Source organism: Streptomyces polygonati (assembly GCF_042650325.1).
Classification (GTDB): Bacteria; Actinomycetota; Actinomycetes; order Streptomycetales; family Streptomycetaceae; genus Actinacidiphila; species Actinacidiphila polygonati.
The window spans coordinates 1-115,343 of the sequence record NZ_JBHSBB010000018.1; the positions used below are offsets into that span (position 1 = coordinate 1).

Annotated in this window: 80 protein-coding genes, 1 pseudogene and 1 riboswitch (1 of these 82 running past the window's edge); of the genes and pseudogenes, 33 read left to right on the top strand and 48 right to left on the bottom strand. The window is 73.0% G+C overall.

Annotation, left to right across the window (positions count from 1 at the left end; all coding sequences use genetic code 11):
• The 3 genes from ACFO3J_RS25275 to kdpF all read right to left on the bottom strand — a co-directional run.
• Window positions 1-617 (bottom strand): P-type ATPase (locus tag ACFO3J_RS25275; protein WP_449343654.1); only part of this gene is annotated, 617 nt, incomplete at its 3' end.
• Window positions 617-2,281: a potassium-transporting ATPase subunit KdpA gene (kdpA, locus tag ACFO3J_RS25280; protein WP_386433530.1), complete on the bottom strand. Its 1,665-nt coding sequence runs from the start codon at window positions 2,279-2,281 to the stop codon at window positions 617-619. The genes ACFO3J_RS25275 and kdpA, both read right to left, overlap by 1 nt.
• Window positions 2,281-2,370: a K(+)-transporting ATPase subunit F gene (gene kdpF, locus ACFO3J_RS25285; RefSeq protein ID WP_386433533.1), complete on the bottom strand. Its 90-nt coding sequence runs from the start codon at window positions 2,368-2,370 to the stop codon at window positions 2,281-2,283. Before kdpF ends, kdpA begins: the two co-directional genes overlap by 1 nt.
• A 482-nt stretch (window positions 2,371-2,852) precedes the next feature.
• Here kdpF and ACFO3J_RS25290 point away from each other — a divergent pair, with 482 nt between their 5' ends.
• Window positions 2,853-4,865: an aconitate hydratase gene (locus ACFO3J_RS25290; RefSeq protein WP_386433536.1), complete on the top strand. Its 2,013-nt coding sequence runs from the start codon at window positions 2,853-2,855 to the stop codon at window positions 4,863-4,865.
• Window positions 4,866-4,897: 32 nt separating this feature from the next.
• Here the strand turns inward: ACFO3J_RS25290 and ACFO3J_RS25295 are convergent, their stop codons facing one another.
• Window positions 4,898-5,902 carry a zinc-binding alcohol dehydrogenase family protein gene (locus ACFO3J_RS25295; RefSeq protein WP_386433539.1) on the bottom strand — a complete coding sequence of 335 codons (1,005 nt, stop codon included), beginning with the start codon at window positions 5,900-5,902 and terminating at the stop codon, window positions 4,898-4,900.
• Between the two features lie 259 nt (window positions 5,903-6,161).
• On the opposite strand from ACFO3J_RS25295, the gene ACFO3J_RS25300 reads away from it, so the two are divergent.
• From ACFO3J_RS25300 to ACFO3J_RS25310, 3 genes are all read left to right on the top strand, one after another.
• Window positions 6,162-6,521 carry a DUF6204 family protein gene (locus ACFO3J_RS25300; RefSeq protein WP_386433541.1) on the top strand — a complete coding sequence of 120 codons (360 nt, stop codon included), beginning with the start codon at window positions 6,162-6,164 and terminating at the stop codon, window positions 6,519-6,521.
• Window positions 6,522-6,667: 146 nt separating this feature from the next.
• Window positions 6,668-6,910, top strand: a complete 243-nt coding sequence (locus tag ACFO3J_RS25305) for a hypothetical protein (RefSeq protein WP_386433544.1) — start codon at window positions 6,668-6,670, stop codon at window positions 6,908-6,910.
• A 115-nt stretch (window positions 6,911-7,025) separates the two neighbouring features.
• The gene (locus ACFO3J_RS25310; RefSeq protein WP_386433547.1) at window positions 7,026-7,832 is read left to right on the top strand and encodes a DUF427 domain-containing protein; all 807 of its coding nucleotides are present in this window, start codon (window positions 7,026-7,028) and stop codon (window positions 7,830-7,832) included.
• A 90-nt stretch (window positions 7,833-7,922) separates the two neighbouring features.
• Here the strand turns inward: ACFO3J_RS25310 and ACFO3J_RS25315 are convergent, their stop codons facing one another.
• The 4 genes from ACFO3J_RS25315 to ACFO3J_RS25330 form a co-directional block, all read right to left on the bottom strand.
• Window positions 7,923-8,966 (bottom strand): transporter substrate-binding domain-containing protein, encoded by a 1,044-nt coding sequence (locus ACFO3J_RS25315; RefSeq protein WP_386433550.1) that lies wholly within the window; start codon window positions 8,964-8,966, stop codon window positions 7,923-7,925.
• Window positions 8,967-9,113: 147 nt separating this feature from the next.
• Window positions 9,114-9,890, bottom strand: a complete 777-nt coding sequence (locus ACFO3J_RS25320) for an amino acid ABC transporter ATP-binding protein (protein ID WP_386433553.1) — start codon at window positions 9,888-9,890, stop codon at window positions 9,114-9,116.
• Window positions 9,887-10,906 carry an amino acid ABC transporter permease gene (locus ACFO3J_RS25325; protein WP_386433556.1) on the bottom strand — a complete coding sequence of 340 codons (1,020 nt, stop codon included), beginning with the start codon at window positions 10,904-10,906 and terminating at the stop codon, window positions 9,887-9,889. The genes ACFO3J_RS25320 and ACFO3J_RS25325 overlap by 4 nt, the downstream gene beginning before the upstream one ends.
• Window positions 10,907-11,039: 133 nt before the next feature.
• The gene (locus tag ACFO3J_RS25330; protein ID WP_386433559.1) at window positions 11,040-11,174 is read right to left on the bottom strand and encodes a putative leader peptide; all 135 of its coding nucleotides are present in this window, start codon (window positions 11,172-11,174) and stop codon (window positions 11,040-11,042) included.
• Between the two features lie 33 nt (window positions 11,175-11,207).
• A riboswitch (SAM riboswitch) is annotated at window positions 11,208-11,318 on the bottom strand.
• A gap of 245 nt (window positions 11,319-11,563) precedes the next feature.
• Between ACFO3J_RS25330 and ACFO3J_RS25335 the strand changes: the two genes are divergently transcribed.
• Window positions 11,564-12,361 carry an SAM-dependent methyltransferase gene (locus ACFO3J_RS25335; protein WP_386433562.1) on the top strand — a complete coding sequence of 266 codons (798 nt, stop codon included), beginning with the start codon at window positions 11,564-11,566 and terminating at the stop codon, window positions 12,359-12,361.
• A 33-nt stretch (window positions 12,362-12,394) separates the two neighbouring features.
• Window positions 12,395-12,943, top strand: coding sequence for a hypothetical protein (locus ACFO3J_RS25340; RefSeq protein WP_386433565.1), 549 nt, complete (start codon window positions 12,395-12,397; stop codon window positions 12,941-12,943).
• A 2-nt stretch (window positions 12,944-12,945) separates the two neighbouring features.
• Here the strand turns inward: ACFO3J_RS25340 and ACFO3J_RS25345 are convergent, their stop codons facing one another.
• From ACFO3J_RS25345 to ACFO3J_RS25375, 7 genes are all read right to left on the bottom strand, one after another.
• Window positions 12,946-13,836: an SAM-dependent methyltransferase gene (locus ACFO3J_RS25345; protein WP_386433768.1), complete on the bottom strand. Its 891-nt coding sequence runs from the start codon at window positions 13,834-13,836 to the stop codon at window positions 12,946-12,948.
• 115 nt (window positions 13,837-13,951) lie between these two features.
• Window positions 13,952-14,485, bottom strand: coding sequence for an EF-hand domain-containing protein (locus tag ACFO3J_RS25350; protein WP_386433568.1), 534 nt, complete (start codon window positions 14,483-14,485; stop codon window positions 13,952-13,954).
• A 216-nt stretch (window positions 14,486-14,701) separates the two neighbouring features.
• A complete protein-coding gene (locus ACFO3J_RS25355) occupies window positions 14,702-16,897 on the bottom strand; it encodes a xanthine dehydrogenase family protein molybdopterin-binding subunit (RefSeq protein ID WP_386433571.1) in 2,196 nt (731 codons plus the stop codon).
• Window positions 16,894-17,898, bottom strand: coding sequence for an FAD binding domain-containing protein (locus ACFO3J_RS25360; protein ID WP_386433573.1), 1,005 nt, complete (start codon window positions 17,896-17,898; stop codon window positions 16,894-16,896). Before ACFO3J_RS25360 ends, ACFO3J_RS25355 begins: the two co-directional genes overlap by 4 nt.
• A gap of 4 nt (window positions 17,899-17,902) precedes the next feature.
• Window positions 17,903-18,427 (bottom strand): (2Fe-2S)-binding protein, encoded by a 525-nt coding sequence (locus tag ACFO3J_RS25365; RefSeq protein ID WP_386433576.1) that lies wholly within the window; start codon window positions 18,425-18,427, stop codon window positions 17,903-17,905.
• Between the two features lie 92 nt (window positions 18,428-18,519).
• Complete coding sequence (locus ACFO3J_RS25370) at window positions 18,520-19,797, bottom strand: MalY/PatB family protein (protein WP_386433579.1); 1,278 nt, start codon at window positions 19,795-19,797, stop codon at window positions 18,520-18,522.
• 45 nt (window positions 19,798-19,842) lie between these two features.
• On the bottom strand, window positions 19,843-21,009 hold the full coding sequence (locus tag ACFO3J_RS25375; RefSeq protein WP_386433582.1) for a phosphoribosylaminoimidazolecarboxamide formyltransferase: 1,167 nt from the start codon (window positions 21,007-21,009) through the stop codon (window positions 19,843-19,845).
• Between the two features lie 553 nt (window positions 21,010-21,562).
• On the opposite strand from ACFO3J_RS25375, the gene ACFO3J_RS25380 reads away from it, so the two are divergent.
• The 18 genes and pseudogenes from ACFO3J_RS25380 to ACFO3J_RS25465 all read left to right on the top strand — a co-directional run bounded on the left by ACFO3J_RS25380 (window position 21,563) and on the right by ACFO3J_RS25465 (window position 41,692).
• On the top strand, window positions 21,563-22,798 hold the full coding sequence (locus ACFO3J_RS25380; RefSeq protein WP_386433584.1) for an MFS transporter: 1,236 nt from the start codon (window positions 21,563-21,565) through the stop codon (window positions 22,796-22,798).
• Between the two features lie 434 nt (window positions 22,799-23,232).
• Window positions 23,233-24,522, top strand: a complete 1,290-nt coding sequence (locus tag ACFO3J_RS25385; protein ID WP_386433587.1) for an acyl-CoA dehydrogenase family protein — start codon at window positions 23,233-23,235, stop codon at window positions 24,520-24,522.
• A gap of 45 nt (window positions 24,523-24,567) precedes the next feature.
• On the top strand, window positions 24,568-25,929 hold the full coding sequence (locus tag ACFO3J_RS25390) for a phenylacetate--CoA ligase family protein (protein WP_386433589.1): 1,362 nt from the start codon (window positions 24,568-24,570) through the stop codon (window positions 25,927-25,929).
• Window positions 25,926-26,132, top strand: coding sequence for a hypothetical protein (locus ACFO3J_RS25395; RefSeq protein ID WP_386433592.1), 207 nt, complete (start codon window positions 25,926-25,928; stop codon window positions 26,130-26,132). Before ACFO3J_RS25390 ends, ACFO3J_RS25395 begins: the two co-directional genes overlap by 4 nt.
• Complete coding sequence (locus tag ACFO3J_RS25400; protein ID WP_386433595.1) at window positions 26,119-27,036, top strand: LLM class flavin-dependent oxidoreductase; 918 nt, start codon at window positions 26,119-26,121, stop codon at window positions 27,034-27,036. Before ACFO3J_RS25395 ends, ACFO3J_RS25400 begins: the two co-directional genes overlap by 14 nt.
• A complete protein-coding gene (locus ACFO3J_RS25405) occupies window positions 27,037-29,166 on the top strand; it encodes an oxidoreductase (protein WP_386433598.1) in 2,130 nt (709 codons plus the stop codon). It begins immediately after the preceding gene.
• The gene (locus tag ACFO3J_RS25410) at window positions 29,163-30,791 is read left to right on the top strand and encodes an acetolactate synthase (protein ID WP_386433601.1); all 1,629 of its coding nucleotides are present in this window, start codon (window positions 29,163-29,165) and stop codon (window positions 30,789-30,791) included. Before ACFO3J_RS25405 ends, ACFO3J_RS25410 begins: the two co-directional genes overlap by 4 nt.
• Window positions 30,788-31,855, top strand: a complete 1,068-nt coding sequence (locus ACFO3J_RS25415) for an LLM class flavin-dependent oxidoreductase (RefSeq protein WP_386433604.1) — start codon at window positions 30,788-30,790, stop codon at window positions 31,853-31,855. The genes ACFO3J_RS25410 and ACFO3J_RS25415 overlap by 4 nt, the downstream gene beginning before the upstream one ends.
• Before the next feature lie 44 nt (window positions 31,856-31,899).
• Entirely contained in the window at window positions 31,900-32,586 is a 687-nt protein-coding gene (locus tag ACFO3J_RS25420; protein WP_386433607.1) for an HAD family hydrolase, read from the top strand.
• Window positions 32,586-33,578, top strand: coding sequence for a PfkB family carbohydrate kinase (locus ACFO3J_RS25425; RefSeq protein WP_386433610.1), 993 nt, complete (start codon window positions 32,586-32,588; stop codon window positions 33,576-33,578). Before ACFO3J_RS25420 ends, ACFO3J_RS25425 begins: the two co-directional genes overlap by 1 nt.
• Before the next feature lie 225 nt (window positions 33,579-33,803).
• Window positions 33,804-34,739 carry an ABC transporter substrate-binding protein gene (locus ACFO3J_RS25430; protein ID WP_386433613.1) on the top strand — a complete coding sequence of 312 codons (936 nt, stop codon included), beginning with the start codon at window positions 33,804-33,806 and terminating at the stop codon, window positions 34,737-34,739.
• Window positions 34,740-34,767: 28 nt separating this feature from the next.
• Window positions 34,768-35,826, top strand: coding sequence for a beta-ribofuranosylaminobenzene 5'-phosphate synthase family protein (locus ACFO3J_RS25435; RefSeq protein WP_386433616.1), 1,059 nt, complete (start codon window positions 34,768-34,770; stop codon window positions 35,824-35,826).
• A 53-nt stretch (window positions 35,827-35,879) separates the two neighbouring features.
• Window positions 35,880-36,896: a phosphoribosylaminoimidazolesuccinocarboxamide synthase gene (locus ACFO3J_RS25440; protein WP_386433618.1), complete on the top strand. Its 1,017-nt coding sequence runs from the start codon at window positions 35,880-35,882 to the stop codon at window positions 36,894-36,896.
• A gap of 75 nt (window positions 36,897-36,971) precedes the next feature.
• Window positions 36,972-37,205: pseudogene (locus ACFO3J_RS25445) on the top strand (glutamine amidotransferase-related protein); the annotation flags it as partial.
• Window positions 37,186-38,526, top strand: coding sequence for an amidohydrolase family protein (locus ACFO3J_RS25450; protein WP_386433621.1), 1,341 nt, complete (start codon window positions 37,186-37,188; stop codon window positions 38,524-38,526). The pseudogene ACFO3J_RS25445 and the gene ACFO3J_RS25450, both read left to right, overlap by 20 nt.
• 49 nt (window positions 38,527-38,575) lie before the next feature.
• Complete coding sequence (locus ACFO3J_RS25455) at window positions 38,576-39,670, top strand: LLM class flavin-dependent oxidoreductase (protein WP_386433624.1); 1,095 nt, start codon at window positions 38,576-38,578, stop codon at window positions 39,668-39,670.
• Entirely contained in the window at window positions 39,670-40,410 is a 741-nt protein-coding gene (locus ACFO3J_RS25460) for an acetoacetate decarboxylase family protein (RefSeq protein ID WP_386433627.1), read from the top strand. Before ACFO3J_RS25455 ends, ACFO3J_RS25460 begins: the two co-directional genes overlap by 1 nt.
• Window positions 40,400-41,692, top strand: a complete 1,293-nt coding sequence (locus ACFO3J_RS25465) for a CaiB/BaiF CoA transferase family protein (protein WP_386433629.1) — start codon at window positions 40,400-40,402, stop codon at window positions 41,690-41,692. Before ACFO3J_RS25460 ends, ACFO3J_RS25465 begins: the two co-directional genes overlap by 11 nt.
• A gap of 69 nt (window positions 41,693-41,761) precedes the next feature.
• Here the strand turns inward: ACFO3J_RS25465 and ACFO3J_RS25470 are convergent, their stop codons facing one another.
• The 7 genes from ACFO3J_RS25470 to ACFO3J_RS25500 form a co-directional block, all read right to left on the bottom strand.
• Window positions 41,762-42,319 (bottom strand): TIGR03086 family metal-binding protein, encoded by a 558-nt coding sequence (locus ACFO3J_RS25470; RefSeq protein WP_386433632.1) that lies wholly within the window; start codon window positions 42,317-42,319, stop codon window positions 41,762-41,764.
• A 53-nt stretch (window positions 42,320-42,372) separates the two neighbouring features.
• Entirely contained in the window at window positions 42,373-42,957 is a 585-nt protein-coding gene (locus ACFO3J_RS25475; protein WP_386433635.1) for a hypothetical protein, read from the bottom strand.
• A gap of 129 nt (window positions 42,958-43,086) precedes the next feature.
• Window positions 43,087-43,641, bottom strand: a complete 555-nt coding sequence (locus ACFO3J_RS25480; protein WP_386433638.1) for an NUDIX hydrolase — start codon at window positions 43,639-43,641, stop codon at window positions 43,087-43,089.
• 148 nt (window positions 43,642-43,789) lie between these two features.
• Complete coding sequence (locus ACFO3J_RS25485; RefSeq protein ID WP_386433641.1) at window positions 43,790-44,992, bottom strand: acyl-CoA dehydrogenase family protein; 1,203 nt, start codon at window positions 44,990-44,992, stop codon at window positions 43,790-43,792.
• Between the two features lie 88 nt (window positions 44,993-45,080).
• Window positions 45,081-46,247 (bottom strand): acyl-CoA dehydrogenase family protein, encoded by a 1,167-nt coding sequence (locus ACFO3J_RS25490; RefSeq protein ID WP_386433644.1) that lies wholly within the window; start codon window positions 46,245-46,247, stop codon window positions 45,081-45,083.
• A 281-nt stretch (window positions 46,248-46,528) separates the two neighbouring features.
• Window positions 46,529-47,656 (bottom strand): thaumatin family protein, encoded by a 1,128-nt coding sequence (locus ACFO3J_RS25495; protein WP_386433647.1) that lies wholly within the window; start codon window positions 47,654-47,656, stop codon window positions 46,529-46,531.
• Between the two features lie 216 nt (window positions 47,657-47,872).
• A complete protein-coding gene (locus ACFO3J_RS25500) occupies window positions 47,873-50,134 on the bottom strand; it encodes a sensor histidine kinase (protein ID WP_386433649.1) in 2,262 nt (753 codons plus the stop codon).
• 256 nt (window positions 50,135-50,390) lie between these two features.
• On the opposite strand from ACFO3J_RS25500, the gene ACFO3J_RS25505 reads away from it, so the two are divergent.
• Window positions 50,391-51,083, top strand: coding sequence for an HAD family hydrolase (locus ACFO3J_RS25505; protein ID WP_386433652.1), 693 nt, complete (start codon window positions 50,391-50,393; stop codon window positions 51,081-51,083).
• A 42-nt stretch (window positions 51,084-51,125) separates the two neighbouring features.
• On the opposite strand, the gene ACFO3J_RS25510 is transcribed toward ACFO3J_RS25505, so the two are convergent.
• From ACFO3J_RS25510 to ACFO3J_RS25545, 8 genes are read right to left on the bottom strand one after another with little or no spacing between them, the layout of a single operon-like run.
• Entirely contained in the window at window positions 51,126-52,550 is a 1,425-nt protein-coding gene (locus tag ACFO3J_RS25510) for an NADH-quinone oxidoreductase subunit N (RefSeq protein ID WP_386433654.1), read from the bottom strand.
• The gene (locus ACFO3J_RS25515; RefSeq protein ID WP_386433657.1) at window positions 52,547-54,049 is read right to left on the bottom strand and encodes a complex I subunit 4 family protein; all 1,503 of its coding nucleotides are present in this window, start codon (window positions 54,047-54,049) and stop codon (window positions 52,547-52,549) included. The genes ACFO3J_RS25510 and ACFO3J_RS25515 overlap by 4 nt, the downstream gene beginning before the upstream one ends.
• 6 nt (window positions 54,050-54,055) lie before the next feature.
• Window positions 54,056-55,921: an NADH-quinone oxidoreductase subunit 5 family protein gene (locus tag ACFO3J_RS25520; protein ID WP_386433659.1), complete on the bottom strand. Its 1,866-nt coding sequence runs from the start codon at window positions 55,919-55,921 to the stop codon at window positions 54,056-54,058.
• Window positions 55,918-56,223 (bottom strand): NADH-quinone oxidoreductase subunit NuoK, encoded by a 306-nt coding sequence (locus ACFO3J_RS25525; RefSeq protein ID WP_386433662.1) that lies wholly within the window; start codon window positions 56,221-56,223, stop codon window positions 55,918-55,920. The genes ACFO3J_RS25520 and ACFO3J_RS25525 overlap by 4 nt, the downstream gene beginning before the upstream one ends.
• On the bottom strand, window positions 56,220-56,780 hold the full coding sequence (locus tag ACFO3J_RS25530; protein WP_386433665.1) for an NADH-quinone oxidoreductase subunit J: 561 nt from the start codon (window positions 56,778-56,780) through the stop codon (window positions 56,220-56,222). The genes ACFO3J_RS25525 and ACFO3J_RS25530 overlap by 4 nt, the downstream gene beginning before the upstream one ends.
• Before the next feature lie 11 nt (window positions 56,781-56,791).
• Window positions 56,792-57,721: an NADH-quinone oxidoreductase subunit H gene (locus ACFO3J_RS25535; protein ID WP_386433668.1), complete on the bottom strand. Its 930-nt coding sequence runs from the start codon at window positions 57,719-57,721 to the stop codon at window positions 56,792-56,794.
• Window positions 57,714-59,045 (bottom strand): hypothetical protein, encoded by a 1,332-nt coding sequence (locus ACFO3J_RS25540; protein ID WP_386433671.1) that lies wholly within the window; start codon window positions 59,043-59,045, stop codon window positions 57,714-57,716. Before ACFO3J_RS25540 ends, ACFO3J_RS25535 begins: the two co-directional genes overlap by 8 nt.
• Window positions 59,036-59,386, bottom strand: a complete 351-nt coding sequence (locus tag ACFO3J_RS25545) for an NADH-quinone oxidoreductase subunit A (protein ID WP_386433674.1) — start codon at window positions 59,384-59,386, stop codon at window positions 59,036-59,038. Before ACFO3J_RS25545 ends, ACFO3J_RS25540 begins: the two co-directional genes overlap by 10 nt.
• Before the next feature lie 809 nt (window positions 59,387-60,195).
• Here ACFO3J_RS25545 and ACFO3J_RS25550 point away from each other — a divergent pair.
• Window positions 60,196-60,537, top strand: coding sequence for a MerR family transcriptional regulator (locus ACFO3J_RS25550; RefSeq protein ID WP_386433677.1), 342 nt, complete (start codon window positions 60,196-60,198; stop codon window positions 60,535-60,537).
• A 51-nt stretch (window positions 60,538-60,588) separates the two neighbouring features.
• Here the strand turns inward: ACFO3J_RS25550 and ACFO3J_RS25555 are convergent, their stop codons facing one another.
• From ACFO3J_RS25555 to ACFO3J_RS25585, 7 genes are all read right to left on the bottom strand, one after another.
• A complete protein-coding gene (locus ACFO3J_RS25555) occupies window positions 60,589-61,608 on the bottom strand; it encodes a hypothetical protein (RefSeq protein WP_386433680.1) in 1,020 nt (339 codons plus the stop codon).
• 138 nt (window positions 61,609-61,746) lie between these two features.
• On the bottom strand, window positions 61,747-62,478 hold the full coding sequence (locus tag ACFO3J_RS25560; protein WP_386433683.1) for a class I SAM-dependent methyltransferase: 732 nt from the start codon (window positions 62,476-62,478) through the stop codon (window positions 61,747-61,749).
• 77 nt (window positions 62,479-62,555) lie between these two features.
• Complete coding sequence (locus tag ACFO3J_RS25565) at window positions 62,556-62,954, bottom strand: YbaB/EbfC family nucleoid-associated protein (RefSeq protein WP_386433686.1); 399 nt, start codon at window positions 62,952-62,954, stop codon at window positions 62,556-62,558.
• A 91-nt stretch (window positions 62,955-63,045) separates the two neighbouring features.
• Window positions 63,046-64,149, bottom strand: a complete 1,104-nt coding sequence (locus ACFO3J_RS25570) for a hypothetical protein (RefSeq protein ID WP_386433689.1) — start codon at window positions 64,147-64,149, stop codon at window positions 63,046-63,048.
• Between the two features lie 302 nt (window positions 64,150-64,451).
• Window positions 64,452-89,960: a lonely Cys domain-containing protein gene (locus ACFO3J_RS25575; protein WP_386433691.1), complete on the bottom strand. Its 25,509-nt coding sequence runs from the start codon at window positions 89,958-89,960 to the stop codon at window positions 64,452-64,454.
• A gap of 63 nt (window positions 89,961-90,023) precedes the next feature.
• Window positions 90,024-90,479, bottom strand: a complete 456-nt coding sequence (locus tag ACFO3J_RS25580; protein WP_386433694.1) for a WXG100 family type VII secretion target — start codon at window positions 90,477-90,479, stop codon at window positions 90,024-90,026.
• 17 nt (window positions 90,480-90,496) lie between these two features.
• Entirely contained in the window at window positions 90,497-92,089 is a 1,593-nt protein-coding gene (locus ACFO3J_RS25585; RefSeq protein WP_386433697.1) for a WXG100 family type VII secretion target, read from the bottom strand.
• 535 nt (window positions 92,090-92,624) lie between these two features.
• Between ACFO3J_RS25585 and ACFO3J_RS25590 the strand changes: the two genes are divergently transcribed.
• Window positions 92,625-93,371 (top strand): hypothetical protein, encoded by a 747-nt coding sequence (locus ACFO3J_RS25590; protein WP_386433699.1) that lies wholly within the window; start codon window positions 92,625-92,627, stop codon window positions 93,369-93,371.
• 76 nt (window positions 93,372-93,447) lie between these two features.
• Here the strand turns inward: ACFO3J_RS25590 and ACFO3J_RS25595 are convergent, their stop codons facing one another.
• On the bottom strand, window positions 93,448-95,952 hold the full coding sequence (locus ACFO3J_RS25595) for an ATP-dependent Clp protease ATP-binding subunit (protein WP_386433701.1): 2,505 nt from the start codon (window positions 95,950-95,952) through the stop codon (window positions 93,448-93,450).
• Between the two features lie 473 nt (window positions 95,953-96,425).
• Between ACFO3J_RS25595 and ACFO3J_RS25600 the strand changes: the two genes are divergently transcribed.
• The 6 genes from ACFO3J_RS25600 (at window position 96,426) to ACFO3J_RS25625 (ending at window position 102,677) form a co-directional block, all read left to right on the top strand.
• The gene (locus ACFO3J_RS25600; protein WP_386433704.1) at window positions 96,426-98,456 is read left to right on the top strand and encodes a ricin-type beta-trefoil lectin domain protein; all 2,031 of its coding nucleotides are present in this window, start codon (window positions 96,426-96,428) and stop codon (window positions 98,454-98,456) included.
• A gap of 266 nt (window positions 98,457-98,722) precedes the next feature.
• Complete coding sequence (secY, locus tag ACFO3J_RS25605) at window positions 98,723-100,033, top strand: preprotein translocase subunit SecY (RefSeq protein WP_386433706.1); 1,311 nt, start codon at window positions 98,723-98,725, stop codon at window positions 100,031-100,033.
• Between the two features lie 260 nt (window positions 100,034-100,293).
• Entirely contained in the window at window positions 100,294-100,512 is a 219-nt protein-coding gene (locus ACFO3J_RS25610) for a hypothetical protein (RefSeq protein WP_386433709.1), read from the top strand.
• Complete coding sequence (locus tag ACFO3J_RS25615; protein WP_386433712.1) at window positions 100,500-100,916, top strand: hypothetical protein; 417 nt, start codon at window positions 100,500-100,502, stop codon at window positions 100,914-100,916. The genes ACFO3J_RS25610 and ACFO3J_RS25615 overlap by 13 nt, the downstream gene beginning before the upstream one ends.
• Before the next feature lie 60 nt (window positions 100,917-100,976).
• The gene (locus ACFO3J_RS25620; RefSeq protein WP_386433771.1) at window positions 100,977-101,747 is read left to right on the top strand and encodes an SPFH domain-containing protein; all 771 of its coding nucleotides are present in this window, start codon (window positions 100,977-100,979) and stop codon (window positions 101,745-101,747) included.
• Between the two features lie 69 nt (window positions 101,748-101,816).
• Window positions 101,817-102,677, top strand: coding sequence for a LysR family transcriptional regulator (locus ACFO3J_RS25625; protein ID WP_386433715.1), 861 nt, complete (start codon window positions 101,817-101,819; stop codon window positions 102,675-102,677).
• Between the two features lie 27 nt (window positions 102,678-102,704).
• Here the strand turns inward: ACFO3J_RS25625 and ACFO3J_RS25630 are convergent, their stop codons facing one another.
• The 10 genes from ACFO3J_RS25630 to ACFO3J_RS25680 all read right to left on the bottom strand — a co-directional run.
• Window positions 102,705-104,057 (bottom strand): FAD-binding oxidoreductase, encoded by a 1,353-nt coding sequence (locus tag ACFO3J_RS25630; RefSeq protein WP_386433718.1) that lies wholly within the window; start codon window positions 104,055-104,057, stop codon window positions 102,705-102,707.
• Window positions 104,054-105,223 carry an acyl-CoA dehydrogenase family protein gene (locus ACFO3J_RS25635; RefSeq protein ID WP_386433721.1) on the bottom strand — a complete coding sequence of 390 codons (1,170 nt, stop codon included), beginning with the start codon at window positions 105,221-105,223 and terminating at the stop codon, window positions 104,054-104,056. The genes ACFO3J_RS25630 and ACFO3J_RS25635 overlap by 4 nt, the downstream gene beginning before the upstream one ends.
• Complete coding sequence (locus tag ACFO3J_RS25640; RefSeq protein WP_386433724.1) at window positions 105,220-106,287, bottom strand: ABC transporter substrate-binding protein; 1,068 nt, start codon at window positions 106,285-106,287, stop codon at window positions 105,220-105,222. Before ACFO3J_RS25640 ends, ACFO3J_RS25635 begins: the two co-directional genes overlap by 4 nt.
• A 67-nt stretch (window positions 106,288-106,354) precedes the next feature.
• Window positions 106,355-107,476 carry an LLM class flavin-dependent oxidoreductase gene (locus ACFO3J_RS25645; protein WP_386433727.1) on the bottom strand — a complete coding sequence of 374 codons (1,122 nt, stop codon included), beginning with the start codon at window positions 107,474-107,476 and terminating at the stop codon, window positions 106,355-106,357.
• A 13-nt stretch (window positions 107,477-107,489) separates the two neighbouring features.
• Window positions 107,490-108,509, bottom strand: coding sequence for an ABC transporter substrate-binding protein (locus ACFO3J_RS25650; RefSeq protein ID WP_386433730.1), 1,020 nt, complete (start codon window positions 108,507-108,509; stop codon window positions 107,490-107,492).
• A 107-nt stretch (window positions 108,510-108,616) separates the two neighbouring features.
• Window positions 108,617-109,447, bottom strand: coding sequence for an ABC transporter ATP-binding protein (locus tag ACFO3J_RS25655; protein WP_386433732.1), 831 nt, complete (start codon window positions 109,445-109,447; stop codon window positions 108,617-108,619).
• A gap of 2 nt (window positions 109,448-109,449) precedes the next feature.
• Window positions 109,450-110,349 carry an ABC transporter permease gene (locus ACFO3J_RS25660; protein ID WP_386433734.1) on the bottom strand — a complete coding sequence of 300 codons (900 nt, stop codon included), beginning with the start codon at window positions 110,347-110,349 and terminating at the stop codon, window positions 109,450-109,452.
• Window positions 110,346-112,310: a rhodanese-like domain-containing protein gene (locus ACFO3J_RS35975; RefSeq protein ID WP_449343655.1), complete on the bottom strand. Its 1,965-nt coding sequence runs from the start codon at window positions 112,308-112,310 to the stop codon at window positions 110,346-110,348. The genes ACFO3J_RS25660 and ACFO3J_RS35975 overlap by 4 nt, the downstream gene beginning before the upstream one ends.
• Window positions 112,307-113,062, bottom strand: coding sequence for an alpha/beta hydrolase (locus ACFO3J_RS25675; RefSeq protein ID WP_386433736.1), 756 nt, complete (start codon window positions 113,060-113,062; stop codon window positions 112,307-112,309). Before ACFO3J_RS25675 ends, ACFO3J_RS35975 begins: the two co-directional genes overlap by 4 nt.
• A 921-nt stretch (window positions 113,063-113,983) precedes the next feature.
• A protein-coding gene (locus ACFO3J_RS25680; protein ID WP_386433738.1) for a helix-turn-helix transcriptional regulator crosses the window boundary here: on the bottom strand, window positions 113,984-115,343 show its 3' portion. Its footprint extends 1,409 nt past the window's final position; only the last 1,360 of its 2,769 coding nucleotides appear in the window; its start codon lies beyond the right edge, outside the window — the gene reads right to left on this strand; the stop codon is at window positions 113,984-113,986.

The following is a 115,343-nucleotide window of genomic DNA, read 5'->3' on the forward strand; positions in this document are numbered from 1 at the left end:
GCGCTGCGGTCGCCGCCCGACTCGCGGATGACCGGCGCGGACTCACCGGTGATGGCCGACTCGTCGACGGACGCGACTCCTTCGACGACATCGCCGTCCCCGGGAATGACCTGCGCGGCCTCGACCACCACATGGTCGCCGAGCCGCAGTTCGGCCGCGGGCACTTCCTCCTCGCGGAGCGCCGCCCCGGACCCGGCCGCGCCCCGGCGGTAGTCGGTCAGCCGGCGGGCGACGGTCTCGGTCCTGCTGCGGCGCAGCGTCTCGGCCTGCGCCTTGCCCCGGCCCTCGGCCACCGCCTCGGCCAGATTGGCGAAGACCGCGGTCAGCCAGAGCCAGACGGTGATCACCCAGGCGAAGACACTCGGGTTCTTGATGGCCAGCGCGGTGGTGAGGACGGCGCCGACCTCGACCACGAACATGACCGGATTCCTGGCCATGACGCGCGGATCGAGCTTCTTCGCGGCGTCCGGCAGGGAGACGAGCACCTGCTTCGGGTCGAGGAGGCCGCCGGAGACACGGTGCGGCTGCTGCGACTCCCGCCCCTGCTCCCCCGGGCCCGGCCCGTCCCCGTCTCCGTCTCCGGGTGGCGGCGGTGGTTCGACGCTGCTCGGAGGCATCAGTGCAGACCTTCCGCGATCGGACCCAGCGCGAGGGCCGGGAAGTAGGTGAGCCCGACGACGATCAGGATCACGGCGGTGAGCAGTCCGACGAACTGCGGGCGGTGGGTGGGCAGTGTGCCCGCGGTCACCGGGACCGGCTGCTGCTCGGCGAGCGAACCGGCGAGTGCCAGCACGAAGAACATCGGCAGGAAACGGCCGAAGAGCATGGCCAGAGCCGTCGCGGTGTTCCACCAGTTGGAGGTCACGGTCAGGCCGGCGAACGCGGAGCCGTTGTTGTTGGCCGCGGAGGTGAAGGCGTAGAGCACCTCGGAGAAGCCGTGCGGGCCGGAGTTGAGCATGTTCGCGCGTTCGCCGCGCAGCGACATCGCCACGCCGGCGCCGACCAGGACGATCGCGGGAGTGGTGAGGATGTAGAGCGAGGCGAACTTAATCTCCCGGGCGCCGAGCTTCTTGCCGAGGTATTCCGGGGTCCGGCCGACCATCAGACCGGCCACGAAGACCGCGATGATCGCCAGGACGAGGATGCCGTAGAGACCCGAACCCGTACCGCCGGGCGCGACCTCGCCGAGCATCATGTTGAAGATCGTCATACCGCCGCCGCCGGGGGTGAAGGAGTCGTGGAACGAGTTCACCGCGCCGGTCGAGGTGAGGGTGGTGGACGCGGCGAACAGGGCCGACGCCCAGACGCCGAGGCGCTGCTCCTTGCCCTCCGTCATCCCGTCCGCGAGGTGGCCGGCGGTGCTGCTGACGCTGTTCAGCTCGTTGATGGTGATGACGGTCACCGACGCGGCCCAGATCAGCGCCATCACGGCGAGGATCGCGTAGCCCTGGCGGCGGTCGCCGACCATCGTGCCGAAGGCGCGCGGCAGTGACACGGAGATCACCAGCAGCAGATAGGTCTCCAGCCAGTTGGTGAAGGCGTTGGGGTTCTCGAACGGGTGGGCGGAGTTGGCGTTGTAGAAGCCCCCGCCGTTGGTGCCCAGCTCCTTGATCGCCTCCTGCGAGGCGACCGGACCGCCGGTGATCGCCTGCTTGTCGCCCACCAGGGTGCTGATCTGGTGCGCGCCGTGGAGGTTCTGCACCGTACCGGAGGCGACGAGTGCGATGGCGAAGACGAGAGCGATCGGGAGCAGCAGCCGTACGGTGATACGGGTCAGGTCGACCCAGAAGTTGCCGACCCGGTCCGCGCGGCTGCGGGTGAACCCGCGGATCAAGGTGGCCACCACCGCGATGCCGACGGCCGCCGACAGGAAGTTCTGCACCGCCAGGCCCATCATCTGGACCAGGTGGCCCATCGTGGACTCGCCCGAGTACGACTGCCAGTTGGTGTTGGTGACGAAGGAGGCCGCGGTGTTGAACGCGGTGGCCGACGGGACCGCCCGCATCCCGATGGACAGCAGGAAGTGGTCCTGCAGCCGCTGGAATCCGTACAGGAACAGCACCGACATCACGGAGAAGGCGAGCACACTGCGCAGATAGGCCGGCCAGCGCTGATCCGCGTCGCCGTTCACCCCGCCGAGCCAGTAGACGAACCGCTCGCCGCGCAGATGCCGCGCCGAGGTGAGCAGATGGGCGATGTAGTCGCCCAACGGCCGGTACGACAGGGCCAGCGCGGCCACCAGCGCGAGGATCTGGAGCAGGCCCGCGAGAGTGTCGCTCACTAGAACTTCTCCGGGAAGATCAACGCCAGTACGAGAAAGACGAGCAGGAAACCGGCCACGATGAGGCCGACGATGTTGTCCGGGCTCACAGCCGTTCCGCCCTCCGGAGAAGGGGGGCGGTGACGAAGGCCGTATCTGGCATGCGTGGGACACTCCCGGAGGTCATACGGTAGGAAACGTGATGAAACGGCGCGGGTACAGAGCAGCACAGGCACGGTGAAACTTCCGGCAGCCTCACCGGGGCCGGGCGTTTACCGACCCTTACGCCGCAATAAGGGGTGCGCGACCGCGTCCGCATCCGTCGAGCGCCAACGGCCCGCCCCGACAGGAGCGTTCACCGGCCGGGACGACGGCGCCGGGCATCGGGCGCACCCCGGCGGCGCCGCAACACGGCGGGTGTCAGCGGCTGCTGGGCCAGCGGTCCGGCAGGCCCGTGGTCCAGGCATATGGTCGGACTTGGGACGATATGCCACGAAATCACCCGTTCGATCCCCTTAAGGGCGGGGGCAACTGGGGATGATCTTCGTGCGGAACCCCGGACGTCGCGTCCAATCGAGCGGGAGGCACATCCATGGCCGGAAGCAGGCCGAGAACGAACGGAAGCGTGGCGCACCGGATCATCGCCGACCACCTCGTCGAGGGGAGCATGGAGCCCGGCGAGGAGATCGGGCTGCGGATCGACCAGACACTCACCCAGGACGCCACCGGCACCCTGGTGATGCAGGAGCTGGAGGCGATCGGGCTCGATCGGGTGCGCACCGAGGTCAGCGTGCAGTACGTGGACCACAACATCCTGCAGACCGACGAGCGCAACGCCGAGGACCACGCCTTCCTGCGCTCGGCCGCCCGCCGCTTCGGCGTCTGGTACTCCAAGCCCGGCAACGGCGTGTCGCACCCGCTCCACATGCAGCACTTCGGCGTCCCCGGCAAGACACTCGCCGGGTCCGACTCGCACACCTGCGCCGCCGGATCGCTCGGCATGTTCGCGGTGGGCACGGGCGGCGTGGAGGTGGCGATGGCCATGGCCGGTCACCCGCTGCGGATCACCATGCCGGAGATCTGGGGCGTCCGGCTCACCGGCGAGCTGCCCGACTGGGTCAGCGCCAAGGACGTCGTCCTGGAGATGCTCCGCCGCCACGGCGTCAAGGGCGCGGTGAACCGGGTGATCGAATATCATGGCCCCGGCCTGGCCTCGCTGACCGCCATGGACCGGCATGTGATCGCCAACATGGGCGCGGAACTCGGCGCCACCACCAGCGTCTTCCCCGCCGACGAGGCGGTGCGCGACTTCCTGCGCAGCGAGGGCCGGCAGGACGCGTTCCGGGCGGTCACCGCGGACCGGGACGTGCGCTACGACCTGGTGGAGGAGATCGACCTGTCCGGTCTCGAACCGCTGATCGCCCGCCCGACATCGCCGGGCAATGTCGTACCGGTCCGCGAGGTGGCCGGTGCCCGCTGCGACCAGGCGGTCATCGGTTCGTCGGCCAATCCGGGTCTGCGCGACTTCGCCATGGCGGCGGCCATGGTCACCGGGCGGCAGACCGCGCCCGGTGTGAGCTTCGACGTCAATCCGACCTCGCGGGACACCCTCCAGGACCTCACCCGCTCCGGAGCCATGTTCGAGCTGATCGCGGCCGGCGCCCGCATCCACCAGGCGGGCTGCCTGGGCTGCATCGGGATGGGTCAGGCGCCGGCCACCGGCCGCAACTCCCTGCGGACCTTCCCGCGCAACTTCCCCGGCCGCTCCGGCACCGAGGACGACGCGGTCTGGCTCTGCTCGCCGGAGACCGCCACCGCCTCCGCGCTGACCGGCGCCATCACCGACCCGCGCGACTGGGCCGCGAGCAACGGCTTCGCCCGGCCGTCGGTGAGCGCGCTGGACAGGGAGCCGGCGGACAACGCGATGCTGGAGCCGCCGCTGCCGCCCGAGGAGGCCTCCCGGGTCGAACTCGACCGCGGCCCCGGCATCTCCGCCCTCCCCGACTTCGATCCGCTGCCCGACGCGATGGATGTGCCGGTGCTGCTGAAGGCCGGTGACGACGTCTCCACCGACGAGATCTCACCCGCCGGCGCCAGGGCGCTGCCCTACCGCTCGAACATCCCCAAGCTCGCCGACTTCACCTTCACCCGGATCGACCCCGGCTATCCCCGGCTGGCGGCGAAGCAGCGGGACATCGGCGGGAGCAGCGGACACGTCGTCGTCGGCGGCGACAACTACGGGCAGGGCTCCTCCCGCGAACACGCCGCCCTCACCCCGCGCTATCTGGGGCTCCGGGTGGTGATCGCCAAGTCCTACGCCCGTATCCACTGGCAGAACCTCGCCAACTTCGGCGTCCTGGCCCTGGAATTCGACGACCCGTCCGACTACGACCACATCCAGCAGGGCGACGAACTGCACTTCGAGGGGCTCCACGCGGCTCTCGCCCCCGACGCGGAACCCGGACTCGTCGTCCGCAACACCACCCGCCATCAGTCCTACGAGGTGCGTCACCGCCTGCCCGAGCACCGCCGCGCCACGGTACGCGCCGGAGGCGCCATCGCCGCGCTGGCCGCCGAGGTGTCCGGCGGCACGGCGGGCGGCTGAGGGGCTGAGGGGCTGCGCCGGGGCGGACGGTCTCAGCGGGTGACGACGACCTTGCCGGTGGTGCGGCCGGTCTCGACCAGCCGGTGCGCCTCGCGCAGGCCGGCGGCGGAGAAGTCGTCGACGGTCCTGGTGAGCGTGGTGCGGATCCGCTTCCGGTCCACCAGGGCGGCGACCTTCTCCAGCAGCCTCTTCTGCTCGATCATGTCGTCGGTCTGATAGATGGACCGGGTGAACATCAGCTCCCAGTGCCAGGAGATGCTCTTGGGCTTGAGCGGCAGCAGATCCAGTCCTTCGGGTTCGTCGATGGCGGTGATGTGCCCGAACGGCCGCACGATCTCGGCGAACGCCTCGATATTGCCCCGTGAGTGCGGGCTGAACAGATAGTCCACGCCTTCGGGGGCCGCCGCGGTGGTGGACGCGACGAGATCGTGGTGGTCGACGGTGTCGTCGGCGCCGAGCCGCTGCACCCACTCCTGGGACTCCGGCCGGCCGGCGGAGGCCAGCACGCGGACCCCGGTGAGTTCCTTGGCGAGCTGGATCATGATCGATCCGACGCCGCCGGCCCCGCCCAGCGCGAGCAGGGTGCCGGTGGAGTCGGCGGTCAGCCCGAAGCGGTCGAAGAGCGTCTCCCACGCGGTGATCGTCGTCAGCGGCATCGCGGCCGCTTCGGCGAAGCTCAGGGAGACGGGCTTGGCCGCCACCATCCGTTCGTCCACGGCCTGCAGGTCGGCGTTGGCTCCCTGCCGGGTGACGTCCCCCGCGTACCAGACCTCGTCCCCCACCGAGAGGGTGGTCACCTCCGGCCCGACCTCCTCCACCACGCCCGCCCCGTCGAAACCCAGGATCTTCGGGTCCTTGCCGTCCGCGAGGTCGGCCCGCGACTTCACGTCCGCCGGGTTCACCGATACGGCCCGGACCCGCACCAGGACATCGCGCGGCCGCAGCGAGGGAAGCGGCACATCGACGTCCAGCAGGCTCTCCGGGTCGTCGATCGGCAGCCCTTTGTAGGAGGCGATCGCGCGCATGGTGGTGGTCATCACGTGCTCCTTCGGACGGTTCGCCCCGTGGCCGGCGGTCGCCGGCGTCCTACCTCGTTCCGACTCCGTCCGGTCCACCGTGCGGCTCCGGACGAAACGGTGCCGACGACACCGGTCCGAGCAGAGGGGTCCGAGGAGACGGGTCCGACGAAGGAAAGTTAGCCTCCGCGCGGGCCGGGCGCCCGCGAGCGCGGCCGGACACGCCGAGGCCGCGGAAAACCCGGTGGAGCCGGGCCCTTCCGCTCCATAGGGTCGGCGGATGACCACTCGCATCTTCCGCGTCGCCGTCCGCGGTGTCTTCGACGGGCTCCGGCCGGAGCAGCGCGCCGAACTCCTCGCCCGCGCCGCGGAACACGACACGCTGCACGCGGCCTTCACCCCCGGCGGGCACCTCAGCTACGACCTCGCCGCCCGGTCGGCCTTCACCTTCCGCTTCCAGGAGTCGGGCGAGGCGGAGGAGGACATCCTGGCCGCGGCCGAACGCGCCGAGCAGGCGGCGAAGGCATGGCTGACCGAGCGCGGCTACGGCTACAAGAACCTGCGGTCCCAGGCCGAGGACCTCTCCCAGGCCCCCCTGGGCAAACGCCAGCGCCGCGCCGCGGCCCGCAAGGACGCCTGACCCCCAACGCCCGCTTCCGGCCACCCGCCCGGCAGGGGGAATCAGGACAACCCTCCCGCTTCCTCCACGGAGATCCAAACGACAGACCCTGGCATCGGCCTGAGCCGGGCGGCTCGGTCCGGCCCCGGACCCCGTGGAGGCACCTCTTGCGCGCCGGACACGTCATCTCCGCTCTCGCCGCCCTCGCCCTCGGCGCCGGCGGCCTGATCGCGGCGACCCCCGCCTCGGCCGGTCCCCAGCCGGGCGGCGCCGTGGACTGCGACTTCGCCGTCACCCACATGGGCGATCACTCGGGCTGGACCATCACCTGCTACCAGGGCTCGGGGACGTCGGCGGCGTCATGGCGTAGCCCGGCCCGAACACGGCGCCGGAGGCGAGGCTCACCCTGAAGATCCGGTGGCCCGCCTGGGCGGGCTGGGCCGCGCCTCCGGGGATCGGCGGGCTCGCTGGCTACGATCGGTGCGTGGCCTGACTCCGGCGCGCGGCAACGAGAGGAATCGATCCATGAACGACGGGACCGCGAACTATCCGGCCCACCTCGTCCCGGTCGGACATGTCGAGCCGGTGCCGCGGCGCGTTCGCGGCCAGGTCGGCGGCCGTACCGTCTTCGACACCCAGCGCGCCCTCTACCTCTGGGAATGGCCCGCCTATCCGCAGTACTGCGTCCCCGTCGAGGATCTGACCGACGCCGTCCTGATCGATGAGGAGCGGGCCGGGCGGCTGAGCCCCGGGCCCGCCCGGCGGCACAGCCTGCGCGCGGGTGGCGAGACGCGCCGCGGGGCGGCCTGGGTCTGGGCGGAGGGCGCGCCCAGCGCGATCGTCGGGACCGCCCGCTTCCAGTGGGAGGCCATCGACGCCTGGTACGAGGAAGAGGAGCAGGTCTTCGTCCACCCGAGGAACCCGTACGTCCGGGTCGACGCGGTCCGTTCGGGCCGCAGCGTGCGGGTCGAGGTCGACGGCACCGTCCTGGCCGACGCCCCGGGCGCCGTCATGGTCTTCGAGACGGGCCTGCCGACCCGCTACTACCTGGAGCGCACCTACGTGGACTGGACGCTGCTCCGGCCCGCGCCGCAGACCGTGACCGAGTGCCCGTACAAGGGCCGGACCAGCGGTTACTGGTCCTATGTCAGCGAATCGGGCAGCCACGACGACCTGGTCTGGGCGTACGACTTCCCGACCGTCGCGGTGGCGCCCATCGCCGGAAGGGTCGCGTTCTACAACGAGCGGGTCGATCTGTACGTGGACGGTGTCCTCCAGCCCCGGCCCGAGCCGCTCACCCGGGCCGACTGGGACAAGAAGCAGCGCGCCTGACCCCCGGATCGAGTGGAGTCACGGCTCGCACCGGCAGTTGAGCGCGGGTACCCCGAGCCCGGTACCCGCGCCGTCGCGGTGGCCGCCGGTTCAGAAGGTGGTGGGCGGGTTGACCACCGAGGTGGTGACGCCGGTGCCGGTCACACCCCACTTGGCGAAGATCTTGGCGTAGTCGCCGCTGGCGATCAGCTTGTTCACCGCGTCGCTGAGGGCTTTGGCGATCGGTGACTTCTTCGCGGTGACGAACCCGACCGGCGTGGTGCTGATCTGGCCGAGGTACTTGGTGTTCGGCACGTGCAGCGCCTCGTACTTCAGGCTCAGCGTCGGGCCGAAGTAGATGTCCACCTTGCCGTTGCTCAGGCCGAGGATGATCGGCGCGATGTCGTTGAAGTACTGCACCTTGTACGGGCTCTTGCCGGCCGCGGCGCACTTGGCCGCCCCGTCGGTGAGGATCTGCTGGAAGGTCGAGCCCGGACTGGTGGCGACGGTGTAGCCGCACAGATCGGTGAGGCCGGTCACCGCGTCGGTCTTGATGTCCTTGGCGCCGAGGAAGGACTGGCCGTCGTTGAGATAGGTGGCGAAGTCGATGACCTGCTCGCGGGCCTTGGTGGCGCCGAAGTTGTCCTGCCCGACGTCGTACTTCCCGTTCTGCACACCGGGGATCACGGTGGGGAAGGTGCCGTACCGCACGTCCCAGGTGACACCGAGCACCTTGCCGATCGCGTCACGCAGGTCGATGTCGAGGCCGACCGTCTTGCCGCTGGTGTCCTGGCCGCCGTGCGGCAGGCCGGAGGTGCCCACGACCCGGCTGGTGCCCAGGATGACGCTGCCGCGGCTCTGGATCTCCTTCGGCAGTTCCGCTCTCAGCGCCGGGTCGGCCTGGATCGCCGAGACGACGTCCTCGGTCGGGATCGCCGTCGACCCGGCCCCGGACGCAGCGGACGACGACGAGGACGAAGAGGACGACGAGGACGCGGCCGGCGCGCTGCCCGACGGTTGCGCGTCGGCCGTGCCGGAACCGGAGCCGCAGGCGGAGAGCAGGGCGAGGACGGCGGCGGCGCCGGTCGCGGTAAGGGCCGTACGGGACAGGGCCGTACGGGAGACGTGGCGGGCGGGGCGTCCGTCGGTCGTCACGGTCGTTCCTTTCCAGAGGTGACAAGGGCAGGGATGGCACAGGGTCGGCGGGTGCCGGCGGGTGCCGACAGGCAAGGGGGTAGCGCGAAGGGGCGGAAACCGCTGGCGAGGGTGGGAGGGACGGGAGGGAAAGGGGCGGCGAAGGTGTCAGAGCACCGCGGCGAGGAAGGCGCGGGCCCGCTCGTGGCGCGGATTGGCGAGGACCTCCGCGGGCGGGCCGGACTCGATGATCCGGCCGCCGTCCAGGAAGACCATGGTGTCGGCGACCTCGCGGGCGAAGCCGATCTCATGAGTGACCACGATCATGGTCATCCCGCTGTCGGCGAGATCCTTCATCACCGCGAGGACCTCACCGACCAGCTCCGGGTCGAGTGCGCTGGTGGGCTCGTCGAACAGCAGCAGTTCCGGTTCCATCGCCAGCGCGCGGGCGATGGCGACGCGCTGCTGCTGGCCGCCGGACAGCTGCCGGGGGTAGGAGCCCTCCCGGCCGGCCAGGCCGACCCGCTCCAGCAGTTCGCGGGCCCTGGCGGCGGCCTGTTTGCGCGGCACGCCGTGCACCGCGATCGGCGCCTCGACGATGTTGTCCAGGACGGTGAGGTGCGGGAAGAGGTTGAACTGCTGGAAGACCATGCCGACCCGGGCGCGCTGCCGGGTGATGGCGCGGTTCCCCAGTTCGTGCAGCCGGCCGTTCCGGTAGCGGTAACCGATGATCCCGCCGCCCACCTGGACGAAGCCGGCGTCCGGCCGCTCCAGGTGGTTGATGGTGCGCAGCAGGGTGGACTTGCCCGATCCGGAGGGGCCGAGCAGGACGGTGACCTCGCCGAGGCGGATGTCGAGATCGACACCGTCCAGCACCAGGTGCGTGCCGAAGCTCTTGCGCAGTCCCCTGATCCGTACCAGGGGCTCGGTGGTCTCCTCGGTCATGACAGCCCCGCCAGTTCCTTGCCGGTCCGGCCGAGCAGCGGCACATTGCCCCGGAAGAGCTGCCAGAAGCCCTTGCCGCCGCCGCGGTTGGTCCCCCGGGCGTAGTAGCGCTCGACGAAGAACTGCCCGATGGACAGCAGTGTGGTGAGGATGATGTACCAGAGTGTCGCCACCAGCAGCAGCGGGATGATCAGGTAGTTCTGGTTGTAGATCAGCTGCGAGGAGTAGAGCAGGTCCTGCACCGCGATGACGCTGACGATCGAGGTCGCCTTGAGCATCCCGATCAGCAGATTGCCCGAGGCCGGCACGATGGCCGGCATCGCCTGCGGCAGCACGATCTTGCGGAAGATCCGCACGCTGCCGAGGCCGAGCGCCTGGGCGGCCTCGGTCTGGCCGTGGTCGACGGACAGGATGCCGCCCCGGACGATCTCCGAGGAGAAGGCCGCGACATCCAGGCTGAGTCCGACGTACGCGGCGAGGATGCCGCTGAACAGATGCGCGGTCCGCACCGTGACGAAGGCGTGCCCGAACGGGATGCCGAGCGACAACTGGGGGTACAGCGAGGCGAGTTCGTACCAGAAGAGCAGCTGCACCAGCGGCGGGACGGAGCGGAGCAGCCAGACGAAGGCGAAGCTCAGCGAACTGAGGACCGGGTTGCGCGACAGCCGCATCGCGGCGACGCCGATCCCGAGCAGATAGCCGGTGGCCATCACCGCGGCGGTGAGCCAGAGCGTCAGCTCCAGCCCGTGCACGATCGACCCGTTCAGGAAGTAGTCGCCGACGGTGCCCCACTGGAACCGCTTGTTGGTCAGCACCGTGTTGACCAGCATCGCGAGGAGCACCAGCACGGCGAGGGCGGAGACCCACTGGCCGGGGTGGCGCAGCCGGACCAGCTTCGCGGCCAGCAGTTGCTCGTCGCTGGGGCGGCCGGGGGCAGCCGGTGGGGGCCCCTCGGGCGTCGGGGGCGGTGGTTCCGGCGCGGTGGAGGTGCGCGCGGAGATGTCAGGGCTGCTCATGGCGGTGTGCTTTCCGTCCCATGGGAGCGCGGCACCGCGCCGTGGACGGCGGCGTGGTGACGTGCGGGGTGGGGGCGTGGCCGGACGACGGGAGACGTGCGGTAACTCGGCGCCGGTTACGGCGCGGGCACGGTCAACAGACCGGGGATATCCCCGGACACAGTGCGCTGCTCACCCGGAGCAGGTCGACGTGGCGCCGGGCCACCATGAGCTGGGCGAACCCGCGCGGACCTGACGTGCCGCCGTTGCCGGAGCGTCGTACCTGCATGCGGATCACCTCGCCATCCCCGGGCCCCAGCGGGCCTCGCGCTTGCGGGACGTGTCCGTCCCGCCGGGTTGTCACCTGGAGCACCCCACCGCGTCGGGGGGTCGCTGGTCAGCCGGCCAGGGCTTGAGGCTGACGCTCATAACCAGGATTCACGCTAACCGCTCAGTGAGCTTTGGGCAATGCCCTGCATTCCGACGGGCGTTCGGTGACGGCGGCTTCACCAGCGGTGAACGGCCCCCGACGGGTGGGCGGGCGGACCGGTGGCACGCGGGGAGGGCGGCCGGAAGGAGGAGGGAACTACGTGGCCGGGCAGCGAAGTTGATGTGGGAAACTGTTGCCAGCCAGTCGCAGGTGGGGGGCGCCGCGGCGGCAGTCGAGAGGAGCGCAGCGTGACGCAGAACGGCTTCCGCGCCGAGGAGATCGATACCAGCAGGCCGCATCCCGCGCGGATCTACGACTACCTGCTGGGCGGCAAGGACAATTACGAGGTCGACCGCGAGGCCGGCAACCAGCTCGCCTTCGCCGCGCCCGAGGTGCGGATCGGTGTGCGGGCCAACCGCGCCTTCCTGCAGCGCGCGGTCCGGTATGTGATCGGCAGCGGCGTCCGGCAGATCCTCGACGTCGGCACCGGGCTGCCCACCTCGCCGAACGTGCACGAGATAGCCCAGGAAGTGGCGCCGGACGTACGCATCGCCTACGTCGACAACGACCCGATCGTGAACACCTACGCCAACGCGCTCCTCAGCCCGTCCGGCGCCACCAGCATCGTGCTCGCCGATCTGCGCGACCCGCGGGCCATCGTGGACCACCCCGAGGTCCGCCGGGTCATCGACTTCGGCGAGCCGGTCGCCCTGCTCCTCGTCGCCATCCTGCACTTCCTGACCGAGGCGGAGCGGCCCGAGCAGGTCGTCGCCACGCTGCGCGACGCGCTGCCGGCCGGCAGCTTCCTGGTGCTCTCGCACGCCACCGGCGACTTCGCCGACCGCACCGAGGCCCAGGCGGTCTACAAAAACGCCACCGCCACCTTGAACCTGCGCTCCCACGCCCAGATCGAGCGGTTCTTCGACGGCTTCGAACTGCTGGAACCCGGCCTGGCCCAGGTCCCCTTCTGGCGCCCCGACACCCAACCGCCCGCCCGTTCCCGCGAGATCGGCTTCTACGGCGGCGTGGCCCGCAAGACCGGCTGACCCCGCAGCGCGCCGTTCCGGGACGGGAGGCAGATGAACGAGGGAATCATCAGGATCGGTCCGGCCGGCGATCCGCCCGGCGCACAGCCTCCCGAGGACGAGATCGGCGCCTTCGTGGCAGGGCCGCCGTTCATCTGCCGCGGTCCGTCCACCGCCGTGATCGTGCCGTGGATCCAGGTCTTCTCCACCGGGCTGCTGGTCATGATCGACGTGCGCTTCCGCGCCAGTGCCACCCCGGAATCCGCAAGGCTCGAACTGCGCCGGATCATGCACGGCGACGACGAGCCGATGCCGGGACGCCTGCATGTGGAGATCGGATATCCCGACGGCACGATCACGCGGAACCTGCGCGGTCCGGAGCGGCCCTCGCCGGGCTCGCGCCAGCGATCCGCGCTGCGTCTGGGCGCCATGCAGTCAGGGCCCCGTTGGGAGCTGGTCTACTGGGTGCGTGGACTGCCTACGGGTGGGGCGGCCGAGCTGAGGCTCGGATGGCCGGACCGGCAGGTCGACTTCGCCGGATTCGGGATTCCGGCCGCGGCGGTCGGAGCTGCCGTGCGGCGCGTCCGGAATCCCTGGGGATGACGTCAGCGGCGGCCTGAGGGGGGTTTGGCGGCGAAGACCCATCGGTTGCCCGCCAATGAGTCGTTCGGTTCGGGGAGCGGGCCGCGGCCGTGGTGGCGGCTGAACTCGAAGGGCGTACGGACCGAGGTGGACCAGCCCCTGTCCGTCAGATCGCCGGCCGAGTCGGGGCGCGGGTCGGGGTCGAACAGCGCGAGCAGGTCGACCCCGATCTGGGCTTTGGTCGAGGGGTAGAGCGGATTGTCGTCCCTGCTGAGTTTCACTTCGCAGCTGTATGTGCCGCCCCCGGCCGTCAACCGGTCGACGGTGGCGATGAGTCGGCGCTCGGCGGCCGGGGGAAGGTAGAGCAGCAGTCCTTCGGCCAGCCAGGTGCTCGCGGTGGCCGGGTCGAACCCGGCGCCGATGAGCGCGGCGGCCCAGTCGGTGCGCAGATCGGCGGCGACCGGTATGCGTGTCGCCCGGGGAGCGGCCCCCATCCCGCCGAGCACACCGCGCTTGAAGGTGAGCACCTCCTCGCTGTCGATCTCGTAGACGGAGCAGCCGGCCGGCCAGTCGAGCCGGTAGGCCCGCGAGTCCAACCCCGCCCCGAGGAGGACCACTTGGCGGGCGCCCGCGCGGGCCGCGCTGAGCAGCACATCGTCGAAGACCCTGGTGCGCAGCGCGAAGTAGCGCGCCAGCCGCCCCCAGAGCGGGTTCGCCTCCCCCTGCGGGACCTCCTGCGGGCGGACCGGCCAGCTCGCGGACGCCGGCGCGGCGCGTACGAAGTGCTCCGCGTAGACATCCCGCGCCAGGGCGTCCGCGCGGTGGGTCTCGATCGCCCGGGCGGCGGCGACCATGAGGGCGGTCAGGCCGACACCCCCCTTGATCCCGGTGTTCCGCTGCTCCGTGCCGGCCATGCCGTCTCCCCCTTCGTCGTCGCGGCTCGTCGTCAAGGTCCTGGTCTTCCGGCCTTCGTCCTGGAGCTGCCCTGCCGGCGCCTTCGTGCCGGAGCCACCCGGCCCGGCGGCGTACTCAGCCCACCGGGTCCCCGACCAGATGGTCGCCGGGGATGCCCGCCTTGTCGGGGGCGTAGTAGTCCTTGATGCCCTCGACCCAGGTCCTCACCTGGATCCGGTCGGCGTCGGACGGTCCGAAGGCGTCGAACAGCGCGTCGATGTTCGGGCGCTCGAAGCCGATCGCCGTCATCAGCGAGACGAAGAGCGGGCGTTCGATCAGCCCGTCGCCGTCCGGGTCCCCCAGTGCGCCGAGCGACTCGGCGAAGTCGGCGATCGTCGCGTCGAAACGCTCGGGCGACAGTACGCAGGCGGTGTACTCGTCGAAGCTCACCCGGCCGTCGTGGTCGGCGTCCAGTTCGGCGAGCAGGGTCGTCCAGTACCGCCGGAAAGCGGCCTGCATCGCGGCCTTGGCCGGCTCGTCGGAGTCGCGGGCCGCCAGATTGACGCGGCCCGCCATGAGGGTGAAGTCGTCGGCGTCGAGATATCCGTTGCCGTTGGCGTCGAACAGGGAGAAGACGAGTGCGACACGGCTGATCGCCTCTTCGCGCATGGGTCGGTCACCTTTCTTTCACTCACCGGGGAAGCGGAGTCGGTCTGGCCGTTCCACTGTCCGGCCGCCGTCCGGCGGAACGCCCCGCCAGCGGGCCCAAGGCACCTGAAGGTGTGAACTGCGCTCATATGATGTTTACTTCACCGGCAGACGCTCGGCCCAGCGATCCCGCACATGGCCGGGCGGCGAGGGGCGAGGGGCGGCTACGACGGCCGCTCACATGACGTCCTCCAGCCGGATGGGCAGCCTGCGGTGGCGGCGGCCGGTCGCGTGGTGGAGGGCGTTGGCGATGGCGGGGGCCACCCCGACGAAGGCCACCTCGCCGGCTCCCTTGACGCCGAGCGCGTTGAGCCGGGGATCGGGTTCGTCGATGAAGTCGACCTCGATCCGGCCGACATCGGCGTGGACCGGGATGACGTACTCGGCCAGGTCGGTGTTCAGGAAGCCGCCGTAGCGCGGGTCGGGCTCGCTGCCCTCGCGCAGCGTCGCGCCGATGCCCCACACCACACCGCCGCGCACCTGGCTGAGCGCGGTCACCGGGCTGGCGACCCGGCCGCAGTCCACGACGCTGACGACGCGGGAGACGCGGACGCGGCCGGTTCCGGGGGTGACCCGGACCTCGGCGAAGTGGGCGATGAAGCTGAAGGCCGAGAAGCCGGGGTACTCCGGCCCGGCCGGGGCGGACAGACCGGCGTGCAGCCGGTCCAGGGCCTTGGCGGACTGCGCGGCGGCCCGGGTGACGGCCTCGACCACGATCCGCGGCCGGCCGGTCGCGGCGACCGCCGCGGCCAGGTCGACCGGGCCGGCGTCGGGTACGCCGAGCCGGTCGCGCAGCAGCCGCAGCGCCGCGTGGACGGCGGGCAGCGCGGTGGCGGTGCCCCAGGATCCGGCGGTCAGGTGCTGCGGCACCTGCCGGGTGTCGCCCAGACCGACCCGCACCGCGCCGGCCGGTATCCCGAGGTCGAGGGCGATCGTACGGGCCACCGCGGTGCCCAGCCCCTGGCCCATCTCGTGCCCGGTGACGTCGACGCCGACCCGGCCCTCGGCGTCCGCGCTCAGCCGGGCCACCCCGGGCGCGGCGGAGGCGCGGTAGGCGCCGGCCGCCACTCCCCAGCCGACCGCGGTCCCGTCCTCGTCGCGCATCGACCCCGGGGCCGGTGTGCGGGCGGCCCAGCCGAACAGCTCGGCGCCGCGCCGCAGGCACGCGGCGAGATGGCGGGAGGAGAAAGGGTTCCCGGTGACCGGGTCGACGGCGGTGTCGTTGGCCAGCCGCAGTTCGACCGGGTCGCGGCCGGTGGCGCAGGCGATCTCGTCGACGACCGACTCGAAGGCGAAGGTGCTGACGTGCTCGAAGGGGGCACGCATGAAGCCGGGGGTGGGGACGTCGGTCCGGGTCAGGTGCTGGGTGCCGCGGAAATGGCCGATGCCGTAGAGACGGGAGGTGACGGCGGGGTAGTCGGAGGCGAACAGGTCGTGCCGGGAGGTCTGCTGCCGGGTCTCCTGGATGGCGGCGGTCAGCCGCCCCGAGGCGTCGGCGCCCATCCGGATCCGGTGCCGGCTGGCCGGGCGGAAGCTGGCGGCGAGGAAGGTCTGGCCGCGGGGCATGACGAACTTGACCGGCCGGCCGAGCCGGGCGGCGGCCACCGCGAGCGGGGCGACATGCGGCTGGAGCCAGGTCTTCTGGCCGAAGCTGCCGCCCACCTGTGGGCTGATGACCTCGATCCGGGCCGGGTCGAGGCCCAGCACTCGGGCCAGGCCGTGCCGTACGGCGCCGGTGTTCTGGGTGCACTCGTGGACGACGAGCCGCTCGCCGTGCCATTCGACCACGGTGGCCAGCAGTTCCATCGGGGCGTGGTGCTGCGGGGCGAAATCGAACATGGCGTCGATCCGGACCGCGCTGGCGGCGAAGGCCGCGTCGGCGTCCCCCACCTCCAGGTCGGCGAACCGCGCGACGCGGCCCAGCTCCGCCCCCTGCGACACGGTCTCGGCCCCCTCGGCGTCGAGGGTGACCGCCACCGGTTCGGCCAGGTAGCGGGCCTCCACCAGCCGGGCCGCCTCGACGGCCGCCAGCAGGGTGTCGGCCACCACCAGTGCGATGGGCTGGCCGCGGTAGGCGATCCGGTCGTCCAGCAGCGGTTGCAGGCTCTGGAACCCGTAGCCGGCGCCGGTCATCGGGAAGCCGGGCGGGCGGACCCGGTCCTGGTCCAGCCGGGTGAGCACCAGGCGTACGCCGGGGACGGCCAGGGCGTCCTCGGTCAGTACCTCGACGACCCGCCCCCTGCCGATCGTGGCGGTGGCCAGCATGGCGTGCAGCAGGCCGGGCGGGGCGTGGTCGCCGCTGTACCGGGTCCGGCCGGTGACCTTGTCGTAGGCGTCCACCCGCCGGGGAGCGCCGGGCGCCGGGCCGTTCACGCGGCGGCCCGGCGTCCGGCGGCGTGCAGCGCGTCCGCGACGGTGCGGACGCCGAGCGCCACCTTGTAGCCGTTGTGCGTGCCGGGGCGGGCGCCGGCCAGCGCGGCCTGCCCGGCCTCCTCGGCGGTGTCCACGGTCAACGGACGGTCCAGCAGGGTCTGTTCGGCGGCGTGGGCGCGCCAGGGGCGGGTGGCCAGGCCGCCCAGCGCGATACGGCAGTCCCGGACCGTCCCGTGGTGGTCGAGGCGGACGGCGGCCGCCACGGACACCAGGGCGAAGGCGTACGACTCGCGGTCCCTGACCTTGTGGTAGACGGAGCCGCGCCCCGTCGCGGTGGCGGGGACCCTGATGCGTACGACGAGTTCGTCCCCGGCGAGGTTGTGGTCGCGCTGCGGTGTGTCTCCCGGTTCCCGGTGCAGCGCGGCCAGCGGGATCGTCCGGGCGCCGCGCGGCCCGAGCAGGTCCAGTTCGGCGTCGAAGGCGAGCAGCGCCACCGCCCAGTCCCCGGGATACGCGGCCCGGCAGGCGTCGCTGGTGCCCAGGACCGCGTGGCCCCGGTCCAGGCCGTCGCGCGCCGCGCAGCCGCTGCCCGGCCGGCGCTTGTTGCACGGGAACGGCGGGCCGCCGCGGAAGTACCCGCACCGGGTGCGCTGGAGCAGATTGCCGCCGACCGTGGCGCGGTTGCGCACCTGCGGGGAGGCGGCCTTGGACAGGGACTCGGCCAGTGCCGGGTAGTCGCGGCGCAGGACCACGTCCTCGGCGACATCGGCCATCAGCGCGCCGGCCCCGAAGAGGAGTTCGTCCGGCCCGGCGGTGTCGAAGCCGGCCAGCTCCGCGAGGCGGTGGACGTCGACCACGGCCGCCGGCCGCTCCACACCCAGCTTCATCAGGTCGTAGAGCGTGGTCCCGCCGGCCAGCACACGGGTGCCGGGTCCGCCGGCCGCCAGTGCCTCGACGGCCTCGGTGAGGGTGGCCGGCTCCGCGTAGCCGAAGGGTCGCACCGGCTCAGTCCTCGCTGCCCGCGCGGGCGGCCTGCCGGACCGCGGCCAGGATCCCGGCGTAAGCGCCGCAGCGGCACAGATTGCCGCTGAGATACTCCCTGATCTCGTCGTCGTCACGGGTGTGGCCCTCGGCGAGGCACGCCACCGCCGACATGATCTGGCCCGGGGTGCAGTATCCGCACTGGAGGGCGTCATGCTCGATGAAGGCGCGCTGGACCGGGTGCGGGGTGCCGTCGGGTCCGGCGAGCCCCTCGATGGTGGTGACGGCCCGGTCCCGTACCTGGACCGCCGGGGTCAGGCAGGACAGGACGCGGCGCCCGTCGAGGTGGACCGTGCAGGCCCCGCACTGTCCGTGGTCGCAGCCCTTCTTGGCACCGGTCAGTCCGAGCCGCTCGCGCAGCACGTCCAGCAGCGACTCGCGCGGGTCGAGCGGCAGCAGCACCGCCTCGCCGTTGACCGCGCAGGCCACCTCGACGACCTCGGCGAACCGCGGTCCGAGTTCCGTCGCCGCTGACGTCTCCCCTGCCATGGACTACCACCCTGACTCTCGTACGGAAGGTCGGAGGCGCCGCAAGTGCCGTACGTTCCGGCGCTGTCGGCGCTGTCGGCGCTGTCGCCGGTTCACGGATCGCGCCGCGGCACAGCGCCGAGCGTGTCGACCAGCGCTGTGACGACGCGTTCGAGGATGGGCCGGGAGGTGGCGAAATTGAGCCGGACGAAGCCGCGGCCGGCCGCTCCGAACACCCGCCCGTCGCTGAGCGCGATCCGTCCGTGCCGCAGCAGGTGCTCCGCCGGGTCGTCGAGCGGCAGGCCCCGGCAGTCGAGCCAGGCCAGGTAGGTGGCCTCGGGCGACCGGTGCCCGACGGCGGGCAGTTCGCGGTCCAGCACGCCGGCCAGGAAGCGGCGGTTCGCGTCGAGATAGCCGACGAGTTCCCGCCGCCAGGGGTCGCCCTCGGTGTAGGCGGCGATGCTCGCGGCGATACCGAGGGTGCTCGCCCCGTGCCGGCGGTGGAAGGGCACGGTACGCCAGCGCGCCACGTCGCCCTCGTTGCTCAGCACCGCCTGGGCGCACTTGAGGCCGGCCAGGTTCCAGCCCTTGGAGGCGGAGGTGAGCGTGACGGTGTGGGCCGCCGCCTCGGGCGAGACGGAGGCGTAGGGCACGTGCTCGTGCCCGGCGTAGGTGAGCGGCGCGTGGATCTCGTCGGCTATCACACGGGCGCCGGCCTCCGCGACGGTGCGGCTGAGGGCCAGCAGTTCGCCGGAGGTGAGGACCCGCCCCGAGGGGTTGTGCGGATTGCACAGCAGTACGGTCCCGGCGCCGGCCGCCAGCGCCGCCCCGATCGCCGGGAGGTCCAGCGCGGGCCGTCCGCTGTCGGAAGTCAGCGGCACTTCGACCACCTGCCGGCCCTGCGCGGCGGCGACCTCGAAGAACGGCGGATAGGCCGGGGTCGGCACCACGACGGCGCTGCCGGGGCGGCTGTAGAAGTCGATGCCGAGTCCGATGCCGGCCAGTACGTCGGGCAGCAGGAAGATCCACTCGGCCGGGACCGGCCAGCCGAAGGTCCGGCCGAGCCAGTCGGAGCACGCGACCGGCAGCCCGGTGCGGATGTCGCGCAGCGGGTAGCCGGTCTCGCCGCGCTCGACGGCGTCGTGCAGCGCCCGGCGGACGGCGGGCGCGAGGGGGAAGTCCATCTCCGCGATCCAGGCGCCGAGCACGCCGGCGCCGTGCCGCCCCCATTTCAGGGTGCGCCGGCTCAGGAGCTCCTCGATCCGCACGTCGTCGAATCCGGGCGGGACGGGCGGCGCGGGCGGGCGCACGACCTGGGCGGGCGGCGCGGGCGCGGGCGCTCCGCTTGACTCGGCCGGTGCGTCGCGGCCGCCCGGCGGGCTCTTCGGCATTCCCCTCCCCTCCCGGATGTCGCTGGTGATGTCGGCGGTGGTGCCTCAGTGGTGGAACAACCGCAGCCCGGTGCGGACCAGTTCGATGCCGTGCTCCGCGCAGGCCGCCTCGACGTCCGCGCTGCGCCGGGCGCCGCCGCCCTCGACGATGTGGCGGACGCCGTGCCGGGCCGCCACATCGACGTTGTCCCGGAACGGCAGGTAGGCGTCCGAGGCGAGGGTGCACGGTGTGCGCCCCGGCAGCCAGTCCCGTTTCTCCTCGGCGTCGAGCGCCCGGGCCGGCTGCGGGAAGGCGGCGAACGCGGCGGTCTCTTCGGGAGTGAGGTCGCCCTCGACCAGCCGCATCACGCCGTTGACCCGGTCCTGGAGCGAGCCGCCGTCCGGAAAGCGGGTGGCCGCCACCAGCGGATGGCGCCGCAGCCGCCACCGGTCGGCCTTCTCACCGGCCAGCCGGACGCAGTCCACCCGGGACTGCTGGCCGGTTCCGACGCCGATGGTGGCGCCGCCCGCCACGTACACCACCGAGTTGGACTGCGCGTGGCGTGCCGCGATCAGCCCCAGGACGGCGTCGCGGCGCACATCCGGGGAGAAGGGGACATCCTCGCCGAGTGCCCGCTCGTCCAGGACGAGCGGGTCGGCGTCCTGCGTGATGCGTACGCCGAAGACGTCCCTGACCTCCTGTTCGGGCGGCTTGTGCGCGGGGTCCATCCGCAGGACGAGGAAGGCGCCGCGTTTCTTGCGGGCCAGCACCGCCAGCACCCCGGGCTCGTAGTCCGGCGCGATGACGCCGTCGGAGACCACCCGGGCCAGCAGTCGCGCGGTGGCCATGTCGACCGGCTCGGACAGGGCGACCATGTCGCCGTAGGAGGAGCGCGGATCGCAGTCCCGGGCCCGGGCGTAGGCGCTCGCCAGGGCCGAGGTCGTGTCCTCCAGCCGGAAGGTCGCCCGGGTCACCGCGTCGAGTTCGCCGGCGACGGCGGCCCCGGCCGGGGAGACGTGCTTGATCGACGCGGCCGCCGGCCGCCCGAGGGCGTCGCCGGCCGCCCGGACGAGCTGCCAGCCCTGCAGGGCGTCCAGCAGGTTCAGCACGGACGGGGCGCCGGCCAGCACCGAGAAGGGCAGCGGCCCGCCGTCGGGTGTCGTCGCCCCGGCCGCCGCTTGTTGCGGGTTGAGGCCGTATCGCAGTCGAAGGCTGGTGTGGCCGCTGGACATGCGTGCTTCTCCCCTGCCGACATCGGATGGTCCGCCGGACCGGTGCCGCGGCCGTTCCGCCGGCCGCCGGCCGCCGACTGCCCGGCGCGGACGTGGCGGCGGAACGGCCGCGGGGGCGGATCTCCGGCCGGCGCGCTACCGAACGCGCGCCCGGCTTCCGAAGACAGCGCCGGCGCGACACCGCACGCCGGGCGGGAATCTCCGGGCCACCTTCGGCCGCCGTAATGGACCCTCGTTGGGAATTCGGTTGGTACGGGATGCCCAGGGTGCCACCGGTTGTCGCCCGGCGGCTACCCCCGATAGTCCTACTGTCGTTTCTATCGGGGCGACACCTTTCCGCTATCGTCCGTTTTCGCCAGCTTGGTCGGATTCTGGGGATGGCCGGTATTCATCCGCCGGAATTACTCTCGGCGCACTCCGGCCGGGCGGCCCGGAAATGATCGACGTCTCCTTGCCTCGGCGTCCCGCCCCTGGCTACGATCATCAGTCCGTGCGCCGGTGCCCGGAATGGGCGGACGGCCGATAATTCTCCACACGAGGGCCGCCGAAGAAAATGACGTCCGATCTCCCCGGCGCCTCCGCCGGGCCGCACAGCCCGTCCTGGTCATGGACCTGGTGGTCGCGGTTCTCGCTCGTCTACCTCTGCGGGGTGCTGGCGGCCACCGGCCTCGGCAAGATGGCGCCGGTCTCGGTGCAGATGCGGGCCTCGCTCGGCCTGTCCCTCGACCGGATGGCGCTGGTGACCAGTTCGATCACGGCGGTCGCGGCGCTGTTCGGCATCCCGGTGAGCTATCTCGTCGGCCGGCTCGCGCTGCGCTGGGCGCTGCTGGGCGGCTGCGTCGTCATGGCCGGTGCCGGGTTCACGGAGTCGCGCGTGCACCATTTCGGGCCGATGATCGCGACCCGGCTGGCGGAGGGCGTCGGGTACGTCGCCGTGGTGGTGGCCGCCCCCGCGGTGATCATCGCGATGGGCGACGGCGTACGGCGGATCACCGCGCTGGCGGTCTGGGGCACCTTCTTCCCGGTCGGCCTCGCGCTGGGGCTGTTCGCCGGCGGCCTGGTCTCCTCGGCGATCGGCTGGCGGGGCTGGCTGGCCGTGCAGGCGGGCACGCTGATCGTCGTGGGGGCCGCCGCCGTCGCCGCCCTGGGCTCCCCCGGCCTGGAGGACGCCGCCGCCCCGGTGGCCGCGCCCGAAGCGGCCGGCCCGGCGGGGGCCAGGTGGCCCACGCTGCGCCGGCCGGTGCTGCTGGCCCTGGGCTTCGCCACCGCCAGCGGCACGATCGTCGCGGTCGTCACCTTGCTGCCGACCTATCTGCACGAGTCGCTGGGCGCGTCCACGGCGACGGCGGGGACGCTGACCGGGGTGGTGTCCCTGACCGGCACGGCCGGCGGCTTCCTCAGCGGCTGGCTGCTGCGCCGCGGGGTGCCGGCCCGTCAGGTCTTCGCGGCCTCCCTGCTGATGCCGCTGGGCACGGCGCTGGCGTTCCTGCACTCCGGCGGGATCGTACTGAGCGCGGTGGGCGGACTGCTGGTCGCGCTGGCCAACGAACTCGTGGTGGCGGCGGCCTTCGCCACCATCCCGACGGTGGTGTCCACCCCGGCCGACATCGGCCTCGCCAACGGCCTGCTCGCCCAGATCGGCAGCCTCGGCTCACTGGCCGGACCGCCGTTGGTGAGCCTGGCCCTGCTGGTGGCCGACGGCTGGTGGGCCGTCGCGCCGACCGTCCTGGTGGTGTGCGCGGCCGGCACCGTGCTGCTGCGCGCGTCGGTACGGCGCCCGGCCGTCTGAGCGCCGGCGCGCGGCCGGCCCCCGTCGAACCCGCCGTCGAACCTGCCGTCGAACCTGCCGTCGAAGCCGCCGTCGAAGCTCCGGTCGAATCGGTGATCGAACCCGCGCTCGAACTCGTGGTCGGAGAGCTCCGCTTCCGGCTGACCGAATACGATCCGTGGACGGCGCTTTACCGGTCGGGCCAGCGAACGATATGAGCCAGAAGATAACCCGCTCAGTGACAGTATTGCCCTCGACCGGCACGCGAGTATGCTGAGCCGCGTCAGCACCCAGGCACATCGGACATCATCCTTGTGCCGGTTCATTGCACATCTTCGGCGATCATCAGCGATCATTCATTGACGACCATCCCGTATACGGCCGTGACGCCGTTGCGTTGAGCAGCCGCAGTGGCTGCGGAATTGTCATCGAGCGCTCGGAGGCGGTGACAGCTTGTGCCTCATTTGGATTCCGGGTCCACCGAAAAACTGCGCGCGGAAACCAGGGAATGGCTCCGTACCCATTGGCGCGACGACCTGACGATCGGCGCGTGGTGGGGAATGCTCGCCGAAGCCGGTTACGCGTTTCCCACCTGGCCGGTCGGATGGGGCGGCCTCGGTCTGCGCCGCTCGGAGGCCCGGCCGGTCGCCGAGGAGATCGCCCGGGCCGGCGCAGTCGGCCCGCCGGGCGGGGTCGGTCAGATGGTGGGCGGGCCCATCCTCATCGAGTACGGCACGCCGGAGCAGCGGCGCCGCTGGCTGCCCGCGCTGGCCGCCGGCGCGGAGTCCTGGTGCCAGTTGTTCAGCGAGCCGGGCGCCGGGTCCGATCTGGCCAGCCTCCAGCTGCGCGCCGAACGGCACGGGGAGCGCTGGCTGCTGAACGGGCAGAAGCTCTGGGCCCGCGAGGCCGAGGGCGCCGAGCGGGGGCTGGCCCTCGCGCGGACCGACTCCTCCGTGCCCAAGCGCGAGGGCATCACCCTCTTCGTCGTCGATCTGGACCAGCCGGGCGTCGAGGTGCGGCCGATCCGGCAGATGAACGGGCGGGCCTCGTTCAACGAGGTGTTCCTCACCGATGTGGCCGTCACCCCCGACCGGGTCGTCGGCGAGATCGGCGGGGGCTGGCCGCTGGCCCTGGCGAGCGTGTCGTACGAGCGCGCGGAGGTCGGCGGCGCCGGGGTGCTGCGCCCCACGCGGATCGCCGCGCCGGGCCACCGGGCCGGCGGGCTCGACCGGAAGATCCGCGAACTGACCGAGCGGGCCCGGGCCGACGAGCGGCGCGAACCCGCGGTGCGCAAGCCCCGTACGCCCGCGGCGCTGATCGCGCTGGCACTGGAGGTGGGCCGCTCCACCGACCCGCTGGTGCGCCAGCGGCTCGCCGCCGTGCACGCGATGGCCGAGGCCGACCGGCTGCGCAACCTGCGGCTGCGCTCCGCCCGCCGGCAGGGCCGCAAACCCGGGCCCGAGGTGTCCCTCGGCAAGCTCGTCGGCTCCGAGGTCGGCCGCCGGGCCCGGGACATCGGCCTGTCCGTGCTCGGCGCCGAGGGGATGCTGACCGGTGCGGGGACGACCGGCGGCGGGGCGTTCCAGCAGATGGCCCTGTCCGTCCAGTCGCTGTCCATCGCCGGCGGGACGGACGAGATCCAGCGCAATCTGGTCGGCGAACGCGTCCTGGGGCTGCCGCGCGAGCCCGAGGCCGACCGGGATGTGCCGTTCCACCACCTACGGGTGGGAACCCAGCAGGAATGACCCGTCCGGCGGGACGCGCCGGCGGCAGCCAACCGATGGAGGGGCATGGACGGGAACAGCTACTGGAATCCTCGCCATGAGACCATGCCGAGGCGGCAACTCGAGGCGCTCCAGCTCGCCAAGCTCAGCCGGGCGATCGGCTGGGCGCTCGATCGACCGGGCCTGCAGGGCCGGCTGCTGAGGGAGGCGGGTGTCTCCCCGGATCGCCTCACCAGCCTGGCGGACCTGGAGCGGATCCCCTTCCTGACCCGCGAGGCGTGGATGGACACGCAGCTCGCGGCGCCCCCGTACGGCGAACTGCTCGCCGCTCCCCCGGACACCGCGATCCGGCAGCACGTCACCTCCGGCACCACCGGACGCCAGCCCATCCGCGTGCTCGACGGCATGAAGGACTGGGAGTGGATCGCCGAGATGTGGTGCTACGCGTTCTGGGGCTTCGGCGTCCGTCCCCGCGACCGCGTCTTCGTCGCCTTCGGCTACGGCGGCTTCATCGGGTTCTGGGGCGCCCACTACGCCTGCGAGAAGATGGGCTGCCTGGTGCTCCCCGGCGGCAACATGACCACGGAGGCACGGCTGCGCTCCATGGTCGACAACGGGGCGACGGTGCTGTGCTCGACGCCCACCTACGCGCTGCGGCTCGCCCAGGAGGCCCGGCGGCTGGGCATCGACCTGGTCAACGGCCCGGTCGAACGCGTCATCCTGTCCGGGGAGCCGGCCGGTTCCATCCCCGCCACCAAGCGCCTGATCGAGGCCGAGTGGGGCGCCCGCACCGCGGACACCGCGGGCATGACCGAACTCGGCACCGTGGTGATGTTCGAGTGCGAGGCGCGGCCCGGCGGCTGCCACATCATCGAGGACCACTTCATCGAGGAGGTGGTCGACCCCGACTCCGGACGGCCGCTGCCCTACGGGGAGTTGGGCGAGCGGGTGGTGACCTCCTTCGGCCGCGGCTTCATCCCGCTGATCAGATACCGCACCCGGGACCTGGTGGTGCGGACGCCGGGCGGACGATGTCCGTGCGGCCGGACCTGGGACCTCTACGACGGGGGGATACGCGGCCGGGTCGACGACATGCTGCTGGTGCGCGGCACCAATGTGTACCCGCGGGCGATCGAGGCGATCGTGCGCGAGTACCCGGAGATCGACGAGTTCAGGATCCGCCTCCACACGGTGGACGGCATCCGCGAGGAAGTCGAGGTCCAGATCGAGGTGGCCGGCCGCGGCGCCGCCGACGGGCGACTGGTCCCGGCGCTGGCCAAGTCCCTGGCCGAGGGCACCGGAGGGCTGCGGATCGGCGTCCGCGAGGTGGCCGCGGGCACGCTGCCGCGCTTCGAACTCAAGGCCCAGCGGGTGCAGGACGACCGGATCGTCATCGGGAGCGGTCGGGCCAAGGAGGCCGTGACGTGAGGAACGCGCTGGGAACCGAGCTGACCGCGGCCCAGGAGGAGCTCGCCGACGTCTACCGGGCGGTGCGCCACCTGGTGGTCGACCGGGCGGACGAGCTGGCGCCGTACGAGGCGCGCAACGCCATGAAGGCGCTGGCCTGCCTGTGGCAGATCGTGAACGGCCTCGACCTGGAACCGGAGCAGCTCTACCGTGCCGGCGTCTGACCTGGCGCCGGCCGGGGTGGACGGCTGCCGGATCGGGGTGGGGCTGCCCTCGGCGGTGCCCGGCGCGGACGGCGGGCTGCTCGTGGAGTGGGCGCGCCGCGCCGAGGAATGGGGCTTCGGCTGCCTGGGCGTGCTGGACCGCGCGGTGTATCCCAGCTTCGACCCCCTGGTGGCGCTGGCGGCCGCGGCGGCGGTCACCGAGACCGTGGAGCTGGCGACCACCATCCTCATCACGCCGCTGCGGCAGCCGGCGATGCTGCTCAAGCAGATCGCCTCGCTCACCGCGCTCGCGCCCGGCCGGGTCGTCCTCGGTGTGGGCACCGGGGCGCGCGGCGACGACTACGAACGTGCCGGCACGTCCTGGGCGGGCCGGGGCAGGCGGCTGGACGCGTTCCTGGGCGAGGCGGTGCGTTACTTCGACGGCCCGGCCGCCGGCGAGCGGACGGTGCCGGCCGCCCGCCCGGCGATCGTGGTCGGGGGCGGGCGGCCGGCCGTCTTCTCCCGGATGGCGCGCTGGGGTGACGGCTGGATGTTCGGTGGCGGTTCGCCGCGCGCGTTCGACGCGGGCCGGGCCGCCGCGACACGGGCCTGGGCGGCGGCCGACCGGCCCGGCCGGCCCCGGCTGTGGGCGATGGACTACTACGCGCTGGGCGACACCGGGCGGGGCGCCGCCTATCTGCGGGACTACTACGCCTTCCTGGGACCGCACGCCGCCCGGGTGCTGTCCGGCAGCCTCGGCACCGGCGCCCAGCAGATCCGGCACCTCGCGCATGTGTACGCCGACCTGGGCTGCGAGCGGCTCGTGCTGTTCCCGGCCGTCGCCGATCTCGGCGAACTGGAGCGTCTGGCCGAGGCCGTACCCCGGCTGGACCGCCAGGCCGCGTCGTCCGGCACGGGGGTCTGAATGCGGGTGCGGGTGATCGGCGGCGGACCGGCCGGACTGGTGTTCGCGCAGACGTACAAGAGCGCCGCGGAGCGGGCCGAGGTGGTGGTCTCCGACCGCCTCGGCGGGCGGTGCCCGCGCGGCCTGGGCGTGCTGTTGTCGGAGAGCACCCGGCGGCGGCTGCACGAGGTCGCGCCCGAGGTGTACCGGGAGCTGGAACCCTCCTTCGTCCGCTGGGACATGCTGGAGGTGCGCCGCGGCCGCGAGCGGATCTCGATGCACGGGCACGACTACGCGGCGGTGTCCCGGCGCCGTCTGCTGGCCGCGCTCGGCGACCGGTGCGAGGCGGTCGGCGTGGTGCTGAAGACCGAGGACGTGCGGCGGCCGCCGGACGAGGCGGACCTGGTGGTGGTCGCGGAGGGCATCGGCAGCGCCGGCCGGGAGCGGCTGGCCGGGCAGCTGGGCGTCAGGCGGCGGACGCACACACCGCGGTTCTTCTGGTTCGGCACCGCGAAGCTCTTCCACTGCCTGACCTTCGTGGTGCGGGACGGGCCGGTCGGGCTGTTCCAGGCCCATGCCTATCCGGTCGACCACGAGACGAGCGCGTTCATCGTCCAGTGCAGCGAGCGGAGTTGGCTGGAGGCCGGCTTCGACCGGGCCACGCCGCAGGAGGCCGCGGTCCGCTGCGCGGAGATCTTCGAGGACTGCCTGGACGGCGAACCGCTGCTGGCCGGCGACCAGGACTGGCGGCGGTTCACCACCGTGGGCTGCTCCCGCTTCTCGGCGGGGAACACGGTCGTGGTCGGCGACGCGGCGCACACCGTGCACTGGTCGATCGGCTCCGGCACCAAAGTGGCGGTCGAGGACGGCGCCGGCCTGGCGCGGGCCCTGGTCCAGGCGCCGACCCTGACCGAGGGGCTGGCGCAGTACGAACTGGCCCGGCACGGGCCGGTCGAGCGCCTCCAGCAGGCCGCGGCCCGCAGCGCCGACTACTTCGACCACCTCGACCGCCACCGCGCGCAGCCTCCCGCGCTGCTGGCGTTCAACCTCTTCACCCGCAGCGGGCGGCTGACGTACACCGGCATCCGGGACCGCGACCGGCACTACGCGGACCGGTACGAGCGCTGGTTCGCCGGCCGCGGCGGCGGCGTGGGGACAGATCCCGTGGCCGGCCCGAGCGGGGGCCCGGACGCCACCGCGCTGCTCACCCCGCCGCCCGGCCGCACCCCGATCGCGGTGCGCGGCAGGGTGCTCGCCAACCGGGCGGTGGTCCGGGTCGCGCTGCATCCGTCCGGCGGCGACCCGCTGGCCCGGGTGGCACGGGCCGCCGCCGGACGGCCCGGTCTGCTGGTGCTCGACCGGCTCGCCGTCACCGCGGCCGGCGCCTGGCAGGGAGCGCCGGTGCTGGACGAGGCCGGCGCGCCGGCGCTGGCCCGATGGATCGGCGCGGCGCACGAGCACGGCGCCGGCGCGGTCGCGGCCGTCCTCGACCACGCGGGGCCCTCCGCCGGGCGGGGCCGTGCGGACGGCGGGCGGCTCGACCACCGGCTCGGCGCCGGCGCGGTGGCCGCCTCCGCCCTGCCCGCTGGCGGCGCCGGCCGTACGCCCCGCGCACTGCCCACCGGTGAAGTGGACGGCTTGCTCGAGCAGTTCACCGCGGCGGCCGGGCGGGCACTGGCGGCGGGCGCCGACGCGGTGCTCGTCAATATGGCGCACGGCAATCTGCTGGCGACCTTCGCCTCGCCGCTGCTGAACCAGCGCACCGACGCGTACGGCGGTTCCCCCGCCCACCGCGTCAGGCTGCCGGCGGCCGTGACGGCCGCGGTCCGCCGGGCGCACCCGGGCGCGCTGCTCGGCGCGGTGGTCTCCGCCCACGACGGGCTGCCCGGCGGCGGTTCGGTCACCGACGCGGCGGCGCTGGTGGCGGCGCTGGTCCGGTCCGGCGCCGACATGGTGGTGGTCGAGGCCGGCCAGGCCACCGACGAGGCGCTGGTGTGGTCCGACCAGGTCGCGCTGCTCGGCTTCGCGGACGCGCTGCGCGCGGCGGGCGCGCCCGTGGTCGTGCTCGGCGGCCTGACCCTGGACGCCGACGAGTTGAGCACCTGTGTCGGGGCCGGCCGGGCCGACCTGTGCGTGATGGAGCGGCTGTGAGCGGGGAAGCGGGCCTGACGGGCGAGGGCGGGCTGCTGGCGGTGGCCGCGCTGCGGGCGGCCGGCGTGGACACCGTTTTCACGCTGTCCGGCGGCCATATCTTCTCGCTGCTGCACGCGGCGGCGCGGGACGGGATGCGTATCGTCGACGTCCGCCACGAGCAGACCGCCGTGTTCGCCGCGGAGGGCGCCGCCAAGCTCAGCCGGCGCCCGGGTGTGGCCCTGCTGACCGCCGGGCCCGGCGTGACCAACGGCGTCAGCGGTCTGGCGACGGCCCAGGCCAACGGCTCGCCGCTGCTGGTGCTGGCCGGCCGCGCCTCCCAGCGGCGCTGGGGCTCCGGTTCGCTCCAGGAACTCGACCATGTCCCGCTGGTGGCCCCGCTGACCAAGCGCGCGGCGACCGTGACCCGGACCGACGAGATCGCCGCCGAGGTGGGAGCGGCGCTGCGTACCGCCGCCGCCCCGCACCGGGGGCCGGTCTTCCTCGACATCCCGATCGACGTCCTGCACCAGCGGGCGAGCGTGCCGCCGCCGTCCGCCGGACCGGCCGCGCCCCCGGACCCCGGCGATCCGGACGAGGTGGCGCGGGCCGCCGCGATCGTGGCCGCCGCGCGGCAGCCGGTGCTCGTCGCGGGCGGCGACGTGTGGTGGGGCGGCGCCTGGGCGGCGCTGCGCCGCTGCGTCGAGGCGCTGCGGGTGCCGGCCTTCATGAACGGGCAGGGGCGCGGCGCGCTGCCTCCCGGGCACGAACTCGCCTTCAGCCGGACCAGGGACGCGCTGAAGGAGGCGGACGCGGTGGTGGTCGTCGGTACGCCGATGGACTTCCGGCTGTCGTTCGGGCGCTTCCCGCAGGCGCGGATCGTGCACATCGTGGACGACCCGGGCCGCCGGGCGGCGCATGTGCCGGTGGCGGCGGCGCCGGCCGGCGACCTGGCGGCGATCCTCGACGCGATGGCGGTCTGGCCGGGCGCCCGGGACGACCACGCGGAGTGGATCGGGCGCCTGCGCGACCGGGAACGCGCGCGACGGGCGGCGGAGCGGGCGGAGCTGGAGTCGGCGTCCTCGCCGATCCATCCGGCGCGGGTGATCGGTGAGTTGGGCGCGCTGCTCGACCGGGACGCGATCGTGGTGTGCGACGGCGGCGACTTCGTGTCGTACGCCGGGCGGCTGCTCGACTCCCATCAGCCGGGCTGCTGGCTCGATCCGGGCCCGTTCGGCTGCCTGGGCGTCGGGCCGGGCTACGCGGCGGCGGCCCGGCTGCTCCACCCGGACCGCCAGGTGGTGCTGCTGCTGGGCGACGGCGCGTTCGGGTTCTCGGCCGGCGACGTCGACACGCTGGTCCGCCACAAGCTGCCGGTGGTGATGGTGGTCGGGAACAACGGCATCTGGGGACTGGAGAAGCACCCTATGCGCAAGCTCTACGGTTCGGACGTGGCCGCCGACCTGCGGCCCGACACACGGTACGACCTGCTGGTCCGCTCGCTGGGCGGCGACGGCGAGACGGTGCTCCGCCCCCAGGACATCGCCCCGGCGCTGAAGCGCGCGTTCGCCTCGGAGGTGCCCTATCTCGTCAATGTCCTCACCGACCCGGATGTGGCCTACCGTCGTTCGGCGAACCTCGGATGAGCGGCGGCGGAGCGGGTGGCCGGGGGCTCCAGTTCGGGGTGCTGCAGTTCTTCTCCTGGCCCGGCCGCAGGGTGCCGCTGACGACCGTCTACCGCCGGGCGCTGGAGCGGATCGACCTGATGGAGCGCTCCGGGGTCTACGAGGCGGTGTGGCTGGCCGAGCACCACTTCACCCCGTACTCGGTGTCGCCGTCGGTCAGCGTGATGGGCGCGCTGGTGGCCGCCAGGACCGAGCGGCTGCGGATCGGCACCGCCGTTTCGCTGGCCGCGATGTACCACCCGCTGCGGCTGGCCGAGGAGATCGCCCTGCTGGACGTCGTCTCCGGCGGGCGGGTCAACTGGGGCGCCGGGCGCGGCAACGACCCGGGCGAGTTCCAGGTCTTCGGGCTCGACCTCGACCGCAGCTACGCGCTGTTCCGGGAGAACGTGGACATCGTCGTACGGGCCTGGCAGGACGAACGCCTCACCTATCACGGCGACTTCCACACCTTCGAGGACATCGAGGTGCTGCCCAAGCCGCTGCAGCGGCCGGGGCCGCCCGTCTGGCTGGCGTCCTCCTCGCCGGACGCCATCGCCTGGGCGGCGGCGGCCGGTTACTCGATCCTCATGGACCCGCACTCCCCGCACACCGGCATCGGCGCCAAATACGCGGCCTATCGGGACGGTCTGGCGGCCGCCGGCCACGCCACCGAGGGCCGGGTCACTCCGATGGCGCGGCTGATCGCCGTCGCGCCCACCGACGAGGAGGCGCGCGCCGTCGCCCTGCGCGGCGCGCAGTGGACGGTGGCGTCGATGAGCGACCCGGCCCGGCGCAGGCTCTCCAAGGGCATCCGCGCGGCGGCGCCGCCGAAGGCCGAACACGGCGAGCACGCGGGGCAGGAGCGGCGGTCGCGGGCCGAGCGCTATGTCGACGAGGTGGTCGTCCACGGCAGCCCCGAAAGAGTGGTGGACCGGATCCGCGCGCTCCAGGAGGAGATCGGCCTGCACTACCTGCTGTGCGCCCCGCTGAGCCACAGTTCGTTCGTCCTGCTGACGGAGGAGGTGATCCCCAAGTTGCTCCGGTGAGGCAGGCTGGAACGACCGAACTGCGAAGAGGGAAAGGGCAGCTGATGGACAGCCAGTGTCTACTCGTCGACGGCGACGACACGTTGTGGGAGAACAACATCTACTTCGAGCGGGCGATCGAGGACTTCCTCGATCTGATGGCCCACGAGTCGCTGACCCGCGCCGAGTTGCGCGGCGTCCTGGACGAGGTCGAGACGCGGAACTGCGCGGTGTACGGCTACGGCGCCAGGAGCTTCGTCCGCAGCCTGCACGACTGCTACCAGCAGGTGCACGACCAGCGGGCCTCCGACGACCACGGGCGGGTGATCACCGAACTGGGCGACCGCATCCTCCAGCAGGCGCCGGTCGTCATCGCCGACGTACGCGAGACGCTGGCGTACCTGCGGGGCAGGCACCGGCTGATCCTGCTGACCAAGGGCGACTACGACGAGCAGGCGGCGAAGGTGGAGGCGTCGGGCCTGCGGCCGCTGTTCGAGGACGTCGTCATCGTCGAGGAGAAGACCACCGGCACCTACACCACCGTGGTGGAGGAGGCGAAGGCCGATCCCGACCGGACCTGGATGATCGGCAACTCGCCGAAGTCCGACATCATCCCGGCGCTGGAGGCCGGGCTGCGCGCGGTCTACGTCCCGCACCCCGACACCTGGGTGCTGGAGCGGCGACCGGTGCCGGTGGCGCCGGACCGGCTGCTGTCGCTGGTCCGCTTCGCCGAGTTGGCGGAGCACTTCTGATGCCGCGCCCCCATCTGGCGGCGGTCGGCGACGCGCTCGCCGACATCGTGGTGCCGGTCGGCCCGGAGGTGTGCGAGCGGCTGGGCGTCGCGCCGGGGGCGGCCGCCTTCGTCTCCCGGCCGGCCCTGGAGGAGGCCGCGGCCGGCCTGACCGGACCGGCCGGACCGCCGGCCGTCACGGCGGGCGGCAGCGCCGCGAACACCTGCGTCACGTTCGCGGCCGCCGGGGGGCTGGGCACACTCGTCACCGCCTCGATGGGGGACGGCCTGAGCCGGGCGGTCCGCGACGACCTGCTGGCCCGCGGCGTCCGGGTACCGCTGGCGCCGGTCCGGGAGGGCGCGACCGGGCGGTGCCTGGTGCTGCTGCTGCCGGACGGCGACCGGGCGTTCATGATCTGGCAGGGCGAGCCCTGGCGGCTGCGGACGCTGCGCGAGGGGCTCGACGCTGCCTTCAGCGGCGGTCCGCGCTGCGACGGAGTGCTGGTCGAGGGCTATCTGCTGGCCGGGGACGACGGGATGGAGGTGGGCCGCACGGCGGTGCGGCTCGCCGCCGCCCAGGGCGCGGTCCCGGTACTGACCCTCTCGGACAGCGCGCTGGTCGCCGCGCACCGGCCGCGTTTCGAGCGGCTGCTGGCGGACGGGGTGCGCACGCTGATCGGCAACGAGGCGGAGATACGGGCGTTCACCGGCGCCGACGACGCCGAGGAGGCCGCCGCCGCGCTGGCCGGCGAAGGCGTGCTCGCCGTCGTCACGCTGGGCGGTCGCGGCGCGCTCGTCCACGGTCCGGACGGCCGGCACACGGTGGCCGGCAGCGGCGCCGCGGTGACCAGCGCGCTGGGCGCCGGGGACGCGTTCGCGGGCGGATTCCTGTCGGGCCTGCTGTCGGGCCTGCCGCATCCCGGCTGCCTGGCCCTGGGCAGCGCCAGGGCCCGCGCGGTGCTGGACGTGCGGCAGGCGCGCGCTCCGGTGCGGCAGCCGGCCGGAAGGGCGTGATGGATCCGGACTCCTGACGCACGGGGACAGCCGGCCGGCCGCCGGGAATTTCTCGCATTTCTCACCGACTGGCAGGGCGGATATTCCATGCCCTTTTCCGAGGAGGTCGCGGATTATTTTCCACCCGCCACCCGGTCTTGCTCCGCGCGTGCGGCTCTGATATTCCTGGCCAGGCGACCGTCGTTTGTCGAGAGAACGAGAGAACGAGAGAAGAGGATCGCCCTCATGACGATTACCGTGCGCACCGAAGGAATCGGCCCCTCGGCGGTTTTCGCCCTGCCCTGGCTGGTCGCCGACGAACTCGGCTACTTCGCCGAGGAGGGAATCGAGGTCGAATTCGTCCGGAACCGCGCCGAGCAGGTGCTGACCGAGCCGGTGGCGGACCACGAGCTGGTCGACTCGATCCGCAACCACGTGCCCTTCGAGGAGGGCCAGGTCGATGTGTACCGGGCCTGCGAGTGGGGACAGATCCGGCGGGCTGCCGACAGCAGGCGCGGGGCGAAGATCTTCGGCAAGCGCTCGTCGGTGGCGGTGATGGCGCTGATGTCGGCCCCCGGATCGCCCTACACCTACCCGCAGACGCTGGCCGGCGAGCCGATCGCCGTGAGCTTCCACAACGGCAATCACTACGCGGCCATCCAGATGCTGGAGGGCTTCCTGGAGGCCGGCGAGATCAAGGCAGTCGGCTATCACACGATCGACGGCTACCGCGCCGTGCAGGCCGGTGAGGCCGCGGTGGTGGCGCTGTCCGAGCCGTGGATCACCTTGGCCGAGAAGCAGGGTTTCCAGAAGGTCATCGAGACCCACTACGCCGGGCTCGAACTGGCCGCGCCCAATTTCGACCACGACGTGTATCTCGGCTGCAACCGGGCGATCACCCGCGCGGTGGCCGACATCAACGCGGACAAGCGGGCGTATCTGCATTATCTGATCGACTCGCTGCCGGCGGTCTTCGCCGGCGAGATCACCCCGGCGGACTTCCACCTGCCCCGGCTGCGCTATGTGAAGCCGGAGCCGTACACCCACCTGGAATTCGAGAAGGCCTATTCCTGGATGCGGCGCTGGGGACTGATCGAATCCGGGTCGCGCTACGAGGACCTGGTGTTCCCGGGGCCCGGCACGGAGGCCGACGCGGAAGCCGACGCCGACGCCGCCCGCTGACCGACCGACACAGGACGAGGGAGGACAGATGACCGAGCCCATCTCGCCGGAATGGGGCGTGCGCGTCCGGACGGGCTGCCGTGTCAGTTTCACCTTGATCGATCTCAACGGGGAGAGCGGCCGGCGCAACGGCATGGCGTCCATGGCGCTGCGCTCCCCCGGCCTGGAGGCGGTGGTCCTGCCGTCCGACGTCAGCACGGTGGAGGCGGACGAGAACGGCTCGGCCCACCTGGAGGCGGTATCGGCGCTCCTGGAGCGGCTGCGCGAGGAATGGCAGGGGCCGCCCGCCCGTGTCGTCATCCGCAAGGGGCTGCCGCCGCACACCGGGTTCGGCTCGGGCACCACCACCGCTGTGGCGGTCGGCCGCGCGTACGCCCAGTTCGCCGGCCAGTCGGTCGCGGTGGCCGACATCGCCAGGGCGGCCGGGCGGGCCGGCACCTCCGGCGCGAGCCCGAACCTGATCGAGCGCGGCGGCTTCCTGGTCGACGGCGGCCATCTGAACCCGGAGGACTTCGCCGAGGACCCCAAGCGCTATCTGGTCCCCACCCGGTACGCGGGCGGCGGGCGACGGCCCCCGGTGCTGATCTCGTCGCCGTTCCCGCAGTGGCCGATCCTGGTCATCATCCCGAACGGGAACCAGATGCACGGCGAGGTGGAGCGGGAGTTCTTCGCCCGCACCCTGCCGATACCGGCCCAGGAGGCCCGGCGGACGGCGCACGCAGTGCTGATGAACCTGGCGACCTCGGTACTGGAGGCCGACTACCCGTCCTTCTGCCGGGCGGTGAACTTCCTGACCTACGAGAGCTACTTCAAGCAGAAGCAGATCGAGATGCAGTCCTCGGAGGTGAAGATCCTGCTGGAGGAGGCACGCCGGGGGCCGGAGATCGACGCCATCGCGATGAGCTCCGAGGGCCCGATGTGCTATGCCTTCACCCGCCGCCCGCGGGCGGCCGTGCAGCGGCTCGCAGAGATGCGCGCGTCGGGCGTGGTCCGCGACTTCTGGTTCAGCGGGCCGCGCAACGTTCCAGCGTCCGTCGACTGGGTGCCGGCCCTCGACGACGGGTCCCTCCAGTCCCTCGTGGACTGAGCCCGGCCCGGCCGGCCCCGCCTCCACCGAGCAGCACCCCCAGGGAGGGAACAGTGCCGAAGAGGTTCTCGACGAAGGATCTGGTCGCCCGGGAGGAACCCACCGACACCCGCGGCGGTCTGGGCTCCTTCACCTTCACCGACGACTACTCCGTCTTCCACTTCGGGAAGATGCCCGACCGCGTGCCGGACAAGGGCGAAGCGTGCTGCCGGATCGCCGCCTTCAACTTCGGCCTGCTGGAGCGGGCCGGCGTCCACCACCACTTCCGGGGCTTCCAGCCGCCCACCCGGATGGAGTTCGTCCTGCTGCGCGTCCTGGACCCGCGGCTGCGGACGCTGACTCCCGGCGACGTCAACCACCTGATCCCGCTCCAGGTCATCTTCCGCAACACCGTCCCGGAGGGCTCGTCCGTGCTGCGCCGGCTGCGGCTGGGCCGGCTGACGCCACAGGACATCGGGCTGGCCGAGCCGCCGGAGCCCGGGACCGTACTGTCCCGCCCGCTGGTGGAGTACACCACCAAACTGGAGGAGATCGACCGCTTCGTGGACCGGGCCGAGGCCGCCGCGATCGGCGGGCTCGACGACGGGCAGCAGGCCGAACTGGAGGCCCGCACCCGGGAGATCGACGAGATCGTCACCGCGCACGCCCGCGGCCTCGGGCTGCTGCACGCCGACGGGAAGGTGGAGTTCGGCCGGGACGACCGGGGCCGGCTGATGCTGGTGGACCACGCGGGCACGCCGGACGAGGCCCGGCTGCTGCTGGACGGGGCGCATGTGGGCAAGCAGGTGCTGCGCGACCACTACACCGCGACCGGGCTGCAGGGCAGGGTCGAGGAGTGGGTACGGGAGGGCCGGCCGCGTTCCACCTGGCCGGCGCCGGAGCCGCTGCCGCCCGAACTGGTCGAGCTGACCGCCGAGATGTACCGGTCGCTGTGCGAGGCGTGGACCGGCGTCAAGGTGTGGGGGGCGCAGGACCTGGACCGCGTGCTCGCCCGGCTGGCGGAGGTGGCGCCCGGTCCCCGGGAGCGGGGCGCGGCGGGGCCCGGCACCTCGCGGAAAGGAATGTCATGAACCTGATCACCAGCTGGCGGGCCCGCACGCCCGCCGAACCGCCGCCGTCCCCCCTGCCGGACCTGCCGGGTCCGCCGCGGGCCGCCGAAGCGCTTCGCCGCCGGGCGCTACCACTCGATCGTCGCGGCGAGTGCGCCCGACCGCCTGGAGGTCACCGCCGTCACGGACGAGGGAGTGGTGATGGCGGTGGAGCGCCGGAACCTGCCGGTCGCCGCCGTCCGGTTCCAGCCGGAGCCGATCCTGGGCCTGCGCGGCGGCATCGGCCATCGTGTCGTGGAGGCGGTGCTGCGTGATCTCCTCGCGGGCTGACACCGAGTCGGACGGCTCTCCCGCGCCCCGGCCGGCGGAGGAACCGTCCGCCGGCCCCGGGGCGGACGGCGGCCGTTACCTGGTCACCGCCGACCGCGTGTGGGACGGCGTGTCGCCGGAGCCGGTGGGCGACGGATTCGTCCTGGTGGAGGGCGAGCGGATCGGGGCGGTGGGACGGCGGGCCGACCTCGGCGAGTTGGCCGATCTGCCGCGGGTCGAGCTGCCCGGGGCGACCGTGCTGCCGGGCCTGATCGACTCCCATGTGCATCTGACCCTGTCCGGCTCGGCCACGCCGATCCGCGACTTCAAGAAGGACGCCCGGGCCGGCTCGGCCGCCCTGGCGGTGCGCGGCGTGCGGAATCTGCGGCGCGCGGCGCTGGCCGGGGTCACCACCGTGCGCGACCTCGGGACGCCCAACGACGTCGCGTTCGCGTTGCGTTCGGCGGTGGCCGAGGGACAGCTGCTCGGGCCGCGGGTGCTGACCAGCGGCCGGCCGATCACGGTCACCGGCGGCCACTGCCACTGGTTCAGCCACGAGTGCGACTCGCCCACCGAGATCCGGGTGGCCGTGCGGCGCCAGGCCAGGGACGGCGCCGACTGGATCAAGCTGATGCTCAGCGGCGGCAATCTGACCCCGCGCACCAACCCCGGCAGACCCCAGTTCAGCGCGGAGGAGGTGCGCGCCTGCGTGGAGGAGGCCGACCGGCTCGGCCTGCCGGTCGCGGTGCACGCCTACGATCCGCACAGCATCCGCCGGGCGGCGGACACGGGAGTGCGCACGGTCGAGCACTGCCTGTTCGAGACCGCCGACGGCATCGCCTTCGACCCGGCCACCGCGGATCTGATGGCCGCCCGCGGTATCGCGTTCGTCCCGACGATCAGCGGCGCTTACCAGCGGATGCGGAGCGCCGGGCCCGGCGCTCCGGACCTGATCGCGCCGCGGTTCCGCGCGCGGCAGGACCTGATCCGCGAGGTCTTCCGGCGGATGATCGCCGCCGGGGTGCCGATGGTCGCGGGCTCCGACGCGGGCGTGCCGCAGCGCGCCTTCGACGGTCTCCCGGCCGACCTGGGCGCGTTGGTCGGCGCGGACGGCATGGGGCTCGGCTGCCGGGAGGCGCTGCGCTCGGCGACCTCGGTGGCCGCGGCGCAGCTCGGCCTGGCGGACGCGGGCGTGCTGGCGCCGGGCCGCCGCGCGGACCTGCTCGCGGTGGACGGCGATCCGCTGCGCGACATCGGCGCGCTCGTCCGGCCGCGGTTGGTGCTGGCGGCCGGGCGGGTCGCGCTGGGGCCCGGCGGCAGCGGACCGGGGGCGACCTGGTGAGGCCCCGGCGGACCGCCGGACCACAGGCAGAACCCGAAAGGAGCAGCACATGAGATTCGGCATCTTCTTCGAGCTGTCGGTGCCGCAGCCGCTGGCGCACGGCGACGAGGTCCAAGCCTACCGGGACGCGCTCGAACAGAGCAGGCTCGCCGACGAGTTGGGGTTCTCCACTGCCTGGGCGGTGGAACACCACTTCCTCCAGGAGTACTCGCACTGCTCGGCGCCGGAGGTCTTCCTGACCGCGGTGGCCATGTCGACCCGGCGGCTCCGGGTGGGCCACGGCGGGGTGGTCTGCGTGCCGGGGATCAACCACCCGATCCGTGTGGCGGAGCGGGCCGCCGCGCTCGACATCCTCTCCGGCGGCCGGCTGGACATGGGCACCGCCCGCGCGTCGACCATCACCGAACTCGGCGGCTTCGGGGTCGATCCCGACACCACCAAGATGTCCTGGGACGAGTTCGTGCACATCCTCCCCCGGCTGTGGACCGAGGACCGGGTGGGGTACGAGGGAGCCACCTTCTCCTTCCCCGAGCGGCCGGTGGTGCCCAAGCCGGTCCAGGACCCGCATCCGCCGCTGTGGGTCACGGTGACCTCGCCGGGCACCGAGCGGGACGCGGCAGACCGCGGGCTCGGCTGCCTGGGCGTGGCCGCCGCGGGCTTCAAGGAGCAGGAGCGGCGCACCGCCGAGTACCGCAAGCGGATCCAGCACTGCACGCCGGCCGGCAAGTCGGTCAACGAACAGGTGGCCACGATGAATTACCTGTTCTGCCACCCGGACGACGAGGTGGCCGGCCGGGTCGGCGGCGCGATGTTCGCCGCCTTCGGCATGCTCAACAGCAATCTGCTGTGGGCCAGGGAGGTGTACCCGACACCCTCCTACCGCTCGCTCGGCAATCTCGCCGCGGGCAGCGTCGCCCAGGTCCGCGACGACGACCCGGGACGGCGGCGCCCGGTGCCGGAGGGCGTCGCGATCGGCGATCCGGAGCGGATCGTCAAAGCCGTCAAGGTGTGGGAGTCGGTGGGTGTGGACGCGATCAACTTCCTGCTGAACACAGCGAATCTGATCCCGCAGCAGGACGTGCTGGACAGCATGCGGCTGTTCGCCGCCGAGGTCATGCCGCACTTCGCGGAAGGCGGCCGGTGATGCTGAGCGGAACAGCCGACCCCGAGGCCATGGCCGCCGGCGCGCCCTTCGTCGCCGCCCCCGCGACCGAGCCGGTGGTGTGCCGCGGCGCCGAACTGCTCCAGGCGGTCTACGAGGTGCGCTCCGCCGGCCGGCAGGACCTGCTGCCCCCGGCCCTGCACCCGGTGAGCCCGCCGGCGGTCACGCTGACGGTGCTGCGGGCCGAGGAGAGCGACATCGGGCCCTTCACACTGGCCGAGACCCGGATCATCTGCCGCAGCGGCCCGCGCAGCCGGGGCCTGCACGTGTCGTGCTTCGTCCAGGGCGAGGAGGCCGCCCGGGTGCTCGCCGAGCGGTGGGGCTACCGGGTGCGGGCCGCCGAGGTGGAGCTGCGCCACCGCTACGACCGCTCCACCGCCGAGGTCCGCCGCGACGGCCTGCGCCCGCTGGTGCTGGACCTCCTCGCGCCGCGCCCGCTGTCGGCGGGCGACCTGCAGTTCACCGACGCCATGCACCTGGTCCGGACGCCCGCCGGGACCAGGCTCCTCCAGGTCGAACGCGCCTACCAGGTCCGTGCGGCCGAGCGCGGCCGGCCGTCGCTGGCGGAGTTCGACGGCGCCGCGTGGGGCGAGTCCAGGCTGCGTCCCACGCAGCCGATCTCCGCGGTGTGGGCGGCCGCCGACGTGACGATACGGCCGGTGCGCTACGTATGCCGCGCCGATGTCGGCGCTCTGGAGGGGACGGAACGCATTGGCCAGTGACGACACTCCGCCGGCGGCCCGCTCGCCCCATCTCGACGGCCACCGGTACGCCGCGCCCATGCAGAGCGCGGCGTCCGGGCCGCTGCGGGGACTGCGGGTGGCCGACCTGACCCGCGCGGTCTCCGGGCCGTTCTGCACCATGATCCTGGCCGACCTGGGCGCCGAGGTGATCAAGGTCGAGCCGCCGGCCGGCGATCTGCCCCGGTTCAGCGGCCCCTTCACCGTGGACGACACCGTCCGCGGCTTCGGCGGGCTGTTCGGCAGCATCAACCGCAACAAGCAGGGCATCGTGCTGGACCTCGGCCGGCCGGCCGACCGGGAGACGCTGCTCCGGCTGATCGACAGCTCGGACGTGGTGGCCGAGAACTACCGCTCGGGTGTCATGGAGCGCTGGGGGCTGTCGTACGAGACACTGCACGAACGCAATCCGAAACTGGTGTACGCCTCGATCCGCGGCTTCGGCGACCCGCGCACCGGCCGCAGCCCGTATGTGAACTGGCCCGCCTACGACGTGGTCGCGCAGGCGATGGGCGGCCTGGTCAGCATGACGGGTGCCTCGCCGCAGGAGGCGGTCCGCACCGGTCCGACCATCGGCGACCTGTATCCCGCCACGCTGCTGGCCATCGGCATCCTGGCCGCGGTCCTGCACGCCCGGGAGACCGGCGAGGGCCAGCTGGTCGACGTGGCGATGGTGGACTCGATCGTCTCGTTGTGCGAGACGGCGGTGTACCGCTACTCCTACACGGGTGTCGTCAGCCGGCCCACCGGGAACAGCCATCCGCAGCTCGTACCGTTCGACATCTACCCGACGAGCGACGGCAAGTGCGCGATCGCCGCCCCCACGGACAACCACTGGAAGATCCTCTGCGAGGTGATCGGGCGCCCCGAACTCGCGGGTGACGAGCGGACGTCCACCAACGGCGGCCGGGTGGCGCACAGCGCGATCGTGCAGGAGGCGATCGCGCGCTGGACGGCGGAGCGGACGACCGCCGAGATCGCCCGGGAGCTCGGCGGCCGGGTGCCGGTGGGACCGGTCAACGACGCGGCCGACCTGTTCAGCGACCCGCACCTGCGGGCCCGGGAGATGCTGGTCGCCGTGGACCAGCCCGGTGGCGGCCGTCCGGTGGTGGTGCCCAACACCCCGATCCGCTTCACCGCGACCCCGTCGGGCGTCTACCGGCGTCCCCCGCTGCTCGGCGAGCACACCGAGGAGGTACTGGCCCGGCTGGCGGCGCGGACGGACCCGCGGCAGCCGCCGGACGGCGCCACCGGGCCCGGTTGAGGCACGGAGGGAACGGCCCGGCGGTTGTCGCGGTGGTCCGGCGCGATCGGTCGGCCGTCGGGTCGCCGGTCAGGCGCGGCGGCCGGTCAGCGCGAGCAGCCGGGTCTGCGGATCGTCGGCCGGACCGGCCTCGACATCGGCGAAGCCCAGCTGCTGGCGGAGCTGCGGGCGGGCGGTGAGCAGTTCGGCGCAGGCCTCGACCAGGTCGGCCGGCAGCAGCGGGTCGCGGCCGGCCGCGACACCGAGGTCCCACCCGTGGATCAGCACGTCGATGAACCGCTGCCGCGCGTAGACCCGGCCCGGCCTGGCACCGTAGGACAGCGGCCACAGCCGCTCCATCGCGTCATCCTCGGCGAAGGCGTCGGTGGCGGCGACGACCGAGGCCTCGTGGGCGGCCACCGGGTCGTCCCCGAGCAGATCGCCGTCCAGGCCGGTGCCGACCTCCTCGATCGTCCTGCCGCGCCCGAGTTCTCCCACCCAGAGGTTGCCGGAGACCAGATGGTTGACGAGCTGCCGTACGTTCCAGTCCTCGCAGGGGGTCGGTGCCTGCCACTGGTCCGGGCCGACGGCGGTGACGAACCGGTGGGTCGACCGCAGTGCTTCCGCGTGCAGAGTACGGATATCCATGCCGATATCATATGACTTATACGGACCCGCTGAACCCGCTCCGGCGTCAAGTATCAGGCGCCGTCGGCGGGTTGGGCGAGCACCCGGTGGATCGAGCGGTCGTAGGCGGCGGTCCGGTCGAACGCCTTCGCGGCCAGCGCCCGGCGCCAGGCCGGATCGGTGGCGGCGACCCGGCCGTCCGCCGCGGCCAGCGCGGCGAGCACCTCGGCGTAGTCGGCGGGATCGACGACCGGCAGCACATGGGCGTGGTTCTTCGCGGCGGCCCGCACCATGGCCGGGCCGCCCACGTCCACCGAGTCCGTGGCGGCGCCCGGCGCGCCGCCGGCCGCCAGGTCGGTGAAGTTGCACACCAGCACGTCGATCCGCGGTATGCCGTACGCCTCGGCGTCGGCCTCGTCCGCCGGGTGCCCGCGCCGGTAGAGCAGGCCGCCGAAGATCGACGGATGGAAGGCGCGCACCCGGCCGCCCATCAGCTCGGGGACGCCCGACAGGTCCCCGACGACGATCGCGGGCACCCCGGCCGCGACCAGCAGCTCGGCCGTCCCGCGTGTCGCCACCACCAGCGCGCCGAGGTCGCGCAGACCGGCGCCCAGCTCCACGATGCCCGTCTTGTCGGTCACCGACAGTACCGCGTACATCCTCGGACCTCCGCTGGATCGGCTGGGTGCGACTGAGTGCGACTGGGGTTCGACCCGGTTCGGCCGGGTCCGGCTGCTTCCGGACCGCGGGGCTTTCCGGCGGGCGTGCCGCGGCCGGGGCGCTCCGCTTCAGACGAGCAGGGACGTCACCCGGGACAGCGTCTCGCGGACGTTGGCCTCGGCGACGGCCTCGTGCGCCTCGGCCGGCGACATCCAGCGCAGCGGCGCCTCGGCGTGCTCCGGACGGGCGGTGTCGGGAGCGCCGGTGGCCAGGACGAACCGCAGGTCGGCGTGCTCGTGCGCGGGTTCGCGGCTGTTGGCGGGGACGGGGACGACCACCACGTGCCGCAGCCCGGCATCCGGCCAGGGCGCCAGATCGGCCAGTCCGGTCTCCTCCCGCCCCTCCCGCAGCGCGGTGTCCAGCGGGTCGTGCTCCCCGTCGTCGGCGTGCCCGCCGACCAGCAGCCATGAACCGTGACGCGGGTGCCAGCGCAGCAGCACCCGGCCGCTGTCCGGATGGACGATGAACGCGGAGGCCGTGACGTGCACGGGCGCCGACCGCGCCCACGGATCACCCTCGGCGGCGGCCAGCGCGAGCACGCGCTCGACATCGAGGCGCTCGGCCTCGGACCGGGGGCGGTGACGGGTGAGGACGTCGAGAAGTGCCTGACGGGTCGTGAGCATGGGACCGATCCTAGTGACGCCGGGTACGGGGGACGGCACGCTCCGCCCACCGGCCGGGTCTCCTGCCGGGGGCCGCCCGGACCGGCCGGGGACGGCGCCGGGCCCGCGCGGTCGGCGGCGCGATCGACGGCCGCCCCGGAGGGCCGCGCTACCACGCGCGCGGCCCGGCGCCCGGCTCCTCGGGGAGGCCGAGGAGGCGCTCCGCGACGGCGTCCCGGAGGAGTTCGCCGGTGCCGGAGCGGATGGTCTCCGCCCGGCCCGCCAGCAGGGCATGCTGCCAGCGGCCCGCCGGGTAGCCGTCGCCCTCCGGTCTGACCAGGCCGGCCGCGCCTGTCACATCGAGCGCGATCTCCCCGAAGCGGCGCCGGTATTCGGCGCTCAGCAGTTGCGCGACCGCCGGGTCGGCGCCCGGGGTGCCGCGCGTGGCGGCCCGCCGGCCGTACAGCCGCAGCGCGGTGATCCGGGTGTACGCCCAGGCCAGCCGGTCGCGCACCAGGGGGTCCTGTGCGGCGCCGGTCTTCCCGGCTTCGCGGACCAGGTCCCAGAACTCCTCCTGGAAGCCGAGGTCGGCGCTCGCCGCCCGGCCGGCCCGTTCGTACGCGAGGGCGGTCACGAGCGCCGGCCAGCCGCCGCCGGCACCGCCCGGGCCGCCGACGATGTCGCTGAGCGGGGCCCGCGCCCCGTCGAATTCCAGCTCACCGCAGTCCGCGCCGCCGTCCGCCAGCTGTACGGTCCGCCGTGCGACGCCATTGCCCGGGTCCAGTCCGACCACGACGAGGGTGAGGCCGCCGGTCCCGGGCGCCGCCGGATCGGTGCGGCACAGCACCAGGGCCCGGTCGGCCCGTTCGACCCCCTGGACCCAGGACTTCCGTCCGGTGAGGCGGAGTTCGCCCGCGCCGTCCTCCGCCACTTCGCCGCGGGTCCGGACGGACGCCAGGTCGGACCCGTGGCCGGCTTCCGCGAACGCCACGCAGTAGGTGTCCTGACCCGAGACGATCCGCGGCAGCAGGCGGTCCTTCTGCTCCTCGGTGCCGTGCGCCAGCAGGACCGGGCCGACCACCCTCTCCCCCGCGCCGCGCCTGATCCTCGGCAGTCCGGCCCGGGCGAACTCCTCGTCGAGGAGCAGCGACTCCGGCGCGCCGAGGCCCGATCCGCCGTAGCGGGCGGGCCAGTCCGCGCAGATGAGTCCCGCGTCGAGCAGGGCCCGTTCCCAGTGCGCTGCCGCCGGCGCCGGCCAGGCCTCAGGGCCGGTGGGCGCCGCCGGGGCGTGCGCGCGGATCCACCGCCGGGTCTGCTGCCGGTACCGCTCGGCGGCGCCGGTGGACGGGGTGTCATCGGACGGGTGTCCCACGGTCGTGTCTCCCCTCATGGCGCCGGTCCCGGCGCGGCGGTCCCGGGACGCCGGGACCCGGGCCCCGCGTGACCGCCCGGGCCGAGCCTCAGATGCCGATGCGCTGGGCCAGCAGTTCGCGGTGGTACGCGGCGTCGCCGAAGAGCAGTTCGCTGCTCTTGGCCCGCTTGAAGTACAGGTGCGCGGGGTGTTCCCAGGTGTAGCCGATGCCGCCGTGAATCTGGATGTTCTCGGCGGCGGCGTGGAAATACGCCTCCGAGCAGCAGGACTTGGCCAGGCTGGCCATGGCCGGCAGTTCGTCGTCGTCCTGCGCGACCGCCCAGGCGGCGTACTCCGCCGTCGACCTGGCCGCCTCCACCTCCAGCAGCATGTCCGCGCATTTGTGCTTGATGGCCTGGAAGCTGCCGATCGGCCGGCCGAACTGCACCCGCAGCTTGGCGTAGGCCACCGCCATGTCGAGTACCTTCTGCGCCCCGCCGACCTGTTCGGCGGCCAGCGCGACCGCCGCGAGATCGAGCATCCTGGAGACGGCGGGCCAGCCCCGGCCCTCGGCGCCGATCAGCCGGGCGGTGACCCGGTCGAAGGACAGGACGGCCAGCTTGCGGGTCTGGTCCAGGGTCGGCACCGGTGTGGCCGTCAAACCGGCCGCCCGGCCGTCTTCGACGGGTCCGCTCCGGCCGGCCCGGCCGGCCCGGCCGGCCCTCTCGACCGCGAAGACCGATGTGCCGCCCGGCGTCCGGGCGACGACGAGCACCAAATCGGCCACATGGCCGTCCAGCACATAGTGCTTCTCGCCGCTGAGCCGCCAGTGGCCGGACCCGGTCCGGGTGGCTTCCAGGCCGACGCCGGCCTCGGTCCACAGCCCCGACCGCTCGGCGAGCGCCACCGTGGCGAGGGTCCGCCCGGCGGCGATGCCCGGCAGGTAGTCGGCCATCGCGGCCTCGTCACCGCAGGAGAGCAGCAGACCGGTCGCGAGCACCGCGGTGGAGAAGTAGGGGGCGCACAGCAGTGCGGCGCCCATCTCCTCCAGCACGACGCCCAGTTCGATGAAGGACGAGCCCGCGCCGCCGTAGCGCTCCGGCACCACCAGGCCGGTGAGCCCGAGCCGGCCGGCCAGCAGATCCCAGACGTCCCGGTCGAATCCCTCGGCGCTCTCCATCAGACGCCGGACTTCCCGCTCCGGCGACTTCCTGGTGAGGAAACGGCGTACCACCCGGCGGAGTTCTTCCTGGGGGTCCTCGAAAGGGAGGCTCACGACCACTCCCGTCGGATCAGGCGAACGGGGGAAGTACATCGGCGTACCGATCCTGGCTTTGGCCGCGGGGGTTGTCAACGGCCCGGACAGGCCGCCGCGTCGTTTTCGGGCACGCAAGGGCCTTTCTCGACAACCTCTTCAATTCCGGGGTATTTCCCGGCCATTGGTTTCGGCCATTGGTCCGGCCATTCGTCCCGGCGCCGAAATCCGGCGGCGCGGTGAACCCGTCGCGGAAGTGGGCGGCGGGAGATCCTCCGCCGCCCACGCCCGCGCCGCGGGGCTCAGGGGCTGACGCCCCAGGTGATGCGGTAATCGCACTCGCCCGAGCAGGTGAGCACGCTCGTCGCGTCGTCGTTGACGTACGAGTACGCGAAGGGTTCGGCCTTCTTGAAGACCGCGGCGGAGTCGATCGGCCAGGTCGAGGGAACACACGCCGGGCGGCTGGCGTAGGCGCCGGTGCAGCAGGTCTGGTCGGTGCCGAGGACCAGGCAGGCGCTGAGGCAGGCGACCACCGCGCCGTTGCGGATCCGCTGCATCGCCTTGGGGCAGCTGGCGTTGGCGTCATGGGTGCAGCCGGCCGCGGAACAGCCGTTGGCGTCGATCTTGTCAGCCGAACTGCCGCCGGAATTGTTGATCCACATCGGCAGGTTGTTGCCTTCGACCAGGCTGACGTCGTAGAAGTCCATCCCGTTCCAGGCGTTGAGGTTGAATTCCGCCAGCGTGGAGGGGAACTCTCCCCAGGTCTTGCCGCATTGGAAATGGCCGGCGCAGTCCCCGGTCAGGCAGTGCCCGTCGCCGGCCGCATTGAAGACGCAGCCGGTACGCGCCCACACCCGTACGTCCCAGTGGTCGGGGATCAGGAAGCTCAGGCTGGCGCCCGGCGCGAGGACCCATCCGGTGGCCTCCACCGGGTGTACCGGGTCGGCCGCGATGGCGGGCCAGATCGTCTGGTTCAGCCGGTTGACGAGGGTGAGGGTCCGCTCCCCCGGGCCCGGACGGGGCGCCGCGGCGGTGGTCCCGGTGTTCGTTTTCTTTCCGCCGGTCGCACCGCCGGCGGCGCTGCCGGCCTTGTGGGCCGCCGGGGTGCGCGAGGGGGAGGGTCGCGGTGTCGGCTTGGCCGACGTACGGCTCGGGGTCGGACGGGCGGACGTCTTCGTGGCGGAGGGAGTGGCCGTTACGGCGCTGGACGCGCCGCCGTCGGGCGCGATGCTCGGTGAAGCCCCCTTGGCGGCGACCGCCGCCCCACCGCCCGTGCCGCCGTCCCCCTGCGCACTGGCGAGGAACACGCCGACGACGACCGCGAGGCAGGCGAAGACCCCCACGGCGGCGAGACGGAGGCGGCGGTTGGCCCGCCGGCGGCGCCGGACCTGCCGACGACCGGGCAGCGCGGGCCCGTTCGGCTCGCTCATCGGTTCACCCCGGCCGCCGCGAGCCGCCCGGAGTCGGCGGCGGCTCGTACGGGCGCCCGGTGCACAGCAGTTGCCCGCAGACGAATATGCATCTCGCGACTCTCCCCAACGGTTGGTCCGGCCCCGGCGGCCGGTGCCCTCACGCACAGGAGACCGGCTCCCGCCGGGCCGGATAACACAAAACGGGGATCGCCCACGAGCCGCGCTTCGCGAACGCTACTGCCGCGCCCGCCAGTCGGTGACCCGGTCGACGACCGCCGGGTGAGCGGTCTGGTCGGCGGACTCGTCGAGTGCGGCGGCGGGGGGAAGGGCGGCGGGCAGGCTCAGGGTCATGGTGAGGCCGCCGCCCGGGGTCTCCTCGGGGAGGAGGGTCGCGCCCATGGCGTCGGCCAGTGCCCGGGCGAGGGTGATGCCGAGGCCGGTTCCGGCCTCACCGTCCCCGGAGTCGGCGCCGTGGCCGACGACCCGGAGTTCGACCCGGCCGGCGTGGGTGCTCGCGGTCAGCAGCACATTCTCGTCGGCCGGGCTGTGGTGCTGGACGTTGGAGATCACATTGACCAGGATCCGCCGCATCATCGCCGGGTCGGCCAGCGCTTCGGGGACGCCGTCCGGGATGCGCACGTCGACGTGATGGCAGGAAGGGGCCAAGCCGTCCAGGGCGTCGGGGACGAGGTCCTCGACGGCCAGCGGCTGGGCGTCCACGCCGAGTGTGCCGGCCTGCACCCGGGTCACGTCCAGGAGGCTGCCGATCAGCCGGTCGAGGCGCCCGAGCGATATCTTCGCCGCCGCGACGAGCTGGGCTGGGTCGTCGCCGGTCGGCGCGGTGCCGGTGCCGGTGCCGGTGCCGGTGCCGGTCAGGCTGTCGACGGCCGGCTGGGCGGCGGCCAGCGGAATGCGGAGCTCACGGCCGACCTCGTTGAGCAGCGCGGTACGCGCCCGGTCCGCCTCGGCGACGGGGCGGAGGCGCTCGGTCTCCTCCTCCAGGCGTCGCAGGCGCAGCGCGATGGCGGCCTGCACCGCGTAGGCCTCCAGGACCCGCCGGTCGGCGGCGGCCAGCGTCCGGCCGCGCAGGATCAGCGTCAGTTCCTCGCCGACCGGGATGTCGACGTCGCCTTCGTACGGGCTGGCGCACGGCTCGGGCCCGGCGCACGCCGCGATCCGCCAGTGGCGCGGGTCGCGCTGGCGGTCCGGCGTCAGCGGCGCCCCGGGCCGGTGTTCGAGCAGGGCGGCCGAGGCCAGGTCGAAGGTCTCCAGGAGCCGCTCCAGCAGCGCTTCCGGACTGCGCTCTCCGCGCAGTCCGCCGCCGGCCAGCACCGACAGCACCGCCGCGTCGGCGGCGGCGCCGCTCGGCTGGCGGCGCTTGGTTCCCTCCCGGCCGCCGGAACCGGACTGCCCCAGTCCGGCCTGCTCATGGGTGACCAGATGGACGTCGATCGGCCCGGAGCGCGCGGTGGTGGTCATCCCGACGCCCGGCGAGAACATCTGCCCCAGCCGCCTGCGGCGGGAGACGCCCAGCACCAGCTGGGTCGCGTTCACCGCCCGTGCGAAGTCGAGCAGCGCGGTCGGGATGTCGTCGCCGACAACCTGGTGATAGGTGCCGCCGAGACTTTCGACCAGCACGCGCTGGTCCGCCAGGCCGCCCGAGGCGCCGCCGGCGAGTGCGTCGCCGCCGGCGACATGCACCGCGAGCAGGTCCGCGCCCCTGGTGCGCTCGGCGATGCGCGAGGCCCGGCGGATCAGCGTGTCGCCTTCCGGCCCTCCGGTGAGCGCGACGACGACGCGTTCCCGGGCCTCCCAGGTCCCGGCGATCTTGTGGTCCGCACGGTAGTCGTCCAGCTGGTCGTCGACCTTGTCGGCCAGCCACAGCAGGGCCAGCTCACGCAGGGCGGTCAGATTGCCGACGCGGAAGTAGTGGGTCAGCGCGGCGTCGACCTTGTCCGGGGCGTAGATGTCGCCGTGCGCCATCCGGCGACGCAGCGCCTGCGGGGTGATGTCGACCAGCTGGACCTCGTCGGCGCGGCGCACCACCTCGTCGGGGACCGTCTCGCGCTGCGGCACCCCGGTGATCTGCTGGACGACGTCGTTGACCGAGTCCAGATGCTGGACGTTGACCGTGGACAGCACGGTGATGCCCGCGTCGAGTATCCGCTCGACGTCCTGCCACCGCTTGGTCGTGGGCGAGCCGGGGACGTTCGTGTGCGCCAGCTCGTCGATCACCGCCACCTGCGGGCGCCGTGCGATCACCGCGTCGACGTCCAGCTCGGTGAAGGTGGTGTCGCGGTACGGCACGTTCCGGCGCGGGACGACCTCCAGGCCCTCCAGCTGCGCGGCGGTCGAGGGCCGCCCGTAGGTCTCCACGAAACCCACGGCCACGTCCTTGCCGCGCTCCGCCCGGCGGTTCGCCTCGGCGAGCATGGCGTAGGTCTTGCCCACCCCCGGGGCCGCGCCCAGATAGATCCGCAGCTGCCCGCGCTCCATCGCGCTCCTCCCTTCGCCCTCCCCCACCGGCACCATCCGCCGCAGCTCTTACCCGTCCATTGTCCGCCCGGCGGCGCGGAACCGGCCACGGACGGGCCCCGCAGGGCTGCCACCAGGCGCTTTGCGGGCCCTCCGGCGGTCACATCTCCTGCCCGTCACCGACTGTCCCCGGGCCGTCACCGAATACCCGAGTCCGGGATCCCGCGCAGGCATCCGATACGCTCCGCCCGCAGCGGGGCCGCCGTACGATCACGCCATGATCAAAGGAGTGATGTTCGACTTCTCCGGCACTCTGCTGCGTGTCGAGTCGACCGAGGAGTGGCTCGGCGCGGTCCTGGCCGCGGCCGGCGGCGCTCCCGGCCCGGAGGACTTCACCGACCAGGTGCGGCGGCTGACGGAGTACGGCGCGCTGCCGGGCGGCGCCTCGCCGCTGCGCATCCCCGAGCATCTCGAAACGCTCTGGCGGGACCGGGATCTGACGGCCCATCAGCACCGGGCGGCCTACACCGCGTTGACCCGGGAGGCCGGGCTCACGGACCCGGACCTGGTCCGCTTCCTGTACGACCGCCATATGACGCCGGCGGCCTGGCGGCCCTACCCGGACACCGCGCCGACGCTGCGCGAACTGCGCCGGCGCGGGGTGCGGGTGGCGGTGGTGAGCAATATCGGCTGGGATCTGCGCCCCCTCTTCCGGGCCCACGGGCTGGACGAACTGATCGACGCCTATGTGCTGTCCTTCGAACTGGGGACGAAGAAGCCCGATCCGGCGATCTTCCGGGCCGGCTGCGACGGACTCGGTCTGCCACCGGCCGAGGTGCTGATGGTCGGCGACGACCGCGAGGCGGACGGGGGTGCGCGCGTGCTGGGCTGCCGTGTGCACTTCGTCGACCACCTCCCCGTCGATCGGCGCCCGGCCGGCCTGGAACCGGTGCTGGACCTGCTCGGCTGAGGGAGCCGGCCGCCGCCGTCGGACCTTCCGGGCGCGCCGGGCTCAGCGGAGCAGCTTCCCGGTGGTGAGCGGGAGGACGGCGCCGGCGGCGAGTCCGAGGACCAGCGAGCCTCCGCCCGCGGCGTAGGCGGTCGCGGCGGCCCAACGGCCTAGGACGAGCTGGGCCTCCGGGGGCTGGTCGGCGGGGGCGGGACCGAAGACCGGCCCCAGCCAGCGCAGGTAGTAGAAGAGGGAGGCGACGGTGTTGGCGACGGCCAGGACGGCGAGCCAGGTGTAACCGCCGTCGACAGCGGCGCTGAAGACTTCGAGCTTGCCCAGGAAGACGCCGGTCGGCGGGGTGCCGACCAGGCCGAGCAGGCAGACGACCAGCACGGCGGCGAGGCCGGGGCGGCGGCGGGCCAGCCCGCGGTAGTCCTGGAGGCGGTGCGCGTGCGGGAGTTCGGTGACGACCGCGAAGGCGCCGAGGTTGGTGAGCGCGTAGGCGGCCAGATAGAACAGCAGGCCCCGTTGGGCCAGGTCGCTGCGGGTGGCGACGGCCGGCGCCATGAGGAGGTAGCCGACCTGGCTGACGGTCGAGTAGGCGAGAAGCCGCTTGACGGAGGTCTGGAAGAAGGCGGTGAGGTTGCCGAGGGTCATCGAGACGGCGGCGAGGACGGCCAGCACCAGCGGCCAGTCGACGCCGGTGCCGGGCAGCGCCTGGTGGAGAAGGCGGTAGGCGGCGATGAGTCCGCCGACCTTGGGCAGCGTGGTGACATACGCCGCGACCGGGGACGGCACGCCGTCGGTGACGTCGGGCACCCAGAAGTGGGCGGGGACGCCGCCGATCTTGAACAGCGGTCCGGCCAGCACGGTGACCAGGCCGACGGCGACCAGGCCGGAGGAGGCGCGCGGCAGGGCTGTCCGCAGCTGCGCGTATCCGGTGGCGTGGCCCGCCGCGTACAGCAGCGCGGTCCCGACGAGCATGACGGTGCCCAGCAGCGCGCCCACCAGGTAGTACTTCATGGCCGCCTCGGTGCCGGCGGCGTCCTTGGCGAAACCCGCCAGCGCGTACGCGGGGATGCTGGCCAGCAGATAGCCGGCGAAGGCCATCAGCAGGTCGTCGGCGCCGGTCATGGCGAGGGTCCCGGCCGCGGTGAGCAGCAGCAGTACGTAGTACTCGGCCTCCCGCTTGTGCCCGCGCACGATCTCGACCGACATCATCAGCACCAGCAGCAGGGCGCCGAGCACGATCAGGCGGCCCATGCCGGTGGCGGTGTCCACCGCGAAGGTGCCGCTGAACACCGTCTGCTCCCGGCCGGTGGCCATGGTCACCGCGGTGGCGACCAGCCCGGTCAGGCAGGCGGCCGCGGCCAGCGCGCCGACGGCGCCCTGGCGGCGGCGGGGCAGCCAGGCTCCGGCGAGCAGGCCGAGCACGGCCGCCGCGACGAGCGCGATCTCGGGGATCAGCGCGGCCAGATTCTGGTTCACCGGGCGACCAGTCCCACCACGGTACGGCTGGCCGGTTCGATGACGTCCAGCAGGAAGCGGGGCAGCACCCCGATGATCAGGGCCAGCACCAGCAGCCCGGTGACGGCGGACGACTCGGCGGCGGCCAGATCGCCGAAGCCGCCCGCTCCGACGGCCGGCGGCAGCACTTCCGGGCCGAGGAACATCCGGCGCAGGGCGCGCAGGAACAGCGCCGCGGTGAGGACGATCCCGGTGAGCGCGATGGCGGTCGCGGTGGCCTGGGAGGCGAGGCTGCCGGTGAGGATCTGGAATTCGGCGACGAAACCGGACAGGCCCGGGATGCCGAGGCTGCCGAACGCGGCGACCGCGGTGAGCGCGGCGAACCGCGGCGAGGGCCCGGCCAGCCCCGAGTAGGCGCCGATGGCATAGGTGCCGCCGCGGTCGTGGAGCACGCCGGACAGCAGGAACAGCGCCCCGGTGAGCAGGCCGTGACTGACCATCTGGGTGACCGCGCCGGTCACCGCCAGGGCCCTGGCCCGGCTGTCGGTCCCCGCGAGCACGCCCGCGGCGCCGACGGCCAGGATCACGTAGCCCATGTGGTTGACGCTGGTGTAGGCGATCATGCGCTTGAAGTCCGTCTGCGCCAGGGCGACCAGCGCGCCGTGCACGACCGACACCGCCCCGACGACGATGACGACCAGGGCGTAGCGGCGCCAGCTGCCGGGCAGCAGTGGCATCGCGATGCGCAGGAATCCGTAGGTGCCCATCTTCAGCAGGACGCCGGCCAGGATGGCGGACCCGGTCGCGGGTGCCTCGCTGTGGGCGGGCGGCAGCCAGGTGTGGAACGGGACGGTCGGGGTTTTGACGGCCAGGCCGACACCGATCGCCAGCAGGACCAGCGCCGCGTAGGTGCCCCGGCCCGCCAGGGGGTCGGTGCGGGCCAGTTCCACGATGTCGAAGGTGTGCGGCGACGCCGCGAGGTACAGGCCGATGAAGCCCAGCAGCAGCGCGAGCGACCCGGTGAAGGTGTAGAGGAAGAACTTCAGCGCCGCCGCCCGGGCCTTCTCGCCGTGGCCCCAGCCCGCGACGACGAAGAACATGCCCACGATGGACAGGTCGAAGAAGACGAAGAACAGGATCAGGTCCAGCGCGACGAACAGCCCGACGCACACCGTCTGCAGGAACAGGAACAGGCAGACGTAGGAACGGACCCGGCGGGTCTCGCGCGGGCAGTGCGCGGCGACGGCGAGGAACAGCACGCAGGTCACCGCCACCAGCGGGAGGGACAGCCCGTCCACGCCGAGGTGGTAGCCGACGCCGGCCCCGGGGATCCAGCGCGCCCGCTGCTCGTACTGCGTCCCGCCGCCGGTGTCGAAGCCCGCCCACAGGGCGACGACCAGCGCGAGGTCGGCCGCGGCGGTGCCGATCCACACCCATTGGCACACCCGGTCGGGCAGGGCCCGCGGTCCCAGCAGCAGGACGCAGACGAGCAGCGGCAGGAAGGTGATGACGGTCAGCACGGGCGGTTACCTCACCAACAAGGCGATCATGGCCAGCACCGCGAAGCCCAACGCGGCCTGGGTGTAGTACTGGTGGAGCAGTCCGGTCTGCGGGCGGCGCGCCCATCCGCCGAGCCGGCGCGCGCCGGCGGCGGTGGCGCGGACGACGGCGTCGATACCGCCGTCGTCGAGCCGCGCCGCCAGCCGCGCCGCCGCGAGGCCGCAGCGGGCGATCTGCCGCACCGCCCCGTCGACGACCCGGTCGTCGACGGCGGCCAGCGCCCGGGCCAGGCCGAGCACCGGGCGTACGACCAGGGCGTGCGCGGCCCGTTCGAGGTGGAGCCAGTCGGCCGCCCACTCCCGCGTCGGGCCGGGCACCGGGCGCTGACCCCGCCACCACGTGAGGGCCCCGGCGCCCAGCGCGACCCCGGCGGACAGCCCCGCCTCCCAGGGCCGTGGGCCCGGTTCGCCGGGCGTGCCCACGGCGTCGGCCAGCGGTCCCGAGACGGCCGGCAGCGCCAGTACGCCGAGGGCGGCCCCGGCGAAGGCGAGGACGAGGAGCGGCGGACGCGCGACGGGGGCGAGGTGACGGGTGCCCGGCTGTTCGGTGTCGTAGAAGTCCTCGGCGTCCGGCGGCAGCGGCCGCAGCACGTACCACAGGGCCTTGACGCTGTAGACGGCCGACAGCGCTCCCGCCGCCAGGCCGACCGCGTACAGGGCGGTCCGCTGCTGGTGGGCGGCGGCCAGCACCTCGTCCTTGGTCGCCCACAGCGACAGCGGCGGCAGTCCGGCCAGGGTCAGGGCGCCGACGGTGAACGCGGTGCCGACCACGGGCCGGGCGCGGGCGGCGCCGCGCAGCGCGGTCAGCCGCTTGGTGCCGAAGGCGGTCAGCCAGGCCCCGGCGGCGAGGAAGAGTCCGGCCTTGGTCGCGGCGTGCGCGACGAGCTGGGCCGTTCCGGCCGCCACGCCTCCGCTGCCCGCCGCGAGCACGACGAATCCGACCTGGGCGCAGGTGGAGGCGGCCAGCAGCTGCTTGAGGTCCGACTGGGCGGCCGCGACCGCTCCCAGCGCCAGCGCGGTCACGGCCCCGGTCCCGGCGACGAGCGGACCGGCCCAGCCGGTGGCGGTCAGCAGCGGGTGGAGCCGCAGCAGCAGATACCCGCCGGCGGCGACCATGGTGGCCGAGTGGAGGAGCGCCGAGACGGGGCTGGGGCCCTCCATGGCCCGCGACAGCCAGAAGGAGAAGGGGAGTTGCGCCGACTTGCCGGCGGCGGCCAGCACCACGCCGGCCGTCACCACCTGGAGCCAGGGCGCGTCGGCCCGGGGCAGCCGGTCGAGCCGCAGGGAGCCCACGCCGCCGGTCAGCGCGGCGCCCGCGGCCAGATACAGGCCGAGGTCGGCGGCCCTGGTGGTGAGGAACGCGGTGTCGGCGGCCCGCACCCGGTGCGGCTGCCGCCAGTGGAAGCCGATCAGCGCCCAGCTGCTGGCGCCCATCACCTCCCAGGCCATCAGCAGCGGCGGCAGCGTGGTCGCGGTGACCGTGACCAGCATGGCTCCGGCGAACAGCAGCATCAGCCCGAAGAACCGCCCGCCGCCGGCGGCCCCCGCGAACTCCCCGGCCGAGAAGAGCAGCACCCCGGCGGTCACCGCGGCGACCGTGACCACCATCACCGCGGACAGGCCGTCCACCCGCAGCCCGGCCCTGATCCCGGCGAACAGCGGCGCGCTCGCCACCGGCCGTACGACGGCCGCGGCGACCGCCAGGCCCAGCGTGACCACCGCGACGGCGACACCGAGCGCGGGGGCGGGGGCGGCGGCCCGCCGCCCTGCCAGGGCCAGTGCGGCCCCGGCCCCGAGGGGCAGCGCGATCAGCAGCCACAGCAGGGCGCTCATCCCTTGAGGTCCCGGGCCATGTCGGTCATGTCCACCTGGCGGGCCCGGAAGATCGCCGTGGTGACGGCGAAGCCCATCGCCATCTCCACCGCCATCGCCACCAGGGCGGCGACGACGATCATCTGCCCGCTCCCGGTGGCGGGGGCAAGGAAGCGCCAGAAGGCGGCGGCACCCACGATGACGCCGCCGACCATCAGCTCGATCCCCATCATGATCATGACGATCGACTGCTGGGACAGCGCCCCGTACAGGCCGATCGAGAACAGCGCGGCCGCCAGCAGCAGGAACAGCTCCAGGATCACCGGCCCACTCCCCCGCCCGCCGGGTCGAGCGCCGGACGCCGGTCGAGGTCGTCGCCGAACCGGTCGTAGCGGCCGCGGTGGGTGGCCAGCACGGTCGTCCCCACCATCGTGGCCAGCAGGACGAACCCGAGTGTGATCATCGTCAGCATCTGGCCGCCCATCAGCGACTCGCCGAGCTGGAACGTCGTGTCCCCCGGCCGGCCGCCGGTCCGGCGCGGCCACCGCACCAGCAGGATGCCGACGGCCAGCGCGACGAAGACCCCGGCGCTGACGACGACGGAGCCCCGCTTGTTGTGGACCATCGACATCCGCGTCAGACCGGCCGGGTTCATCATGTAGGCGACCATGAACACCGCCATGACGACCATCTCCATCACCATCATCAGCACCACGACCACACCCAGATACGGCAGGCCCAGCACCACCACCTCGCCGCCGGCGCAGCCGAGCGAGGCCAGCAGCGCGAAGGTCGCCCGGGGCATCGAGTCGACGGAGAACACGAGCAGGGCGGCCACCAGGGCCAGCACGGCCAGCACTCCGAACAGCGCAGCGGACAAGGACCCGTCTCCTACCGGTTGAGGACGACCAGCGCCGGCACGAGCGCCTGAAGGACGGTCAGCGGGACGAGGACGACCCAGGCGAACTCCGCGTACCGGTCGGCACGGACCATCGGAAGCCGCCGCTGCGCCCACACCAGCGCCGCCAGTACCGCCAGCGTCTTGACCAGCGACCACGCCCAGGAGGGCAGTCCGGGCCCGGCGCCGCCACCGAGGAACAGCGGCACCGCCATGGCCGCGCCGGCCGCGAGCCACAGCCGGCGGCCCGCCTCCAGCAGCAGGCGGTCGGCGCCGCCGGTGTCCGCCAGCACCCCGTGGGCGATGTCCCGGCCCGCCGGGTAGGCGAACGGCCCGAGGAAGCTGAACGCCGATACACCGGCCAGGAAGACGGCGAAGGCGAGCGGCATCCAGACGGCGAACCACAAGCCGTGCTGGGCGGCGGCGACAGCGCCCACCCGCAGCGACCGGGCGCCGGTGGCGGCCGAGATCAGCGCGAACATCAACGGCAGCTCGTACGCCAGCCCCTGCGCGATAAAGCGGTATCCGCCGATCAGCGGGAAGACCGCGTTGGGACCCCATCCGGCCAGCCACAGGCCCGCCCAGGTCAGCACCTCCATGGCGTTGAACCACACCACTCCCACCGAGAGGTCGGCGACGGCCCGGTGTCCGAACGGGACGACCAGCACGGACATCACCGCCGCCACCGGCACGGTGATCACGCCCAGCCGCCGCAGTGACGTGTCCGAGGCCGGTGTGCGGCGCGGCTGGGCCGCCAGCAGCCGCGGCACCTCCAGCAGCCGCCGGGCCGCCGCGACCGCGCTGACCGCTCGGCCCGCTTCCCGTGCGATCAGCAGCGTGTCGGCGACCAGCGCGAAGAGCGCAAGGGCCAGCAGGAGCGCCGGGGCGGCGAACAGCGCCCACCAGGGGGCGGCCTCAGCCACGGGCCGCCTCGGGAAGCAGGGCGGCGAGTTCGTCGGGGTCCGGGTCGAGGCTGGCCACGATGAGGCGGGCCGCCGCCACTTCGGTCCCCTCCAGGAGTCGCGGCAGCGCGGCCGCCAGGGCGGTCGAGGCGGAGCGCGGGCCGTCCGGCCGACCGCGCGGACCCTCCGCGCCGGCGGGGTCGAGGAGGCCCGGGTGCTCCAGCCGGGCGATGTCGTCCAGCACGGCGGTGAGCCACTGCCGGTAGCGGGCGGGCACATCGCCGTCCGCCCGGGCGGCGGGGCCGCTCACCCCGGCGGCCTCCGCTTCGGCCCGGGTCAGGTTTCCCATGCCGCGGGTCAGCCAGTGCAAGGTGCGGGACCGGCCCACGCGTCGGGCGAACCGCTCGGCCCGGCGGCGGAGGTCGGCGGACCGTGCTCCGCGGAGTTGGGGGGCTTCGGGGACCTCAGTGGCTCCAGTGGCTTCAGGGGCTTCGGCGAGCAGGTCGTCGCGCAGCCGTCGCGCGGCGGTGGCCTCGGTGGGCCAGCCCGCCACGGCGAGAAACCGGCCAAGACTGTCCAGGTGGGCCGCGGCCCGGCGGCGGGCGGCGTCCCCGGCGTGGATGTCCTGGCCGGCCGCCGCCCGCATCCACGGCTCGCTCCAGTACGGCAGGGCGGTCGCCGCGCCGCTCGGCGCGGGCTCCACGAGGGCGGCGTGCTGGATCACGTCGCCCTGGAGGGTGAGGCGGATCGTCAGACCGGCCGGCCAGTCGGGGAGGAAGGGCCCGAAGGAGACATGGAGGCGGTCCAGGGCCAGGCCGTCGCGGTCCGGGCCCCGCTCGGCCGTCGGCAGCCCGGCCGGCATCTCCATTCCGCCGCCGTGCCCGCGGTGGCCTTCATGACCGGTGCGGTGTTCGGTACCGGTGGGGTGTTCGGTACCGCCGTGGCTTTCGCCGCCACCTCCGCCGTGCCGGTGTCCGCCCCGCGGGTGGCGATCGGTGGAGCGGGCGTGACGGTCCTCGGCGCCGGTCCTGGGCGGCGGGGTGGCGAGGGCCGCTCGGGCCGAACCGATGACGGCGGCGACCTCGTCCGCCGTACGGACCTGCGCCCTCGCCCGTGGGGCCGGCATGTCCTGCCACAGCCGGTCGACCGCGTCCGCCAGTGCGGGGCAGTCGGGTCCTGCGACAAGCAGGAGGTCGGCCTGCGCCGGGGTGGGCGCCGTCGGCAGATCCCGTCGGCGCAACTCCTGCTCGGCGGCCAGCCGCACCCGCGTCGCTCCCGGCAACGCGACCACCAGGACACGGGGGCGGGCGGCGGTCGCGCGCAGCGGCAGGTCCCTCAGACCCATCGCAGCGCGCCTTCCCGCCAGGCGTAGGCCACCCCGGCGAGCAGGACCGCGAGGAAGGCGAACATCTCGATCACGGCGGTGGGGCCGACGGCCGAGATGACCCGCGTCCACGGGTACATGAAGACCATCTCCATGTCGAAGGCGAGGAAGAGCATGGCCACGGCGTACCACCGCGCGTGGAAGCGGCTCACCGCGTGCTCGGTGGGTTCCAGCCCCGAGCCGAAGGGCTGAGCGGTCAGCGGGTCCGGCGTCACCCGCAGCCACCGGGCAGCGGCGTAGACCGCGCCCACCGCCGACAGGGCAACGCCGAGCAACGACAAGGCCGCGGTGAACCCGCTCACCCGCTTCCCCCGTACGCCGGGTCAGCACGCCGAAGCACCCGCACCGCTCCTTCCCTACGGACCGGGCCGCCGGCCCCGGGGCACCGCCCCGCAGCCGCGGCAACCTGTCTGCACGCCACGCCACGATGCTCCCGTTGAGCCGCCGCAGCGCGAGGGAGGCGCGCACAAATCCCGCCGACCAATCCGCCGCGAACACGCCCAAAAGTGCCCGAAGCCGCGGCCCATCGACCTGCACGGCAGACCTTCATACTCGATCGCCGCAACTTCTGCATGGCATCTACGACAGAACGTCGATGCTTCCGCTCATAGAAAATCTGTCATGGCTGAAGTAGACATGCGCGCTCGACGGGGCTAGTGTCTTCCTCGTAGCCAAGAGATCGACACGGCGCGGCAGAGACGAACTGCCGTGTGAGCAGGACCGGCAGGACATGGCACGGCAGTGGAGTGGCGGGGCCGGAGTATGTGAGGGCTCCCCCGCTGGCCGCCGGGCCGGGCGGCTCATCAGGAGTCGTCAGCAGGAGGTTCCGACCGCAGGAGCAAGAAGACCGCTCGACAGGAGGACAAGGAGGCAGTCGCCATCAGGATCGCCCGGGCGGGCACATAGTCGCCCCGGGTACCGCAGGCCCCGGAACGGAAGGTGGTCTCACGGTCACGCATCCGCGATCCCCGCACACGCTCCCACCCCCCCGGACACGTGGCGGAAACGACCGGCCGGCGACGTAAGCCGGCAGATGGTGTTGTCCATCCCTCGGGGCCCTGGCGCCATTCGGCGCCAGGGCCCCCCGATGTGTGTCCCGACAGAGGTGCCAATGACCGCAGACAACTCCCTCGGCCGTCTTGACGACGACGACTACCCCGCCTACACGATGGGCCGCGCCGCCGAGATCCTCGGCACCACCCCGGCCTTCCTGCGCGCCATCGGCGAGGCGCGCCTCATCACCCCGTTGCGCTCCGAGGGCGGCCACCGCCGTTACTCCCGCTACCAGCTGAAGATCGCCGCCCGCGCGCGCGAACTCGTCGACCGGGGCACACCGGTCGAAGCGGCGTGCCGCATCGTCATCCTCGAAGACCAGCTCGAAGAAGCCCAGCGCATCAACGAGGAACTGCGCCGCCCCGCCACCGGGCCGCACCGCCACCCGGCGGACGCCTGACCCATCGACTTCCCGGCGGAATCCGCCGGTTCCTCGGGATACGCCGTCCCGTCAGTAGGCGCGGTAGTAGATGAGCTGTCCCGCCTCGCCCGCGGCCGCGCCCTGACTGGGGATGAAGAGACTGACGAGGACGGCGTTCCGCCCGTCCGGTGTCCTGATCGCGGTGATACTCGGATTGGCGAAGGCGGTGCTCCCGCGGTCGGTGCGAATGGTGGTGGGATCGGCGTTCCCGGTGCTGTAGTCGTAGACGAAAGTGCGCCAGGACCCGAAATCGCCCTTGCTGTACTGGCCTTCGATCACGCCGAACGGACGGCCCTGGAAGGTGATGGCGTCCCGGTCCCCGATATTTCCCGCGACACCCCAGTGGAGCAGGGAATTGTCGACGCCCGGTTGCTTTGTGGCCGACCAGGAGGAGAAGTCGGTCAAGGTGCCCCGCATTTGCCGGTCGACATCGCAATCGGCGTCATAATGGCCGCCGATGTCGATGGTGGAATGGTCGATGTCCGGGTGGAGCCGGACGGAATAGATGTTCGGCGTGCCCTCGGCGCAGGAGGAAAGGGTCCGGGTGGTGTCGAAGCTGCGCGCGGCATCACCGGCGAGCAGCGCGGCGAGGCCGGCGTAATAGCGCACCGCTATGTGATTGCCGGGGTCCTGCTCCCAGGCCAGCACATAGCCGCCGTCGGATGTCCGCGCGATGGTCGGCTGGGAGCTGCCGGCGCCGAGATCGTGGGCGAAGGTCCAGTTCATGAGGTCGGTGGAGGTGGCGAGCGCGGCGTGGAAGCGGCCGTCGCCCAGCAGTGTGTGGTAGACGGCGAGGTAGTGGCCCGGGGCGTCCTGGATGATCTTCGCCGCGTCCATGGTGCGGCCGGCGCTGTCCGTCGCCTGATACCGGCGGGCATCGGCCAGCGTCACGTTCTCGATCAGACCGCGCAGCTCCGCCCGGGATCCGTCGGAGGGCGCGGCCGTCGCGGCCGCCGGAGGGCCCGGGACGAGCACGGCGAGCACGGCGGCGACCGCCGCGAGCAGTGCGCCGAGGCTGCGCCCGACGCGGCGGGGCGATGGACTCTTCACGATTCGCCCCTTCCTTTCGCGCTCGCCGGTTCGCTCCGGTGTTCCAGGGAGTCAAAGCGGCGATCGGTGCCCTTGTCAAACATGCGGACGAGCGGTGAACTCTCCCAACGCACAGCGGACGCACAGCCCGACGCCTTGTCATGAGTGCGGCCGGAAGGCGACGAAGACGAACTCCTTGCCCGGCCGGTCCGGCGCGTCGCGCACTTCGCGCAGCAGGAAGCCCTGCGCCGCCAGGTCCGCTTCGACTTCCTCACGTTCACGGAACCGCAGGGTCGAATCGGATATCAGCACCTGCCCGTCCGACGCGAACACGTAGTGCCGGCGGAATGTCACCAGGGGCCCGGTGACCGCGATCAACTCGACCCAGCTCTCCACCGGGCCGACGCCCGAGATCGCGGTCATCCGATAGGACGCCTCGGGGTTCCAGGTCTCCCACGCCCGCTTGGCCGGATCCCGTGTCTCGCATACGAGATGCCCGCCGGGCCGCAGTGCCTGATAGGCGCCTTTCAGTGTTTCCCGCCAGGTGCGCGGGGTGACGATTTCCTGGGCCACGTTGGCCGTCATGGTAGCGAGGTCGACTCGGAGCGGCGGTAGCGCGGTGGCGTCGCCGCAGAGCCAGCGGACGCGATCGCCGCCCGGCTTGGCCCGGGCCACGTCGATCGAGGCCCGGGCCGGATCGACACCGACGACCTCGGCCCCGCGATCGGCCAGCAGAAGCGCGAAGACCCCGGTACCGCAGCCGATGTCCAGCACCCGCTTCGCATCGAGGCGCTCGGCGAGGCGCAGGTAGGGCTCCAGATCACCGCGGTCGGGATCGAGCGGGTCGTAGATCGCCGCCAGCCTGGGGTGCCCGAAGCTCTCGTCAGCCATACGGCTGAAGGTATCGCGGAAGGGTGACCTCCGGCCCGGGCCTTCGGGGGATGCCGCCGCGGGCCCGGACCGGAGGGTCAGCGGGTGGGCGGGCGGAACTGGCCGCGGGTGCGGGGGACGATGTCCCCGGGGCTGCTCTCGCCCGGGCGCAGTCCCGCGAGAAGGCCGTTGAGGGTGTCGGTGACCCCGGCCATGCGCTGCGTGCGCTGCTCCTGCGCGGCCTGGTTCGCGCTGTCGACCGCTTCGATCACCAGGTCGGCGAGCGTCTCCGGATCGTCCGGGTCGATCACCGAGGGGTCGATCCGCAGCGCGACGATCCGGCCCTCGCCCGAGACCGTCGCCGCGACCAGGCCCTTGCCGCCGAAACCGGTGCCCTGGATGGCCGCCAGGCTTTCCTGGACGCCGGCCACCTCTCCCTGCATCCGGCGGGCCTGCTGGGCGAGGGCGGCGAAGTCGACCTGCTCGCGATCTGCCATGGGGTCATGCTCCTTGTGTGCCGTACGTACCGAGGTGGAAGAAGGGAGGGCCCGGGCCGGTGGCGGGTGATCACCACCGGCCCGGGCCGGGTCATACGGTGAACTTGACCGCTTCGAGCCAGTTCGCGCCGTTCAGGGTGCCGCCGAAGATGTAGCTGCCCGGGTCACCGGTGTCGCACCCCTGGCTGTGCCAGCCCTCGTTCTGGACGTGCGCCGTCTGGCAGACGACACCCGAGCCCACGCTGATCCCGTAGCCCTGCATGACCCCCGCGCCGCCGGGGACGCCGACGACGAGATCGGTGGCGTCCGGCGCGGACGGCCAGTTCGGCGTACTCCATTTCTGCCATCCGGTGGTCTGCATGAGTCCGCTGGAGGCCACTCCGCTGACGCCGGACACCGCGATGTCGATGGCCTCGATGGCACGGGCCTGCCCCGTCGTACCCGCCATGGCGCCGTCGCAGACCGGGCTCTGCCAGCCGATGCCGACCACGTAGGCCCGGTAGCAGATGTGCCGGCCCGGACTGCTCGCGGCCAGCTTCTTGACGGCGACCGCCACGGGACCGGGCGGCGCCGGGGCCTTGGTCGGCGTGGTGGTCCCGGACTGGGCCGACTTCCGGCTGCCGCTGGCCGCGGGCGACGCGGACTTCTTCGGGTGGCTGGCGGCGCCGGCGGGTGCGGCCGGGGTGGCGGGTCGCCGGGACGCGCTCAGCGGCGGGGATTTCCGGGCCGGCTCGGAGTGGCCGGCCTTGGCGGCGTGCTTCGACGGCTCGGCCGAAGGGGAGTCCAGTCCCTTGCCCACCCCGACCAGATTGCTCTGCGGGTCCGGCTCGGGTGCCGGGGTCGTGTCGACGGTGTGGGCGGAGGCGGTGTTGGCGGCGGTGTCCTGGCCGTCACTCCTCCCGGTGACCAGGAACGGGATCCCGATCAGGATCACCCCCACGGCTCCCGCGGCGACCAGCAGGACCCGCTTCGACGGTCCGCCGCGCGGCCCCTGCGGCCCTTCGCCGCCGTCCGCGGCCGCCGCGGCTACGGCGGGTACGCCTCCCTCGCCGCCGGTCGCGACGACCGCGCCGGCCGGGACCGGCGGGACGGGCGGTGGCCCGGACCGGTCGGCGACGACCTCCCCGGGGCCGGGACCGGTCGCCGTACCGGCTGCCGCGGCCCCGGACGCCGACGCCGACGCGGAGGTGGTCACCGGTGCCGCGGCGTCCGCGCCCGGCTCGACCGGCTTGTCGGCACCGGGGCGGACCGGGCGGCCCGACTGCGGCCTCAGGGACGAACCCGGCGTCCCCGCCGCACCGGACAGGGGAACGGCCCGGCGTACGGCGGGGCCTGCGGGGCCGGGTGGTTCCTGACCTACCATCATGTCTCCATTCGTGTATCTGCTGATCACCGGCCCGCCCTGGTGGCGTTGCCCGCCACCGGGGCCGGGGCCGGGGCTGGGGCTGGGGCCTTGGCCGAGTCCGGGGCCGGAGCCGGACCGCCCTGCCGCGGGGGTCATCCCTGGTGCTCCAAGGAGTCGTCGGCGGCGGAGTGCTGGCGGCCCCGGTCGTCGGGGCGGCTCTTCCCGCCTGCTGGATCGGCGTCGAGGCTGGCCATCCACGGACCGCTCGCGCCCGCCGCGGCGGGAACGGCGGGCGGACGGTGCGGGGCCGGCCGCCCGGCGGTCGCCACCGCCGCGCCCGGCGCGCGCTGCGGCCGGATCTGTCCCCCCGTACGCGGCGCGGCATCGAGGTTCGCGGCCGACAGCCCCGGGGGCAAGGGTGATCGGGGCGCGGGCGGGGACTGCGGCGGGGGCGCCGGAGTCCTGACCCGCCGCACGCGCGGCCCGGCGTCACTGCCGTCGTAGTGCGTCCCGCCGTCGTAGTGGACCTCGATCAGACGGGGCGACCGGTCCGATCCGGTCCGGGTCCGGACGCCGTCGGCGCGTACGACCTCGACCTGGACGCCGAAGACATGGGCCAGCAGCGGCAGGAAGACCTCACCGACCGGTTTCGCCCACGACAGCTCCCAGTTGACCACCGCGTCGAGTACGGCGGCGAGTTCGTCGTCGTCCAGCGGCGCGACGCTCTCGGGGTACTCGGCCGTGAGCAGCTCGCGCAGTTCGGCGGCCCCGGCCGGCCGGGGTGTCCTGTGACCGAGGCCGTGGTGGGTGATCAGGCCCAGCAGGGCTTTCCGGTCCATCGTCGCGAGCCGGGCGGTGAACTCCGCCAGTGCCCATTGCCGGTACTGCCCGACGCTCTCCGGGTCCGGCAGGCCGTCCCGCAACCGGTCCGCGACGAAGGTCCGCATCGCCTCGACCACGATCGAGGAGGGACCCACCGGGAGTTCGCCCGTCATCCGGCGCACCGCGGTCCGGCGACGCACTTCGTCGCGCACCGCGCCGGGGTCGGCGAGCCAGGCGTACGCCGCCGGGTGGGCGGCGGCCAGCCCGGGCAGTGCGGCGCGTACGTGTTCCGGATCGCTCGTCATGAACGAGTACAGCAGACACTCACCCGTGGCCGGCGTCTTCACCCTCGACCCGGAGCCGAACCCGGACCCGGACCTCGACCCCGGCGCCGCGATGGTGCCCCGCGAACCGCCGCCCTCCTTGGTCCCGGCCGGCTCCGATGTCCCGCTGCCCGTGACGGGGTCCGTGACCGGGGCCGGGGTCGAAGCCGGAGCCGACTCGGAGGAACCGGCCGGTTTCGGGGCCGCGACCTCGGGCGGGTCGGCCGGATCGCCGGTGGTGACGGCCGGGGGCGCCGGCGTGGCCTGGCGGGGAAGGGCGGCGAGGAACCGGCCGCCGCGGCTGTACAGCGTCAGCTGCGCCTGCGGCTCGGGGGAATCATGACCGGCGCCCGCGAAGTGCTCGTAGGAGCCGTTCTCGGACACCACGGTCAGTCCGACCCCGAAGATGTCGGCGATCAGGCCGGCGGCCGACCGGACCGTGCCGCTGTCCCAGCGGCGCGCCGTGCGCAGATTGAGCCGGACCAGGGCCTGGCGCTGCGACCGGGTGAGTCCTGCCGAGACCGCGTCGGGGAGCCGCCCTCCGCCGCGGGCAACTTCGCCCGCCACCTCCGGGTCGTCCGCGAAACGGGATCCGAGCACGGACGCCGTCTCCCGCGCGTGGAACACCGCGAGCGGGTCCAGCGGGACGTCGGCGGGCAGCCGGGGGCTGCGGGACACCAGCCCGGCCAGCCGTTCGGCGCCGCCCGGCTTGCCCCGGGTCAGCTGGACGGCGGCGTAGAAGCCGTTGCCGTCGCCGGCCGGATCGGCCAGGTCGTAGACGTACGTCGTCCCGTCGGGATCGGTTCCGGTCAGGGTGCGGTGGTCCGCTCCCGCGTCGAAGCGGCGCCCGCCCCGGCCGTCGGCGGGCTGCCACGGCGGCGCGGAGTGCGCGGGGCGGTCGCCGGGCCTGGCGAGAGTCGTGGCCGCGTCGGTCTTCGGCAGATCCCGCTTCGGCGCCGCCGGGGGCGCTCCGAGGGTCACCTCGTCCGGTTCCGGAGTCGTGCCGAGCCTGGCGCGGCCCTCGTCCGTGGCCGCCAGTTGGTACCAGCGGGTCAGGCGGTCGGTCTCGTAGCGCACCCGGTGCAGCTCGTCGGCGGCGGTCTCCGCCTTGGCCAGCAGCGCCGCGAGGTCGTCGCCGAAGCGGTCCGCCCGGCGCTGTGCCTCGTCCCGGGCGGATCCGGCGTCGGCCAGCGCCGCGGACAGGGCCGCGAGCCGCTTCGCGTCGTCGCGCACGGCGACCGCGCGCTCGTAGTCCTCGCGCAGGATCTCCGCCCAGCCCTCGTGCTCGGGCGCCGCGTCGCTCAACTCCCGCGACAGGCGGTCGACATCGGCTTGCGCCGCGGCCACGTCCGGCAGGTCCGGCGGCGCGGACAGCCGGGCCAGGTCCTGCTCGGCTCCGGTCAGCCGCCGCTGGGCCGCTGTCAGGGCCGAGGCGCGCTCGGCCTCGCCGTCGCGGCGGGCGTCCCAGTACTTCTTGTCGGCGGCGGTCCAGGCCTTGTCCGCCTTGGTGACTGTCTCCCAGGCCTTGGCGACCTTCGACGGGAAGTTGGTGGCGTTGATGAGCCCGAGTTCGCGGGCGATGTCCTCGCGTATCCAGGTCAGGACCGTGGTGTCGGTCTCCGTCGCCCGCGGGCCCTTGGTCGCGTGGCCGAACGTGCCGCGCACCAGCCTGCCGACGGCGCTGTCCTTCACGTGGTGATGCACGGAGGCGACGCTGAGCCAGGTGGTGGGGACGGCGAAGAGGAAGGACATGACCGCGTTCGGCTTGACGTTGACCGAGGCGAGCCCGTCCCTCGCGGAGGTCAGCCCTTCGGCGTCGGCGGCGGCGTCACCGCTGCCGGCCTGGGACACGCCCGAGCCGGTCGGCTCGCTGGCGAGCATCGGACCGCCGCCGAGCGCGCTCTCGTGGCCGCCGGAGCGGCCGACCGACGCGCCGTCGCCGGTGAGGGACCTGCGGGGAGCCTCGTGCTTCATGCCGTCGGCGACGGTGAGCAGTTGGGCGCCGCCGAAATCGGGCTTCGCGTGCAGTCTGAGGTCGGCGTCCGAGCCGCCGAACATGCCGACGTCGGTCACACCCGGCAGCTGGTAGCCGCCGGCTTCGAGGGTCCGGCCGTAGAACGAGGTGAGCGCCGTGTTGTTGGCGCCGTCCTCCATGACCTGGGCGGAACCCGTGCCGGCCCGGGTCAACGGGGTGTCCCTGGCCCGCATCAGCACGTCGTCGTCGACCTGCTCGAACTTCGGGAACGAGGTGTCGTAGGCGTCCGCGACGGCGACGGCGGTGGCGTCCTGGAGCCGGCCCAGACCGATGATCCCGCGCACCTTGTAGCCGTCGTCGGGCAGTTCGTGCGGCTTGACCTCCCCGCTGCGCGGGTGCAGGACGTCGCGCCAGCCGCCGGGCCCCATGTTCGCCGGCACGGCGACCTTGCGGGCCGGGCCGGGCGACGGGAGCTCCGGCGGGGCCAGCGGGTCCTCGTGCGGGCTCGCGGCGGACGCCGGGTCGGGGTCGCGGTCGGGGCGCATCAGGCTGAGCGGGAAGTGCTCGATCAGATAACCGACATCACCCTCCGAGGTGATGGTCCGCTTGTCCGTCCTCGTCCAGTCGCGCCAGGTGCGCTTCATCAGCGGCTTGCGCGGCCGCGGGGTGGCGGGCGACCCGCTGCCGTCGGCGCTCTCCGGGCCGGTCTCCGACGCGCTCTCCGATCCGCTCTCCGATCCGCTCCCGGTGTTCTTCTCCGGGCCGTCGCCTATCTCCAGGGCGAGGATCAGCTTGTACTTGGTCGCGTACTCGCCGTGGGCCTGCGTGGTGGTCGCCGTGGCGATCTTGACCGTGCCGTCGAGGTGGGTCTCGGTCGACTTCTTCCGGGAGGAGCCGATCTCCGTGTAGCTGGGGCCGGCTGCCTTCGCCGTGTCACTGGCCGTATGCGCGCTCTCCATCACCGACCAGCCGTTGTTCGCGCCGGAGACCCTGCTGCGTCCCTCCTGGACCGATTCGCCGGCCTGGCGGTGCTCCTCCAGCTCCACGCTGTGCCCGAGTCCGCCGAAGCCCGATCCGGCCTGCGCCGGAGGCGCGCCCTGAGTGCCCTGATCGCTTTGCGGGGTGCCCTTGCCCTTCGGGTCCGCCTCCCGCGCCGGAGTCGCGGTGTCCGGCACCAGCCGCACCACGACCCGGGCCCGGCGGTCGGTGAGCCAGAGGTTCATACTCTCCAGGCCCCAGTTGCCGACCCGGGCGGGGACGGTGGAGCGGTTGCCGGCCATCTCCTTGTTGACGGCGCGCACGATCCGGGAGGACACCGCCCGGTGGATGGTGTCGCGGTCGGCCGCGTTGAGACCGAGGGGGTGCAGCTTGCGGTCGAAGTCGCTCAGCACCCCGGCGGTGTTCAGGGAGTTCACCGGGTAACTGCCGAAGGGGGCCTGCCGCAGCCAGGGCTGCGGGGACCACGACCGCCTGGTGTAGAGCGGTACGTCGCCCCAGTTGTCGGTGATCAGTCCGAGGCGGTGGGCGCTCTTCTCGGGGACGTGCCCGACCCAGCCGCCGGTCACCTTCACCCGCCGCCCGGCCGCCCCGGCGAGCCGGCGCGGGACCAGTTTCTTGAACGTCTCGGACTCCCCGACCACGCTGGAGTCAGCGGCGATCTCATGGTCCACATCGGCCTGCACCAGCACCTGACGGCCGGTGTCCTTGCGGTTGATCTCGGCGACCGCGGTACGGCTGACGGTGAGGGTGCGGGTCTCCCGGCTCGCGAACGGGCTGATGACGGCCGCGTAGTTGCCGGTGACCCCCGACCCCGCGCCGTGGGAGTGCATATAGACCAGCTGTCCGCCGAAGAACTGCCTGCTGGTCCTGGTGAGCCGCCCGAGCACCTGCGCGATGCCGCCGACCGTGGTCTCCGTTTCCACCGGGACCGCGCCGGTGATCGCGCTCAGGGTGTCGGGCCGCAGCCTGGTGCGGTGGGCGAGGGTGGCGATCCGGCTCAGATAGGCTCCCTTGCTCCACAGTCCGGCGGCGCGCCAGCCGGCCGGCGCCGAGGTCTGGTCGAAGTTGGCGGTCTGATAGCGGGGTTCGAAGATCCGCAGCGCCGAGTCGTGCGCCGGGGCGCCCTGGAAGGTCAGGTGCCAGGAGCCGCCCGACGCCTCGTCCAGCGCCTCCTCGGCCGCCTTGTTGACACCGGGATGGGAGACGGCGGACAGGGTCAGGTAGGGGTGCTTGTCCAACTCCGCCGGAGCCTGCCGCGCGGCCTGGTCGAGCGCGGCGGGAGTGGCCAGCGCCAGATCCCTGGCCCGGCGGGCCGTGGTGCGCAGCGGGACACCGTGGAGCGGGTCGGGGCGCCCGTCGGGAGCCGCGCCGGGGGCGGGGCCGGTGCTCGGCGCGTGCTCGGTGGGGATGCTGAGCAGCACCCGGCCGACCGCGGGGCCGCCGCCCTTGCCCGGACCGATCAGGTAGCTCTCCTTCTCGCTGAAGATGAACGGCTGCGTCCCCAGGATGTTGAGGAACAGCACACCCCGCAGCAGACTGCGCAGCCGCCGGAAGCCGCCGCGCTTCGCGGTCAGTGAGATCCGGTAGCTGTAGAGGTCGGAGCCCTTGGTGCCGATCGCCATGGCCTCGTGGGTGGCGGCCTGCCCGTAGCCGCTCTCCAGGTGCTTGCGGCGCCCGAGGCGTCCGCCCACCGCCACCGTCCCGGCGTGCAGCGGAGCACGGATCTCGTCCCGGTCGGCGTCGCGCGGCGAGACCGAGAACTCGCCGCCGAGGTCCAGACCGCGCTCACCGCCCTGGCGCCCGCCGAGCGCCTCGCTGCCCGGCGCGCTGTAGCGCAGCCGCTGCTCCTTCTGGGTGCCCTCCCAGCGCCGGCCGGTCAGCCGGGCGTCCAGCCAGACGTAGCGCATTGCCCGGGTGGCGCGGCGGGAATCGACCAGGCCGATACGGAAGCCGGTCGTCATCATGGCTTCGAGCGTGCCCGCCATGCTGTGGTGGGCCAGGGAGTTGAGCACCTCCAGCGTATTGGCCTGCACCATCTGGAAGTGGCTGTCTCCCCGCCAGCGCGGGTTCGACCGGTTGAGCTGGTCGAGGGGAGCCACCAGATCCGGGTAGACCTGGGCCACCTCACGCAGCACCTGGTCGCCGAAGTCCTCCAGGAAGGTGCGCTCGGCGCCACCGGTATCACGGACGTAACTGCCGTCGTCGAAGGTGAACTCCTCGACGCGGCTCATCCCCAGGGTGGCGGGATCGTCCTCGGTCAGGTAGGGCGGGGCGGCCGGCTCGGGGTTGTCCGTCTTGCCCGGCGCCTCGCCGTGCCCCAGCCGGCGTGCCTCGCTGAGCGTCATCCGCTCCACGGCCCAGGTGTGGAAGGTCCGGGTGCGCGGCGGCGCGCTCCAGTTCTCCGGCGAGTTCTTGCGGAGCTTGCCCGGCTGGCCCTCCTCGCCCTTCGGGAGGGGTGCCTTCTCGTCCGGGGGCGCGGTCACCTCGACCGTCTTGTGGACGAGGTAGAGGCCGGTGGCGGCCCCCTTCGCCTGGGCCGCCGACCTGACGGACCCGGAGCCGCCGGTCTGCGCGGAGCGGCCGCGGGAGTGGCTGTAGCGGGCGGTGAAGCCCAGCAGCACCCGGAGGTCCAGCTGGCCCAGGTCCAGCCCGAACAGCTGGAAGGCGGGCCCGACGCTGGCACCGACCATGGTGACCGAGGCGTTGCCACGGTCCCGCTCGTTGCGTGTCGCGGACTGCAGGATGTCGCGGATCTCGGCGGCGGTCGTGGCGTCGATGAGCACCGCTTCGGCGGACTCCACCCGTACCGAGAAGAAGCCGAGCGGTTTCATGTCGCCGTCGGCGAAGAGCGGCGGGGTGGTGGTGCGGCCGGCGGCCATCACGCGGGCGGACTGGTGGAAGTTGTCGGTCGAGAAGTACTCGTCCAGCGCGGTGTGGGCCGAGCTGCCGGCCTTGACCTTGAGCTGCTGGACCGCCCAGTCGCGGATGTGCGAGACCGGGCCGAATCCCTCGGTGCTGAAGAAGCGGTAGTTCGCCTTCTTGCCGAGCCGCATCTCGGCCGGGAAGTTCTTCCTGATCTCCGCCGGCTGTCCGGTGTCCCGGGTGGCGCTGTCGGACAGCCGCGTGAGCAGGCCGTGGCGCACGGCGAAGCCGAAGGCGAACGGCCGCAGCCGGGTGTCCCCCGCCGGGATGGACCGCCCCGTCTGGTCGATCGGGCGGCCTTTGCGGTCGGTGACGGTGAACTCGTAGTGCACGTCGTCGAGATGGGCGTGCGATCCGTCGGTGGTGCGGGTCTCGACCTGGCTCGTCACCTGGTTCAGCATCGAGAACTGGACCCGCTTGCTCCAGGTCTTCCGCGCGAAGAGGCGCCCCCAGGGGTTCACCGCGCCCTTCGCGGGCCCGAGCGCCACGGTCGGGGCGAGCGCGGTGGAGGTGTTGTTCACCGCGGTCCGGCCGGTCGTGGTGGTGGTCCGCGCCATGCTGTCGATCTTCGTGGGGTTGGCGTAGCCGAAGGCGAACCGCTCCCACTCCGGGTAGGGCCGGGCGGTGACCTTGAGCACCCGGACCTGGCCCTTGGCGTTGGTGTAGGCGAAGTCCTGCCCGTCGCCGAAGAAGCTCTTCGGGGCCGTGGTCAGTCTGCGGCGCACGTCAGCCAGCAGCCCGGTCTCGCGGGGGCCGCCGCCCCGGGGGAGGGCGGGCCGCGCCGACGGCGACGACGACAGCTGCCTGCCGATCTCGTCCACCACCAGGTCGGCGCCGCGCAGCACGGGATCGCCGTTGCCGAAGCTGTAGGAACGCCGCAGTACGTCCTCGGGCAGATTCTTCAGCAGCGACCCGACGCCGCCCATGTAGACGGGCAGCTTGCGGTCGTCGGTGAAGCGTACGGGGTCGCTCGTCAGGGACGGCGCCGGCAGATCGCGGTCCAGCCGGGGCGGGCGGCGCTTGTCCAGGTCGTGGGCGATCGCCGCCCGCTTGTCGGCCGGGAGGGGCGAGTTCTCCGGGATCGGCGCGAGCGGAGTGCCCAGCGGATAGCGGGTGGGCGGCTCGGCGCCGCCCGGGCCCGCGAAGGTGACCCCGGACCCGCTGACGCCGGCCGCCGCACCGGCGGGGGCCGACCGGGGCAGGTCACGGCGGCGGGTGGCGGCCCAGCCGCTGGCGGTCGGCTGCGCCCCGGTCTGGTCGCGGAGCACCGTGACGGCGAACGGACCGGCGGCGGAGGTGGGGAGCAGGCGTGACACATCCGGCGAGGACCAGACGGTCCTTCCCGACCCCTGGCTGACGGCGTCCCGTGGCGCGGCGCCCGCCGGGGCCTGACCGGACCCGGCGGCGGGGCCGCCGGCGGACAGGGGACCCGGACCGGCACCGGCCTGGGGGACGGCCAGGACCACGCCGACGTTCAGCGGCCGGCCGGCCAGTTCCGGGTCGTGCGACAGCAGTTCGCCGATCTCGTCGTACGGCGCCCGGACGACGGAGCCGCCAGGGGTTCGCAGCAGCAGGTGATCGGGACCTCCCCGCGCCCAGAGGAGGTAGGGGGCGGGCTGGTCGCCGACGCTCCACGGCGCCGTCGCCGTCCCCCCGATGCCGAAGCGGCCGTCGCGCAGCCGGATGGCCGTGTTGAGCACGGCCGTGGACACCGGCCCGGACAGCGGCGTGCCGTCGTACCAGTTGCGGCCGGTCCGGTTGCCGTCCGCGTCGAGCAGCCGGGTCTCCGGCCGGAAGGCGCCCAGCAGTTCCAGGTGGAAGGCCGCCGCTGCCGTCGGGTCGTCCAGCTCACGACCCGCGGCGGCCGCCTGGGCCATCACGTCGAGCAGGTCCGCGCGCCGCGCCGGATCGGGCCGGTCCAGGTGCAGGATCTTCGCGCCCTGCGCGTCGGGGTCCGGGGTCCGGCTCTCCCACTCCAGGGCTTTCGCCGTCGCCCAGAACAGCCGGGCGCGCTCGCGCGGGCCGACCGGCGCCGCGTCGGCGTCCAGCCGCAGGATCCGGGCGGCCTCGGCGTCGATGTCGGCGAGGCCCAACCGCACCGCGGCCGCGACGAGTCGGGGGAGCGGGACGAATGCGGTGAGCGGCGTGCCGCGCCCGCCGTCCGCTGCCGTGCCGGCCGCGGTCGCGGCCCGGGTCAGCACCGCGTCGTAGTCGTCAGGGCTCAGGTCGCCGGTCCGCTGGCCCCGGTCGGCCAGCGCGGCGCGGTCCAGCAGGTCCATGGTGAAGGGCGTGACGCCGCCCAGCACCGGATCGGCGCTCCGCATGTTCTCCAACGCGCCGATGCCGGCGAGCAGTCGGGGATAGGAACCGTGCCGGTCGACATCCGGGCCGAAGACCCGTCGCAGGGCGCGTACCAGCCGCAGGGCCCGGTCCCGGGTCGCCGGGGAGGCGGGGTCGCCACCGCTGTGCAGGCCGGCCGCGCGGGCCACGTCGTCGAGCGCGCCGCCGGTCGGCTCGGGCCGGTACTCCACCCACCGTCCCGGCCGGCCCCGGACATCGGTCCGCATGGCGTGGACGTATCGGCCGTACGGAGCGGGCAGCTGCGCGATCCCGGTGCTGCGGGTGGAGCCGAACACCGTGCGGCCGGTCTCGTTGGCGGTGAGCTGGGCGTCACTGACCGTCGCCAGCGGATCGGCGACGAAGGGGTCGCGCACGCCGTCGCCGGTGATGACGTCCCCGTCCGCCGCCGCCGCGTACCAGCACCCCTCCATCACGATCACCTGGTCGTCGGGGAGATGGACCACGCTCGGCCGCCGCTTGAGGAATCCGCCGGTCTCCGGACCCCGCGCGATCTTGACCGTGCCGTCCTTGAGCGGCAGGTACGAACGCCCGGGGCGGGTGTGCCCGGCCAGGAAGTACGCCTTCCGGCCGGCCCACGGCACCGGCCGGGGATCCTTGGTCCAGGTGCCGGTCGCCCGGTTCTCGTACCAGAGTTCCGTCGCCTCCGCCGCGTGCCGGAGGAAGGGTTCCATCGTCGGGGCCTCGGCGTCGCTGAAGAGGGACCGCCCGATCGGCCGCCCTTCGGAGACGATGGTCTGGGTGAGCATCTCGCTCTCCCAGTCGGGCGCGTCCCGGTACGCGGCGGGGTTCAGCACCTCCCCCGGCCCGCTGGCGATCCAGTCCCCCCGCCGCGAGCCGGGGCGGTCCAGCAGGGAGACGGTGAACGGACCGGCCTGGTCCTGCCTGGCCAGCCGGACATGACCGCTCGCGGACCAGATCTCCCGGCCCGTCCGGTCGGCCGCCCCGCGCGGCAGTCCGAGTCCCCGCGCGCCGGCGCCCGGCACGAGCAGAACCACCGGGACATCGGCCCGCAGCCCGGCCAGCACCGGGTCGAGCAGCAGCAGTTCGGCGAACACGTCGGCCGGCGCCCGGAACACCGCGTCCTTGAAGCCGCGCAGCTCGACGTGGTCGTGATCGCCGGACGCCACGACGGTGTACGGCGCCGGGCCACCGGGCCGCTGCCAGGGAGCGGTGGCGGGGTCGCGGCGCTCAAGACCGCCGTCCGGCCGGGGGACGGACACTCCCACGGACGTCATGTCCAGGCTGGTGAGATCGGCGCCCGTCCAGTTCAGCCCCTGGAGGCCGCTGCCGGGCCGCCCCAGGGCGCGGGCCGGGGAGAGAACGCCCCGGAGCGTGAGGTGGAACGCGGCGAGGGCCGCGAGGCTGCGCGCCCCTTCGACGGCCTCGTCCAGCGCCACCCGGAACAGCTCAGCGCGCTGTGCCCCGGTCACCGGCTCGTCCGCGCTCAGGAGCAGCACCCGGCGGGCGACTTCGTCGAGCACGTCCATGGTCATCGGGCCGCCGCTCAGGGCCGGTTGGGGCTCCGCGCGGCGCAAGGCGTCGAGCCGGGCAACGGTGTCGAGCAGCGCGGGGTGGATCCGGTGCTCGACGATGCCCGAGCCGTAGACGCTCTCCAGTACCTGATGGTGCGTCAGCTCATCGGCGGCGGTGGAGTGTTCGGCGTCGTGGCCGAGCCGGGCGTCGTCCCGCTCCGGCGCCGCATCGTCGGAATCGACCGCACCGGCTGGGGAGGACGCGACGGCCGACGGCTCCGGCGGGCTGAACCGGACCTGGGCGACCGGCTCCGCCGACGCGGCGCCGGACCGGGACAAGCCGGCGGGCGGGACGGAGGGGGGCGGCGCGGACACGGCGGACCGGTGCGGCGGCCGGGGGCGTACGTGCGTCCAGTCCATCCACTTGGGCGAGTTCGGCTGCGGCGTCAGCACAACGGTGTAGGCGGCGGCGACGCTGTCGTACACCAGGCCGGTCTGCCCGCTGGACATCGTCACGGTCCTGGCGGTCGCCGTCCGGTCCGAGACGGCGCGCGGCAGTGCCCGGTTGTCGGCCCCGACCAGGACGATCCGGGTCTCCAGCTCAGTGCCGCTCAACTCCTTGTCGAGCAGCAGCAGTTCGGCGACCTCGTCGTGGGGCACCTTACGGGGAGCCCCGCCGGGGAAGGGCATGTCGATGTGGTCGCCGCCGTTCGCGTCGACCACCACGAAATAGGCCAGGGGGGACGGACCGGCGGCGGCTCCCGGCTCGACCCACGGCGCCGCGCTGCGTTTGCCGTTGGCGAGGGTGCCGTCGGTGGACCGTACGTAGGAGGCCGTCACCAGCGGGCCGTTGAGCGGCCTGCTCGTCCAGTTACGACCCGTTGTCCTGCCCCAGGGCGAGGTGATCGAGGTGTTGTCCCACAGCGCGCCGCTCTGCTTGAGGTGGTAGGCACCGAGCGCGCTGGGGTTGTACGGATCGATGCCGGAGGCAGCCGCGCCGGCCGCCGTCCACAGGAGCTGGCTGCGGCGTGCCTCGTCCGCAGGAGCGGCGCTGTCGCCCAGGTGCAGGACCTTGACCGCCAGGGCGTCCGCGTCCGCCGTGCTGCCGATCGCCTCGACGGCTTTGACCGTGGCCCAGAAGAGCAGTTGCCGGTCGGCTTCACTCACCACCCAGTCGCCGTCCGGCCCCTCCTCCAGATGTGTGTCGTCCAGCACCTGCTGGGCCCGATCGTCCGGGTCGCCGTCGCGCAGGAGTTCCAGGGCCCGGTCCACCGACGGCAGCGGGACGAAGGCGTGCAGCGTCGTATCGGGCGCGCCGCTCAGCCGGGCCCGCGCCGCGTCGAGCAGCGCCCGGACGTCGGCCGGCTCCAGCGCCGTGGGCGGAGGCTTTTCCGTGCCTTGCTGCTTCAGGTACGAGCGGGTGACCCGGTCCAGCAGCTCCAGCGTGAACAACCGCCCGGCGTCCCGCAGTTCCGGATCGTTCGCGCGCATGATCTCCACGGCCCCGATGCCGCGCAGCAGCCGCTGATAGTCGCCGGAGGGGTCGTCCTGATCGTCCTCGACGGCGACCCCGAACGTCTGACGCAGCGCCCGCACCAGCCGCAGCACCGTCGCCCGCGTCTCCTCGCCCGCCACCCCGGACCCCGGCCCCGCGGCCGGGAGCAGACCCGCCAGCACGGCCAGCTCGTCGAGCGCCCCGTCCACCGGCTCAGGGCGCAACTCCCGCCACGAACCGGGCTCGTTCAACGCGCCGGCCGCGATCAGGTGCGTCGACGGCCTGCCACCGGGATGGTGCTGGGCGTAGTGGGTCCGGTCGGGGGCGAAGACGGTGTGCCCGGTCGCGTTGGCCACCTCCTGCGCGGCGGAGACGGTCCTGAGCGGATCGGCGACGAACGGCGGACGGCTGGCGGTGTTGACACGGGGGTCTGCGTCCGAGGGGGTGTCGGCCCAGCAGCTCGGCATGACGATCGGGATGTGCGGGGCGAGCCGTCGCACACTCGGTCGCCGCTTCAGATAGCCCCCGACCTGTTCGCCGGACGCTTGGACGTTCTGCTGGCCCCGCCGCATGGTGAAGCGGCCGGGCAGCCCGTGCAGGGCGAAGTAGTACGCCTCCCGGCCGGCCCAGGGCAGCGTCTGCGAACCCGGAAGGAAGGTGCCGGCGACGGAGTCGAAAGGGAACGACTCCGTCTGGTCCGGGAGGCCTTCGTAGAACTTCTTCCGCACGACGTGGTCGTGGTCGTCGAACACGGCCCGGCCGATCGGCCGCCCGTCGTGGACGATGGTGAAGGTCATGAGTTCGCTGTCCGGGATGTCCTGGTCGCCGCTCCCGCCGAGCGAGTCCATCGATGCCAGGAGATCCGGCGCCGGATAGCCCGGCTCGCTGGCGATCCACTCGCCCGTCGGCCTGTCGAGCGCCGAGGTGTCGGTGACGACGATCCGGTGCCGGTTGGTCCGGGGGTCCGCCGCGAGCCGCTGGGCGCCGCTGTGCGCCCACACCGTCCTGCCGGTCGCCGTGGCCGCGGCCCGCGGCAGCGCCAGACCCTCGGCGCCGGCCCGCCGCCAGACGAGTACGACCGGGACCGCGTCGCCCAGCGCGGCCAGATCCGGGTCCATGGCCAGCAGTTCGGCGAGGTCCTCCCATTGCACCGCCTGGGAGGAACCGTCGCCCAGGCGCACGCTGACATGATCGTGGCCGCCCTTGGCCACCACGACGTACGGACGGGGATCGCCGGGCTGCCGCGCCCACGGACCCTTGTGCGGCTTCCCGGCGGCGGTGTCCAGTTCGTACGAGCCGGTGTCCAGGTCGCGGACCGGGTCCCCGGTCCAGTTGCGGCCGATGACGCTCCCGTCGGGAGCGGTGATACGGGACGCGGCGGACAGCGCGCCGAGCCGGTCGAGGTGGAAGGCGCTCAGGGCGGCCAGGCTCGTCGCCCGTCCGGCCGCAGTCGCCGCGTCGACCAGTGTGTACAGCTCGACGTGGTGGGCGGTCGTGACGTCATCGGGGTCGGACACGTGCAGGACCCGCTGCACGAGGATGTCCGGGTCGAAATCGTCCGACAGGTCGGGGTCCGCCGATTTCAGCGCCGCCAGCCGTGCCACCGCCGCCGCGTGCGGCGGCTGGGCGATCTCGATCACCGCCTGCCGGCGCTGCGCCTGCGCGTCCGGGTAGCTCAGCCGGCCGTCCGCGCCGATCGCCCGGCCCCGGCTCTCCACGGTGATGGTGAAGGCGTCGACACCGACATGACCGTCGTCGCCGGAGCCGGCCGATCCCGTGTCCCCGTCGGTGCCGCTGTCCGGGACACTGGCGTAACCACTGCCGGCGTCGCTGCCCGGGACGCTGCCCGCCTGGCTGCCGGGGGCACTGCCCGGGTAGCCGTCGGAGGGGGCGTCCTCGTCCGTGCTCTGCAAGGCTTCGAGCTCGCGGGCCAGTTCGCCGCGGAACACCTGGGCGACCGCGTCGGCGCGCTGCTCGCCGGTGGTCCTGTCCCGTTCTCCGATGCCGACCGCCGCGTACCAGCGGCCGTTGCCGTAGCCGGTGATGACGACCCGGCGGGCCGGGAGCCCGGCCTTGATCTCCCGCAGACCCACCGCCGCCACCTGCTTGGCCAGCGCGGCGATGTCGGCGGTCTGCGCGGATTCGAGATGCTTGACGCCCTCGCGGAAGGTCACCACCGACCGGCGTGGCGGAAGCGGAGCCAGTGCGGGAGCCTCGGGAGCGGCCGGGGCCGCCGACGAGGGCCCGGCCACCGGGACGAGCCCGGTGGCGGCCGTACCGGCGTCGGCGACGGCCCGGCCGGTGGCGGCCGAGCGCGCGGTGGCGAGCGCTCGCGGGAGCTTCCCGGACGGGAGCAGGCCGGAGCCCGGCCCGTCCGGCGCGGCACCGAGATCGTGCCCCGGCGGAAGATCGGACGGGTCCGGCTCGGACTCGGCCGGGCCCTCGTCCGCACCGACGCGCAGATCGGAACTGCCCGCCGCCTCGGACGACGGCGTACCCGGGGAAAGGTCGGTCTCCTCGATGCTCGACGCGCCGTCGCTCAGGGCCGGCTCGGATTCCGGCCGGGGCGATACGGCGGCCGGTGCTTCGGGCTCGCCGGGCTCGGTCCCGGTGGCCGGCTCCTCCAGCACGGTCGTGGACCGGGACACGACGACCGCGGGGGCGGACGCGGGCGAGGCCTGAACAGCGGACGCGGGTGGCATGGAGACGGCGGGCATGTGCGGCGGGCCCGGGCGGACCTCGGTCCAGTCCTCCCAGCTGGGCGATGTCGGATCGAGCCGGGTCAGGACGATGCTGGCGGTGCCGTCGGCGCTGTCGTATCCCACGCCGGTCGGCCGGGTGGATGTCGTCACCGTCCGGCCGGTCGCCTTCCGGTCGGAGACGGCATGCGCCAGCGCCGGATTGCGGGCCCCGACCAGGACGACGCCGACCTCCTGCTTCTTGGAGCCCAAGTAGTCGTCGAGCACCAGCAGTTCGGCGATCTCGTCGTGGGGCACCTTACGGGGGGAGCCGCCTGGCCACGGCATGTCGACGTGGTCGCCGCCGTTCTCGTCGACCAGCACGTAGTAGGCGTTGGGCGGTTGCCGGGCGGCGGGTTCGCCCGGCTTCGCCCACGGTGCCCTGCGCTGGGTGCCGTTGACGACGGTGCCGTCCGCGGACCGGACGTAGGAGGCCGTCGCGATCCGGCCGCCGAGCGCATCGCTCGTCCAGTTGCGGCCCATCGTCTTGCCCGAGGAAGAGACGATCAGCGTCTTCGCGGACAGCGCGCCGTTGCGCGTGAGGTGGTACGCGGCCAGGGCGCTCGGGTGGTACGGATCGACGCCGGTCGCGGCGGCCGCGGCCACGGTCCACAGCAGCTCGCCGCGGCGTGCCTCGTCCACCGGACCGGCGGTGCCGCCCAGGTGCAGGACCTTGTCCGCCAGGGCCTCCTCGTCGGCCGCGCTCCCGAGTGCCTCGACGGCCTTGACCGTCGCCCAGACGGTCTGCTGCCGGTCGCTCTCGGTCGGCTGGTAGACGCCGTCCGGCCCCATCTCCACGACGGGCCCCTCGTCGTCGTGCAGCACCTTGCCGACGCGGTCGACCAGGTCGACCCGCAGGAGTTCCAGTGCCCGGTCCACCGAGGGCAGCGGGACGAAGGCGTGCAGCGTCGTATCGGGCGCGCCGCTCAGCCGCGCCCGCGCGGCATCGAGCATCGCCCGGACGTCGGCCGGCTCCAAAGACATCGGCCGCGGCTTGTCCGCACCCTGCTGCTTCAGGTGCGAGCGGGTGACCCGGTCCAGCAGATCCAGCGTGAACAACCGCCCGGCGTCCCGCAGTTCCGGATCGTTCGCGCGCATCGTCTCCAGCGCGCCGGTGCCCCGCAGCAGCGCCTGATAGGTGCCGGACGGATCGTCCTTGTCGTCCTCGACGGCGACCCCGAACGTCTGGCGCAGCGCCCGCACCAGCCGCAGCACCGTCGCCCGCGTCTCCTCGCCCGCCACCCCGGACCCCGGCCCCGCGGCCGGGAGCAGACCCGCCAGCACGGCCAGCTCGTCGAGCGCCCCGTCCACCGGTTCGGGACGCACCTCCCGCCACGAACCGGGCTCGTTCATCGCGCCGGCCGCGATCATTTCCACCGGGCCGCGCCCGCCGGGGCCAGCGGACTTCGAGTAGGTGACCCGCTCGGCGGCGAAAACGGTGCGCCCGGTCGTATTGGCCACCCCTTGGGCTGCGGTGAGGGTCCTGAGCGGATCGGCGACGAACGGCGGTCGGCCGGCCGCCTGCGGACCGGCCATGCCGTCCGCGGGCGTATCGGCCCAGCAGGCACCGAGAACGATCGGGACCTGCGGCGCGAGCCGCCGCAGGCTCGGGCGCCGCTTCAGATAGCCGCCGGCCTCTTCACCCCTCGTCTGGAATGCCCGGCGGCCCCGCTGCATGCTCAGGCGGCCCGGCATTCCGTGCAGGTAGAAGTAGTACACCTCCTGACCGGCCCAGGGCAGCGCCTGCGAACCGGGAAGGAAGGTGCTGGTGATGGAGTCCCAGCCGAGGGTGTCGGCCTGGTCGGGGAGGGTGTCGAAGAACGTCTCCTCCAGGGACTGGTGTTCGGCGTCGAACACGGCCCGGCCGATCGGCCGCCCGTCGGCGACGATGGTGAAGCTGGTGACCGCGCTGTCCGGGACCGCTTCGTCCTCGAGTCCGAACTCGTCGATCGAGCGGATCCGGCCCTGGGTGTCGGGGGACGCATAGCCCGGCTCGCTGGCGATCCACCTGCCCACCGGGATCTTGATCAGCGACATGTCGCCGACCACGATCCGGGCCCGGTTGCTCTGCGGGTCCTCCAGGATCTCCGCGCTGCCGCTGTGCGCCCACACCGTCCTGCCGGTCGCCGTGGCGACGGCCCGCGGCAGCGCCAGACCCTCGGCGCCGGCCTTCCGCCAGGCGAGCAGGACCGGCACGTCGTCGCCCAGCGCGGTCAGATCCGGGTCCATGGCGAGCAGTTCGGCGAGTTCCTCCGGCGAGACCGTCTGGTCGGTGCCGTCGGGCAGTCGTACCACGGCGAAGTCGTGGCTCGCGTCGGACACCACGACGTACGGGCGCGGTGGGCCGGCCTGCCAGGGCGATGGGGACAGGAGGGGCTTCGCGCTGCCCATCCGCACGCCGTACGAGGAGGTGTCCAGGTCGCGGACCGCGTCCTCCGTCCAATTGCGGCCCAGGACGGTGCCGTCGGGAGCGGTGATACGGGACGCGGGGGACAGGGCACCCAACTGCTGGAGACGGAAGGCGCGCAGGGCTGCCAGGCTGGTCGCCCGCCCGGCCGCCGTCGCCTCGTCGACCAGTGTGTACAACGCGCGGCGATGCGCGGCGGTCACGTCCTCGAATCCGGACAGGCGCAGGATCTGGTACACCAGCGCGTCCGGGGAGAATTCGCCGGTCAGCTCCGGGGCCGCCTTCTGCAAGGCGTCCAGTCGCGCCACCGCGGCGGCGTGGCCCGGCTGGTCGATCTCGATCAGCGCCCGCTGCCGCTGCTCCTGCGCGTCCGCGTAGCTCAGCCGGCCGTCGGCGCCGATCGCCCGGCCCCTGCTCTCCACCATGATGGTGAAGGCGTCGACACCGATGGGCTCGACGACGTCCGAGGTGACCGATCCCGTATCCTCGTCGCTGCTCGCGAGACTTCCCGCGTCGCCGACCGGGACGGCGCCGCCCTCCCCGCCGTTCTGCAACACGCCCAACTCATGGGCGAGTTCCGTGCGGAAAACCTCGGCTACGGCTTCCGCCCGCTCCTCGCCGGTCGCCGCGGCCCGTCGGCCGATCCCGGCCGCCTCGTACCAGCGGCCGTTGCCGTAACCGGTGATGGTGATCCGGCGCGCCGGAAGTCCGGCCCGGATCTCCCGCAGACCCGCGGCCGCCAACTGCCGTGCCAGCGCGGAGATCTCGCCGACCTGGACGGCGCCGAGGTGCTTGACGCCCTCGCGGAAGCTCACCACCGAGCGGCGCGGCGGGAGCGGAGCGGCGACGGACACCACGGGGACGGCCGGGACGGCCGAGGAGGGCCCGGCCACCGGGGCGAGCGCCGGAGCGGTCGTACCGGTGTCCGCGCGGGCCGCGTCGGCGGAAGCCCTTGGGACGACCGCCGACCGCGACGGCACCGTCATGTCCCTGCTCGTGACGACCGGCGCGGGGACGCCGGGCGGCTGCGGTGCCTGGACCGGCTTCGACTCGTCCGGCTTCGACTCGTCCGGCGCCGGCGGGCGGGCGGCGACCGGGCGGGCGGCGGCCGGAGGGGCGTAGCTGGCGATCCTCGGCGGGGCCTCGGGGCCGAAACTCCAGACGGTGGGCACCTCGGCGACCTTCTCGGGCGCCATCAGATCGATGTCCATCTCGCCGAGCGCCGCGCCGAGATCGTGCCCCAGCAGCAGATCGGGCTCCTCCGGGTCGAACTCGGCCCAGCCCTGCTGGTCGCTGACGTACAGCGTGAATCGGCCGGCGTCGTCGGGAACCGGCGTACCCGACAGAAGATCGGTCCCGTCGAAGTCCACCGGATGCCCGATGGGCGCGATCAGCTTTCCCTTCAGCGCCGAGGCGACCTGCTTGCCGAAGGCCGGCGGTCCGGCCAGCGGATCGGCGCGCCCGGCCTGCCCCGCGACGAGTACCACCCGCACCGGGGACCGCGGGTCCCACGCCGTCCACCGGCGGATCCAGTCCGCGACGCCGTGCGCGTCCCGCCAACTGCGGTCCAGGTAGAAGCGGTTCCGGGCGTAGTTGTATATGCCGCCCACCAGGATCACCTGGTCCGAGGTGGGCAGGAACGCCGAGCCGTGGTTCCGTGAGGGCAGTTGGTCCCGGGAGACGAACCGGGGCGCGCTCGCCGCGGCCTCGGTGGTCTCCTGGCCAGCCGACTGGGCGGGGTCTTGGTACGCCTCGGTCCCGCTCTCGACGGCCCGCGGGTCCGGCACCTTCGACTGGGGGAACGCCGGTGGCCGCGCCGCCGGGTCCGGGTGCGGGGTGAGAGCGGCGGGGTCGGTCGTCGTCAGGGTGTCGTCCGCGAGCGCGGCACCGGCCGACTCGGCTTCGGCCGCGGCGGCCTTCGCTGTGGCGGCCGACGCGTCAGCCGTCTCCCGGGCTTCCGCCGCGGCTACGGCCGCCTGCTCCGCGGCCTCCAGCTTCGCCGCCAATGCCGCTTCGGCGGCCGCGACCTCGGTCCGTGCCGAAGCCGCTGTCTCCGCCGCCTCCGGGGCCTCCAGGGCATCCGGCGATTCCGCTCCGGCCGCCGGCAGTTTCTGCTGGGCGCGTGACAACGCGGTTTCCGCGAGCTCGACTTCACGGGTGGCCGCCGCCTTGGCGGACTCGGCCCGCTGGGCCAGGGCCCGGTCCGCCCCGGCGGTCGCCGCGGCGTCCTTCGCCCGGGTCACCAGATCGCTGATCGGGGTAGCGAGGGCCGCCGCGTCCTTCGCCTTCGCCTTCGCCGCAGCGGTCTTCGCCTTGGAGGCGGCGGCCTGTTCGGCGGCGTTGGCCGACGCGGTCGCCTTGGCCTTCGCGGCGGCCTGGGCTTCGGCGCCCGCCTTGGCGGAGGCTTCCTTCGCCTTGGCGGCGACCGCCTTCGCGAACGCCTTGCGCTCCGCGGCGATCTTGGCCGTCAGATCCTTCTCCGCGGTGTTCACCCGTTCGCGGGCGGCGGCGACGGCCCGGCTGGTGGCCGCGACTTGCGCGGACTTGGCCTCCAGCGCGGCCTGGGCGGCCGCCTCGTCCCTGGTGTTCCGGGTGATCGTGTTGATCCTCGCCTCGGCGACGGCCGGCCGGTCGACCGGTCCGGCCGGTCCGGTCGAAGCGGTCGAATCGGCCGATGGGGACTGGCCGTCGGCCGGTTCGGCTGTCGCCGGTTGCTTCGGCCGGACGGACGGGGCGGACAGGGCGGACGCGTCGGGAGCCGAGGTGTCCGAGGCGGGCGCCGACTGCTCGGTCTGAGCCCTGGACAGCGCGGCCCGCGCCGCCCTGACCCCGATCGCGGCCTTGGCCGCGGCCTCGTCGGCCGTCTTCACGGCGGCCTCCGCCGCCCCGGCGGTGGGCTCGGCCGCCATCGCCGCCGACTGCGCGTCCGTGGCCGCGGCTTCCGCCGCCTCCGCCGCCCGCGCCGAGACGTCCGCCCTCGACTGCGCCGCCTCCGCCGCGTCCATGGCCGCCGGGGTGCCCGTGTCAGCCGCCTCGGACAGCTTCGCCCGGGCGGCCGCCGCATCCGCCGTCGCCGACTCCCGCGCCTTGGCCGCGGCTAGCGCGGCGGCCTCCGCTGCCTTCCGCGGGCCGTGCGCCGCCGCCCGCGCCGCCACCGAGTCCTTGTACGCCTGGAGTTCGGCCGCCCGCGCGTCCGCCAGCCCCTTCTGCGCCGCCTCCACCGGCAAGGTCCCGGCCTTGGCCGGCCGGGTGCCGACCGGTTGGGCTTCCGGCGCCCCTTCGGCCGTGGCGTCCGGGCCGGTGCCCGCCCGGCCCTCGGGCTCTTTCGTACCGCCGCCGAGCAGCTGGCCCTTGCCCTGGAAGGCTGTCGGCGCCGCCGGGGCAGCGGCCTCGCCGGTCGTCGAGGTGTCCGCGCGGGCCGGCTCGCCCGTCTCGGTGCCGAGCCGGCGGCCGGGGCCGTGGAAGGTGCTCGGTGCGGCCTTCGCCCCGGCCCCGGTCGTCGCGCCGCTGACCGAGTCGTCGCCCAACCGCCGTCCCGGGCCTTCGAACTCGGCCGACGCGCCGCCCGTCTTCACGGCGACGCTCCCGGTCCCGGTCCGCGGGCCGACGCTCTCGCCGTCCCCCAGCCGCCGCCCGGGACCGGGGGACTTCTCCGACCCGGCCGGTCCGCCGTTCTTCGTCCCGGCCGCCGGTCCGTCGGCGGTGCCTTCGCCCAGCCGATGGCCCGGTCCGGTGAACCTCGCGGCCTGCTGGGGATCCACCGGCACTTCGGTGTCGTTGCCGTCCAACCGGTGCCCCGCGCCGGGGAACTTGGGCTTCTCCGGCGGCTTGCCGGTCGTGCCCTGCTCCGGCTTCCGAGTCGCCGTGTCGGACCCCTTCGAGGGGCCTCGCAGAGCGGTAGCGGTCCCCTGGCCGGAAGTGGTGTCCGTGCCCTTGCCCCGGCCGGGCGATCGCGCGGGGGCGGCCGGACTCGCGGCGGGCTCCGGGTCCTTCGGCAGGTCGGCCAGGGTGGCGAACTTCTTGCCCTTCGCGGTGCTGCGGACCTGGGGAGCGTCCGTTCCGGCGCCCTTGCCCGCCGCCGCGGCCTTGGCGTCCGCCGCGGTCTTCTCCAGCTCGGCCACCGACCCCGCCAGGGCGACCCGGGTGTCCCGTACGTCACCGGACGCCTTCAACGCGTCGGCCTGCGCCGTCCTGGCGTCGGCCCGAGCCGTCCCCACCGCGGTCTCGGCCGCCGTGGCCTTCGCCGCCGCCGCCCGGGCCCGCTCGGCCGAGGCATCGGCTGCCGCCTGCGCCGCCTTCGCCGCGTCGACCGCTTCCGGGGTGCCCTTGCCGGCCGCCTCCAGCTGCTTCACCCGGGCGGTCTCCGCGTCGGCGTCGGCTGTCTTCCGCGCGTCCGCCGACGCCTTGGCGGCGGCGCTGGACACCTCCTGCGCGGTGTCCGCCTTCGCGTGCGCCGACACCGCGTGCCAGAACGCCTGCGGCTCGGCCTCCCGGGCCTGCCCCAGCGCGGTCACCCAGGAATCCACCCCGGACCGCTCCAGCCGCGCATCCGCCGCAGCCTTCACCGCCCGCGCCAGCGCATCCGCCTTCGCCTGCGCGGCAACCGCCGCGTCCACCGCATCCCCGGTGCCGGACCGCTCCGCCTCGACAGACTTCACCCGGGCGTCCTCCCCAGCCGCCCTCGCCGCCCCCGGCAACTTCGCCGCGGCATCCCCGCGCGCCGCGAAGATGTCCTCGTACTTCTTCGCGACCTGCCCGGCATTGGGCCGCGTCCCATTCCCGTCGCCCGGGGCGCCGGCGTCCGCGCCGTCATCGGCCCGCTTGGCAGCCGCGGCCAAAGCGTCCAGGTGAGCGGCCTCGGCCTTCTCCAGCCGGCCCACCGACCCCGACAACGCCACCCGCGCGTCGCGCACATCACCGGCCGCGGTCGCCGCGTCCGCCACCGCGGTCTTCGCCTCCTCCTTCGCCGCGTCGACCGCGTCCGCCGTGGCCTGGGCCGCCTTCGCCTGCGCCGACACCGCGTGCCAGAACGCCTGCGGCTCGGCCTCCCGGGCCTGCCCCAGCGCGGTCACCCAGGAATCCACCCCGGACCGCTCCAGCCGCGCATCCGCCGCAGCCTTCACCGCCCGCGCCAGCGCGTCCGCCTTCGCCTGCGCGGCAACCGCCGCGTCCACCGCATCCCGAGTGCCGGACCGCTCCGCCTCGACAGACTTCACCCGGGCGTCCTCCCCAGCCGCCCTCGCCGCCCCCGGCAACTTCGCCGCGGCATCCCCGCGCGCCGCGAAGATGTCCTCGTACTTCTTCGCGACCTGCCCGGCATTGGGCCGCGTCCCATTCCCGTCGCCCGGGGCGCCGGCGTCCGCGCCGTCATCGGCCCGCTTGGCAGCCGCGGCCAAAGCGTCCAGGTGAGCGGCCTCGGCCTTCTCCAGCCGGCCCACCGACCCCGACAACGCCACCCGCGCGTCGCGCAGATCACCCGCCGCCGCCACCGCGTCGGCCTGCGCCGTCCTCGCATCCTCCTTCGCCGCGTCCGCCGCCGACCGCGCCGTCCTCGCCCGGCCGTCCGCCGCCTTCACCGCGTTCGCCGAAGCGTCCGCCGTGGCCTGGGCCGCCCTGGCCGCGTCCACCGCCTGCGCGGTGCCGGTGCGATCCGCTTCGAGATACTTCTGCCGGGCGTTGTCCGCGTCGGTTTCGGCTGTCCTGCGCGCGTCCGCCGATGCCTTGGCCGCGGTGTTGGACGCCTCCAGCGCGGTGTCCGCCTTCGCCTGGGCCGACACCGAGTGCGCGAACGCCTGATGCTCCGCCCCCCGGGTCTCCCCCACCGCCGTCACCCACGAATCGAGCCCGGACCGCTCCAGCCGCGCATCCGCAGCCGCCTTCACCGCCCGCGCCAGCGCGTCCGCCTTCACCTGCGCCGCAACCGCCGCGTCCACCGCATCCCCGGTGCCGGACCGCTCCGCCTCGACAGACCTCGCCCGAGCGTCGTCCCCAGCCGCCCTCGCCGCCTCCGGCAGACTCGCCGCCGCATCCTTGCGCGCCGCGAACATGTCCTCATACTTCTTCGCGATCTCCCCGGCACTCGGATGCGACCCGCCCGCATCCGTGGGGTGTGCGCCGCTCTTCCCGCCGCCGGCGGCCGGTCTGGCCAGGGCGTCCGCGTGCGCCTGCGCCGCCTTGGCGGCCTCCACCGCCTGCGGAGTGCCGGTGCGATCCGCTTCGAAGAACGTCACCCGGGCGTCTTCCTCGGCCGCTCTGGCGTCCGCGGTCAGCTTGGCCCGCGTATCGGCCTTCACGGCCGCGGCGAGTTCGTTCTCCTTCCCGGTGAGCGTGTTCTTCGCGATCCTGATGTCCTGGAGGGCGTCGGCGGCGGCCTTCTCCGTCCCCGCCGGCGACGTGTCGGTCGGCTTCGGGCCGGTGGCCACCGGCGGCTCGCCGCTGCCGAGGCCCCTGGGGTCCCCGGCGCCCGACCGAACCGTGTCCCCGTCGCCGAGACGCGTACCCACGCTGTCGGAGGACGAGGACGTACGCCGCGGCGCCTGCACGTCCGCCCGGGGGCCGCCGGTCGGCGCGTGCTCGCCGTCGCCCGGAGTCCTGGTCACCGCTGGCGGCTGCGCGCCTCTCAGTTGCCCTGCCAGGCCCTGTGCCTGCGTGGCGGCCGCTCGCGCCACGATCTCTTCCGACTGATGGGGCAGCGGGGAGTCCGAGTCCGGAGCCGTGCGGGTCTCGCCGCCGTGGGGCGTGGGGTCGAGGTTGGTGGCGCCGTGCGGGTCCGAGGTACGTATCGGGGGCGCGGTGACGATCCGGTCCGGGATGGTGTCCGCCGGGTTCTTGTCACCCGTGAACGCCGGATCGTGGATGTCGTCGGTGCGCTGTCCCCGGACCGAATCCGCTCCCCCGGGGCCCGAATTCCGCTCCGGCACGAAATCCGGCTGGTCCCTCGACCGGCCGGGGTTCACGTCCTTCACGTTCGCGTCGGCCGGCCTCAATGTCAGCTTGGGCGCGGGCGTCGGGGTCGGGGTCGGGTCGGTGATCGGCCCGTCCCCCGTACGGCCGACGTTCACGGTCACCTTCCGGCCGCCGGCCGAACTGTCGGTGATGACCGAATCGGAGCTGTCCGGGCGGACGACGGAGGTGTTGTCCGTCAGGTTCTTCGAGTTGACGACGGATTTTCCGCTGGTGGTGACCAGGGTGCTCGGAGCCACGATGTCGGCCGTGACCTTGCCGCCGTTCCTGACGCCGCCGCCGATGTTCCCGCCGAGACCGCCGCCGACATTGACGTTGGGAACGCCCTTGCCCGTGGTGTCGGGCTTCGGAATGTTCAGCGGGCCGCCGGTCGGCTTCACCTTGTTGATGAGGCCCTTCGCGCCGAAGACCGCGATCGCCTGGATGGGCGCCAGCATGATGCCCATCTCGATGAACTCGGCCCACCCCTCCGCGGTCGTGGGGACGGGACTCCAGTGCTTCCAGTCGGTGTTCAGTCCGGCCGCGGCGTTCGAGCCCAGCGTGGTGAGAGCGCTGATCGCGGTGAACTCGACCCCGAATTTGCTGATATTGAACGCGAGACCCGCGATCGTCGTGGCCCAGGGATACGCCTCCGCCGCGGCGCCGGTGGCTTCGGTGACCCAGGTGCTGATCTTGGTCACGAAACCCGCCAGGGAGGCGACCGCCTCACCGACCATCCCGCCGATCTCGATGAGGGAGGAGACAAGTCGCCCGATCAGGCTGGCCACGAGGCTGAAGATCTCGCCGAGCACCCCGGCGAGAATGGAGAGACCGAGTCCGAGCAGCGTGGCGAGAAGGCTGGCCAGTGCCTGTTTGGCCTCGGTCTTCTGCTGCTCGCTGCGCAGCATGGCGAAGTAGTTGATCGCCTCGCCCATGTCCCAGCTGTCGAGGCACACCTGGATGATGTTGGGCTGGAGTCCGTACTCTCCCAGCGGGGTGTCGGGCCCGTCCGACTGGTTGTAGAAGGCGGTGGTCATCGCCATCGCCGCCGTGCCCGTCCAGGCTCCGTTGATCAGGTTGAACTGCGCGCTGTCCATCGCCTGATACTGCTCGTAGAGCTTGTTGCCGAAGGTGATCCAGGCGTTTCCCAGCTCGATGACCGGATTCGGGTCCCACGGGACGGCGTCGCGGTAGCCCGAGGTCATGAGAGGTCGCCGCCGTAGGCCGGCATGGGGACGGAAGCGATGTCGGACATCTGAACCAGGGCCTCAGAAGGTCTCGTTGATCGACGTGGTGTGGTAATTCTTCTCGGGAATTCCGTAGGGCTGGTCGACCGGGGTACCGCTGCTGGTGGTGCCCTTGGTGAGGGCCGTCTCGAACTGATTGAACATATCGGCCACGTTCTGCTCGCCCGCGTTGTAGTTCGCCACCGCCTGGGCGAGTCCGCCGGTCAGCACGTTGAGGGCGCCCGCGCCCGGATTGAGCTCGGGGCCGAAGAGGTCGGTCACCGCCCTGTACCATCTGTCGTTGAAATCATTCATCACGGTGGCTGAATCGCCGGTCCACGAGAGTTTGAGGGCGTTCAGATTCTTCATGATGTCGCTGATGTCGTCGCTGATGCCCTGAATGGCCGTCGTCAGCGTGGCCAGGGTGGATGTCAACCCGCCCGGGTCCACCCGGAGCGTGGACGCGTTGTAGTTCGCGGGGAGCGTCGAAATCGCCATCTGCCACGTACCCCTGTCTATTTTCCGGCGGCGTTGTTCTTGGCGTTTTTGTCTTCCGCCTGCTGGTAGTTGTCGTGGGTCATCTGCATGCGATCGGTCGTGTCGCCCAGCAGGGTCTGCAACTGCGCCATGGCGGTGTTGACCCTCGCGGCCACATCGGAGAATGTCTGGCCGGCCGGGGTCGACCACAGTTCTTCGATGGTCGAGTACTGGGTGCTGATCGTCGAGATATGGTCCGAGATCGAGGAGGCCTTCCCCTTCACGAAGGTGATGGAGTCCGCCAGGTCCTTCAGGTCGACGGTCCATGCCGCCGGAGTCATGAAGGTCTGGCCGTTGGCCAGCAGGATCGAACCGTCCGACTGGGTGGTGCCGGCGTCGATCCCGCTGTCGGTGAGGACATAGACCTTGCCGTCGGACGTGGTGAAGATTCCCGTGCTCGTGTCCAGGGTGCCGTTCACCACGGTGCCGTCCGCCAGGACGATGGTCTTGCCGTCGGCGGAGTAGAAGTCGCTGCCGTCCGTATAGCCGTAGATCACGATCCCGTTCGGCAGCGTGCGGGACGTACCGTCCTTGAGGAACGACCCGTCCGGGGTGCTGATGCCGTGCTCGACCACCCCGGCGGAGTCGACGTAGATGGTGCCGTCCTGGGATATCCACCCGTTGTCGTCGGTGTCGCCGCCCCAGTACGTCTTCCCGTCGATGACGCGCGGGGTCAGGAAATGCCCGTCGTCGGTGGTCTTCCCGTGCTCCACCACCCCCGCCGGCGTCACAAACGTGGTGCCGTCCTCCGACAGGAAACCGCCGCCCTCGGTCACCGACCCGTACGTCTGGACACCATCGACCAACCGCACCGCACCATCAGCCAGGAACTTCCCGTCCGGCGCCGTCAGACCATGAACGACCCTGCCCGTCGAATCGACATAAACCGTACCGTCCTGCGAAATCCAGCCCGTCCCCGAACCGTCATCCTCCGTGTCACTCCCCCACAACAGCCGGCCGTCCACCAACCGCTGCGTCAGAAAACGCCCATCAGCGGTCGTCTTCCCGTGCTCCACCACCTGCGCGGGCGTCACAAACGTGGTGCCGTCCTCCGACAGGAAACCGCCGCCCTCGGTCACCGACCCGTACGTCTGAACACCCCCGACCAACCGCACCGCACCATCAGCCAGGAACTTCCCGTCCGGCGCCGTCAGACCATGAACGACCCTGCCCGTCGAATCGACATAAACCGTACCGTCCTGCGAAATCCAGCCCGTCCCCGAACCGTCATCCTCCGTGTCACTCCCCCACAACAGCCGGCCGTCCACCAACCGCTGCGTCAGAAAACGCCCATCAGCGGTCGTCTTCCCGTGCTCCACCACCTGCGCGGGCGTCACAAACGTGGTGCCGTCCTCCGACAGGAAGCCCCCGTCATCGGTCACCGACCCGTACGTCTGAACACCGTCGACCGTCCGTACCGCACCGTTGGCCAGGAAGAGACCATCGGGTGCCGTCAGGCCGTGCTCGACCCTCCCCACGGGGTCGACATATATCCTGCCGTCCTGCGAAATCCAGCCCGGGCCCGAACCGTCGTCCTGGGTATCACTCCCCCACAGCTCCCGGCCGTCCACCAACCGCCGGGTCAGAAAACTCCCGTCGGCGGTCGTCATCCCATGCTCGACCACACCCTTGGCCGACACGAACGTCGAACCGTCCTCCGACAGAAAACCCCCACCGTCGGTCCGGGTCCCGTACACCGGCCGGCCTTCGACCGTCTCCACCAGGCCGTTGGGCAGGAATTGCCCGTCGGGCGCCGTGATCCCGTGCTCCACCACCCCCGAGGGCGATGTGTAGGTCCTGCCGTCGGACGAGAGCACCCCGCCGTTCTCATCGGTCAGGTGCACCGACTTGCTGGCAGCGGAATCCCCCGGGTCGGCGGCCGTCGCCGAGTCCGTCACGGCGCGCTCGATTCTTCAGGCATTCTCCCAAGCTAGGGAGGCACCGGGCGCCGCCGGTAGATCCACGTTCCTGGCACGAGGGGTGTCCAGAAAAAGGGACATCGCTGTCGGCCGGCCGGCACGGAACAATGGTGGCGCTCATCAGGGCCCGCTCAGGGCCCGTCAAGGCCGAGACCTTGAGGTGCCTCAGAGAGAGTCGGGCTTCCCGATGGCCAAAACCCCGGACACCGCGCCGATCACCCCGAAGCACCAGCCGACGCCCTGGGAACCATGGGTCGACAAGTCCGCGAAGGACGCGTCGGACGAGCAGAGCGCCGCCGACAAGTACACCGCCATCTACGGCGGTACGCCGAACTACGGACCCGGGCCCGACCCCACGCCGAACGGCGACCTCCAGGCCACCCCCACCCTGGCCGCGGCCTACACCGTGGCGCCCGACCTCGTACCGACCAACGCCGACCAGGGCGGCGGTTCGGGCAGCGGCGGCACCCCCGCACCGACGGCCAGTCCCTTCACCGTCGACCTCGGGGCGCTGCGGACCGCCGAGCAGGCCTTCCTGGACGCGACCAAGGCCGCCAGCGACGCCTACGCGACGCTGCGGACGATCGTGATGAACGCGGTCAACTCCGATTCGCTCTTCGGCCAGAACGTCGGGAGCACGGAGGCGGTGATCACCGGAACGTACGCCGGCGGGGGCGGCACCAACACGCCCGAGTTCATCCTCGATCCGCTCGACGACGAGAGCACGGCGTTCGCCGCCGCGATGAACCCGCAGATGGAGGCGAAGCTGGTGGAGGCCGGGAACGTGATCGAGCTGATGGGCACCTTCACCGCGCTGCTCAACAACGCCGGCCAGACCTACACCGAGACCGACGCCATCTCGGTCTTCCCGGCGCCCACGGTCTTCCAGGGCGGTCACGGCCCGGTGGTCCACCCGGGCGGCGGCCCGTCCTAGCCGGGCCGCCCCGCCGACGCCCCGGGAGCGCGGCCGACGCCGCGTGGGCGGACGCCGGCCGGCCCCGGCCCGGGCCTCAGCCCACCGGCTGGGTGGTGCGCAGCCGCAGCACGCCGTCCGCCACCTCGACCAGCACCTGGCTGCCCGAGGTCAGCCGTCCGTCGAGCAGCAGCCGGGAGAGCTGGTTGTCCACCTCGCGCTGGATGGTGCGGCGCAGCGGGCGGGCGCCGTACTCCGGCTGGTAGCCGTTCTCGGCCAGCCAGTCGACGGCCTCGGGCGCGAACTCGATGGTCACGTCCTGGGCGTGCAGCCGCCGCCGGGTGTCCTCCAGCAGCAGGTCGGTGACCTGGCGCAGCTGCTCCTTGGACAGCCGGCGGAAGATGACGATCTCGTCGATCCGGTTGAGGAACTCCGGCCGGAAGTGCTCGCGCAGCGGGCGCAGCACCCGGTCCCTGCGGCCTTCCTCGTCGGCGTTCGCGCCGCCCGATCCGAAGCCGAGCGTCGCGCCGCTCCCGGTGATCGCCTCGGAGCCGAGATTGCTCGTCATCACGATGACGGTGTTGGTGAAGTTGACCGTGCGGCCCTGGGCGTCGGTCAGGCGCCCGTCGTCCAGCACCTGGAGCAGGATGTTGAAGACATCCGGGTGCGCCTTCTCCACCTCGTCGAGCAGCAGCAGCGTGTACGGATGGCGGCGGACCGCCTCGGTGAGCTGCCCGGCCTCGTCGTGCCCCACGTATCCGGGCGGGGCGCCGACCAGCCGGCTGACGGTGTGGCGCTCCTGGTACTCGCTCATGTCCAGCCGGACCATACGGTCCTCGCTGCCGAACAGTGCCTCCGTCAGTGCCCGGGCCAGTTCGGTCTTGCCGACACCGGTGGGACCGAGGAAGAGGAAGCTGCCGACCGGCCGGTCGGGGCTGGACAGCCCGGCCCGGGACCGGAGCACCGCCTCGGCGACCGCGGTGACCGCCTCGTCCTGGCCGACCACCCGCTGGTGCAGGCGCTCCTCCAGGCCGAGCAGGCGCTCCTTCTCCTCCTGGGTGAGGCTGGCCACCGGGATGCCGGTCTGCCGGGAGACCACCTCGGCGATGTCCTCGACGGTGACCTCCGTGGTCTGCCCGTCGCTCGGCCGGTGGTCGCGGCCGGACTCGATCTTGGCGCCCAGCTCGCCGATCCGGTCGCGCAGCTCGGTGGCGCGTTCGTACTGCTCGGCGGCCACCGCCTGGTCCTTGTCGCGGGTGAGCTGCTCCACCTGCCGCTCCAGCGCGCGGGCGTCGGTGCCCTTGGTGCCCGCCCGCAGCCGTACGCGGGCGCCGGCCTGGTCCATCAGGTCGATCGCCTTGTCCGGCAGGAAGCGCTCGGTGAGATAGCGGTCGGACAGTTCGACCGCGGCCAGCAGGGCCTCGTCGGTGTAGCGGACCTGGTGGTGCGCCTCGTAGCGGTCCCGCAGACCGCGCAGGATCTCCACGGCGTCCGTCGTCGTCGGCTCGGGCACCAGGACGGGCTGGAAGCGCCGGGCCAGCGCGGCGTCCTTCTCGATCCGGCGGTACTCCACCAGGGTGGTGGCGCCGACGATGTGCAGCTCGCCCCTGGCCAGCGCGGGCTTGAGCAGATTGCCGGCGTCCATCGACCCGCCCTCGGAGCCGCCGCCGCCCGCTCCCACCACGGTGTGCAGCTCATCGATGAAGATCACCAGGTGGTCGGAGTGGGCGCGGATCTCGTCGATGATCGCGTTCAGCCGCTCCTCGAAGTCACCGCGGTAGCGGGTTCCCGCCACCACGCCCGACAGGTCGAGCGCGACCACCCGGCGGTCCACGAGGGTGGCCGGCACGTCGCCGTCGGCGATCCGCTGCGCCAGGCCCTCGACGATGGCGGTCTTGCCGACCCCGGCGTCCCCGATGAGCACCGGGTTGTTCTTGCCCCGGCGGGAGAGGACCTCGATCGTCTGCTCGATCTCCTCCTCCCGGCCGATGACCGGGTCCACGCTTCCCTCGCGGGCCTGGGCGGTCAGGTCGCGTCCGAAGCGGTCCAGTGTCGGCGTGGCACTGGCGGACCGCTCCGGCGGCCCCTGCTGCCGGTTCGGACCCTGCCGGGCGGCGCCCGGCTCGAAGCGCGCCGCGTTGAGCACCTGCCCGGCGGCGGCCTCGGGATTGGCCGCCAGCGCCATCAGGATGTGCTCGGGCCCGATGTACGTGGATCCGACGGCCAGCGCCATCTCGTGCGCGTCCAGCAGGGTGCGCTTGACCGCGGGGGTCACCGCGACCGACTGGGGCGTGGCGCCGGCGGCGGGGTCACCCGCGTGCCGGTCGATCTCGGCGGCGAGCCGGTCGGGGTCGGTGCCCGCCCGCGCGACGAGGCCGCGGGTGGGCTCGACGCTCAGCGCCGCGCGCAGCAGATGCTGGGTGTCCAGTTCGCTGCTACCGTGCTCCGCCGCGTACGCCGCCGCTGACGCGATCAGCTGCCGGGCCGGGCCGCTCATCAGTCTGCCCAGGTCGATGTGCCGCTGTCCCCCGCCGAGGCGCGCGAAGAAGTCCCCGAACGGGTCCTGACCGGATCCTTCCGCTCCTGCGAAGCCGTTGCTCATAACCAACCATTCCGGCGCCCCGGCCGACCGGCGACGCACTGTTCCGGTGGACGTCTCCCTTCTCCCGCACATGCCCGCCTTGTCCTGGTTCATACCCGCCGAATCCGGCCGTCGGGCAGCCTCGGGAATCCGCCCGCCCCTGGGGCGCCGGACCGGCCCGGGACCGCCGGACCGATTCCCGGCCGGGCGGGCCCCTGACGTGCTCCCGGGTGGGCCCGGGAGCACGGCCGCACCGGTTTTCCGTACGCGGGCCGGGGCCGGCGCCCGGATTCCGGATGGCGGGCGGTGCGGGGGCGCGGCCGTTGCGCGAATCCTTGACACCGCCGATGCCGCGTCGTAGACCTCTCCCTGAGAGCGCTCTCTGTAGGTCCACGCGGCAACGCGAGGGCTGGACCTCCGGGTTGGAGCGCGGCTCCCGCACGCGTGCCCTCATCTCCGTCCGTACCCGGTAAGCGCATTCGAAGGGAAGCAGCATGTTCTCCTTACGGCGCATCATCCGCCGCAGCCCGACCCGCCGTGCAGGGCCACGGGGGCGTTCACTCGTCACCACGCTCGCCCTGCTGGCGGCCGGACTGACCGGCGCGGCGGCCACGACGCTGGCGGTGGCGCCCGCCGCGCAGGCGGATTCGGTACCGCCCGCGCCGAGCGGCTGGACCACCGTGTTCGGGGACAACTTCGCGGGTGCGGCCAATACCGCCCCCGCGTCGTCGAACTGGTTCTACGACATCGGCTCCGGCTTCGGCACCGGCGAGATCGAGCACACCACCAACTCGACCTCCAACGTCTATGTGGACGGCAACGGCCATCTGACGCTCAAGGCGATCAACAACGGCGGGACGTGGACCTCGGGCCGGATCGAGAGCACCCGGGGCGACTTCGCGGCCCCGCCCGGCGGCAAGCTGGAGATGACCGCCTCCATCCAGCAGCCCAACCCGGCGAACGGCCTCGGCTACTGGCCGGCGTTCTGGGCCCTCGGGTCCACGATGCGGACGGGCGGCGGCTGGCCCCAGTCCGGCGAGATCGACATGATGGAGAACGTCAACGCGCTCAACCAGGCGTCCCAGACGCTGCACGACGGAGCCGGCAGCAGCGGCCACGGCCTGATCGCCTGTCCGGCGGCGGGGTCGACCTGCCAGACGGGTTACCACACCTACTCCGTCATCGTGGACCGCACCAACACCAGCGCGGAGACGCTGCAGTTCCTGATGGACGGCGTCGTCGAGAGCACGATCACCGAGGCGTCGGTCGGCACGGCGGCCTGGCAGCAGGCCATCGACCACGGCTTCTTCATCATCTTCGACCTCGCCATGGGCGGTAACTACCCCGACGGCATCCAGGGCTCCACCACCCCGACGGCGGCGACCACCTCCGGGGCGTCGATGAGTGTCGCCTACGTGGCGGTCTACGAGCAGGGCGGGAACACCACCCCGACCGGCACCGCCACCTCCACCGGCACCGTGACCGGCGTCGGCGGGCTCTGCGCCACCAACCAGAACAGCCTGAACACCGAGGGCAACCCGATCGGCCTCGCCGCCTGCAACGGCAGCGCCGGCCAGCAGTGGTCGCCGTACACCGACGGCACCGTGCGGGTCCAGGGCGGCTGCCTGGACGTGGTCAGCGCCGGGAAGACCAGCGGCACCAATGTCGACTGGTACGCCTGCAACGACACCGCGGCGCAGGGCTGGACACGCCAGGCCAACGGCGAACTGGTCAACCCCAATTCGGGTCTGTGCCTGACCGATCCCGGGGGCAACACCGGCGCCCGGCTCGACATCGAGACCTGCACGGGTGCCGCTTCCCAGCTGTGGACCCTGCCCACCGGGGGCGGCTCCACGGGGAGCGTCACCGTCACCAACCCGGGCAACCAGACCTCCGCGGTGGGAACCGCGGTGAGCAAGCAGATCAGCGCCACCGACTCGACCGCGGGCCAGACCCTCACCTACAGCGCCACCGGCCTGCCCGCCGGGCTGTCGATCAACTCCGCCAGCGGCCTCATCTCCGGCACCCCGACCACGGCCGGCACCTCGACCGTCACCGTCACCGCCAGGGATTCCGCCGGGGTGAGCGGGACGGCCACCTTCACCTGGACCGTCGGCTCGGGCGGCACCACCTGCGGCACCGCGAATCTCGCCCTGAACAAACCCGCGACCGCCTCCTCGCAGGAGAACGTCGCGTTCCCCGCCACCAGCGCCGTCGACGGGAACGCCGGCACCCGCTGGTCGTCGGGCTTCGCCGATCCCCAGTGGCTGCAGGTCGACCTCGGCGCGACGCACACCATCTGCCAGGTCGTGCTGAACTGGGAGGCGGCCTACGGCAAGGCGTTCCAGATCCAGACCTCCACCGACGCCACCAACTGGACGACGATCTACTCCACCACCACCGGGACCGGCGGCGTCCAGACCCTGAACGTCTCCGGGTCGGGCCGCTACATCCGCGTCTACGGCACCACCCGCGCGACCCAGTACGGCTACTCGCTGTGGGAGTTCCAGGTCACCGGCCAGTAGCCGCGACCCCTCCCGCCCGAACCGGCGAAGGCCCGCACCCGCCAGGTGCGGGCCTTCCCTGTCGCCATCAGTCGACCATGGTTTTCATTGTCGCCTACGGCACGGCACGCCGGATCCTGAATGCGATCGGTGGCCGCCGTCATTCGGTAGGGTCAATTCACTGGAACGCGCACTTCTTGCTGAATGGGCTGGGGAGCACTTCCACGTCAACGGCTGACCAATTTGCTTCGGCGCGAGCATAGTGGCGTGGGGACGAAGGAGGCACCGTGCTCACCGCGTTCGCCCGGGCGTTCAAAACGCCCGACTTGCGGAAGAAGCTGCTCTTCACCCTCGGCATCATCGTCCTGTACCGCCTCGGAGCGCATGTTCCCATCCCCGGTGTGGATTACCGGAACGTACAGACCTGCGTCAATCTCGCCCGGGCCGGAAACAGCAGTCTGTTCGGTCTGCTCAATCTCTTCAGCGGCGGCGCGCTGCTCCAGATCACCATCTTCGCGCTCGGTGTCCTGCCGTACATCACGTCGAGCATCATCCTTCAGCTCCTGACCGTCGTCATTCCGCGGCTGGAGGCCATCAAGAAGGAGGGCCAGGCCGGCACCACGAAGATCACCCAGTACACCCGCTATCTCACCGTCGCGCTCGCCGTACTGCAGAGCGCCGGCCTGGTCACGACCGTCCGGAACGGGGTGCTGTTCAGCGGTTGCCCGGTGGCCTCGGACATCGTCCCCGACCGTTCGCTGTTCATCACCGTCACCATGGTGATCACACTGACGTCGGGCACCGTCCTCGTCATGTGGCTGGGCGAGCTGATCACCGACCGCGGCATCAGCAACGGCATGTCGATGCTGATCTTCATCTCGATCGCCTCCACTTTCCCGGGCGCGCTGTGGGCGATCAAGCAGAAAGGCACGATCGCCGACGGCTGGGTCAATCTGGGCGGCGTCATCCTGATCGGTTTCGCCATGGTGGGGCTGGTCGTCTTCGTGGAGCAGGCGCAGCGCCGTATCCCCGTGCAGTACGCGAAGCGGATGATCGGCCGCAAGTCCTACGGCGGCACATCGACGTACATCCCGATGAAAGTCAATCAGGCCGGTGTGGTGCCGGTCATCTTCGGGTCCTCATTGCTCTACATCCCGGCGCTCATCGCCCAGTTCTCGGGTTCCACTTCGGGCTGGAAGACCTGGATCGAGCGCAACTTCGTCAAGGGCGACCATCCCTTCTACGTGCTCGCGTACTTCCTGCTGATCGTCGGCTTCTCGTTCTTCTATGTGGCGATCTCCTTCAATCCCGACGACGTCGCCGACAATATGAAGAAGTACGGCGGATTCATCCCCGGCGTCCGGGCCGGCCGCCCCACGGCAAAATACCTGAGCTATGTGCTGAACCGGCTCACCTGGCCGGGGTCGATGTATCTGGCGCTGATCGCCCTCGCGCCGACCGTGGCCCTGGCGAACTACACCTCCTCGAACCAGCTCAGCGGTACGAGCATCCTGATCATCGTCGGTGTCGGCCTGGAGACGGTGAAGCAGCTGGAGAGCCAGCTGCGGCAGCAGGACTACCAGGGTTTCCTGCGCTGACCGAAGCCCCCGGACAACGGAGCCGACGCCGTCCCGGTGCTGCTCCACGGGGAGCGCAATTACCACCTCGCCACCACCTGGTACGTCGACGCGCGCGACGGGCGATTACTCTCCCCGGACGAGCTGGCGCTGCTCGCCGGGGTCGCCCGCGGCGGCGCGGCGGGGCCTGCCGCGGCACCCACGACCGGCAGGGGCTGCGGGCCCAGCGCCTCCTCTTTTCCGTACGCCGCAACCGGCACGCGGACTTCCTGGCCCTGTCGGTGGCGTGCGGCTGGCGCCGCTCGGCCGAGGAGAGCGTCCCCGGCACCTACCGCGAGTTCGCCGACCGGGCCGGACCGGGCCGGCGCACCGGGTTCTTCCCGACGCTGCGCAACCCGCAGAACGAACACCACACCGACTGGTACGACCAGTGGGCCGCGACGGTTCTGGCGGTCCACCTGGGCGATGATGAACGGGGGACCTCCGGATGGGGATCGTAGTGCTCGTCCTGCTCGTGCTCGTCGCGGCCGGCGCGGCCTGGAACGGGCGGGTGGTGATACCGCCGGACCAGGTCGGCATCGTGCGCCGCCGCGCCGGGCGCGCCGACCCGACGTTCCGCCGGATCACGCCGCACGACACCCGCGGCCTGCAGGCGCGGACCCTGCCTTCGAACGGTGTTTCCTGGCTCGTGCCCGGGCTGTACAGCGTGGTGCTGGTACCGCTGGTCCATGTGCCCGAAGGCATGGTCGGGCTGGTCACCGCGCAGGAGGGCCGCGGCCGTCCGCCGGAGCGGCCGCTCGGCCTGCACGTGGACTGCGACAGCTTCCAGGACGGGCAGGCGTTCCTGAGCGGCGGGGGCGAGCAGGGACGGCAGGTGACCACACTCGCCGGCGGGCAGTCGTAGGAGTGGACGAAGAAGACCGCTGTCGAGGCGGAGCGGAACTACGACGCGGAGCTGGAGCAGATCACCGTCACCGTCCAGGGCCACCGGCTCCATGTGGAGATGAAGCAGAGCCTGCAGATCCCGGAGCGGACGGCGCCGCTGCTGGTCAGCCAGTTCGGCGGCGAGGCCTCGGGGATCGGCGGGCTCACCCATGACCCGGCGCCCGTGCAGCGGTTCGTCGAGCGCGTCCTCGGGGCCACCGTCGCCTCGTACTTCAGCGAGATCGCGGCGGCCGCCAGCATCCAGGACTTCCTGAGCCAGTACGCGGAGACCCGCACCGATCTCGCCTCCCAGGTCCGCAACGCGCTGCTGGTGTGGGGAGTAGAGGCCAAGGCCACCACGCTGGGCGAGTTCCAGCCGGAGGACCCGCACATGAACGAGGCGATGAAGCGCGAGTACGAAGCCGAGATGCACAACCGGGTGCTGGCCAAGCAGCTGCGCGCGGCCGGCATCGAGGACGACATCGACGCGATCGCCGTACGCAAGGAGACGCGCCGGGCCGCCCTGACCCTCAGGGAGGAGCTGGCGGCGGAGATCGACGCGCTCGGCCCCGAGAACGCCGCGGTCATCCGCATCGTGCGGGAGTTCGCCCGGTTCCAGGTGCCCGAGGTGATCGGCGGCGGCGACATGGCCGGCGTCGTGCACGCGCTGCCGATGTCGAACATGCGCGAAGTCCTCGGCCGGCTGCGGGAGCTGCGCTCGGAGAGCGGGGGCGGCGGGCGGCCCGCGGTGCCGAAGCGGGACGACGCGCTGAGCCTGCGCAAGGGGGAGGACGACGGCCCGGCGGACTGACTGACCGGCCCCGGGCCGCCGCCATGTCGCCGTACGGCTGCCGGAACCGGCGGTTGGTACCCTCGCGGCATGGCCGAGGTACTGGACATCGCCGCTCTGCGCACTTTCACCTCGATAGCCGACTGCGGCGGTTTCCACCGCGCGGCGGCGGCCATCGGGCTGTCCCAGTCCGCCGTGAGCCAGCATGTGCGGCGGCTGGAGAAGGCGGTGGGACGGCCGCTGGTCGAACGGGACGGCAGGGGTATGCGGTTCACCCCGCAGGGAGAGACGCTGCTGTCGGAGGCCAGGAAGATCCTCGCCGCCCACGACGAGGCCCTGTTCCGGCTGGGCCGCGGCGAGCGGGAGACCGGCACGATCGTCGTCGGGTCCACCGAGCACGCCGCCGACCGCATCCTGCCGGCCATCACCGGGGCGCTGCAGGAGCGGTATCCCGCCTACGGCGTGCGCTTCCGGCTCGACCGCAGCGGCCGGCTCAACGACGGGCTGGACCGGGGCAGTATCGATGTGGCGGTCTTCCTCGGCGACGCGCGGGACCGGGAGAGCGCGCCCGCGGGCGCGCTGCCGCTGTCCTGGTTCTCGGCCCCCTCCTGGCGGATGCCGGCCGGCGGGGCGCCGATCCCGGTGGTGGTCATCGACAACCCGTGTACGATCCGCCGCCGGGCGCTGGAGACACTGGCCGACCACGGCCTGCCGGCCGAAGTCGTCGTGGAGGCCGCGTATCTGGCCGGGGTGACCAACGCGATCCGCGGCGGTCTGGGGGTGGGTCTGCTGGCCGATGTCGGCCCGCCGCCCGAGGGCCTGGAGCGGCGCGACGATCTGCCGCCGGTGCCACCGGAGCTGCTGCATCTGCGGACCCGGGTGGACGCGCCGGCCCGGCTGGCCGAGGTGACCGCGGCGGCCGTACGTGAGCTGCTCGCCACCCGGGTCTGACCGGACCCGGTGTACGGCGCGCGGGGCTCACACCGCTTTGCCCGGGTTGAGGATGCCGGTGGGGTCGAAGACCGCCCGCAGCCGCCGCTGGAGGGCGAGGTTCCGCTCCCCCAGGTCGGCGCCCAGCCACTTGCGCTTGAGCACGCCGATGCCGTGCTCCCCGGTGAGCGTGCCGCCGAGAGCCAGCGCCATGGTGAAGATCGCGTCGGCCGCGGCCCAGACGTCCTCGTCCAGTTCCCGGTCCCGCTCCACCACCACGATGGGATGCAGGTTGCCGTCGGCGGCGTGCGCCAGGGTGAAGACCGGCACCGCGGTCTCCTGGGAGATCCGCTGGATCTCCTCGACGGCTTCGGCCAGCCGCGAGCGGGGCACGGCGACGTCCTCGATCAGTACTCTCCCCCGGCGCTCCAGGGCGGGGAGCGCCTGGCGGCGTACCGCCAGCAGCCGTTCGCCCTCGGCCTCGTCCCCGGCCGCGGCGACCCGGGCGGTGTGGGCGCCGAGCACCGCGTGGACGTCGGCCGCCTCGGCCTCGGCGGCCGGTCCGTCGGTCTGGACGAGCAGGAACGCGCCGGCCGGGCGGTCCGGCCGGCGGCCGTTCGCGTCCTCGACGGCCGCCAGGGTCGCCGCGTCGAGGAGTTCGGCGACGGCCGGCTGCACACCGGCCGCCCCGATCGCGGTCACCGCGGCGGCGGCCGAGGCGACATCGTCGAAGTACGCGGCGAGGGTGGCTGTCCGGGCCGGCCGCGGCCTCAGCTTCACCGTCGCCCCGACGATCACGCCGAGCGTGCCCTCGGAGCCGGTGAACAGCCCGGTCAGGTCGTAACCGGTGACGTCCTTGACCGTACGGTGCCCGGTGGTGACGAGGTCGCCGTCGGCCAGCACGACGTCGAGCGACAGCACGGAGTCACGGGTGACCCCGTACTTCGCGCAGCGCAGGCCGCCCGCGTTGGTGGCGATGTTGCCGCCGATGGTGGAGATCGCGGCGCTGGCCGGATCGGGCGCGTAGCGCAGGCCGTACGCGCCGGCCGCCCGGTCGAGGTCCGCGGTGATCACCCCGGGCTGCACGACCGCGAGTTGGTCGGCGGCCGAGATCTCGGTGATCCGGTTCATCCGGCTCAGGTCGAGCACGATGCTGCCGTCGGTGGCGCCCGCGCCGCCGGACAGGCCGGTGCCGGCGCCCCGGACTACCACCGGGGTGCCGGTGGCGTGGGCGTGGCGCAGGACGGCCCGTACGTCCGCGACGCTCTCGGCCAGGGCCACGCCCAGCGGCTGTCCCTCCGGCACCCAGCCGGAGCGGTCGAGCCGGTGCGCGTCGACGGTCGCCGGATCGGTGCTGAAGACGCCGTCCGGCAGCACCGGTCCGGCCTGCGCCGCGCTCATCCGCCCGGCCCGGCCGCGGCCAGCACGGCGGCGCCGATATTGAGCAGTGCGGTGTCCTCCTGCGGCGCGTGGACGCCGGCCGACTGGATGTCGCGGAAGTGGCGCTCCAGCGGGTTGTCCTGGGCGAGGCCGGGGTTGCCGAGGAGTCGCAGGCCGGTCTGCACGGCGGTGGTGACATGCCGGACCGTGACGACCTTGGCGGCCAGCGCTTCGGCGCCGGGGACCGGGATCGAGCGGTCCAGGCGGTCGGTGACGCCGAAGATCAGCTGTTCGGCCGTGGACAGCAGTGTCTCTATCTCGCCCGCGGCCTGCTTGAAGCGGTCGGTGGTGGCCACCGACCGCCCCAGGTTGGCGGGGACGCGCTCGTGGGCGAAGCGGTGCACGTACTCCTGCGCCGCGCGGGCCACTCCGAGGTACAGCGCGGACAGCAGCACATGGATGGCGCCGGCGGCGAGGTTGTCCTGCTCGGCGCCCGGCCCGCGGTCGGCGATGTCGAGGACGTTGCCGGCCGGGATCTCGACCTCGGTGAAGGAGACGTCGTGGCTGCCGCTGGCCCGCAGTCCGAGCTGGCGCCAGTTGGGGATGATCTCGATGCCGGGTGAGCCGGCCGGCAGCACGAAGGTGCCGATCCGGGGGACGGGTTCGTCGGTGGCCGCCCACACCAGGAAGTAGCTGAGCCCTTCGGCCCCGGTGACGAAGCGTTTGCGGCCGCTGACCGACCAGCCGCCCGCGGTGCGCCGCGCCCGGGTGGCGGGCAGGCCGCCGCGGGCCGGCGAGCCGAGGTCGGGCTCGACACGTGCGTTGTTCAGCAGGGTGGGCCGCAGCGCGGATTCGGCGAGCAGCCGCCCGTAGAGCTCCTCGGGCCAGGGGCGACGCGTCTGGAAGGCGTGCGGCACCAGCGTCATCGCGGTGATCAGCGCCGCCGACGGATCGCCCTTGCCCAGGGCGAGCAGGATCCGGGCCAGGTCGGTGGGCCCGGCGCCGGCGCCGCCGTAGCGGCGGTCGACGCCGGCGGTGAGCAGGCCGGCCTCGTGCACGGCCCGGATCGCGGCGTGCGGGAAGGCGCCGCTGCGGTCGTACTCGGGGGCGGTCGAGGCGAGCGCGGCGGTCACCTCGGCCAGCCGGTCGAGCGCGGGGACCGGCAGCCGCACGGTGGCCGCGGTCATGAGCCGGAAAGCGCGCTGGTCAGCCGGGCGGTCAGCGCGTCGGTCCAGTACGACGCCACGTCCACCTTGCCGGGCAGGATGCCCAGTCGGGCGAAGGTGTCGGCGACGTCCTGCTCCTTGGCGATCTGGTCCGGGCTCACGGTGCGGACCTTGCTCGGGATCTGCTTCTCGTCGGCCTGGATCTGGCTCAGGGCCTGGGCTTCGGGTTCATGGGCGGCCGCCGCCATGAGCGCGGCGTAGTCCTGCTCGTGCCCGTCGCGGATGAAGGCGTAGCCCTTGTCCAGCCGGGCCAGCAGGTCGGCCAGGGCCGCCGAGCGGTCGGCGTCGCCGAGCAGCTTGTCGGAGGCTTCGTAGGGGAAGTTCCCGGACAGGATGTCCTGGCCGGAGCCGATGATCCTGGCGCCCTGCTGCTCGGTGGTGATCACCGAGTTGCCGTAGGTGGCCAGTGCGTCGATCGAGCCGCTGGACAGCGCGGCCACGCCGTCCTGCGGGGTGAGCGGCACCGCGTGGATGTCGCTCCAGTCGAGGCCGCTCTGGACCAGCAGCTTGTAGAGGAAGTAGTGCGCGGTGGTCGCCTGCACATAGCCGACCTTCTTGCCCTTGAGCTGGGCGATCGAGGTGATCCCCGAGTTCTTGGCGGCCACCACGTCCTGCAGCAGCGTGTTGGTGCGCTGGGTGGCGACGACCTTCCACTTGGGCTTGGTGGCCGCGGCGGCGAAGACCGGGGGGATGTCGCTGCTGCTGGCCACGTCGAGCGCGCCGGCCTGGAGGGCCTGCAACTGCTTGTCGCCGCCGGGGAAGACCGACCACTTCACCTGGTAGGGGGTGTTGTCGAGGCCGGCCACCTTGAGTATGGCCTGTGCCTGGCTCCAGCCGGTCTGGCCGAAGCGCAGGGTGACGGAGGACAGGTCGGCGGCGTCGGCCCCGGCGGCGGCCGCGGTGCCGGACGGGGCGGGGGCCGGGTCCTCGGCCGCGGAGTCGGAGTGCGAGGAGCCGCAGGCGGTCAGGGTGAGCACGATCGCCACCAGGCTTCCGGCCAGTGCGGCGATACGGGATTTCGGCATGGGGCGGTCCTTGTCGTGGACGGGACGGAGCGGGGCGGTGTGCGGGCCGGAGGGGGGTCGTGCCGGGTCAGCCGGCCGCCACCGGCTCCGGGTCGGTCCTGGCGGCCCGGTGCGCGAGTTCCTGCCGGACCAGCGGCAGTACGTAGCGGGCGTAGTCGATCGCGTCGTTGAGCGGGTCGTAGCCGCGGATGGACAGCAGCTCGCAGCCGATGTCCACGTAGTCCAGCAGTGCCTTGGCGACCGTCTCGTAACTGCCGACCAGGGCGGTGGAGCTGCCCGCGGCGTTGGTGGCGGTGACCAGCGGGGTCCACAGCGCCCGGTCGTGCAGTTCACCGCGGGCGGCCACGTCCAGCAGCCGCTGCGAGCCGACGTTGGCGGGCCGCCCGTCGCCGGGGATCGGATAGCGGGCGCCCTTGGGCGCGGCCGCCACCGTCTGCCGGACCCGGCCCAGGATGTCGTGCGCCTTCTCCCAGGCCAGTTCGTCGGTCGCGGCGACGATCGGCCGGAAGGACACCCAGATCCTCGGGTGCGGGCGGCCGGCCGCGTCGGCGACCGCGTTGACCGAGGCGATCTGCTCCGCGGTCTCCTTCAGCGGCTCGCCCCACAGCCCGAAGATGTCGCCCTGCCGGCCGCCGACCTCGTAGGCCTCCCGGGAGGAGCCGCCGACCGAGATCGGGATGGTGTCGTGATACGGCTTGATGTCGGTGGCGAAGTCCTCGAACTTGTAGAACTCGCCCTCGTGGTTGATCGGCCCGGTCGCCGACCACACCCGGCGCAGGATGGTGATGAACTCCTCGGACCTGGCGTACCGCTGGGACTTCGTCAGGTAGTCGCCCTCGCGGGCCTGCTCGGTGTCGTTGCCGCCGGAGATGATGTGCAGCCCCAGCCGGCCCTTGCCGATCCGGTCGATGGTGGCGAGCGCCTTGGCCACGCGGGTGGGGAAGACGAAGCCCGGCCGGTGGGCCAGCATGGGCTTGATCCGCTCGGAGTTGTTCACCACGAACTGGGCGATCTGCTCGGCGTCGACGCTGGCCGAGCTGTAGGCCACCAGGGTCCAGTCGAAGCCCCCGTCGTCCAGCGCCCGGACGAAGCGGCGGGTGTAGTCGACGTCGAAGCCGGCGTGCCGGCCCGGCCCGGTGGCCTCGGTGGTGTCGGTGGTGTGGGTCGCGCTGATGAACTCGACAGGCATGACGGGTTTCCGATCACTTGGCCGGCGCGTGCGGGTACAGGGAGGTGTCGACCGTGCCGGCGACGCGTACGTCGGTGGGCAGCGAACCGATCCGGTGCATCAGGTCGGAGACCTGCTGCACCTTGGCGGTGATGTCGGGCGAGACCGGCTCCAGGGCGCTGGACCCCTGCGAGACGACGGTCCTGGCCACGTCGGCCGGTACGCCGTTCTTCCGCGCGAAGACCCGCGCGTACTGGTCGGCGTGGGTGGTGGTCCAGGCGTAGGCGGCGGACAGCCGGTCGAGGAAGTCGGCGATGGCGGCCTTGCGGGCCGGGTCGGCGATCGAGGACTGTGCGGCGGACAGGAAGCCGACGCCGCTGGTCCGGCCGTCCCGGCCGTCCACCACGATCCTGGCGCCCTTCTGCACGGCGATGTCCTGATACACCCCGAAGGTGGCCCAGGTCTGGATCTTCCCGGCGTTGAAGGCGGCCTGCGCGGCCGTCGGCAGCAGGTACTGCACATGCACGTCGGAGTAGGTCAGCCCGGCGTCGGTCAGCACCTTGGCCAGCAGGTATTCGGCGATGCTGCCCTTGGCCGAGGAGACCACTACGTCCTTGCCCCTGAGGTCCTGGACGGTCTGCACCGGGGAGTCCGGCCGGGCGATGATCGCCGTCCCCGAGCCGTTGGCGGTGGAGGCGGCGACCAGCTTGATCCTGAGGCCGCCGCTGATCGCCTGGAGGGTGGGCAGGTCGGCGGCCGTGCCGGTGTCGACCTGCCCGCTCTGCATCGCCTGGAAGAGCGGGGCCGCGCCCTGGAACTCGGCCCACTTCACCTTGTACGGCGCGCCTTTGAGGGTGCCGGCGGCGGTGAGCAGGGTCTGCAGTCCATTGGCCTGGTCCCCCAGGGTGAGGGTCACTCCGGACAGGTCGGGGCCGCCGTCGGCGGCGGGGACCGCGGCGACCTTCTTCGAGGAGTCGCCGCAGGCCGCCAGCGAGAGGGTGAGGGCGATGGTGGCGGAGAGCGCGGCGAGCAGCCGCAGGGTGGGGCGGGGCATGGCTGTCCTCGGGGTTCGGGTTCGAGCGGGGTCGGTCGGGGGTTCACCGGGGGTGGGTGTACGGGGTCGGCGTCCGTGCGCCGGGCGCCGCGGGGGCTGTATACGTCTCAGGCGCCGGCCGGCTCGGTGGCGCCGACACCGAGCCGGGCGAGCAGCCCGGTCCGCAGCGCCACGAACTCCGGTGAGCCGATGTCACGCGGCCTGGGCAGGTCGACCACCGCCTCGTGGTCGATGCCGCCGTCGCGCATCACCAGCACCCGGTCGGCGAGCAGCACCGCCTCTTCCACGTCGTGGGTGACGAGCAGGACGCCGCAGTTGTGCCGGACCCACAGTTCACCCACCAGCCGCTGGGCGTTGACTCTGGTGAGCGCGTCGAGCGCGCCGAACGGCTCGTCGAGCAGCAGCAGGTCGGGCTGGCGTACCAGCGCGCGGGCCAGCGACACGCGTTGCGCCTCGCCGCCGGACAGCGTCTTCGGCCAGACCGACGCCCGCTGGGACAGGCCCACTTCGTCCAGGTAGCGCTCGGCCAGCGCGCGGTCGGCGCGGCCGGGCAGGCCCAGCACGACATTGCGCCAGACCTTCTTCCACGGCAGCAGCCGGGGCGCCTGGAAGGCCACCGCGCGGCGGCGGGGCACGGTGACGGTGCCCTCGATGTCCCGGTCCAGTCCGGCGAGGATGCGCAGCAGCGTGCTCTTGCCGCAGCCGCTGTGCCCGAGCAGGGCGACGAACTCGCCGGGCCGGATGTCCAGGTCGAGCCCGTCGATCACCCGGTGCGCGCCGAAGGCCCGCACCAGGCCGCGGACCCGGACGGAGGTGTCGGTGCCGGTGCCGGCCGGGGCGGCGTCGGCGTCGCCGGAAACAGTGGCAGCAGTGGAAGCAGTGGGTACGGCGGAACCAGCGGATACGGTCGTGGCCGGAGGCGGGACTCGAGTCGTCATCGTCATGCTCCGTCGAAGGACGCGCGCCAGGACAGCAGGTATTTCGTGCCCAGCCGGACGATCAGGTCGCTGACCAGCCCGAGCACGGCGTAGACGACCAGGCAGACCACGATCACATCGGTCTGGAAGAACTGCTCGGCGTTGTTCATCAGATAGCCGATGCCGTTGCTGGCGTTGATCTGCTCGGCGAAGACCAGCGCGAGCCAGGCGCTGCCCAGGGCGTAGCGCAGGCCGACCAGCGCGCTGGGCAGAGCGCCGGGGAGCACGATGTGCCGGATCTGTCCCCAGCGGGTCAGGCCGAGGACGGTTCCCGCCTCGACGAGCTGGGAGTCCACGCCGCGGATGCCGGCGTAGATGTTGAAGTAGAGCGGGAAGGTCACCGCGATCACCACCAGCGCGATCTTCGGTTTCTCGTCGATGCCGAACCAGACGATGAACAGCGGGATCAGGCCGACCCACGGCAGGGCGCGCAGCATGCCGACGGTGGCGTCGATGAGGTCCTCGCCGAGCCGGAACAGGCCGGCCAGCACCGCGAGCGCGGTGCCCGCGACCGCGCCGATCAGGAAGCCCTCGACCACGCGCTGGGTCGAGGCCCAGATCGCGGAGCCCAATTGGCCCTCGGTGGTCAGGTCCCAGCCCCTGCGGAACACCGCGACCGGTGAGGCGAGGGTGTCGGGCGACAGCACGCCGGTCCTGCTCAGCAGCCACCACAGCAGCAGCGCGCCGACAGGGCCGAAGGAGCGGCGCAGCGAGCGGGGGATCCGCCGCCGGCCGCGCTCATGGGCCGGACGGATGGTCTCCACTCCGCCGCGGGTCGTACCGGGCGGCTGGGCGCGAGTGTCGGTGGGCGGCGCCCCGGGCGCCTCCGCGCCGGTCGGCCGGGATATCTCGCTCGTACTCATCGCTCTCCCCCAAGGGATTCGCGGTCATGAATTCCGGCGCCGGCGAGGGGCTCGCCCGGTCGGGGGCCGGTGGCGACCGGGCGCCGCGGGTCGGCGGACCAGGCCGACCAGGAGCCCGGGTAGAGCGCGGCATCGATGCCCGCGGCGGCCAGGGCGGCGATCTGGTGGGCCGCGGTCACTCCGGAGCCGCAGTAGACCCCGACCGCCGTGTCGTCGCCCACGCCGAGGGCCGCGAAGCGTTTGCGGCTCTGCTCGGCCTCGGCGAAGCGGCCCCCGGCGTCCAGATTCTCCGCGGTAGGGGCGCTGACCGCGCCGGGAATGTGACCGGCCTTCGCGTCGACCGGTTCGGACTCGCCGCGATACCGCTCCCCCGCCCGGGCATCCAGCAGCACTCCGTACGAGGGCAGTTCGGCCGCCCGGTCGGCGGTCAGCACCGGCAGCCGTCCGGGGCTGAGGACGATGTCGCCGGGCGCGGCGGCTGTCTCCTCCCCCTCGGCCAGCGGGCCGCCGGCCGCACGCCAGGCGGCGAGCGAGCCGTCGAGCAGCCGGACGTCGGCGACGCCGGCCCAGCGCAGCAGCCACCACGCCCTGGCGGCGGCCAGGCCGCCCGCGTCGTCGTACACCACCACCGGCCGGTCCGCGGTGATGCCCCAGCGGCGGGCGTGCCGTTGCAGCGCGGCCGGGTCGGGCAGCGGGTGGCGGCCTCCCGACGGACCGGCCGGCGAGGCGAGTTCGGTGTCGAGGTCGACGTAGACGGCGGTGGGGATGTGTCCGCGCCGGTAGTGCCCGCGCCCATCGGGATCGCCGAGCGCCCAGCGGACGTCGAGCAGCACCGGCGGCCGGTCGCCGGCGGTCTCCGCGAGCAGTTCGGCCGCCGGGACGAGCACCGGGGGGCGCAGTCCCGGCAGGGTGGCCGCGAGGTCGGCGTCGCCGAGCGAACCGGCCGCGCTGCCCTCGCGGGCGGCGCGCCGCAGTCGCTCCACGATGGCGGCGTTGGCGGGGGCGGTCCGGCCGGCCAGCCGTGCCTGGAGCACGATCTCGCCGTTGAGGTGGTCGACTTCCAGGGAGCCGGCCCTGGCGAGGCTCTGCCAGGTGGAGTTGCCGCCCCGCGGGTGCCCGGGGATGTCGTGGATGACGAAGCCGGACAGGTCGAGTTCGCTGCGGGTCTCCTGATCGACCACCGGCAGTCCGGCGGCGGCGAACACCTCGCGGGCCTCGTCGGCCAGCAGCCGCGCGGCCGTGTCGCGCAGTGCGCCGGGGCGGTAGACGGCTTCCAGCGCGTTGACCGTGTTGACGATCAGCTTGGCGGTCTTCCACCCGATGATGTCCGGCACGATCTGCACGGCGAAGTCCGCGGCCCGCAGGTCGTCGGCCAGCCGGGCCAGGACCTGTCCGGTGGATCGGGTGGCCGGGGCGGCCCACGGTGTCCGGTGGCGTGGGCCGTGCGGCGGGTGGCCGTCACCGGTCGGATAGCGGCCGATCCAGAGCGCGGCCGGGGTCGGGGCGGCCGGTGACACCACGACACCGTCCTCCACGTGGACGGCGGGCACCCAGACGCTCGCGCCCAGCACCTCGGCGAAGCGGCGCAGCGCGGTGCGTTCGCTGTCCAGTCCGTTCTGCAGGACGACGACGGGCAGCGCCGCCGCGGCAGTGTCCTGCCCGCCGTCGGTCCGGGAGACCGGCCGCCACGCCCACTCGGCGACGGTGGACTCGGTGTCCTGCGACTTCACCGCGAGCACCAGCACGTCGTCCTGGGTGAGCGCCACCTCGTCGGGGCCGCCCGCGTAGGGCAGCCGCACGGTGGTGGCGCCGTCCGGTCGGACCAGTCGCAGCCGGTCCTCGCGCAGCGCGGCGAGCTGCCGGCCGCGGGCGACGAGCAGCACCTGGGCGCCGGTGCGGTGCAGCCCCTCGGCGAAGGTGACGCCCACCGCGCCGGCGCCGATGATCACATAACGGGTCACGGGTGCAGCTCCTCTCGGACCGCGATCGCCGGGGCCTGCGCGCCCTGGCGGAGCCGTTCGAGGAAGAGCAGCACGGTGGCGGCGCTGGTGCGGTGCGAGATGTCGTTGAGCGTGTCGTGCCGGCCGTCGACCAGGCTGACCAGTTCGGCCGCCGGCGCGGCGGCGTAGGCGGCGCGGGCCTGGTCGAGTGGGCTGACCGGGTCCGCGGCGCCGTGCAGCGCGAGGACCGGGACACGTACGGCGGCCAGGTCGGCGCGTTCGTACCATTCGGCCGGCAGCGGGGTGTAGAGGGCGCCCCGCTCGACCCGGCCGGTGGCCTCCAACCGGCCGCGGTGGGTCGAGCAGGACGTGCGCGAGCCGAGTTCGTCCTCCCACGACCGGGGGACCGCCGCGAGGTCGGACGGCCGTGTCGGCAGCCCGGCCAGCAGCAGGGCGTCGATCTCCAACTCCCCGCCGGCCGCGAGCCCGACGGCGAACAGCGCGCCCGCGTCGGACCCGGCCAGTACGAACGGCCGGGGCAGTCCGGCGTCCGCGCGCAGCCGCTTCACCTGCTCGACGACGTCGCTTTCCCATCTCGTCGGGTCGGCCACCACCCGTACGCGGTAGGCGTCGGCGCCGATCCGCGACCCGAACCGCTCGTACAGCCGCGGGTCCTCACCGCGGCCGGGCAGCAGTACGACCGTGCCACGCGGGTCGAGATGAGGCGGATTGTCCCAGATTACGACGTCGGGAAGGGTGCTGACGGAAGTCATGGAGGCGTCCTCGTGACGGGAACGGCCACTCGGCGGGAGCAGCGCGGCAGGGGGCATCACGGCCCGCGGATCACGGGCCGGCGGAGGGGCCGGTCAGGGCAGGGGTGTGACGGGGGACCTCACACCGGGCGGTTCGGCGCTCGGCGCGATCTTGCCCGGGGAGGGAACTCAGCCTCGGCGACAGCGCGCGGAGGTGGCGGTACCGAAATCGATGACCCTGCGCTGGGTCAGCCGCGGCGCCGTTTCGGCGCGGACACGACCGCACACGGCTTCGCGGGCCGGACCGCGTCCGGACCTCCTCGCGAGCACGTGGGTCATCATGGTGTAGAGCATGCAGGACATCGAAGACTCGCGTCCAACGCCGATTCCTGATCGCGATCGATCACGTTTCGTCATCAATGAAGCGGACGCGGGCTGGCCCGGCCGTTGGCCGTCCACCGGTATACGACGCCAACGGACCGCGGGTGCCGGCCGCTTACGGGGCGGGCAGCAGGAGAGCGCCACCCTGCGGGGATACCGAGCGGCGTGGAGGCGTCGCCCGGCACCGTCTTCCCGGCGGCTCGCGGAGGTGTGGAAGCGTGGAGGCTCGGAGGCGTGAAGGTCCGGGCGTCCGCGACGCCGCAAGCCCGTGCGCACCGCCCGGCGCACGCCGAGGCGCCGGACCGGTCCGAGCCGCGGGCGCGGCCGGGCCTGGTCCGGTCGGTCTTCGAGCGTGGGGCCCGCGGTGTCGGACGACCTTCACCACAGCCTTCGGTGCGGGAGGCGCCCCCGCATCGCGTCGCGGGGGGACACCTCCCAGCGGCAGGAGGGGGAGGTCGCCGTCGTACGGGGCGTACGGGACGTACGCGGACGGCTCGGACGAGGCGGCGAAGTGCCGCGGGCACCGGTCGTCACGGGCCCGGGACGACCGCCCGGCAGCGGCTAGGCGGAGGCTCTGGGCAGGTCGGTGCGGCGGTTGACGCGCAACTTGCGGTAGACCCGCGTCAGATGCTGCTCGACGGTGCTGACGGTGACGAAGAGTTTGTCGGCGATCTGGCGGTTGCTGTAGCCGCGGGCGGCCAGTTCCGCGACCCGCTGTTCGGCCTCGCTGAGCCGTGCCGGGCGGTCGCCGGCATCCGTGCCGTCCGATCGGACCGAGCCGTTGTCCGGCCGGGGGAAGGCGATCGGCGTCTGGCCGAGGCGCACCACTCCGCAGCGCCGCGCGATGCGCTCCGCTCTCAGCCGGGTGGCCTTGGCCCGCGCCGTCCGCCCCATCTCTTCCTCGACCCCGCTCAAGTCCCATAGTGCGTAGGCGAGTTCGAGCCGGTCGTCGCAGGTCTCCAGGGCGTCCACCGCCTGCCGGAGCAGCTCCAGCCGCTTCGGTGAGGCACTGGTGGTGCTCAGTACGCGCAGGCTGAGGGCACGCAGCCGGGTGTCGCGCTCGCTCAGCCGGGAGAGCTGCTCCATCGCCAGCTCCTGCGCCTCACGGACCTGGCCCAGGCTGAGGCAGGCCACCGCCGCGTCGTTGCGCCACGGCAGCAGGTTGGGGAAATCCATCCCCCAGCCCTCCAGCAGCTCCCCGATCGCGCGGAAGTCGCGCAGCGCGGCGTGCGCGTTGCCGCGCGCCTGGTGGTAGCGGCCGCGGGCGAGCATGTAATACAACCCGATCGGAGTGCCGAACATCGCGTCCGGCAGCGGCGTCCTCAGATGGGCCATGGCCTCCTCGTGGGTCCCCAGGCCCAGGCTCGCCTGCAGCAGGACACTGAGCGGGAATCCGATACCGATCCCCCAGCTCTTGGCCGATATCGCGGTCAGGGCGGTACGGGCGTGGGTCTGTGCCAGCATCAGGTCGCCGCGACGCAGCGCGATGTCGGCGCGGAGCGCGGCGAGCAGCGCGTGCCAGGTCGGGGTGTGCCGGGACATCGCCTCCGCGAGCAGCGGCTCGCAGAACTTCTCGGCCTCGGCGACGCGGTCCGCGGCGATCAGTGCCAGCAGGGCGACCGTGTGCAGGGCGAGCGGGCGTTCGCCCAGGTGCTCGGCCTGGAGGATGGCGGTCGCGGAGTCGGTGAGCGCGTCCGCCGAGGCGCCGGTGAGCACGGCGCGCAGCAGCAGCGCGGACTCCAGCAGCGAACTGGGCGTCGGTGTGGCGCAGCCGTCGGCCAGCAGCAGGTCGGCCGACGGCCCGTCGGTGGCGGGGAACAGGCACATCAGCCACAGCCAGGCCCCCCGCAGATGTGCGGTGGTCTTCTCGCCGGCGGAGTCCGGCCGGCGGTCCGCGGTCTGCAGTGCCTCACGGGCCAGG

Bases quoted from the DNA above. Each gene is read 5' to 3' on its own strand.
- ACFO3J_RS25290 (WP_386433536.1), top strand. From the start codon at position 2,853: ATGGCCGGAAGCAGGCCGAGAACGAACGGAAGCGTGGCGCACCGGATC.
- ACFO3J_RS25295 (WP_386433539.1), bottom strand. From the start codon at position 5,902: ATGACCACCACCATGCGCGCGATCGCCTCCTACAAAGGGCTGCCGATC.
- ACFO3J_RS25300 (WP_386433541.1), top strand. From the start codon at position 6,162: ATGACCACTCGCATCTTCCGCGTCGCCGTCCGCGGTGTCTTCGACGGG.
- ACFO3J_RS25310 (WP_386433547.1), top strand. From the start codon at position 7,026: ATGAACGACGGGACCGCGAACTATCCGGCCCACCTCGTCCCGGTCGGA.
- ACFO3J_RS25320 (WP_386433553.1), bottom strand. From the start codon at position 9,890: ATGACCGAGGAGACCACCGAGCCCCTGGTACGGATCAGGGGACTGCGC.
- ACFO3J_RS25325 (WP_386433556.1), bottom strand. From the start codon at position 10,906: ATGAGCAGCCCTGACATCTCCGCGCGCACCTCCACCGCGCCGGAACCA.
- ACFO3J_RS25330 (WP_386433559.1), bottom strand. From the start codon at position 11,174: ATGCAGGTACGACGCTCCGGCAACGGCGGCACGTCAGGTCCGCGCGGG.
- ACFO3J_RS25340 (WP_386433565.1), top strand. From the start codon at position 12,395: ATGAACGAGGGAATCATCAGGATCGGTCCGGCCGGCGATCCGCCCGGC.
- ACFO3J_RS25345 (WP_386433768.1), bottom strand. From the start codon at position 13,836: ATGGCCGGCACGGAGCAGCGGAACACCGGGATCAAGGGGGGTGTCGGC.
- ACFO3J_RS25350 (WP_386433568.1), bottom strand. From the start codon at position 14,485: ATGCGCGAAGAGGCGATCAGCCGTGTCGCACTCGTCTTCTCCCTGTTC.
- ACFO3J_RS25365 (WP_386433576.1), bottom strand. From the start codon at position 18,427: ATGGCAGGGGAGACGTCAGCGGCGACGGAACTCGGACCGCGGTTCGCC.
- ACFO3J_RS25370 (WP_386433579.1), bottom strand. From the start codon at position 19,797: ATGCCGAAGAGCCCGCCGGGCGGCCGCGACGCACCGGCCGAGTCAAGC.
- ACFO3J_RS25375 (WP_386433582.1), bottom strand. From the start codon at position 21,009: ATGTCCAGCGGCCACACCAGCCTTCGACTGCGATACGGCCTCAACCCG.
- ACFO3J_RS25380 (WP_386433584.1), top strand. From the start codon at position 21,563: ATGACGTCCGATCTCCCCGGCGCCTCCGCCGGGCCGCACAGCCCGTCC.
- ACFO3J_RS25390 (WP_386433589.1), top strand. From the start codon at position 24,568: ATGGACGGGAACAGCTACTGGAATCCTCGCCATGAGACCATGCCGAGG.
- ACFO3J_RS25405 (WP_386433598.1), top strand. From the start codon at position 27,037: ATGCGGGTGCGGGTGATCGGCGGCGGACCGGCCGGACTGGTGTTCGCG.
- ACFO3J_RS25415 (WP_386433604.1), top strand. From the start codon at position 30,788: ATGAGCGGCGGCGGAGCGGGTGGCCGGGGGCTCCAGTTCGGGGTGCTG.
- ACFO3J_RS25420 (WP_386433607.1), top strand. From the start codon at position 31,900: ATGGACAGCCAGTGTCTACTCGTCGACGGCGACGACACGTTGTGGGAG.
- ACFO3J_RS25425 (WP_386433610.1), top strand. From the start codon at position 32,586: ATGCCGCGCCCCCATCTGGCGGCGGTCGGCGACGCGCTCGCCGACATC.
- ACFO3J_RS25430 (WP_386433613.1), top strand. From the start codon at position 33,804: ATGACGATTACCGTGCGCACCGAAGGAATCGGCCCCTCGGCGGTTTTC.
- ACFO3J_RS25435 (WP_386433616.1), top strand. From the start codon at position 34,768: ATGACCGAGCCCATCTCGCCGGAATGGGGCGTGCGCGTCCGGACGGGC.
- ACFO3J_RS25455 (WP_386433624.1), top strand. From the start codon at position 38,576: ATGAGATTCGGCATCTTCTTCGAGCTGTCGGTGCCGCAGCCGCTGGCG.
- ACFO3J_RS25460 (WP_386433627.1), top strand. From the start codon at position 39,670: ATGCTGAGCGGAACAGCCGACCCCGAGGCCATGGCCGCCGGCGCGCCC.
- ACFO3J_RS25470 (WP_386433632.1), bottom strand. From the start codon at position 42,319: ATGGATATCCGTACTCTGCACGCGGAAGCACTGCGGTCGACCCACCGG.
- ACFO3J_RS25475 (WP_386433635.1), bottom strand. From the start codon at position 42,957: ATGTACGCGGTACTGTCGGTGACCGACAAGACGGGCATCGTGGAGCTG.
- ACFO3J_RS25480 (WP_386433638.1), bottom strand. From the start codon at position 43,641: ATGCTCACGACCCGTCAGGCACTTCTCGACGTCCTCACCCGTCACCGC.
- ACFO3J_RS25495 (WP_386433647.1), bottom strand. From the start codon at position 47,656: ATGAGCGAGCCGAACGGGCCCGCGCTGCCCGGTCGTCGGCAGGTCCGG.
- ACFO3J_RS25500 (WP_386433649.1), bottom strand. From the start codon at position 50,134: ATGGAGCGCGGGCAGCTGCGGATCTATCTGGGCGCGGCCCCGGGGGTG.
- ACFO3J_RS25505 (WP_386433652.1), top strand. From the start codon at position 50,391: ATGATCAAAGGAGTGATGTTCGACTTCTCCGGCACTCTGCTGCGTGTC.
- ACFO3J_RS25520 (WP_386433659.1), bottom strand. From the start codon at position 55,921: ATGAGCGCCCTGCTGTGGCTGCTGATCGCGCTGCCCCTCGGGGCCGGG.
- ACFO3J_RS25540 (WP_386433671.1), bottom strand. From the start codon at position 59,045: ATGGGTCTGAGGGACCTGCCGCTGCGCGCGACCGCCGCCCGCCCCCGT.
- ACFO3J_RS25550 (WP_386433677.1), top strand. From the start codon at position 60,196: ATGACCGCAGACAACTCCCTCGGCCGTCTTGACGACGACGACTACCCC.
- ACFO3J_RS25560 (WP_386433683.1), bottom strand. From the start codon at position 62,478: ATGGCTGACGAGAGCTTCGGGCACCCCAGGCTGGCGGCGATCTACGAC.
- ACFO3J_RS25565 (WP_386433686.1), bottom strand. From the start codon at position 62,954: ATGGCAGATCGCGAGCAGGTCGACTTCGCCGCCCTCGCCCAGCAGGCC.
- ACFO3J_RS25575 (WP_386433691.1), bottom strand. From the start codon at position 89,960: ATGACCTCGGGCTACCGCGACGCCGTCCCGTGGGACCCGAATCCGGTC.
- ACFO3J_RS25580 (WP_386433694.1), bottom strand. From the start codon at position 90,479: ATGGCGATTTCGACGCTCCCCGCGAACTACAACGCGTCCACGCTCCGG.
- ACFO3J_RS25590 (WP_386433699.1), top strand. From the start codon at position 92,625: ATGGCCAAAACCCCGGACACCGCGCCGATCACCCCGAAGCACCAGCCG.
- ACFO3J_RS25595 (WP_386433701.1), bottom strand. From the start codon at position 95,952: ATGAGCAACGGCTTCGCAGGAGCGGAAGGATCCGGTCAGGACCCGTTC.
- ACFO3J_RS25600 (WP_386433704.1), top strand. From the start codon at position 96,426: ATGTTCTCCTTACGGCGCATCATCCGCCGCAGCCCGACCCGCCGTGCA.
- ACFO3J_RS25615 (WP_386433712.1), top strand. From the start codon at position 100,500: ATGGGGATCGTAGTGCTCGTCCTGCTCGTGCTCGTCGCGGCCGGCGCG.
- ACFO3J_RS25625 (WP_386433715.1), top strand. From the start codon at position 101,817: ATGGCCGAGGTACTGGACATCGCCGCTCTGCGCACTTTCACCTCGATA.
- ACFO3J_RS25630 (WP_386433718.1), bottom strand. From the start codon at position 104,057: ATGAGCGCGGCGCAGGCCGGACCGGTGCTGCCGGACGGCGTCTTCAGC.
- ACFO3J_RS25635 (WP_386433721.1), bottom strand. From the start codon at position 105,223: ATGACCGCGGCCACCGTGCGGCTGCCGGTCCCCGCGCTCGACCGGCTG.
- ACFO3J_RS25640 (WP_386433724.1), bottom strand. From the start codon at position 106,287: ATGCCGAAATCCCGTATCGCCGCACTGGCCGGAAGCCTGGTGGCGATC.
- ACFO3J_RS25645 (WP_386433727.1), bottom strand. From the start codon at position 107,476: ATGCCTGTCGAGTTCATCAGCGCGACCCACACCACCGACACCACCGAG.
- ACFO3J_RS25650 (WP_386433730.1), bottom strand. From the start codon at position 108,509: ATGCCCCGCCCCACCCTGCGGCTGCTCGCCGCGCTCTCCGCCACCATC.
- ACFO3J_RS25655 (WP_386433732.1), bottom strand. From the start codon at position 109,447: ATGACGACTCGAGTCCCGCCTCCGGCCACGACCGTATCCGCTGGTTCC.
- ACFO3J_RS25660 (WP_386433734.1), bottom strand. From the start codon at position 110,349: ATGAGTACGAGCGAGATATCCCGGCCGACCGGCGCGGAGGCGCCCGGG.
- ACFO3J_RS25675 (WP_386433736.1), bottom strand. From the start codon at position 113,062: ATGACTTCCGTCAGCACCCTTCCCGACGTCGTAATCTGGGACAATCCG.